This window comes from [Pseudopropionibacterium] massiliense, from assembly GCF_900607225.1.
GTDB classification, from domain to species: Bacteria; Actinomycetota; Actinomycetes; order Propionibacteriales; family Propionibacteriaceae; genus Arachnia; species Arachnia massiliensis.
In genome coordinates this window covers 2,415,412-2,520,182 of sequence record NZ_LR027842.1, presented here as the reverse complement: position 1 = coordinate 2,520,182, position 104,771 = coordinate 2,415,412, and the positions used below count along the sequence as shown (strand labels likewise).

The following is a 104,771-nucleotide window of genomic DNA, read 5'->3' as shown; positions in this document are numbered from 1 at the left end:
GGTGGAATCCTGGGGCTGTTCCGACGACGCCGGTGCGGATGCCGACTGCGCGGCCTGTGGTGAGGACGCGCAGGCCCCCAGCCCGACGGCCATGGCTGCCATGGTGCCGGTCAACAGGCTGCGGCGGTTGAACAGCGTCATCACGTATCCCCTCGTCAAGATGGAAAACAGGTACGCGGGAAGTCTAAACCTTCGATCGTCAACTTTTGATTCCCCCCCCACCCACTCAGGCATTCGGCCACTCCTCGCCTTCCGGGAACTGCCCCGTGATGATGTAGATGACACGGCGCGCCACCGCGACGGCGTGGTCCGCGAAGCGTTCGAAGTAGCGTCCCAGCAGGGCGACGTCGATGGCCTGCTCCACCGATCCCGACCAGTTCTCGCCCAGCAGCACCCCGAAGTGGTCGCGGCGCAGGTGATCCATCTCGTGGTCGATCTCCGCCATGCGCAGAGCGGCGACGGCGTCGCGATCCTTCAACGACTGGTTGGCCAGGCGGATCATCGCCAGGCACACCTCCGACATGCGTGAGAAGTTCTCCCGCAGCGAATCGGGCACCGCGGACTCCGGGAAACGCAACCGGGCGATCTTGGCGACGTGTGCCGCCAGGTCACCCATGCGCGCCAGCTCGAAGACCACCCGGATCGCGGAGACGATGGTACGCAGCTCGCCCGCCACCGGGGCCTGGAGGGCCAGGAGGGACAGGCAGCGATACTCGAGCTCCTCGTGCATGGCGTCGAGCTGGGAATCGTTGGAGATGACCGCCTCCGCGCGGCCCAGATCGGGGTCCAGCAGGGATGCGGAAGCCTCACGCACGGCCACCTCGACCAGAACAGCCATGTGCTGCAGGCTGTCGAGCAGGCCGTTGAGCTCTTCGTGATAGCTGGCGCGCATTTCGTCTCCGCCCTTCGGGATGACAACCGTTAGGAACGGCAGTCTAATGGCCGCCACCGACCGGTGATCAGAAGTTCTGACAATAGGATTCTGGGCATGGTCCTCGTTCTCGCCGCCCTGGCAGGTGCGCTGCTGGCGCTGACGGCGGTGTGGATCACGGGAGCCGTTGGTCGTCGTGGCCTCCCGGAGGAACCGCGACCCGCGCTGATGAATCCGGAGCGACCGCGGGACGACCTGGCCGATCTCGTCGAGGCGCTTCCCCTGGGAGGAGTGCTGGTCGGCCCCCACGACGAGGTGATGAAGGTCAACGACCTCGCAGTGGCCATGGGTCTGGCGCGGGGAACACGGGTCGGGTTCCCGGGGTTGCTGGACCGGGTGCGACAGGTGCGCAGGACGGGTGCCGAGTACCTGGGAACCGTCATCCGGGACCGTCCACCGGGAATGGAGAACGGGGAGCTCTCCGCGCGAGTGATTCCGCTTCGGGAAGGGCATGTCCTGGTCATGGCCGAGGACGAGGCCGCGACCCGCCGCATGGACGCCGTGCGGAGGGACTTCGTGGCGAATGTCTCGCACGAGCTGAAAACCCCGATCGGGGCGATCGGGATTCTCGCGGAAACCATCGAGGCGGCCGCCGGGGATCCTGACCGGGTGACCCACTTCGCCCGGCGTCTCCAGCGCGAATCTGCCCGCCTGTCCGAACTCGTCAGCCAGATCATCGAACTCTCCAGGCTCCAGTCCTCGGACCCGATGCTGAACCGCGAGGTGGTGGAGGTGGAGGAGGTCGTCGACGAGGCGATCGGACGGACCCGGGAGGCCGCCGAGGCCCGCAGGATCACCCTCGTGCGTGCCGCCGTGCCCCGCGTCCGGGTGCTGGGGGACCGGCGACAGCTGATCGACGCCGTGGTCAATCTCGTGCAGAACGCCATCAACTATTCCGACGACAACGCGCGGGTCGTGGTGGCGGCGACGCGGATACCCGACGACGACGGCGAGAACGTCGAGATCACGGTGACCGACAACGGCATCGGTATCTCCCAGGAGGACCAGGAGCGCATCTTCGAACGCTTCTACCGGGTCGACTACGGAAGATCCCGGGAGAGCGGGGGCACGGGGTTGGGGCTTTCGATCGTTCGTCACATCGCCCTGGCCCACCAGGGGAGCGTTACAGTGTGGTCGCGACCCCGCCAGGGGTCCACCTTCACACTGCGGCTTCCGGTCCACCAGGAGGGGCCGTCGATGGGGAGACCCGGGAAGGGAAGAGGAGATGACCAGGATTCTGATCATCGAGGATGAGGCCTCCTATCGTGAAGCGCTCACCTTCATGCTCGGCAAGGAGGGATTCGACGTCGCCGCCGCGGCGGACGGGGAGAGCGGCCTGGCCGAGTACGACCGCAATGGCGCGGACCTGGTTCTGCTGGACCTCATGCTGCCGGGAATACCCGGGACGGAGGTGTGCCGAAGGCTCCGGACCCGCGGTGACGTCGCGATCATCATGGTCTCGGCACGGGACTCCGAGACGGACAAGGTGGTGGGGTTGGAGATCGGCGCCGACGACTACGTCACGAAACCGTTCTCCCACCGCGAACTCGTGGCCCGGATCCGCGCCATCCTGAGGCGTGGTCACGACTCCACACTGATCTCGGAAATCGTCGAGATGGACGGGGTGCGCATCGATGTGGAGCGTCACCAGGTCCTCGTCGACGGGCAGGAGGTGAGGTTGGCGCTGCGTGAGTTCGAGCTGCTGGAGCTGTTGCTGCGCAACGCCGGACGTGTCATGACCCGAGGCCAGATCATCGACCGCATCTGGGGCAGCGACTACGTCGGTGACACCAAGACCCTCGATGTCCACGTCAAACGTCTCCGCAACAAGATCGAACGCGATCCCTCCAGCCCCTCCCGGGTGATCACGGTCAGGGGACTGGGCTACAAGTTCCAGGGTTGACCGACGGTTCGGCCGTGGGCGACGGTGCTCGTCACCGCCCCATTGGCGGGGGCAGGATCGCTCACGGGGCCAACCCGCCGTGACATGGTAGGATTGCCGGCGGAAAGGGGCCCGCAAGACATGACTTTTACGGTCGGAGAGACGGTGGTCTACCCGAATCACGGGGCGGCTGTCATCGAAGACATAGAGACCCGACAGATCAAGGGAGAGGACAAGCTCTACCTCGTGCTGCGCATCATAGGTCAGAACGACCTCGTGGTGCGCGTTCCCGCATGCAACCTGGACCTCGTCGGTGTGCGCGACGTGGTCGACGCCGATGGCCTGGAACGCGTGTTCCAGGTGCTGCGTGCCGAGCACACGGAGGAACCGACCAACTGGTCCCGCCGCTACAAGGCGAACCTGGAGAAGCTGCACTCCGGGAACGTCATCAAGGTTTCCGAGGTGGTTCGTGACCTGTGGCGCCGCGACCGCGACAAGGGGCTCTCGGCCGGCGAGAAGCGCATGCTCGCCAAGGCCCGTGCCATCCTCGTTGCCGAGCTGGCCCTCGCGGAGGACGTCGCCGAGGAGCGCGCCGAGGTGATGCTCGACGAGGTCCTGGCCTCGTGAACCATTGAACAACAGTACGAAAGGACCGGTCGTCGCCCTCGTGGTGGCGGCCGGTTCCGGGTCTCGGCTCGGTGCCTCCGTGCCGAAGGCGCTGGTGGAGCTCGGCGGAATGTCCTTGGTGCGTCGCAGCGTGCTCGCCATGCGCGCCGGAGGTGTGGGGCACGTGATGATCACCACGCCCGAGGGCTGCCTGTCGATCTTCGAGGCGGCCCTGTCCGGTCTGGATGATGTCGTCTGCACCATCGGCGGGGTCGAACGCCAGGACTCGGTCCGGCTCGGACTCGAAGCGCTGTCGGAACGTTTCGACCCCGAGACCATCGTGCTTGTTCACGATGCCGCCCGGCCTCTGGTGCCACCGCAGGTGGTGGCAACCGTCCAGCAGGCAGTGGCCCGTGGCGCGGAGGTCGCCATACCGGTGATAGCGGTCCACGACTCGATCCGGCAGGTCGATCACGACGGGTCCCGGATGATCGACCGCTCCACCCTTCGTGCCATCCAGACTCCGCAGGGAGCGCGTCTCGGTCTGCTCCGAGAAGCCCACGAACACGTGGCCAGGCGTGGACTGGTGATCACCGACGACGCATCCGCGATCGAGGCCCTCGGACATCGGGTGATGCTCGTGCCCGGGCATCACGACGCGCTGAAGATCACCGAGCAACTCGACCTGGCCCTGGCACAGGGGATCCTGGACGGCAGGAGCCGGACATGAGGGTCGGCATCGGAACCGACGTTCACAGGCTGGAGGCCGGGATACCCATGTGGGTGGCCGGGCTGCACTTCCCGGATGAACCCTTCGGCCTGTCCGGGCATTCCGACGGCGACGTGGTGGCGCACGCCATCGTCGATGCGCTGCTCGCCTCGGCCGGGTTGGGGGACATCGGATCGAACTTCGGCACCGACCGTCCCGAGTGGAAAGGCGCCTCCGGAGTCGCCTTCCTGATCGAGACCGCCGGGCTTCTCCGGGCGGCCGGAATCGGGATCGGCAACGTCAGCGTCCAGGTGATAGGCAATCGGCCGCGCATGGCCGCGCGTCGCGGTGAGGCGGAACGAGTGCTGTCCGGGGCCATCGGGGCCCCCGTCTCCGTCTCCGCCACCACCACGGACGGGCTCGGCCTCACAGGGCGGGGTGAGGGCGTCGCAGCGATCGCGGTCGCCATGACGACGGCGGGATGATGGTCCTTACCGCGCCCCGTGATCCTTGCGGATCAACCCTGGGTCACTCGACCTCATCGGCAGGGGCGTTGAAGGTGTTGCACTGACCGAGCGAACCCCCGGAATTGAGGCCACGTTCCACCCACAGCCGACGGTTCTGGCTCTTGCCATGGTTGCCGGCCTCGTCGGGGTCGCCGTTGTTGCGTTCGCTCAGCTTGTCGTCGCCGATGTCCGTGGTGGTGGCCAGGACGTCCTGGCGATCCGCGTCGGTGAGTTTGAGTCCCTGCCACAGGGAACTGAGGGCCGCACCTGCGAAACAGTCGGCCTGGGTCTCGAGACGACGGCTCGTCTCCAGACTCTCGGACCTGTCGGAATCCTCTATCAGCATGTGGCCGCTGGCCAGTATCCCGGACTGCCCCTGGACGGCGTGCCCGTATTCGTGCGCGATGATCAGGTTGAAGACGATACGTGCCTTGGAGACGTCGGCCGACAGGACGTCGAGCACGTCCTGGGAGATGTAGATCTGCTGATCCAGGGTGCAGTAGAAGGCGTTGTGTGATTTCTGGTTGCCGCATCCCGTGGCGATGGTCTCGCCTTCCGGGAAAACCGTGATCTTCGGTTGGAAGGCCGTGTAGCCGGCCTGCTTGAGGGTGGGGCCCCAGACCCGGGTCAGGCAGCCGATGTAGGTCTGCAGACGGGCCTGCAATTCCTGGTCGTCCTGTTCGCGGCCGGGAAGCAGCTCAAGGTCGCATCGCACAGGGGACTCCAAGGACGTGTTGTACAGCGGGTTGTCCTTCGTCAGCGTCGTGATCTCCGCTTTGCTGTCCGGTTTCACCAAGGGAGGGGGCTGAGTGGTGACGGGAGGTACCTCCCAGTCCTCGTTCTTGTAGTCGGTGGAGACACTGGCAGGATTCGTCTGGTTGAGAAGAGTGATGGCGACCATGCCGGTCAGAAGAGCTATGGCGCTGAACAGAGCCACCAGCAGCCCCGTCGGGCGACGTCTGGGCGGTACCGGATACGGGGCGTAACCACCGGGAATGAAGACCGGTGGGGGTTGCTGCCCGGCTGGAAAGCCCTGGGGCGCGGGGCGAAAACCCGTGGGGTGGCCGGAATATGGAGAAGGACCGGGCGTTGCGGGGATTTGCAGGGTGGCGGCCTGTGCCGGGAACGTCATCGGTTGCGCGGCGGGGAACTGCGGAGGCTGCGCCTGGGGGAACGGCTGGTGGGGCACCGCCCTGCGCGGAGCTGCGGGGTGTTGTGCCGGGGCCTGGTGGGGGGAACGCTGCTCCGGTGCCTGAGGAGGCTGCCACGGGGACGAGACAGGTTGCCGCGGGGCGGGGGGAAACCCCTGCGATGGCGGCTGCTGGCCCTGCGACGGCATCGACTGATGCCACGGCGCAGGCTGCTGACCGGGGTACGGATTTCCTCCGGAGCCCTGCGGTGCCGGCTGCCCCGGGTATTGCGGTTGCATCGAGTTCGCCACGATGTTCAGGGTAGCTGTATCAAGGGTCGGCGTGCGGCGAAACGGACGCGTGTGGCCGAGACAACGGGGTCGGGACACCTGCTGATGCCGGTGGCCCATGACCTGTCGGGATGTGGTGTCCGTCGTGCTGGTGGCTTCCACGGCGCGCCGTGGAAGCCCCGAGACCTCCCCGGTCGTGTCGTTGCTCGCCGGCGTGGCCTCCGGGGTGCGTTTCTGCGTCGATCATGCGGTACCGTCAGCAGCGAGAACTTTGACCCGAGGAGCCTTGAGGTGCGTACCTTCCGCTTGTTGCTGGTCCCGTTGGCGCTGTTGTTCGCTCTGGGCGTGGTGTCGCAGGCTCACGCCGACGAACCGATCGCCAAGTCATACCTCTTCGAGGGCAGGCTCGGTGAGGACGGGGTGCTGACGGTCACCGAGACCATCAAGTTTGACACCCCACCGGCGGAGTTGACCCAGCGGATCGCGAACCGTGCCCCCATCGACCGTGACCGTTCCTACGTGTACGGCATCTCCGATGTGTCGGCCACGGGCGTGGAAGATTTCGTTTCCAAGGTCGAAGGCGACTACACGGTGCTGTCCATGAAACCGTCCACCGAGGTGAAGATCACCTACAGGGTCACCGGCACCACCCGCTCCGAGCCCGGGACCAACGGGGACGCCAGTGTGTTCACGTGGCGGGCGCTCCAAGGGTTGTCGGTGGCCGTCGAGAAAGTTTCCGGCACCTTGCAGGTGGGGGCCCAGGCGAACCTGGTGGACTGCACCGCGGGCCCGCCCGGAACCCTCGACAAGTGTCAGCTCTACACGGCCGGCGCCCACAATTCACCAACGCCGAAGTTCGAGTCCGCGACACGAGGCGTTGGTGAGCAGGTGACGTTCACCGTGGGTTTCAGCGCTGATCAGGTGACACCAACGGCCCGGGTCCACGAGCAGTGGAACCTCAACCGGGCCTTCGCGATCGATCTTGCCACGGCGGGAACCGCGCTGGCCGTCCTGGTGGTGGGTGCCTTGCTGCTGTGGTGGCTGCATCGTCGAAGTGGCGCGGATCTCTCCTATTCCGGTGAGCTTTCGGCCGTCGGGTCCTTCCGTCCCGTCGGCGACGGGGAATCGGTTTTCGAACCGGGTGAGGGCATGCGTCCAGGTCTGGTGGGAACCGTGGCCGACGAGCGGGTCGACCCCGTCGACATCACGGCCACCCTGATCGACCTCGCCGTGCGGGGCCACCTGCGCATCACCGAACTTCAACACGCCCAGTACGGCCTGGTCGACTGGCAGTTCAGCCGCATGGAGAACACGAAGGATGAGTTGGCCACGTACGAGTCCCGACTCCTGGACGCGGTGGTGCCCGATGGCAAACATTCCCTCGCCTCGCAACTGCCCGAGGTCCTGGCGCCCGCTCTCGGGACGGTGCAGGACGCCCTGTACGACGAGGTGGTGAAACGCGGCTGGTTCGAGAACCGCCCCGACTCCACCCGCAGCTCCTGGGCCGTTCGCGGCTGGATCGGACTCGGTGTAGCGCTGGCGGCGGGCTCCGCCCTGATCGCCTTCACCCGGTTCGGGCTGGTGGCGCTGGTGCTCCTGGCTCTCGCCATCTCGCTGCTGTGGATGGCTCCACGCATGCCGCGCCGCACGGCGGAGGGTACCCGGCTCGTCGCGGCTCTCGGGGCTCTCTCAGCTCTTCTCAACACCCAACCGACCAACCAGATGCCGAAGGGCAGGGAACTGGCCGAGATCTCCCGTCTGCTGCCCTACACGGTCGTTCTCGGCGGACGCCAGCGCTGGGTGGAGGCAATGGCGGCGGCCGATGTCGACGACACCCCTGACCCGACGGAGGTCGACTGGTACCACGCCCCCGAGACCTGGCACCTGCGCGACCTGCCCGCATCCCTGACACAGTTCATCAACACCGTCCAGGGACAGCTGTTCAGCCGATGACCGAGCTTGGGGGCCCACGCCAGGCAGACGTCAGCTCATCGCTGCCTCCGCTCCGGAGAATGGTTCTGACCGCTGGATGGACCTGGTGGAATCGGGCACGTCCAACGCGGTGACGGGCGTTCCGCTGAGCGTCGACATGCCCTCGCCGGATCAACTCGATGCCGCTGCTGCTGGCGCTGGGTGTATCTCGGCCCGCCGGCCGTTCTCGAACCCGGGATCCGCACCGGCGCATACAGGCGTGGGACGACCGGGCTGCTCGTCGACTCCACAGGGATCTCCCGGATCAGTGTTGAGGACCTGGCAGTGGCCGTGGTGGATGAACTCGAACGGCCTTCGCGGGATCGACAGTTCACGGTTGCGCAGCAGGACGGATGCGGACGATCCGGTTCTGACGGGCGGTGATGCGGGAAACCTTCCTTGTTTCCGCCGGGCCGGTTTGCCGATGATTCGGACACGACTGGCCAGCCGTGAGACCAATTGCGTGTTTTGCACCCGGACGCTGCAAACTAGGTTCGTGCCACTCGAACTGTTAGTCGTGCTGCTCCTGGTGATCGCCACAGCCCTGGCCTTCGATTTCACCAACGGTTTCCACGACACCGGTAACGCCATGGCCACATCCATCGCCACGGGCGCGCTCAAACCGAGAACCGCAGTGATGCTCTCGGCGCTGCTGAACCTCGTGGGAGCGTTCCTGTCCGTGGAAGTGGCGCTCACCGTCACCAACGCAGTGGTGAACCTCCAGGACGACGTGGGGGCGCCGCGCCCCGAACTGCTCGTGGACGGCGGTGAGGGGCTGCTGCTGATCGTGCTGTCAGGCCTGGTGGGCGCCATCCTGTGGAACCTCCTGACTTGGTTGTGGAGCCTGCCGTCGAGCTCCTCCCACGCCCTGTTCGGTGGTCTGGTCGGCGCGACCATCACGGGGCTGGGTCTCGGCGGTGTCAACTGGGTGGGTGACGGCACCAGGCTCGACGGGGTGGTCGGGAAGGTGATCCTTCCCGCTCTCGTCTCACCGATCGTCGCAATCATCGTCTCGGGGGTCGGTACCAGGCTGGTGTTCGCCATCACCCGCGGAATGGACGAGAAACGCCGGGAACGGGGCTTCAGGTGGGGGCAGGTCGGATCGGCCTCGCTGATCTCCCTGGCCCACGGCACCAACGACGCCCAGAAAACCATGGGGGTCATCACCCTGGCGTTGATCGCCACCGGGAGCTGGACCCAACTGCACGCGGTGCCGTTCTGGGTGAAGGTGGCCTGCGCCGTCGCCATCGCGCTGGGCACCTACCTCGGAGGTTGGCGGATCATCCGCACCCTGGGCAAGGGGCTCGTCGAGATCAGCTCCCCGCAGGGTATGGCAGCCGACGCGTCATCGGCAGCGGTGATCCTGGCCTCCAGCCACATGGGCTTCGCCCTGTCCACCACACACGTCGCCACCGGTTCGATCCTGGGAAGCGGCCTCGGGCGTTCCGGCGCCAAGGTGAACTGGCGCGTGGCCGCAAGGATGCTGATGTCGTGGGCGATCACCCTGCCCGCGGCCGCTCTCGTCGGCGCACTCATGTGGCTGATCGGGCACCTGCTCGGTGGGCTGCTCGGGGCCCTGGCGATAACCGTGATCCTGCTGGCGGCGGCATCGTGGATGTACCTGCACTCCAGGAAATCCGCCATCGACCACAGCAACGTCAACGACGAATGGGTGGACAACGTCACTGCCCCGCGCCCGCTGGCTGCCGCGGCAGAGGTCGGCGACCTGATCGAACTCGAACAACCCGAGGGCAGCCGCGCATGAACATCCTCTGGCTCGCCATCGAGGGCACCTGGCACGTCCTGCTTGCCGGACTGATCCTGGGGGCGGGGCTTCCGACGCTGTTCGCGCTGGGTGTGCGATCGCTGTCGATGGGCACCGGGGGTGATCCCGCCCGGAGACCAACCCTGTTGGGAAAAGTGATCGCGGGGCTGTGTTTCGCCGTGGTGCTGCTCGCCATCCTCGCGGGAATTGCGACGATCGTCGCCCACGGGCTGGGGGTTCAGTTGAGCTTCGACGGCATCGTCCCGGTCTTCACCAGCAGGTAGCCCTCTCGCGGCGTGACCGGGGCGGCGCCACAGGTTTTCGCCCACGCCCCGGGCGAAATCTCTCCTCCCGCACACGAATCGCGGAGCCTTGACGGTTCAGCGTCGTAACACGACGTTGAACCGTTTTTCTTCCGCGATTCATGTACAGGGGAGGATGCCGATCGCGCGACTCCATATATACGTGTTAGCATGTATGTATGAGACGGACGGCCGAGGACGCGGCCAGAACCCGCGTCGCGCTGCTGGAGGCGGCGCTGATGTCCTTCGAGGAGAAGGGGTGGCGGGGGGCGACATTCGAGCATGTGGCCGAGCGGGCAGGCGTTACGCGAGGCGCACTGCACCATCATTTCCGCGACAAGCAGGCACTGCTGATCGCTGCCCTCGAATGGGGCTGGTCCGACTACGAGCAGCGTCTCTTCGCAGGCATTGACGACGAATCCGAGAGCGGCGCACGCGAGAAGATCGAGGCCCTGCTTTCGCATTTCGTGCGGCTGCTCACCGGCGACCCGAGGTTCCGGGCACTGGCCTCCACAACCGTGCTGGTTGCGCCGCACGCGGCTGGGCGGTCCGAGAAGAATGAAGCGCTCGACGGCTGGCGCGGTCGCATCGAGGATGTCATCGCCGCCAGCGGGGAGGCCGGTCATCTCGCTCCGCGAGGCGTTGCCGGACTCGTGCTCGTGCTGCTCCAAGGGTTCACCGTGACAGCGGTGATCCGCCCCCATGACCTTCCGCAACCCGACGAACTCGACGCCGCCGTCAAGGCGTTGGTGAGGGGGTTGCTCAACTCCTGAAAGAACCACACGACAATGACTCCGGACAACGATTCGCGTCCTGTCGGCGCGACTCCCGCCCGTGCGACCGCCGTCGCCGGGGCGATACTCTTCACCGACATGCTGCTCGAGGGCCTGGCGATCCCGGTGCTTCCGCTACTGCCCGCCGTGGTCGAGCAGGGGGAGGCCGCCACGGGCGTTCTCTTCTCCTCCTACGCCGCCGCGATGATCGTCGCGACGCTCATCACCGGTCGTGTCGTCGACCGGCGCGGCCCCAAGGGGCCTCTGCGGACCGAACTGATCGTCCTCGTGGCAGCCACCCTGCTGTTCGCCACCGGAGGGCCGTACTGGCTGTTGCTGGTGGCCCGTTTCGTGCAGGGAATCGCCGGTGGGATCGCATGGGTCGCGGCTCTCTCCCTGATCGCTGCCGCCACCGGAATCGAGAAACGAGGCCAGATGATGGGCATCGCCATGTCGACGGTGACCCTCGGGGTGCTCGCCGGCCCACCCCTGGGAGGAATCCTGGTCGATGCCTTCGGACCGGCCTCCCCGTTCCTGATCGCAGCGGCCATCGCGATCGTGGACGTCGCGCTGGTCGGCATCATCGCCAATCCGGTCGTGGGGCGTCTCATGACGTCGGTGTCCTCCCGGTCGCTGGTCGGTGCCGGCAACGTCGCGGTCGCCGCGGCCCTGCTGGTCATCGGCTGGTCGGCCGAGGTCTGGCAGATCGGAATCGGTATGGGGCTTCTCGGCCTGTCCTCGGCGATGCTGCTCGCCCCGGCCACCACGCTGATCAGCGAGCAGGGATCTCGGTCGACACCGCCGACCCTCGGCGGTTCGTTCGCGCTGTACAACCTCGCCTATGCTGCTGGCCTGACCATCGGTCCGCTGCTGACGGGGTTCGGTGCGCAACAGGCCGGGTTCGCCACCGCGATGGCTCTCACCGCCCTGGTGTTCGCGATCCTCGGTGGTGTCGCTGTCGTATCCCTGCCCGCCGGGCCGGCGGGGACCACTGAATGAAGGACATCCATGCGTGACGCAGAAACGCTGCGGCGTATCCTCGCCCAACTCGACGGGCGGGGATACGCCTCGTACAAACAGCTGACCGGCAGCTACCGGATCGGTGTCGTCCGGCTCGTCGTCGATCACGTCCAGGTCGACCCCTACGCCCCGCCGTCGCGGATGCGCCTCATCGTCGACCGGGAGATCGCGGATCTGCCCGCCGACCTGACAGATGACGCCGCGGGCAGGACCGCCGTCTCAGACTTCCTCACGCGCCGTTTCGCGGACGCCGCGCATCGGATGGTGCCGAGACCGGAGGGGACGGGAAACGGCGGGTTCGTGGGCATCGGCCGGCCCGGCCAGGAGGTGCTGGAACGCACCAGCGTCACCGTCTTGGAGGACCGGGTCGAGGCCCGCATCGACGTCGGCCTACCCGCCTCCGGTCGCAGGGCCCGCGGACGCCAGGCGGCCAGGCTTCTGACCGACCTCCTGCCGCGCGTCGCCGAGGCCTCCCTGCTGCACCGGAACCTCGACCGGCGCGTCCTGCGTGAACACGTCACCCTGCTGCGCGGCCAGGAACACCTCCGCGGACTCCTGCCGGGGCGCGGGCTGGTCGCGTTCGTGGGCGACGGCGCGATCCTGCCGCGCCGCTCCGGCGACTCCGACCTGCCCCTCACCGGCGACGGGGTCGTGCCCTTCGAGAGCCCGGGAAACCTGCGGGTCGCCTTCGACCTGCCCAGCGGCCGCCGGGTCACCGGCATGGGAATTCCTGAGGGCGTGACCGTGATCGTCGGTGGCGGGTATCACGGGAAATCGACGCTGCTGCGGGCGATCGAACGGGGCGTCTATCCCCACATCGACGGGGACGGCCGCGAATGGGTCATCACCCGCCCGGACGCGGTCACGATCCGTGCGGAGGACGGCCGGGCGGTCACCGGCGTGGACATCTCCCCGTTCATCACCAACCTGCCATCCGGCACCGACACGCGCTGTTTCAGCACGACCAACGCCAGCGGCTCCACGTCCCAGGCCGCCAACCTCGTCGAGGCCGTCCAGGCCGGCGCGTCGACGCTGCTGATCGACGAGGACATCTCGGCCACGAACTTCATGATCCGCGACGAACGCATGCGCTCCCTCATCCCTGCCGCCCAGGAACCCATCACCCCGTTCGTGGACCGCGTCCGGCCCCTGTACGGCGAGCTCGGGACATCGACGATCCTCGTCGCCGGGGGCTCCGGGGCGTTCTTCGAGGTCGCCGACCACGTCATCGCCATCAACCACTACGTGCCCGTGGACGTCACCGAAAGGGCACACGACATAGCGGCCGCCCCGCCGTCCACCGAGGCGACGGAGCTCTTCAACGGCCTGCGGGCGGGACGTTCCGGGGGCGTGTCCCTGCCCCCATCCGGCACCGGCAAACCCGCCAAGGCACGGAGCCGCACCAGGATCCAGTACGGCCGCGACGACATCGACCTCGCCGCGGTTCCGCAGCTGGTCGACGCCGCGCAGACGCAGGCAATCGCCCACGCGCTGGACCGCATCGGCGACCTCCTCGACGACCGGGCGGGCATCCCCGAGCGGGTCGACGAACTGCTGCGTCGCATCGACGAGGAGGGTCTCGACTGGCTCTCACCCCACCGCGGTCATCCCGGGCACCTCGCCCGCCCCCGCCGCCACGAAATCCTGGCCGCCATCAACCGCCACCGGGGACTCCGGATCCGGCCCTGACCCTCCCCGGGACCCGAAGCCGGTCGAACCGGACCACGGCCAAGGAAGCAACCGTGTCGGAACCACATCGGAGACCGGGAGCCGGGTCCCCGGACATGCGCGAGGTGGTTTCGACACGATCTGCTCGCTGGCGCTCGCGGATCGACTCAACCGGCCATGGAAGTTTGAGGAGCGGTGGGAGGTTGATGATCCTCGTCTCCGAGAGGGGTGATCATGGAAAGGCGTGGGCGCTCCACGGGATGTGTTGCCGGTGTTCCTGGAAAGGGGAGCCTGGGTGGGGCCGATGCAGTTCGGTCATGCGGGATGGGTGTCGAGACGGCTTTTGGTTGATTTGGGTTCACTCGTACGGGAGGAATGGAAGTGGCGCTGATTCGCAACGGAAGCTACCTGAAGCTGGCCTCGGCGATGGGGGTGTCGTCGGTCGGGGATGGGATTCGGCTTGTCGCTGCGCCGCTGTTGGCGTCGACAGTGACGTCGGATCCGCTGTTGATCTCGCTCGTCGTCGTGGCCAACCGGCTCCCGTGGCTGCTGTTCGGCCTGGCAGGCGGGGTCGTCGCGGATCGGTTCAAGCGGAAGTCGCTGATGGTGCTGGTCGACCTGTCGCGGTGCGTTTTGGTGGGGGCGCTCACGGGGGCTGTGTTCTTCGACCTCGCCGGAATCTGGGTGCTGGCGGTCGTCAGCTTCTGCCTCGGTGTCGGCGAGACGGTCTTTTCGGCGGCGAACCAGGGCATGATCCCGGAGATCGTGGAGGACCCCGACGACCTGTCAGCGGCCAACGGCACGTTCTATGCGATGCAGGCGGCGTCGATGAACTTCATCGGGCCCGGGCTGGGCGGGCTGCTGTTCAGTTTCGCGCGCTGGCTGCCGTTCCTGATCGACGCGGTCTCGTTCCTGCTGGCCTCGGCACTGGTGGCGCGCATCGCAGGCGGAGGCCAGGCGCCCGGCAGCGGCGAGGTGGGGATGTGGCAGGCCGTGCGGGAGGGCGTCGCGTGGTGCCGGGGCAAGCCTGTGGTGGTCGCTTTGTTGTCGGTGATGGGTGTCGTCAACTTCGCCCAGAGCGGGGTGCTGGCGGTCATGGTGATCTACGTCACGAACGACCTGGGCGCATCAGCGACGGCGTTCGGCGTCGTGTTGAGCATCTCCGGCGCAGGAGGTGTGCTCGGAGGGGCCCTGGCCTCCGTGGCCGATCGGAAACTGGGTTTCAGCTACGTTCTGCCGGTGGGGGTGGCCCTGGCGGGGCCGTTGCTGCTCCTGATGATCGCTTCAAACAATCTTGTGCTGCTTGCCGGCTGCCTGTTCTTCAACTCGTTCTTCGGCATCATGGTCAGCGTCCTGGTTGCCTCTCTGCGGCAGAAGATCGCTCCGCGCGAGCTTGCGGGCAGGGTGGCGAGCGTCCAGGCGTTCATGGCCATGGGAATCGCGATGCCCGGCGGTGCGCTGCTGGGCGGAGTCACCGCGGAATTGCTCGGAGTCCGATCGGTCTTCATCCTCTCTGGGGCCCTGTGCCTGCTGCTGTCCCTGGCGACAGCCCGCAACCTGCACCCGTGCGCACTGAGACGAAGCATCGCAGAGCTGATGGCGACGGCGTCGCCGACGAAGTGATCCATGCCCCGGCGGACTGATTCGCTTGACGAACCAGCCGGAGCGCCATCCCACCCGGCGGTACGAACCGGACGGGGGCGCAGAATCCGCGCACACCGGGCTCTTGCGGGAGCAGGAAGGTCGCGCAGGGCAACACCAGCGCAACGAAACCGCCGAGCGCGAGCAACACCCGACTGCGGGATGTACCGGCCCCTCCCCGCCGGGGCTTCCTCGGGTTGAATCAGACGAACAGCTGAAGGAACACCCCGGCAGAAAGAGCCAGCAGCGGAATCAGATCGAAAACGTCGTCATCACAACGTCAGGCCCGGGTAGAGCGGGTGCAGATCCAGGAGCTTCGCCGCGCGATCCTTCGATCCATCCGCGACCTCCTGGGCCAGTTCGTACTTCGCCTTGCCCGGTTTGCCGTCCTTCGTGGTGGTCGGGGTGGTCTTCTTCAGCACCTCGGTGATCATGGCCGCGACCTCGTCCATGTCGGAGGTGGTGAAGCCCCGCGACGTCAGGGCCGGGGTGCCGAGCCTGATGCCCGAGGTGTACCAGGCGCCGTTGGGGTCATTGGGTACCGAGTTGCGGTTGGTGACGATACCGGAATCCAGCAGCGCCGACTCCGCCTGCCGCCCAGTCAGGCCGAAGGAGGAGACGTCCAGCAGCACGATGTGGTTGTCGGTGCCCCCGGTCACCAGGGTGCCGCCGCGTTTCAGCAGCCCCTCGGCGAGGGCGCGGGCGTTGTCGACCACCTTGTGCGCGTAGTCCCGGAACGCCTCGGTGCGGGCCTCCGCGAGGGCGACGGCCTTGGCCGCCATGATGTGCGACAGGGGACCGCCCAGCACCATCGGGCAGCCGCGGTCGACGTCGCCCGCGTAGTCCTTGGTGGCCAGCACCAGGCCGCCGCGCGGGCCGCGCAGCGACTTGTGGGTGGTGGTGGTCACCACCTGGGCGAAGGGCACCGGGTTCTCGTTGCCCGTGAACACCTTGCCCGCCACGAGACCGGCGAAGTGGGCCATGTCGACCATCAGCACCGCGCCGACGGAATCGGCGATCTCCCGCATCTTCGCGAAGTCGATGCGGCGCGGATAGGCGGAGTATCCGGCGACGATCACCAGCGGTTTGAACTCGGCGGCCTGCGCGGCGAGGGCGTCGTAGTCCAGCAGCCCGGTCTGGGGGTTCGTGCCGTAGGAGCGCTGGTGGAACATCTTGCCCGACACGTTCGGCCGGAACCCGTGGGTCAGGTGCCCGCCCGCATCCAGGCTCATGCCCAGCAGCCGCTGGCTGCCGAACCGGGCCCGCAGCGTCTCCCAGTCGGCCTCGGACAGTTCGGAAACGTTCTTCGACCCGAACTCCATCAGCGCCGGGGTCTCGACGTGGTGCGCCAGGATCGCCCAGTAGGCGGTCAGGTTCGCGTCGATCCCGGAATGGGGCTGTGCGTAGGCGTATTCGGCGCCGAACAGTTCACGTGCATGCTCCGCGGCCACGGACTCCACCACGTCGACGTTCTGGCAGCCCGCGTAGAAACGGTGGCCTATGGTGCCCTCCGCGTACTTGTCGCTCAGCCAGGTGCCCATCGTCGCGAGCACCGGCAGGCTGGCGTAGTTCTCGGAAGCGATCAGCTTCAACGAGGCACGCTGGTCGGTCAGCTCGTCGCGGATCGCCTGGGAGATCCGGGGCTCGATCTTTCCGATCACGTCCAGCAGGGTCCTGTAAGCGCCTGAAAGCGCCGTTGCATCAGTCACATCTACTCCTCTGGGGAATTGGTGGTGGGACCAAATCTAGTCCCCGGGGAGCGGCCGTGAGGGCCGAACCCCGGGGAAAAGACCTGACCGGACGCCTGTTCGAGCGTCTCAGGTCAGCCGCCACCTGCTGATGGCCCGGGAGTCCTCGAGCAGTTCCGCGAACAGTCCCTCGGTTTTCGCCAGCTCGGCCGGGGAGCCCTGCTGCACCACCCGGGTGACCTGACCGGCCTCGCGGCCGCTCAGCACCGCCACCGAGTGGGCACGCATGATGGTGCTCAACCGGTGGGCGATCACCACCACCGTGCGACCCCGGGAGAGTTCCTCCAGGGTCGTGGTCAGGACCGCCTCGTTCTCGGCATCCAGCGCCGAGGTGACCTCGTCGAGCAGTAGGATCGGGGCGTCCTTCAGGAAGGCGCGGGCGATCGAGACGCGCTGCCGTTCACCACCGGACAGGCGCAGTCCACCCTCGCCGACGGGGGTGTCGAGTCCCTGCGGCAACCGTTTCAGGGCCCCCTCCAGGCGGGACCGGCGAATGGCCTCGTCCACCTCCTCGTCGGTGGCCCCGGGTTTGGCGATGCGAACGTTCTCCCGGATGGTGGTGTTGAAAAGGTACACGTCCTGGAAGACCATCGAGATCATCGACATCAACTGTTCCGTGGCGATGTCCCTGACGTCGACCCCGCCGATGGTGACCCGTCCGGCGGACACGTCCCAGAACCTCGCCGCCAGTTTCGTCAGTGTCGACTTGCCGCAGCCCGACGGCCCGACGATCGCGGTGATCCGGTCCTGCGGCGCTTCCAGGGAGAAGTCCCGGAACAGGGGGGTGTCCTGGTCGTAGGAGAAGGTGATGCCCTGGAACCCGATGTCGTGGTTCTCGGGAACCCGTGGGTTTTCAGGCTCGGGCATCCCGGGGGAATCCAGGATCTTCCCGATGGCCTCCAGCGAGATCTCGCACTTCTGGATCTCCCCCTGGTACAGCAACGCGTGGGTCATCGGGGTCACGAACCGGGTGGTCATCACCACGACGGCGACGAAGGTGGCCAGGTCCAGCGACCCGTCCAGGGCGAACGCCAGCCCGAAGGCCAGGGCCCCGGCGAAGATGGCGTGGGTGATCACCAGCAGGGCCCCCATGGGTGGGCCCTGGAGTTTGAGCAGCCGGTGAACGCCCTGGTTCTCCGCCTCCAGGGTGCTCCGGATGGGGGACCACTGCATGCCGGCCAGGCCACGGGCCCTGAGGACGGGCTGGAGCTGGGCGTACTCGATCAGCCTTCCCGCGCTGGCCGAGCTGAGCACGGGTTCCTGGGCGTGTTCCTGTTTCATGCTGCGCAGGCCCCAACGCCACACCAGGTAGGTGAAGGGCAGGCTGACCGCCATCACCAGGGCCAGCCGCCAGTCGAAGAAGAAGGTGGCCACCAGCACGGTGCCGGGAATCACGATCGCCGAGACCAGGTTGGGCAGTACCACCGACGCCAGGTGGGAAAGGGTGTCCACCTCGCTCGACACGGCGGCGGCCACGTTCCCGGCGCTCCGGGCCTGGAACCAGCCGAGGGGAAGCGCCGAGACCCGGCGTCCGATCTTCGAGATCAGGTTGCCGCAGACGTCGATGACGCTGATGCGCATGGCCAGGGTCATGCTGATCCAGTTCACCAGGAAAGCGGCGGAACCGAGACCGATCAGGACCCACAACCACGGCAGGGAGGACGCCGGGTCCGGCCCCAGGAAGGCCCGTAGGAAGGGGATCAGGACCACGAAGGCCAGGCCCTGCAGCAGCGCCGAGACGGCATAACCGACGATCAGCGCGTTCACGACCCCCGGTTTGTCGAGATAGCGACGGAACTGTTTCAGCATGCCGGTTCCCTTCCCTCGAGCCCTTCAACGGCGTGGGCGATGGTGGTCTGGTTCCGCCACAACCGGGCGTAGGGGCCGTCCTGGGCCAGCAGGTCGTCGTGGGTTCCCAGCTCGACGAGCCGGCCCGCGTCGATCACGGCTATCTGGTCGACGCCCTGGATTGTGGAGAGCCGGTGGGCGATCACGATCACCGTGCGTTTCTGTGCCAGGTTGTTGATGGCCTGCTGGATCAGGCGTTCGGAGTGGCTGTCGGCCTGGGCCGTCGCCTCGTCGAGGATCAGGATGGGGGATGCGGCCAGGAAGGCCCGCGCGATCGTCAGGCGCTGCGCCTCACCTCCGGAGAGATGGGCTCCCTCACCGATGATCGTGTCGTAGCCGTCGGGAAGCTGCATGATGCGGTCGTGGATGCAGGCCGCTCTGGCGGCCTCCTCGATCTCGTGTTCGGTCGCATCCGCGTTCCCGAGGGCGATGTTCGCGCGGACGGTGTCGGTGCTGAGCATGACGTCCTGGAAGACCAGTGACATCGACGACAGCAGCTCCCGCGAGGGCTGGTCCCGCACGTCGCGGCCGTTGACGAGCACCGTTCCGGAGTCGACGTCCCAGAACCGGGCGATGAGCCTGGCCAGCGTGGACTTCCCGCCGCCGGATGGGCCGACCAGCGCCGTGACCGTGCCCGGCGGGCATTTCAGGGAGAGTTCCTGGATGACCGGTTCCCCGGGGTTGTAGGAGAAACTGACGTCGCGGAACTCCACCGCGGGGGCTTTCTCCTCGGGGGCGATCTCGGTGTCCGGCTCGGACAGCTCCGGGGCCTGCAGGATGTGCAGGGTGCTGTTCGCTGCCTGCTTCGCCGCGTACAGGTTCTGCGACATCTCCATCAGGGTCAGCAACCCCTCGGGCAGCCCGACCCACACCAGGGCGAAGGCCACCACGGTCACCGGCGACAACCACCCCTGGAGCGTGAACACCAGACCCAGTCCCATCGTGGCGGCGAACACCGGTCCGGGCCGCAGCAGCGACGCGATCAGGCTCAGACCGATGCTCTGCTTCTGCATCCATACCAGGGAAACCTTGGAGAACCTCTTCTGGGCCTCGTCGAAACGCCCGAAGACATCCGCGGTCATGCCGAAGTTCTTGACCTCCTTGATGCCGTCCACCAATTCCACCGTCCGGTCCGAGAGCTGCCGTTCGGCCTCGGCGTAGTCGTCGAACACCTTCCTGATTCCCGTCATGCCGGTCGCGTACACCAGGACCGAGAGCAGCAGATAGCAGCCGATCAGCAGGCCGGCGAAGCGCCAGTCCAGCCAGAACAGGTACCCGAGACTGACCAGCAGGCTGATGAGGGAATTGGCGAAGTCGCCGGCCAGGTGCGCCACCAGGGAGTGGATGTCGGCGGTGTCGTTCGAGACGGCCTGCCGGATGCGACCCGAACTCCGGGCCGAGAACCAGCCGAGGTTCACCACCCCCAGTTTGTCGATGAGCCGCTGCCGGAGCTCGTGGCGGAGCCTCGCCTCCGCGGTGTGGTTGTTCCCCAGCGCGTAGGTGTAGGAGAGCGAGTGGACCACCATGCACACCACCGCGGCGATCACCCATCCCCACAGGTGCGCGGGATCCGGGTTCCCCGCCAGCAGGGAACGGGTGATCTCGACGATCGCTATGTAGGGCACCACCTTGAACACCGCTCCCAGGGCGGCGAGGGTGAACCCCAGGTACATCGAGCCGCGTGCGCTGCGGATCAGATCCCACACGGACCTCGGGGCGTTCGCGGGAACGGCGTCGGGTACAGAGGACTGCGTTGACATGATGTCCCTTCCGGATAGAAAGGTAGGCATGCCTAAGTTAGCATTCTGGGGGTATACCCCTACAAGGGGTTCTGGATTGTGATCGGTGCCGTGAATGGGCCTTGGCGCCACGGGTCATCGTGTGATCGGGTGTCGCCGCTCGTCAGTGCAGGAGTGATGTGAGCAGGTGGTCCAGTCCTTCCAGGGCAGTTTCCAGGGCGGCGGTGGGAGGATCTTGGTGGACGACCCACAGGGCCGCTTCGTTCATGGCTCCCGAGAGCAGCGCGGTCATCGCTCGACCTCGCTGCTGTTCGATTCCCGCCGCCGCGAGTGCTTCGCCGAGAAGTTCCTGGGAGTTCGCGGCGTCCAGGTTTCGCCATTCCTGCCAGCCCATGACCGCCGGGGCGTCGATCAGCAGGATGCGAGCGGGGGCGGCCTCGGTGATGGCCTCCAGGAAGGCGTGTGACCTGGCCTTCAATTGCATCTCGGGATCGGGGGCGACTGCCGCGGCTGCGGCGGCGACCCGTGATGCGACGGTTTCGTGCAGATGCTCGGCAACGGCCCTGAAGAGTCCGTCCTTGTTCCGGAAATGGTGGTAGACGGCACCGCGAGTTACCCGGGCGGCGTGTGCGACATCCTCCAGCGCGACGGCGGCATATCCGTGTTCGGCGAAGAGATCGAGTGCGCAGTCGCGGATCCGTTCGGCGGTCCGCGCGGCATCGGCGGCGCTGGATCGTGGCATTTCTTCCTTACGTACAAGCTGTATGTATGCTTGCTGCATACAAGCACAGTGTATGTAAAGGAGTGTTCCGTGGCTCTTGCGAGCATCTATCCAGTCCTCATGTCCGCCGACATCACTGCGGCGGCTGATTTCTACAGGCAGGTCTTCGGCCTTGACACAACCTTTGAGAGCGACTGGTACATCAGCCTGCGATGCGGCCAGTCGGAGCTGGCCATCATCGCTCACGACCACGAATCCATCCCGGCAGAAGCTCGGGCCCTGCCTCGGGGTGTGTTGCTGAACATCGAGCTGGATGATGTGGACGCCATCCATGCGCAGGTCATCGGAATGGGCCTGGAACCGGTCCTGCCCCTGAGGGATGAGCCATGGGGACAGCGGCACTTCATCATCGAGGGGCCCGAGGGCGTTTTGGTTGACGTCATCCGTCCCATCGAGCCGAGCGCTGATTTCATGGCCTCATACACCTAGAACCAGAGGCTTCGAGGAGCCGGCTGAGCGCCCAATCGACGCCGGGAATGGGACGACCCGGATCCGGCCCCCGTTGTGAGGACGGTCCTGGTGGGGCTGGCTTGCAGTTGACGGTGCGTCACCTGCGAGTCTCGGGTGCATGAAGATCACCGTGCTCGATTCGGTGGCGGCGACCCGGGAGATCCTGGATGCGCCCGCCGCCGACCGCCCCGGCCTCATCCGTCGCATGCGATCCCCCATGGACGGCATGTACCCGTTCATTCCCGGAGGCCCGGACCGGCTCGCCATGCACGAAGGAACCTTCGGCTTCCCGGTCGAGGGGGCCGACGAGCAGTTGCGCGCCGGGTTGGGGGAGCTGGAGAAGGCGCGGGCCCGGGAGCGTGTGGCGGCAGGGATCCACCAGGCGGCCCGGGCGCTCACCGCGGCCGATCCCGGCCTGGTTCTCCCCGGCGAACTGACCGTGCTGGTGACCCTGGGCGACCCGACGGACCCCCACTTCATGGAGGAGATCCACGGGCTGTCGGCGTTCGGTGGGATCCCCGGATTCATCGAGCTGACGCTGTGGCCGAACCGCGTGGTGCGCGACCGGATCGAGGCCATCGCCGCCCACGAGTTCCACCACAACGTCCGCTACGGACAGGGTGGGATCGCCTGGGACCCCATGGCGGTTGCCCTCGGCGAGCAGATCGTCGCCGAGGGGCTGGCCGACGCTTTCGCCAGGGAACTCCACGGCCGGCGCGGTTACACGCATTTCGCGGTGTCGTGCCTGGGGGACGACACCGCCGTGGCGAAGGTGATCTCCGGCATGGAGATCACGGGAATGCGGAACTTCACCCCCTGGGTGTTCGGCGATGCCTCCGCCACGAGATTCGGTGCCGCACCGGTGGGATTGCCAACCGGGGCGGGGTACGCCGCGGGGAACCGGATCGTCGACGCATACCTGGAGCGGTGCGGAACCACTGCCGCTGCCTCGGTGCGCACGGATTGGAGAGTCGTCGCCGAGGTCGGTGTGGCAGCCTTGGGTCTGAAGAGCCGTTTCGGGGAATGAGGGACATGTGGTGGAGTGGCCGACCGGGGAACTGGCGAGACGCGCCGGCATCTCGCCCCGGACGTTGCGCCACTACGACCAGATCGGTCTCCTGACCCCGACCCGGACCTCCGGGTCCGGGCTGCGTTTCTACGACGCCTGGGCCGTCGCGCGACTCCAACGCATCCTGCTGCTCCGCGAAACCGGAATGTCACTGGCCGGCATCGCCGAACTCCTGGACGGCGAGACGGAGGGCCAGGAGGACGAGGCACTCGAGGAACAGATCCGGCGGCTGCACCGGGAACGGGACGCCCTGGACCGGAGGCTCCGGGCCGTGGAGCATCTCCTCGAGGCGCGCCGTGAAGGGAGGCCGCCCAGGCCGGACGTGCTGCTCGACGGGTTCAACGACCTCCACGAGGACGAGGTGGTCGCGCGCTGGGGACGCGAGGTCTATCGGGCGGGCCATGACTGGTGGCACGGCAAAACCCTCGCCCAGCAGCAGGCGTGGAAGGAAAGCTCGGAACTGCTCGTCGCCGACTGGGTTCGCGCCCAGCGGTCCGGGGCCGCGCTGGACTCCCCGGAGGTGCGCCGGCTCGTGGACCGGCACCTGGCCTGGCTGGCCGAGATCCCGGGAACCCCGACGCACGCCGGCGACAGGGAGCGCTCATCGGCCATGATCCGCGGGCTCGCCCACATGTATGTGCAGGACCCGGCGATGCGGCACGCCTTCGGAGGGCGGGGCGGTGCCGAGTTCGTCAGGGATGCGCTGCTGCTGCATCTCGAGGAGGCGCTGGGAAGAAGGATGGGGACGGAACCATGAGGTTCATTCACGGCTTCCGCTCCTCGAGGCCGTGGCCACAGCCTCTCACCAGAGGATTGTGCCTGCGACTGTCCCTGTGAATACGCCTCCTTGTCTCAATGCCTCTCGCGAGACTCATGAGGATGTGCTGCTCTGTCCGTGGGATGTGTTAGTGGGTGAGGTCAGCCAGGAGTGTGCGGAAGACCTCGGGGTTGGAGGTGAGGTCGGAGAGGTTCTGCCCCGGTTGGAGGGGGGTTTCTCCCGTGCTGCCCGTCCACGGTGGGGACAGGGGGGTGTCCTCCGTGCCTGTTTCCCGGGGCGGTCTGGCTGTTGCGCAGGCGCTGACCGCGGTCGCGTCGGAGGTGTTGATTTCGCTGATGGGTGGTGTGTCGTGCGCGAAATACCGGTTTTTCCATCCGTAGAGGGGGTGTCTGCGGGTGTAGGGGTAGAGAGCGGGGTCCATGGAAGCGGGGGGATCGAGCAGTTTCTCATCGGCCTTCGAAACGGTTCTCCACTGTGTTCGGTAGGTGTCGGGGCCACAGGCGGAGGAGATGAAGTCGATGCCGCTGCACGAACGCACGGACAGGTACAGGGACGCTGCCGTCAGGACGGTCGGGTCGGTGGCGAGGCGCATCGCGGGCGATGGGTCTGAGATGTAGCTGCCGGCGGGGACCGGGTAGATGGTTCCGGTTCTCGACAGCACCCATGCCGCATTCGTGGGGTACCGCTGGGGCGTGGTGCTGATTTCCGACAAGCACTGCTTGGTGCAGTTTTCCGAGCCCTCCCAGCCGCCGCACGCCGTCCACCAGTTCCATCCGGAGATACTCTGCTCGCCCTGCCATGGATCGGCGAAGAACAGCTCCTCGGGGCGGAGGGTGCGGTGGGGGTGGAGGTCCTCTGGCGCGTATCCCATCAGCAGGCACAGCTGTCTCCAGCGGGCGCACACGTCTCCCCACGGGTCGGCCGGGTCCACCTCTGTCACGGGGTGCCAGGCCTCCCAAGGGTCGCCGGAGATGATGCGTGCACGTACCCGGTGTATCCGTGAGGACGGGAGTGCGAAGTATCCCGGTGTCACCCCGGCGTCCGTGTGAACCGTGGCGCCGTGGAAGTCGTCCCACGGCAGCGTGGGATGAGTCGTCGGCCAGCAGCCCATGTTCGGGCCGCCTCCCGCCCATTCCTGGAGTTGCCACAGCCGCCACGAGCCGCCGCGGGTTCGTGGCGCCGTTGCCGTGAGCCACACGCCCTTGCACTCGACGGACAGTCTGATGACCACGGCTCGCAGCAACCCCGGGAAACTGATCGGGCCGTGGGTGATCCCGGGCCAGCGGAGCGGGCGTGGTTCGCCGTGTTTCGTCACGCCGATGAGGCATGTACCCGGTGGCAGGGCCGCTTGGCGCCAGTTGTTCGGGACCGCGACGTTCACGTCGCCGGGGACCGCGACAGTGAAACCATCCAGCGATGAGAAGAAGCCACGGATCAATCCAGAAATGATCACTTCGTCAAGTGTAAGGCTCCCGCGGGCCAGCCTGCGGTCCCCTGCGTCGCCCAAGGGTTCACGTCCCGGCTCGACCATTTTCCCGCGCAGGGCATTCGGTCATTGTGAGTTGGGCTTCTCGGTTGTCGATCTTGCCAATCGAGTCTCAACCAGCTCTGACATTCCTTGTCGGTTCAAGTCGAATACCCCTCGTCGCGCGGACCCGTCCTCGAGACCAGGTGGCCGACTGACGCCGATTGACCGGTGTGTACCGTTCGGGGACGATCGATGCAGAATCAGAGGCGCTGCTGACCGATCTCGTAGAGCGCGATGGAGGCCGCCACCGAGGCATTGAGCGACTCCACCGCGGATGTGATGGGGATCGAGACCAGGGCGTCGCAGTTCTCCCGCACCAGGCGGGCCAGGCCTTCTCCCTCGGATCCGACCACCACCACGACGGGGCCGTCGAGCCCCGGGATGCCCGACAGCGGGGTGTCGCCCTCACCGGCCAGGCCGACGACGGTGAAGCCGGCGTCGGAGGCGCGCCGCAGCATCTGGTTCAGGTTCGTGACCCTCGCGACGGGAATGCGCGCCGCCGCTCCCGCGGAGGTCTTCCACGCGGCGGCCGTCATGGAGGCCGACCTGCGGGACGGGATCACCACGCCCTGCGCCCCGAAGGCGGCCGCTGACCGGATGATCGCACCCAGGTTGCGGGGATCGGTCACCTGGTCGAGCGCCACCACGAGACCCCGCGAGGGGATCTCGAGGGCCGCGTCGAAGATGTCCTCGACATCCGTGTAGTCGAAGGCGGGGAGCTGCAGGGCGACCCCCTGGTGGGCGAGTCCGCCGGTCACCCGATCCAGTTCGGCCCGGGTCACCTGCAGCAGCGGAAGCGAGTGCTCGGCCGCGAACTTGAGGATGTCGCGGAGCCGGTCGTCGCGCTCGGCACCCTCGGCGACGTAGGCCTGCTTCACGGGCAGCCCGGCCGTCAGGGCCTCCAGTACCGGGTTGCGGCCCACCACCCAGTCCGCCCCCGTCTGGGCGCGGCCGGTTTTCGCCCTCGGGCGGTTCGCCTGACGTTTCAGTGCCTCCTGCTTGGCCTTGTACGCCTTGTGGTAGACACGATCCTCGGCCTTCGGGGTGGGGCCCTTGCCTCGCAGGGACCGGCGGATCCGTCCGCCCGAACCGGCGGTGTTGCCCTTGCCGCGGCTCCTGGCCCCGGGGCGTCTCGAGTTGCCTGCCATCTATTTCTTCTCCAGACTCCAGCGGGCCCCTTCGGGGGTGTCGGTGATGCTCAGCCCCGCGTCGGTGAGTGTGTCCCGGATGGCGTCGGCGCGTCCCCAGTCCTTGGCGGCCCTGGCCTCGGAGCGCTGCTCCAGCAGCGTGGAGACCAGCCGGTCGACGACGGGGGTCAGGTCATCGCCCCGGGGAGCCGTGGCCCACGGTGCGTCGTCCGGGTTGATGCCCAGGATGCTGGTCATCTCGGCGATCGTGGCGTACAGGTCGGCGGCCCCGGGATCACCGTCACCCAGGGCCTTGTTTCCCGCCCGTACGGCCTCGAACAGCGTGGCGACCGCGGCCGGGGTGGCCAGGTCGTCGTTCATGGCGGCCTCGAAGGCATCCCAGAACGGTCCGCCGACCGTGCCCCGCGTCACACCGCGTTCACCGGCGGTCCTCAGGAAGGAGTCGATGCGCTCGATACCCTTCTCGGCTTCCGCCAAAGATCCTCGGGTCTGCTCGTCGGCGGGGGAGAACTCGATCTGGCTGCGGTAGTGGGGTGCAAGCAGGAAGAATCGCACCGCGCGCGGCTCGAAGATTTTGGTGACCTCCGAGACCAGGGCGGTGTTGCCCAGCGACTTGCTCATCTTCTCGCCCGCCATCGTCACCCAGGCGTTGTGCATCCACACCCGGGCGAAACCACGCCCGGCCCCGGCCGACTGGGCCAGTTCGTTCTCGTGGTGCGGGAAACGCAGGTCGATGCCACCGCCGTGGATGTCGAAGGTGTCACCGAGGTACTTGCCGGACATGGCGGAGCACTCCAAGTGCCAGCCGGGACGTCCTCGGCCCCAGGGCGTGGGCCAGGACGCGGTCTCGGGTTCCCCGGGTTTGCGGCCCTTCCAGAGTGCGAAGTCGCGGGGATCGCGTTTGCCGCGCGGATCGGCGTCCTCCGCTGCGGCCATCTCGTCGACCTTCTGGCCCGACAGCTCCCCGTAGCGCGGCCAGGACCGCACGTCGAAGTACACGTCCCCGGAGCCGTCGTCGGCCACGTAGGCGTGGCCGCGTTCCAGCAGCTCCTCCACCAGCTCGATCATCTCCGGGACGTGGCCGGTGGCGCGCGGCTCGTAGGTGGGGGGCAGGCACCCGAGTGCCGCGTAGGCGTCGTGCAGCTCCCGTTCGAAACGGTAGGCATGCGCCCACCACTCGATGCCGGCCTCCGCGGACTTGGCGAGGATCTTGTCGTCGATGTCGGTGACGTTCGCGACGACCGTGACGTCGAGGCCCTGATGCGTCAGCCAGCGGCGCAGCACGTCGAAGACCACTTCCTTGCGGATGTGCCCGAGATGCGGGGAGGCCTGCACCGTCAACCCGCAGTGGTAGATCGACACCTTCCCGGGAACCAGGGGAACGAACTCCTCGACGGCTCGGGTGGCGGTGTTGTACAGGCGCAGATTCACCCTGTGAAGTCTAGTGCCGCCAGGCGCCCGGCGTCAGCGGGTGCCCCGGAACCAGGTGATCCCTGATGACGGAAAAGTACAGTAACTGGTGTCGGATAGGTACAGTTTGGAACGACGAAAAAGTATAGTAGACCCCTGGGGAAGGAGGCGGCGTGGCATACATGAGACGTCTGATCGACGACGAACTGGATGTGTTGATGCCGGATCTGGCGGCGATCGCGCTGGACGGTCCCAAAGGGGTTGGGAAAACGGCCACGGGGCTGGAGCGCGCGGGGACGGTGCTGCGGGTCGACCAGCCCGAAACCGCGATCATGCTCGAGGGAGATCCGTACTCCTGGATTGGTCGCAGGCCTCCTATACTGGTGGACGAGTGGCAACGACTGCCGTGGACCTGGGATGCGGTTCGCCGGGCGGTTGACGATGGAGCTGCCCCCGGGACATTCTTGCTGGCGGGAAGCGCCACGCCCGGGAACGCCAGGACCCATTCGGGTGCGGGCAGGATCGTGTCCTTGCGGATGCGGCCGATGTCTTTACCTGAACGCTGTCTCGTGCAACCCGCGGTCAGTTTGGCGGAACTTCTGACGGGAGCCCACACCCCGGTGGAAGGCGCCTGCGATTTGAAACTCGCCGATTACGTCAGGGAGATCGAATCCTCCGGGTTCCCGGGTATCCGCGTACTCGGCAACCGGGCCAGACGGGTGCAACTCGAAGCGTACCTGACACGAGCTCTTTCCCGTGACTTGGCGGAGGAGCGGGGAATCCAGGTGCGACGCCCGGCCACTCTGCGTGCCTGGGCCGCTGCCTATGCCCACGCATCGTCCTCCACGAGTACTTGGGAGAACATTCGACGCGACGCCACCCCGGGAGACGGTGATCTCCCGACGAAGGCAACGGCCATCAACTACCGGGACTGGCTCACATCCCTGTGGCTGCTCGATCCGGTGCCACCATGGCTGCCCATCGGAACCGGGATACGAAACCTGGGACGCAGCGAGAAACATCAGCTGGCTGATCCGGCTCTGGCTGCTCAACTGCTTCGCGTTAGGGAGATGGATCTTCTCCGTGGCGGCCTTGTCGCCCCCCACGCCGGTGGTCTTCTGGGTGCGCTGTTCGAAAGCCTGGCCACACTGACGGTCCGTGTGCTGGCCCAGACGGCGGAGGCCACCACATCTCACCTCCGGACGGATCGGGGACGGCATGAGATCGATTTGATCGTCGAGGGCCACGACGGCCGTTGCGTCGGGATCGAGGTCAAGCTCACCACCGCCCCCGGGGACGCCGATGTGCGGCACCTGCTCTGGCTGCGCGAGACGGTTCCGGAGCGGGTCGCGGATCTCGTGATCCTGACAACCGGTGAGCACGCCTATCGGCGTCGGGACGGGGTGGCCGTCGTCCCTCTGGGACTTCTGGGGCCCTGAACCCGCGCCGCGAATCCGACGGCCGGAAGAAGGGGAATCCTGAGACCATGCGAACGGAAAGAGTGCGGCGCTACTGGGACCGGACCGCGACTCGCTACGACGAGCGGGTCTCCCGGGTGGAGGAGCGCTGGCTGGCGCCGAGCCGCCGATGGGTGTGCGAACGGGCGGCGGGGGAGGTCCTCGAGGTCGCGGTCGGGAGCGGGCTCAACCTGCCGCACTACCCGCCGGGGGCGAAGCTGATCGGGGTGGATCTGAGCGAGGGCATGCTGCAGTTGGCGAGAAGACGCGCGGCCACCGCCCGGTGCGAGGTCGAGCTGCTGCGGGCCGACGGGGCACGACTGCCGTTCGGGGACGAAACCTTCGATGCCGTGGTGTGCACCTTCTCGCTGTGCGGTTTCCCCGACCCGCGCGCCGGCGTGGAGGAAATGGTCAGGGTGCTGCGACCGGGGGGATCGCTGCTGCTCGCCGATCACGTCGGATCCACCAACCCGTTCATCAGAATGGGTCAGTGGGTGTTGCAGGCGATCACCGTTCCGACCGAGGGGGAGCACTGGACCCGGCGCCCCAGACGCCACGTCGAGGCCCTCGGGCTCCACGTCGTCGAGACCGACAGGCTGCACCGCGGCATCATCGAGAGGCTTCATGCCTCACGCTGGGCACGGTGAGATGTGTTTGGTGCAGCCCGCCGGTGGTGGGGCGGTCAGGAATCCCTGGCCGCCCTGGCGCGCAGGGCGTCGATGTCGAAACCGAAGGTGACGGGGATGGCCGGATCGCTGGCCCCGTCCTCCCATGGGTCGTAGGGCTTTTCGTACTGGTCGTCCACGAATCCCTGGGAGGGGTCGTACTTGTTGAGCAGTTCCTGTCCGACGGGCTCCACGTTGCTCATGTGCTCGTCGGGCAGCGTGGCCAGCACATCCGCGATGTATCCGGCGGCGGCCTCCTCGATGGAGACCTCCCGGTTCTCCCGCTGCGACTGGTACCAGCGGTAGTCCAGCAGTTCGTGGAAGAACTGCGCTGGTTCGCGTTTGCCCTCCATGTGGGCCGGGATGCGGCTGACGGCAGGCTCGAAAACCTCAGTCAACCACTTGTGAGCCATCACCGATTCGCTCATGTTTCCGGGAAGTTTCGCCCGGAAGGTGTCCATGTCGTTGAGCAGTCTGCGTGCCTGATGCTCCTCCGCGTCCAGTCCGGTCAGGCGCATCAGGCGCCGTGCGTGGTGCCCGGCTTCAACCACTTTCGGTTGCATGCGGATGGTTCGGCCGTCCGGGGAGGTCTGCACGTCGATTTCCGCGACGTCGAATCCCAGCGCGTTCAGGCGGCGCACCCGGCCCTCGAGCCGGTACATCTCGGAGTCGCTGAACTCCTCGACCCCGGTCAGCTCCGCCCACAGGCTCTGGTAGCGCTCCTCGATGGTGTCCACCAGCCACTGTGGGTCCAGCGACGGATCCAGCATGCCGCCGGCCTCCAGGTCGCAGAACTCGCCGAACAGGTTCGTACGGGCGATGTCCAGGTCGTGGGCACGTTGCCCGGTGGTCAGGGAGGGGTGCACCTCGCCGGTTTCGGCGTCCACGAGGTAGGCGGCGAACTCGCCGGCGTCGCGTCGGAACAGGATGTTCGACAGGGACACATCGCCCCAGTAGAAACCGGTCAGGTGCAACCGGGCGAACAGTGCGACCATCGCGTCCAACAACCGGTTCACCGTGTCGAGCTTCACACCCGAGTAGAACAGCGCTCGGTAGGGAAGGGAGAACGGCAGGTGCCGGGTCAGCAGAATCGGATCCAAGGGGTCACGATCGTTGTTCTGCCGTCCGAGAACCACCCCGACGGGCTCCACGGACGGCACGCCCAAGCGTCTTAGCTCGGTCAACTGGCGGTACTCGTGTACCGCCACCTCCTCCAGGATCTCCTTGGCCGCGAGGATCTCATCACCCACCTGGATGAAACGAACCACGTGCCTGGAGATGCCTCGGGGCAGCGCCACCAGGTGCTGCGTCGGCCACGCCTCCAGTGGCGTGTTCCAAGGCAGCCGGATCAGCGCTGCATCTGGCTTGGCAGCTAGGAATCTGGGCACGTACCAACATTACCTGCTCTGTTGTGATATTGGACCCCATTTGAGCTCTTTTCTCGCGTTGTGGGATGTTCTAGTTGCGGCAGAGGAAAAGGTGACCTGCGCCCGGCCGTTACTGTGGTGTGCATTCCTTCGATCGGGCGTCGCCCACCGAGGATCGGTGCAGGTCCGTCCGGTCGGTCTCCGAGGGTCTATCTGGTGCAGAGTGTCGAGTACCGCGAGGTCGGTGTCCTTGAGGTGGAACCGCCGCGCTCTCCTCGCTCATGAACACTCCCATGTGATATGGAAATCATATTATATTGTCACCGTAGTAGTTTGTCGCCGCTCGTGGAGGACGTCGAGTGGTGACTGGACGTACACGCGACAGCGAGGAGAACGTGATGATCAGAGTCGTCCAGTACCGCAGTTTCGGGGGTCCCGATGTGCTGGAGATGGTCGACGCTCCCGTGCAAGAGCCGGGTGACCGCGAGGTCCGGGTCGTCGTCAAGGCGGCGGGGCTCAACCCGATGGACGAGAAGGTCTTCGGGGGTTCCCGTGCCTTGCGAGTCGTTGGTTTCATCGATGCCCTGTCCAAGCCCGCACAGTGGTTCTCGCCCAGTTTCCCGAAGCGGGTGGGACGCGATTTCGCGGGGATTGTCGACGCGGTGGGCAGCCGGGTTGACGGCTTCGCCGTCGGCGATACCGTCCTCGGAACCCTGAGGGGCGCACCGGGGACGAGGACGAAGTGCGGCTCGCTCGCCGAGCGTCTCGTGGTCCCTGTAGGGGATGTCGTTCACAAGCCCGAGCCGCTGAGCCATGAGAGTGCTGCGGCGCTCGGCGTCGTCGCGCGGACCGCTTGCGGCGCCCTGCGTGAACTTGATGTGCAGAGCAGCGACGTCGTCGTCATCAGCGCCGCGGCCGGTGGGGTCGGTTCGCTGGCCGCACAGCTCGCGATACATCGCGGCGCGACGGTGGTTGGCATCGCGGGGGAGAGCAACGCTGAATTCCTGCGTTCGCTCGGGATCGTTCCCGTGGCGTACGGCGCCGGAATCAGGGATCGAATCCTCGCCGCTTCGCCCGGCCCCGTCACGAAACTGCTCGACTGCTACGGCGGGGACTACGTTCAGCTCGGACTCTCTCTCGGCCTGCGTGGCTCAGCGGTCGGAACCCTCGTCCCCTCACCGGGGGTAATCCTTCGTGGCGCCCGGTTCACGGGTTCTCGGCATGCGCGTCCCGGGGATCTCGAGGCGGTCGCCGGACTGGTGGCGGACGGAGCCGTCAAGACGGTCCTCGCGCGTACGTTTCCCTTTGAGATCGAAGCCGTGCGCGATGCGTTCAGGGAGCTCGCAGCAGGCCATGTCCGCGGCAAACTCGTCGTCAATCTTGCGACATCATGATGACCGCACCCGCACGATGACCATCGCCTGTCGCGAGACCGCCAGGTTGTGAGGCCTACCATGCAGATGGGCGATGGCGCAGTATCAGCCATCAGGGCCGTCGAACCACTCCAACCCGATCGCAACTGTTGATCATTTCAGGAGCTGGGATGAATAGCGACAAGACCGCTTTGTCAGCGCTTTTTCTTTTCACGGTGGCCATCTCTGGGGCACCAGGAATAGTGCTGGGGGCCGGCCTGGCCATGTCCTTTGTGTTGCTGTTCAGGGCAGAGAGCCTGTCTCCCAGGTGTCGAGGGGATCGTGCTCACCGGGTTCGGTGCTGCAGGCGCAGGGCTGTCCCGGCCTCCTTGGGCCAGAGGAACACTCCCGGTCGTCGTGGTCTCGGCGGTGCTGGTCGTCGCATCATGGGTGCTCGTGCGCACCAGCAGGTCAGGCAAGCGGTCCTCGCTTGAGGTTTGTTCATGGGGTGCTGGTCCGGCCAAGCTCCCCTCCCGCAAGCCGGTTGGCCCGGACCGCGACGAAGGAGCAGTCCACCTCGACACCACCCCGTGGGTATCCGAGGCCTCCGGGGTCCGAGTGTGTTTCTCGGCCGCCAAGTGGTTTCGACACAGCCGTTCGCCGGCGCTCACGAGCTGGCTCAACCAGCATCCTGTGAACAAACCTCTTTGATCGAGGACTGGGGACACGTGATCGTACCCGCTCGTTGGCTGCCGGGCCTTGCTGTGTCTGTTCCGGCATAACCCGGTAAACCGGTTGAGCAAGCGGCTCGCTTGTCGCATCGAACTCATTGGTGAGGGTGCAGATCAAGCCGGTACGGTAGAGATGGGCGCCGGTGCGAATCGCCTGAGCAGCTCGGTGAAGGCCGCGGACGCCCTGTCCCGGATCTCAGACCCCAGGTGCTTAGCCCCGGTCTCGGCGACCAGGCCGAACTCGTGCAGCACGAACCGGCGGATGGGTTCCGGGGTGATGCCTTCCCCGAGTTCACGGGTGGCCGCCTTGGCCCTGACCAGGGTGGTGATTGCGTCCACGACGTCCTCGGCCGGGGGCGCCTCGTCGAGCAGGGCCGACAAGTTCATCGGGGGAACCGGTGAACCCAGCGTGCGTGTCCAGTGCAGGGCGGCCGCGGGGCGGATGGCGTAGAACAGCTTCTTCAGGGAGACCACACCACCCTCCGCGGCACCCGAACGGTTCCAGTGAGCGCGGCCGACGTGGAAGTAGTGGCGCCGGATCGATTCGTGGTCCACCACGTCGCGGCACACGTTCGGCAGCTCCTCGGCGAACGCGGGCTGCCCACGGTAGATCAACGGGGAACGCAACCACTCCAGGACGGTGGCGTTGCTGCGCGCGGCGAGTCGGATCGCCTTGATCAGATCCCACCCGTTGACGTCGAGCACGTCGTCCAAAGGGGTTTCGATGACGTCTCGTGGACGCCACGGCGACAGGTAGTCGTCGTGGCGGCGCACATAGAAGAACCGGCAGTCGTAGTCGGAATCCGGGGACGGGAACCCCCACGCGCGGCTTCCGGACTCGACCGCCCACAGCACTCGGACGCCGTGGTCGCTTTCCACCCCGTCCAAACGAGCCTGGATCCTCTCGACGGTTGCCGCGTCGAAATCGTCGGTGAGGGTACAGATCATGTGTGAATCATAGGGACGGTGCGGGACTCGTCCGGCCCCACACCGCGGGTTGGCAAAGAGGGTTGGGTGGGTAGCTCGATGTCTGGGTCATGAGCAGTGAGCAGACCCGGGCGAACAATCTTCACCGACCTGTTCGTGGTCTTCGAGGAGTCCGGGCAGGGCGGGGTCTCTGGTTGGATCTGCCGTCCACTGTACGAGGAGGGCTCACTTCACAGGCGGTGCAGCGACGGGCGCAGCCCTTGGTCAAAGTGCGCTCGAGGATGGCTTTTACAAGCTTCACGGATGATCTTTGGGAGTGCTAAACTGAACCAAGAGCTTGCTAGAGTTCATTTCCGTCGGGAGCGCGTCTCTCGATGTGATTGTGCAGGAGGAAGTGTGACGATCGAAGTTGATTTCGACTATCTTGCGGTTTTTAAGCAGCGTCTGCTGGGTATGTGCAATACCACATATCAGTGGGGGCCGTGGAATGCTTCGAATTTCGTTGTTTCCAATATTGATGTCAAGCCTGGTGACTCCGCGGGAGATAATTTCATGGAAGTTGCTAGGGTGACCGAACAGGTTGAGAGTGCTCTTGCGTCATGGAGGCAGGATTGCGAAAGAGCGCTGGGTGAAAATGGTTGGGAGCGGATGGGGGCCATCATTACCTCCTATGAAACAACCGAAGCAAACAATGTACGCAGCTTTGAAGGTAAAAATTGGCCCGGAGGTATAACTGATCAGCAGTTGACCAGTGCGGCAACTGACGTTGCAGAACATGTCACTTCTCCTCTCAACGATGAAGTGCAGCCAAAGAAAGATTTTGCTGATTGGCTGAACACTTTGGGATATGTTGGGAGCTGGATCTCCCCTTCGGCGTGGATCAACAGCACCATCAACTGGGTCTATGAACAGCTCGTCGGACAGACTGGTCTGGACGTATTCAATGAAATTTCAAAATCTCTCAGCGGTGATTGGGAGAAGGTGAGCAAGGCGGGTGTCGCACTTTCTGCTCTGGGGTCCTATTATTACAATCTTGGCGATAGATTGGTGAATAGCGCGTGGTCGGTCGTTCCGGAGGGATGGCTTGGAGATGCGGCATTCAATGCTCGCGATTGCTACACCACAACTGGTAACGCAATAATGGGCTTGAAGCAGATTCTTGACGATGCAGGGGACCAGTACATAGTAATTGCAGACGGCATGTATTCCTACGGTTTCAGCGTCGCAGGAATGTTGCAGACCATCGTGGATCTCCTGATTGTAGCTGCTGCCTCGGCGGCGGCGGGGGTCACGTTCTCTTGGACTGGTGTCGGGGCGCTTCTCGGGGGTGGTGCCGCGGCAACGGCACTTGTCGCAGCGGCGGCTACTGTCTATGCGGTGATTGATACACTCGGTAATGCCACCACGCAAGCGTCGGCTGCCATCACTGTGATTCTAGGTTTGGTCGGCGCGTCTGGTGTTCCTGAACACAAAATTCCTCAGCCCTGACTTCTGTATGATTGGAAGATTGTCATGTCGCCCAGAATTCTCTCTTCTTTTCCTGTCGGTTCGCATGCGGACCGTGTTCTCAGGGAGTCGCTCGAAAGCTTGAAACATGATGCTCCTCCCGAGGATGCCGAGCTGATCGATGACATCCTGAAGGGGCGTGCATCGATCAAGGATCTTCTCGCCTCGAGATATTTCGAGGAACGCCAAGAAAATGTTCTGAAGGATCCTGATTTCCTGGGTAAACTGGGTGAGCAGATCGTGGCTGTGGAGAAAACCGGGATCGATGCGCTTTCCTTTTTGAAGGTTGTTCCGGAGGACGAGGGTCGGTCTGATGGCTGATTCGGTGCGGAGATCCGCGCTGCTTCATGTTCCGGGGTGGGAGATGCGATGAGTTTTCTTTCTCGGGTCGGTGGGCGGCGGGGGCGGTTCTTGTTGCGCACTCTCGGGATATTCTTGACGTTCTTGGGCGGCTTTGCGTTGTCCGGTGTCGCAACGAGGCCTGCCGCCCTGAGCGTTGCGCTCCCTTATTTTGCCGTGGGGGGGGCGATTCTCATTCACTGGGTTATCCAGATGGGGATGCGTGGTGTGCGTGAGAGTCGTCGGTACCTCTGGATATCGTTCGTGTGGGCTTTTGCGCTTTTTGCCGCTTGCTTGGCCTGGACGGTTCCAAATCTTGTTGAGTTCGCAAGCTATTACGTCAGTGAAAAAAATGGGACAACGAGGCACAATCCGATCTACATGTCTTTCGGAGGTTCTTTGATAGGAATGCCGATCTGCGCCTACGCTGCCTGGGTGACGTGGCGAAGTCGCAATGATGACCCAAAGGCCTGAAATCCTTTGAGGCTTATTCACAGCCATCCGCAAGTGCGCTCTGACTAGGGGTTTCGCTGGTCGACGCGTCGCTATGCATAAGCCTCTTTGTATCCCATGAGGCTTATTCACAGGATTGCTGGTTGAGCCAGCTCGTGAGCGCCAGCGAACGGCTGTGTCGAAACCACCCGGCAGAGCCGAGAAACACACTCGGCCCCCTGAGTCCTCAGATACCCACGGGGTGGTGTCGAGGTGGACTGCTCCTTCGTCGCGGTCCGGTTCAACCAGCTTCGGAGAGGTCATGAATAAGCGCCTCCATGAACGGTGTGCTTGTTCTTCTCTCGAATAGCTGGTTTTGACGTCTGGAGGCTTACCCGTATGCGTGGTGCCGCCTGCCAGTCAATTTCTTGGTTGGCACGCGCCTGACGGTGGCTGTCGACGACCTCCCGCCTTCGCGGCGACCCGGGGTGATCAGTGTATTGCGGATTAGTAGGTGGCTAATCCCCGCGTCCGGAACTGATCCCTGACCCTTTCGGTCAGTTCCTTCGATGGTGGTGAGGTGTCGGCCAGTTTGTAGGGCAGCTTCAGTGTCGCCCACTTGTCGCGCCCCATCTGGTGGAAGGGCAGCACCTCCACCCTCGTCACGACGGAGATCTGCTCCACGATCCCTGCCACCGCCTCCACGTTCTCGACGGCGTCGGTGAGGCCCGGGACCAGCACGAACCTGATCCATACCTCCTCGGTGCCGCGTTCGGACAGGCGCCGGGCGAAGTCCAGGGTAGGTTGCAGATCCCTGCCGGTGGCCCTCCGGTACACCTCGGGAATGCCGGACTTGATGTCCAACAGCACCAGATCGAGGTCGTCCAGGAGTGCGTCGGAGGCGTTGGCGCCGAGGAAACCGGAGGTGTCGATCGCGGTGTGGATACCGAGTTGTTTCGCCTCGTGCAGCAGCCGACCCACGAAGGCGGGCTGCATCAGGGGTTCGCCGCCCGAGACCGTGAGGCCACCTCCCGTGGTGCGGAAGATCGTCCGATACCGCTTCATCCGACCCACCAGGTCCTCCAGTCGCACGGGCTGGCCCTTTGCGGCGAACATGGTGTCGGGGTTGTGGCAGTACAGGCAACGCAACGGACAACCCGAGAGGAACACCGTCATGCGGGTACCGGGGCCATCGACACCGGTCACCAGCTCCCAGGAGTGCATGGAGGCCAACTCGCCGGAGCGCACCTGCTCCAGCTGATCGTGGCGCTCAAGATCGTCGGTGACGTCGATGCCCGCCACGCCGAAACCACCGGCCCGCAGCCGGGGGGTCTCCAACGTCACTGGTTGGGGGCGATACTCGCCCGTGACCCCGTCGGCTGCGGTCGATGTCGTCGTCTGGGTCACTCAGGAACCCTGGTGGAAGGTGCGGGACAGCACGTCGCGCTGCTGTTCCTTGGTGAGCTTGACGAAGTTCACGGCGTAGCCGGAGACCCGCACCGTCAGGCTCGGGTACTTCTCCGGGTTCTCCATGGCGTCCTCGAGGGTTTCGCGGTTGAGCACGTTGATGTTGGCGTGGAACAGGCCGGGGACATCGCCGCGGGCCTCACGAGCCGCCTTCATGTCGGAAACGCGCTCGTCAAAGGTTTTGATTGCCATTTTCTTCTCCTGGTTCGGGTTGGTGATTTCAGCAGCCTTCGGGGACGAAACCGGCGTCGAGGATTCCGACGAGGTTGTCGACCTGTTCGTCCTTGGTGCGGCCAAGGGCGGACGGAGTGATGGTGTTGGTCAGCGAGATGCCGTCCAGCGCGTCCGAGTAGTCGAGCTTGCCCACCGACAGCATCGAGGCGAGCATGCCGTGGTTGTCGACACCGTTCTCGGGGTTGGCGCCCGGCGCGAACGGGGTGCCGGCCTTGTGACCCGAGGGGAAGGATCCGGTCGCCTTGCCGTAGACCACGTTCGAGGTGATGGTCAGCACCGACTGGGTCGGCATGGCGTCACGGTAGAGCGGAATCTCCTTGATCTTGCTCATCACCGTGTGGACGATGGCTGCGGCGATCTCGTCGGCCCGGTCGTCGTCGTTGCCGTAGGTGGGGAAGTCGCCCTCGGTGATGTAGTCGACGACGAGGCCCGTCTCGTCACGCACCGGGGTCACCGTGGCGTACTTGATGGCCGACAGCGAGTCCGCCACGATCGACAGACCGGCGATTCCGCAACCCAGGGTGCGCACGATGTCGGAGTCGTGCAGCGCCATCTCGATCGATTCGTAGGCGTAACGGTCGTGGCAGTAGTGGATGATGTTGAGGGCCTCGACATAGGTGGCGGCCACCCAGTCGAGCATCTTCTCGTAGCGCAGCCACACGTCGTCGAAGTCGAGAGGGCCATCGCCCACGACCCCTTCGTGGCCGGGAACGATCAACTTGCCGCTCATCTCGTCGCGGCCACCGTTGATGGCGTACAGCAGCGTCTTGGCCGCGTTCATGCGGGCCCCGAAGAACTGCATCTGCTTGCCGACCCGCATCGGGGAGACACAGCACGCGATGGCGGCGTCGTCCCCCCAGTGGGAGCGGATCTGCTCATCGGCCTCGTACTGCACCGACGAGGTCTCGATTGAGATCGCGGCGCAGAAGTCCTTGTATCCCTTGGGCAGCTTCGGATCCCAGAAGATCGTGATGTTCGGTTCCGGGGCGGGACCCAGGTTGCGCAGGGTCTGCAGCAGACGGAACGACGTCTTGGTCACCAGGGGCCGGCCGTCCTCACCGATGCCCGCGTCGGACCAGGTGGCCCAGTAGGGATCGCCGGAGAAGATCTGGTCGTACTCGATGGTGCGCAGGAAACGCACGATCCGCAGCTTGATCACCAGGGCGTCGATGATCTCCTGGGCCTCCTCCTCGGTGATCAGGCCCGCGTCGAGGTCACGCTGGAAGTAGCAGTCGAAGAAAGCCGACAACCGGCCGATGCTCATGGCGGCGCCGTCCTGCGACTTCACGGAGGCCAGGTAACCGAAGTAGGTCCACTGCACGGCCTCCTTCGCGTTGCTGGCCGGACCGGAGATGTCGAAGCCGTAGCTGGCGGCCATGGCCTTGAGCTTCTTCAAAGCCTTGATCTGCTCGGCGTGCTCCTCGCGGAACCTCGCCCAGTGCTCCGAGAACGGCGCGGCGTCGACGGCGGCCTTGTCGGCCTGCTTGAACTCGATCAGCCTGTCCACCCCGTACAGCGCCACCCGGCGGTAGTCGCCGATGATGCGGCCGCGGCCGTAGGCATCGGGCAGTCCGGTGATCACGTGTGCGGAGCGGGCGGCGCGGATGCGGGGGGTGTAGATGTCGAAGACCGCCTCGTTGTGGGTCTTGCGGTACTTCGTGAAGATGTCCTTGACGTCCTGGTTGGGTTCCTTGCCGGCCTCCCGGATGGCGGTCTCCACCATGCGCCAGCCGCCGTTGGGCATCATCGCCCTTTTCAGCGGGGTGTCGGTCTGCAGGCCGACGACCACGTCGTCGTCATCGCTGATGTGACCGGGGGGGAAGGCGTCGATGTCTGCTGGGGTCTCGGTGTCCACGTCGTAGACGCGGCGGGCGCGCTCGACCGACAGGTAGTCCTTCTCCAGGGTGTCCCAGACTCGCAGCGTCTTGGCGGTCGGACCGGCCAGGAACGACGCGTCGCCCGTGTAGGGCGTGTAGTTCCGCTGGACGAAATCCCGGACGTCGATCGTTTCCTGCCACGGGCCGGGGACGAAACCGTCCCAGGGATCGGTTGGTGAAGGGCTCTCGGGAATGGTTTCCGTGAGGAGGGTCATGGGGCCTCTTTCCTTGAAACGTGGGCCATCGGCGGTGCCGTGCCGACGGGTGGAACGTCACGTGCGACCACGGCGTGATGGTGAGTGTTTCGTGTCATGGATGAGCGGTTTGTGTATCAATTGTCCAGCTAGTCTAGCCAAGCTGGACCCCACAACCTCAAAGGGGCGGCGCGGCGTCATCCCCGTGCCCTCTCCAACGCCTCGGAAACAGCCGCCGCCAGGTCTTCCGCGGATTCCAGACCGATGCTGAGACGCAGCAGCCCGTCGCCGATCCCTGCGACCGCCCGGGCCTCGGGACTCATGCCTGCGTGGGTCATGGTCGCGGGGTGGCAGATCAGCGACTCCACCCCACCCAGTGACTCCGCGAGGTGGAAGATGGGCAGTCCCGTCAGGAAACGTTCAGCGGCCGGGCGACCACCCACCAGGTCGATGCTCAGCAGCGAGCCGAAACCGGATTGCTGCCTGGCGGCCAGTTCGTGCCCCGGATGGGTTGCCAGCCCCGGCCAGTGCAGGGCGGCCACCGCGGGGTGTCCCTGCGCCGCCCCGACCACGGCCTCGGTGTTGAGCGCGTGCATCCGGATGCGGGCATCCAGGGTGCGCAGCCCGCGCAGCGTCAGGTAGGAGTCGAAGGCGCTGGCGGTCAGGCCGAGGGCGTTGGCCAGCCAGCCCACGTGTTCCGCGGTCTCGGGGTCGCGGGTGATCACGGCACCGCCGACCACGTCGGAGTGGCCGTTGATGAACTTGGTGGTGGAGTGCAGCACGTGATCCGCGCCGAGATCGATGGGGCGCTGCAGCAGGGGGGAGCAGAAGGTGTTGTCCGCCACCAGCTGCGCGCCGGCGGCATGGGTGGCCTCCGCGACGGCTCCCAGGTCCGTGATCCGCAGCAGCGGGTTCGACGGGGTTTCGGCCAGCACCATCGAGGCGCCGTCGAGAGCAGCGGCGAAGGCCACGGGGTCGTTGAAATCGACGAAACGTGCTTCCAGACGGCCCCGGGTGGCGTGGTGGTTCAACAGTCGCCAGGTGCCGCCGTAGCAGTCGTGTTGACAGACCGCCACGCCGCCCACCGGGACCAGCTTCTCGACCAGCAGCGTCACCGCCGCCAGGCCCGTCGCCACCACGGTGGCGGCCGCGCCTCCCTCAAGGGTCGCCAGAGCGTTCGAGAGGAGGTCGCGGGTGGGGTTGCCCGCGCGGGAGTAGTCATAGTCGCCCGGCTCCCCGGGAGCGCTGAAGACGTAGTTCGTCGAGAGATGAATGGGGGGCACGACCGCCCTGTGGGAGGTGTCCGTTCCGAGTCCGGAGCGCATCGCCCGGGTCCAGGTGCCGAGTTCCGCCATGGGTGTCTCCTGCTGCAGGGCCGTCAGATCCGCCCCCAAGCTATCGCACCCCGGCCGTGTTCCGGAGGAACATCTCAGCAGGTTCGTCCCGGTGCCGGCGTGGTCGCCGTCGAAGGATGGGGAAACGGTGCGGCACGGGAACGGCGGTGGCCGGACCGCATTCGTGGATCAACCGTTCACCATGTGCAGGATCGCACCGGCGACGGTTTCCTGGACCCGGCCGCTGAAGTTGTGCCCCTCGCCGTCCAAAGGGGTGAGGGTGGCATTGGCGAAGGTGCCCGCGGCGCGCTCCGAATACGAGAAGGGCACCACGCTGTCCGCGGTTCCGTGGAAGATCCGGACAGTTCCGGTGAAATTGGACATGTGTCCGTAGATGTTCATGTCGCGGATGTCGGTGAAGTATTTCCGTCCGACGACGAGACCCAGCAGGTCGTAGGTCTCGGGGATGTCGGATTCGTTGGCGAAACGCCTGCGGGCGTCATCAAAGAGCGAAAAGGCCGGGCAGAGGAGGGTTATGCCCCGAACCCCGGCGGGATTCTCGTTCGCGACCAGTGTGGTGACCACGCCTCCCTGGCTGGTTCCGACGAGATGAACCCGGTTGGCATCCACGTAATCCAGCGACCTGATCTGCGTGAGCGCGTCCCGGAGGTTCTGCGCCTCGGTGAGAACCGACATCTCGGTGGTGGCGCCTTCGCTCCGGCAGGTGCCGGGAGCCGCTCCTCCGGCGAAATCGAAGCTGTAGACGACCACCCCGTGCTGGGCGAGGAAATCCTGTCCCTGCGCTCCTTGGGTGTGGTTTCCACCCAGGCCGTGGCTCATTATTGCGACGGGGCAGGGAGTTTCGACATCGGGTCGTCTGATCTCACCGTGGATGTGGTTTCCCGAGCTCTGAAAACTCAGCTCCTGGGTGCTGACGGAATACGTGGCTCCCGGGGATGCCCCGGTCCTCTCCGGGGAACCGGTCGGTGCAGGGGTTCCGTTCGTTGATGGGGTGGATGTATTGCCGGGGGAACACGAACCGGTCCCGGAAAGGATCCCGGCCGCGGCGAGCGGGGTCGTTGTCAGGACGGTTCTTCTTCTCACTGCTTCTCCAGATTCCTGTTCGAGGCGAGTCGCTTCGTGGTCGTCGGTGACGAGAGGATCGACGGGCGTGACCCGGGAATCGGTGCGAGGAACCGGGTTCCGCCCCGGACGGCCTCCGGCTGGTTCCCGGCCCGGTGAATGAGAAAACGAGGTCCTGCGCCCCCCGGGGTGGGGCGCAGGACCTCGTTCGCCTCGGGTACCTCAGGAGATGCGTTCCTGGGTGGCGTTGCTGAACACGTGCACGCTCTCCGGATCGGCGGCGAGACGCACCACGTCCCCCTTGGCGGGCGCCTGGCGGGCGCCGACCCGGGCGACGATCTGCTGGGCGCCGACGAGCTCGTCCTCGCTCAGCCCTGCGAGGGTGCCGTACAGGTAGGAGTCCGCGCCGAGTTCCTCCACGACGGCGATGTCCAGGCCGATGCCCTGGCCGTCAGTGGCGATCCTGAAGGATTCGGGGCGGATGCCCAGGGTCAGGGTGCTCTCGCCCTCGGCCTTCGCGAGGATCTCTCGGGCGACCGGGACCACGTAGTCGCCGATCTGGACGCCGCCGTCGACGACGTTGCCCTCCATGAGGTTCATGGCGGGGGAGCCGATGAAGCCCGCGACGAACAGGTTCTTCGGGGTGTCGTACAGGGCCAGCGGGGAATCGACCTGCTGCAGGATGCCGTCCTTCATCACCGCGACCCGGTCACCCATGGTCATGGCCTCCACCTGGTCGTGGGTGACGTAGACGGTGGTGACACCGAGGCGCCGCTGCAACGCGGCGATCTGGGTGCGGGTGGACACGCGCAGCTTCGCGTCGAGGTTCGACAGGGGCTCGTCCATCAGGAACACCTGCGGTTGGCGCACGATGGCGCGGCCCATGGCGACGCGCTGCCGCTGACCACCGGAGAGGGCCTTCGGCTTGCGGGACAGGAAGTCCTCGAGGCCCAGCAGGTGGGCGGCCTCCTTGACCCGCTTCTCCCGCTCCGCCTTGGGGACGTTCTGCATCTTCAGTGCGAAGCCCATGTTGTCGGCGACGGTCATGTGCGGGTAGAGGGCGTAGTTCTGGAAGACCATCGCGATGTCGCGATCCTTCGGTGGCAGGTCGGTGACGTCGCGGTCACCGATGAAAATCGAGCCCGAGTTGACCTCTTCGAGGCCGGCGAGCATGCGGAGCGAAGTGGACTTGCCGCAGCCGGAGGGGCCGACGAGGACCATGAATTCGCCATCGGCGATTTCCAGGTCGAGCTTGTCGACTGCGGCGCGATCCGAGCCGGGGTAGATGCGCGAGGCTTCACGGTAGCTGACAGTGGCCATGCCACATTTCCTTTCCACGGGCAGGTACGTGCCCGACGATCCGTAGTGGTGGAAGTGACTCTTCCTCGCAGAACAGGGTAACAGCCGCCTCTTTCCCCGTGTAAGGGACCCCGAGGCATGATGGGTGTCTTCATTTTTCGAAGATTTCCGTGACGGCGACCGGGCGTACCGGAAAACCTCCAGATCCAACCGGTGTCCACGGCCGGCGATGGTCCTGCGGGAGGGTGGCCGGCTCCGTCGCCGGATACGTGGCCTCCCGTGGGCGGAGATCCGCTGCTTCGTGCGTCCGGGCCGATGGGCAGTTCGGCGGGGCGACGTGCTGGAGCCCCTGGCCCTTCGTGGGACGTCCCCCGGCCATGCGGTGTGCGGTGGAAGCCGCCGTGCCCTGCGACCTACTCGGACAGGGTCGGTGCTGGGGGCGCCGGTCGTGCTGCCTGGTTGGCCACGTGATGCCGCTGTATTGGCGCAGGAGGAGCAGGAGTCGGGAAACGCGAGGGGGCATCACATCCGGGAACCCGGTCGGATACGCTCTTCTGCTTGAAAGACGTCCGGGGGGAATGGGAACGTGCTCAATCAGTTCGTGGGAGATTTTCTGGCGGCGGGCATGCCGGTTTTGGTCCCGGCCGGGCTGGGTGCCGTCGGTCTGCTGCTCCTGTGGTTTATGTCGTGGATCTTCCGGGAGACTCGAGCCAGAATTCGGAGATCACGGGCTGGAGCCGAACTCGGGATTCGGCTTCCGCAAGAAATCCGGGCAAAACCTGCCAAGGAAGTTCGCGGAATAGGGGCTTTCGTCCTGGTGTATCCGCGGTGGAAAATGGCGAAGAAGGATGGCACGAGGGATCGCAGGTATCGGAACAACGAGGTGGTCAAAGGCCATTCGGTGCTCGAGCTGGGACGCTGGCGTCTCGTCTCCCGCTCTGTTATTCGCCTCTACGATCTCGTCATCGAGCTGCGGTCCAGAGGCCACGCGATCGCCCTGTCGAGCGAGGAGGCGGACAAACTCAACCGGCTCAATTTTCATGATCGCGCGCGATCGTCCCAGAGCGTCGGTGACGATCTCCATCAGCGTTTTGCCGGTGACCCGACGCAGTTTGAGTATTTCTGTGCGGAGCTGTACCACGGTCTCGGGTATCGGGTGGAGATCACTCCTCCGGTGGCGGACGGTGGATTCGACCTGAGAATGTTCCGGGACGGTCAGAAGACCTTGGTCGAGTGCAAGTGCTTCAAACCGGCCAACTCTGTTGGACCTCCCATCCTTCAGAAACTCTTCGGGGCCAACGCGGTGGAAGGGGCCGACCACCTCATCCTGGTGGCCACGGCCACGTTCTCCGGAGAAGCGATTGCGTATGCCCGGGAAGTCGGTATGGAACTGGTCGACGGTTCGGCCCTGGTCGCGTTGTGCAGCCGTGCCTGGGGGATCTGTCCGTCGGCTCCGGTGGCAACGGCGCAGCGGACACGGTTGTCGCTGGAGGACCATCTTTCGCGCGTGCCCGCCGACATCCGGGACGTCCACACCTTTCTGGGCTGAGCACCACCAGCGGCTCGGGGCATAGGCCGCCCGTAGACTGGTCGAGGCGGGCCATGAGCCCTTGGCGACTTGCTCGAGTCGAGAGCATCGCTCGCAGCGGGGTCGGTGTCCCATTCGAACGTGCACCCCTGGCAGGCCGACAACCTTTCGTGGCAGGACTTGAGGCTTGTTCACGGGTGGGGAATCGGCCAGCGGAATCCTCTGGTGAGGGGCTGTGGCCAAGGTCTCGAGGGGTGGAAGCCGCCTCGAAACCCTTGCTGGTCGTGTCCGGGGAGTTGCGGCGGGTTCTGGTGGCTTCGAGGTGGCCTGCTCCTTCGTCGCGGTCCGGCTCAACCAGCTTCGAGAGGCCGTGAACAAGCCTCCTCGGCAGGAATACTGTGGCCAAGGATGGGGATCAGTGGAAACCCTCGCGTACCATCGGGCGGGTGAGAGAGGAATCCGAAACCACCGAGGAGCCCCCGGAGGGTGGGGAGCGAGCCGCCGAGGAATGGTGGCAGGCCGACGGCATGCCGTGGAAGCACAAACCGGGGCGCGCGGACATCGCGTGCATGGTGTGGATCGGTGTCTACAGCGTCTACGGCCTGGCCATGCTTCCGCTGCGCGGCTGGTTGTTCGGCTCCGCCACGGAGGTGCTCGCCATGATCACGGGCGGACGGGTGTCCGTCGCCGCAAGCGGGGCGCTCGCCGGGGTCGGGCGGCTGCCGTACTGGCCGGTGGTGTTGCTGGTCGCCGCCCTGTCCAGCATCAAGCTCGACTGGATCTACTGGTGGGCGGGAAAGCTGTGGGGTCACGGCATGATCGAGATCTGGGCGGGGAGCAGCAAACGCGCGGCGCGCAACTACGCCCGGGCCGTGCGATGGGCCGAGAAGCTCGGCCCCTGGGGTTTCATCATCGCCTACCTGCCGATCCCGCTGCCCATCATGCCGGTCGTGTTCGTGCTGTCCGGGGCGACGGGGCTCAGCCTGAAACGTTTCCTCCTCTACGACTTCCTGGCGGGCGGGTTCTGGCTGGCGCTGTACTTCTGGTTTGGATGGCAGATCGGGGAACCGGTGGTCGGCCTGCTCGACGCCTACGCCCGCATCGCGACCTACGTCGCGATCGGTCTGCTGGTGGTGGTGCTCGGCTCCGCGATCCTGAAACCCGGGAAATCCGTCAGGAAGCGGTGAGGATGGCCACCAGGAAGTCGCTGCCCGGCCGCCAGGGACGCAGGTCCCAGGTGGAGAAGGCCAGCTCCGGGGTCAGACCCACCTCCTGCGCGTCCTCGAGGAAATCGGTGAACTCGTAGCCGCGTCCCGCACCGAAACCGACCACCACCCGGCCCTCGGGGGCCAGGTGGTCCCTGAATCGGCGCAGGGTCTCGACACGGGTCGAGGGCGCCAGGAAACCCATCACGTTCCCGGCCGACAGGATGATGTCGAAGTTCGCCTCGACGCCGCGGGCGGGCAGGTCCAGCTCCGCCAGGTCACCGACCAGGAAGGTCGGGCCCGGGTGATCCTCCTGCGCCGCGGCGATCAGGACGGGATCGACATCCACCCCGACCACGTGGTGACCGCGCTCGAAGAGCCATCCCGCGTGCCTGCCGGGACCGCACCCCGCGTCCAGGATTCGGGCCGCGCGGGGCGCCATGGCATCCACTGTGCGGGTCTCGCCGTAGAGGTCGTGCCCGGCCGCCTCCATGATCTTGAAACGCTCGATGTAGCGATGGGAGTGGTCGGGATCGGCGGCGATCATGCGCGCCCACTTGCTCGGCTCAGGACTCATGGATGCTCATTGTGCTCGGGGTCGGCCCGAATGTCGAAGCCACATGCGTGGGCAGGGTCTCATCCTCACCGTTTCGAGTCCTCCGGTTCCGCCCGTGCCGCTCGGGAAGCGGCGAGTCTCGGGGGTCTGCGCACCCACCAGTACCCACACGCCGACAGCACCGCGAGCGGCCCCCAGAGCAGCAGGGGAAGGTAGCACCAGACCATGATCGCCAAGGGCCAGCCGCTCACGGTTCCCCCGTCGGGGCGCAGACCGAAGGCGATTGCCGAGACCATGGCGATGTTGAAGATCCAGGTGACCGCCAGCCCCCCGAGGATCCCGAGCAGGGTGGGGATGATGCGCGGGATCGTCCAGCCACGGATGCGCTCACCCCAGGGGCGCACCAACCCCACGGTGAGGAAACCGAAGCCGATCTGGACGATGCTCAGGGCGTAGACGTAGAGGTAGCCGCCGATGGCATCCTGCTCCAGCTCCCGACTGCGAAGTTCCGAGGTGCCCGGGAGCCACCCCATGATCATGGCCACCCGCCACAGGGCGGAGGGTAGCGTGCACAGGAAGGCACACCATGCGGACAGGATCAGCCAGCCGGGTCGTTCGGGAACCGCATCCTTGGAAGTCATGCCCCAGTATCGCCCAGCAGAACCCCGGGACGTCCAGCTCCGGCGAGCAGTGGAGCCCCCGGAGGGAGTCGAACCCTCGACCACTCGCTTACAAGGCGAGCGCTCTGGCCGCTGAGCTACGGAGGCATCCGGGCACAATTGTGCCCGGATGAAACGAAGTGGCCAAGTCGGGGTCGTGGAGGGGAGGTCAAACTCCCGTCGCTGCCACGAACAACCGTCCCTCACCACGCGCCACGACTGCCTCCTCGGCCGCCACGAAAACGGCGTGCCCGGGTTTCAGGACGACCGGATCACCGTCGCCGGTCAGTTCGAAAGATCCCGAGGCGACCAGGCAGATTCTGCCCGAGTCCCCGCGTGGGATCTGCAGGGTGCCGCTGTCAGTTGGTTGCAGCAGCCACAGCTCGAACTCCTCGAAGCTCGTCGGGTAGATGTAGGTTCCGTCCGATCCGCTCGGCAACAGCACATCGCGTGGACCCGGGGCGAAATCGACGACGTGCAGGAGCGCGTCGACATCGATGTGCTTGGCGGTCAGGCCACCACGCAGCACGTTGTCGGAGTTGGCCATCACCTCGATGCAGGTGCCGCGCAGGTAGCTGTGCATCACGCCGGGGGCCAGCGCTAGCGCCTGGCCGGGTTCGAGGGAGAAACGGTTCAGCAGCAGCGCCGCGAGGATTCCCGGGTCGGAGGGGAAGAATTCGTCGATCTCCACGGCTGTGCGGGCGAAGACACCGAGCTCGCCGGGCGCGTCGAGATGGTTCACAGCGGCTCCCAGTACCTCGTCGACGAGGTGGCGGCGGTCGCCGAGGCTGAGGACGTCGAGGAAAACCTCCTGGATGGCGGGTGAGCCATTCCGGTCACGGAGTGGACCGATCACGGAGGCCAGCGCGTCGCCGACTCCGAGGGCCTCGAACAACTGGGCGGTCACCAAGGGGTCACGGAACCCAACCAGGGCCTCGAAGGAGGTCAGGGCGACGATCGTCTCGGGCTTGGGCCAGTCGTCCTTGAAGGAACGCTCGGGGGCGTTCAGGGGGATTCCCAGCAGCGACTCGCGGGCGTGACCCTCGCGGGCCTGTTGGCGGGTGGGATGGGCCTGCAGGCTGAGAGGCGAGGCGGCCGACAGGACCTTCACCAGGAACGGCAGCCGACGTCCGAAGGTCATCACGGAGGCCCTGCCCAGCCGGTCGGGGTCCTGCGCCAGATGTTCCGAGAGGGTTGAACCATCCGGTGTGGGGGAGTCGCCGAGCGGATGGGCGCCGAACCACTGTTCCGCCCACGGTTGCTCGTCGGCGGCCCGGCCGAGAAGGGCGGGGATGGCGTCCTTGGTGCCCCAGGGGTAGCGCTGGCGTACCCCGATCAGTTCCAGCATCGTTTCCTCCAGATGGACGTGTCATACCAGTGAACCCGGAACATCGGGTTGCTCCAAGTCTCTTGCACAATCTGCCGAGTCGCAGGCATTTCGTGGAAACTCGACGACACCCGTCCTGCCGTCCCGAATCACACGTGTGTGATTCGGGACGGCAGCCATCGCGTAGCATGGCACCATGACCGAGGCCGCCCTGAAAACCCCGCTCGCCGAGCGTGACGCCGCAATGCTCGACTTCGAGGAACGCTGGTTCACCCTGGAGGTTCCCAAGGAACAGGCCATCATGGAGCGTTTCGGTTGCTCCACCACCCGCTACTACCAGCGGCTCAACACGCTCATAGACGACCCGGCGGCCCTCGGCTACAAACCGCTGCTGGTCAAGCGGCTGCGCCGCCAGCGCGCCCAGCGCCAGGCCGCCCGCTCCGCACGCAGGCTCCGGGGCTGAAGATGAGGACCGTCACCGGTGACCTGATCACAGTGGTGGTGCTGCCCTGAATCACAGCCCGGGCAGGGGGACCGGGTCACAGCTCCTTGGTGAACACCACCGGCGCCGGACGCCCCGGGACGGCGTGCGCATAGGGCTCATCGCTCACGACGTACCCCAGACGCAGGTAGTAGTCGCAGACCTCGAGGTTGGAGGCGCTGACGGCCAGCAGCACCCGGGGAAGACCCCGGCTCCGCGCCCCGGCCTCGACCGCCTCCACCAGGGCGGTGCCGATACCCCGGTCACCGAGCTCCGGCCGCACCGCCAGGCCGCGCAGCACCAGGTCCGTGCCCGAGACGACATGCATGACGCACCCGACCACCCGGCCGTCGACCTCCGCGACGAAACCCCCGCCGGAAGCAAGCCTGGCCTCGAGGGACTCCACGGTGTTGAGTCACCAGCTCGACTCACGGCTCACCGAGGTTGAGAACATGACCTCCAGGATCGCGGGACAGTCGGATGCCGCGGCGGGACGGATTCTCGCTAGTGTCCTCATCCTTCTGGTTCCCGGTCCTTCCTCGACAGCGTCTCGAAACCCTTGTGGGGCGACTCCGGTGTGGGGCCGCCCGATGCCTGCAGGCCTGTGCGAAGCGGACAGCCGCTGTCGCCGTGCTCACGGGGTCGTCGGCCCGGATCCTGCGCCGGGCGGGTCATGTCCGGGAATTCTACGCATGTCCTTTGCACTCTCCCTGGTGGAGTGCTAAAAATGTAGTTGGCACTCGGGACCTCCGAGTGCTACCGGTAGGGTTGGTGAGGCCAAGGGCCGTCCGTCGCGGGCACTGTTCCTACCGAACAAGACAACAGGATTCCGGGGCCCCGCCCCGGCTGGACGGGAGGATTCCCGAAACACCATGGCAAAGCTCATCGAATTCAACGAAGAGGCTCGCCGCGGCCTCGAGCGGGGCATGAACACCCTCGCAGACGCGGTGAAGGTCACCCTCGGCCCCAAGGGCCGCAACGTCGTGCTCGAGAAGAAGTGGGGTGCCCCCACCATCACCAATGACGGCGTCTCCATCGCCAAGGAGATCGAGCTGGACGACCCCTACGAGAAGATCGGCGCCGAGCTGGTCAAGGAGGTCGCCAAGAAGACCGACGACATCGCCGGCGACGGCACCACCACCGCCACCGTCGTTGCCCAGGCGATGGTCCGCGAAGGCCTGCGCAACGTCACTGCGGGCGCCAACCCGATGGCCCTGAAGAAGGGCATCGAGGCCGCCGTCGCCGCCATCGCCGAGGAACTGTCCGGACTGGCCATCGACGTCGAGACCAAGGAGCAGATCGCCGCCACCGCGTCGATCTCCGCCGCCGATCCCACCGTCGGCGAGATCATCGCCGAGGCCATGGACAAGGTCGGCAAGGAGGGTGTGATCACCGTCGAGGAGTCCAACACCTTCGGGCTGGAACTCGAACTGACCGAGGGCATGCGCTTCGACAAGGGCTACATCTCCCCGTACTTCGTCACCGACCCGGAGCGGATGGAAGCCACCCTCGACGATCCCTACGTCCTGATCGTCAACTCCAAGATCTCCTCGCTGAAGGACCTCCTGCCCGTGCTGGAGAAGGTCATGCAGTCCGGCAAGTCGCTGCTGGTGGTGGCCGAGGACGTCGAGGGCGAGGCCCTGGCCGGCCTGATCGTCAACAAGCTGCGCGGCACCTTCAAGTCCATCGCCGTCAAGGCCCCGGGCTTCGGTGACCGCCGCAAGGCCATGCTGGGCGACATCGCCATCCTGACCGGTGGCCAGGTGATCTCCGAGGAGGTCGGCCTGTCGCTCGACGCCGTCACCCTCGACCTGCTGGGCAAGGCCCGCCAGGTCATCGTCACCAAGGACGAGTGCACCATCGTCGACGGCGGTGGCGAACAGGCCCAGATCGAGGGTCGCGTCGCCCAGATCCGTCGCGAGATCGAGAACTCCGATTCCGACTACGACCGCGAGAAGCTGCAGGAGCGCCTGGCGAAGCTGGCCGGCGGCGTGGCCGTCATCAAGGTCGGTGCCGCCACCGAGGTGGAACTGAAGGAGCGCAAGCACCGCATCGAGGACGCCGTCCGCAACGCGAAGGCCGCCGTCGAGGAGGGCATCGTGCCCGGTGGTGGTGTCGCGCTGCTGCAGGCCTCCAAGGCCGCCAAGGTGGAGGGCCTGGACGACGACGAGCAGGTCGGCGCGAGCATCGTCCTCGCCGCTGCGCAGGCCCCGCTGCGCCAGATCGCCACGAACGCCGGCCTCGAGGGCGGCGTCATCGCGGAGAAGGTCGCCGGGCTGCCGAAGGGCCACGGCCTGAACGCCGCCACCGGCGAGTACGTCGACATGGTGGCCGCCGGGATCATCGATCCGGCCAAGGTCACCCGCTCGGCGCTGCAGAACGCCGCATCCATCGCGGCCCTGTTCCTGACCACCGAGGCCGTCATCGCGGACAAGCCCGAGAAGGCTCCCGCCGCTGCCGGCGCCCCGGGCATGGACGAGATGGGCGGCATGGGCGGTTTCTGATCGCTCGAACCCGACGAGGTGGGGTCTCCTGCGGGAGGCCCCACCTGACTTCACCCCCGGCCTGTTCCGCCAGCCCTCCGGTCGTGTGCCTGCGCTGTAGCGCTGGCCTTCGACCACAGGGCCGGCGCTACACCGGAGGGCCAACGTTCAGGGGGTGGAGCTGGCGTGCGGGGACAGAGTCGGTGTGCGGTTGGGCCGGTGCTCCGACAGCGGGGTGGCTGTCGTCACGTGTACGTTGACCAAGGAGTTTGCTGACCGGTGCTCTACCTGTGAGCAAACCCGTGGCACAGACCCATGCCTCCGGCGTTCAATCAAATCTGTTTTTCATCGCTGCCCGCGAAGCACGTGGCACCCAGCATCGGCTGGGCGGGGAATACGTGGATTACCCCGTGTGGACCGGATGCAGGAGGACTCGGCAGACTAGGGGCATGGGTCTGCTTGAGGTGATCGCGCTGCACGCGGCCGACGCGAAGCGCGCCGAGGCGGGCGGGGCCGATCGTGTCGAGCTGCTCGGCACCCTGGACGAGGGCGGGCTCTCACCGGAACCCGCCATGGTGGCGAAGGTGCGTCGCGCGACCTCCATCCAGATCCGCCCCATGGTGAGGTTGCGAGCCGGGTTCCGCACCGACGGGGGCGAACTCGTCCGGCTCCGGGGATTGATCGCCTCCTACCTGGACGATGGCGCCGACGGGGTGGTGCTGGGGTTCCTGAACGGCCACGCGGGCATCGACCTCGAGGTGTGCAACGCGCTCGTCGCCGACGGTGACTTCCCCTGGACCTTCCACCGGGCCGTCGACAACTGTCTGGACTTCGACGACGCGTGGGAGGACCTGGCCACCCTGCCGCGCCTCGACCAGGTGCTCACCGCAGGTTCGGCCCGCGGTGTCGAGCACGGACTCGACGAGCTCCTGGAGCGGGCCCGCTCCAGCCCGGGGATCGCGCGGGTGATCATGGCCGGGGGAGGGCTGCGACCCGAGCACGTCCCGTGGCTGGTCCGCGCCGGGGTGCGGGCCTTCCACATCGGTGGGTCCGCCCGGCCCGGCGGCAGCTACAAGGCCTACGTCGATTCCGATCTGGTTCGCACCTGGCGGGAGCTGATCGACGAGCAGACGGTCGCAGCCAGGAGGTCGCGGTGAAACCCCGTCCCCTCAAACTGCGTCGTGGCGCCCGGGTGCTGCTGATCGCGGACGAGGAGGTGCTGCTGCTGAACGATTCCGACCCCGGCATCCCCGGATCCTCTTGGTGGGTGACGCCGGGCGGCGGCATCGACAACGAGGAGAACCCCGCGGAGGCTGCCTGCCGCGAGGTGGAGGAGGAGACCGGGCTGCGGCTGACTCCTGCCGATCTCGTCGGCCCGGTGGCGCGGGGCCGGGCCTGTCACGGCTACTCCGATCGCATCCGGGTGCAGGACGATCTTTTCTTCCTCGCACGGGTGCGACGTTTCGAGCCGAGCAGCCTGGGTTGGACAGAGGCCGAGAAGAACCGCATGAAGGGTTTTCGCTGGTGGCGGCTCGACTCGCTGCCGGAAGAAGTCTGGCCGCCGCGGGTGGCCGAAATCGTCATGGCCGATCCTGCCCATCCCCTGACGCTGGCCGACCGGGAGGAGTCGACGGTGCCGCTGAACCCGGTCGAGTGGGAACGGGTCAGCGCCGCGCTGAGCTGAGCGCGATTGCCACGCAGGCGATTGCGAAGACCAGCCCGACCCACAGGCCGAGCCCGGTCAGCAGGTTCTGCATCCTCGCGAGCATCGCCAGGAGCAGCAGGCTCCCCGTGACGAAGGATGCAATTCCTATCGGGCGCCCCGTCGCGCCGGCACGCAGCAGCAAGACGCCGCCCGCCACGAGGAGCAGGGGGAGGGCGGCGGGTAGGAACCCCCCCAGGAGGGACGCGGCACCGGCGATGAGCAGGAGGCTTCGCTGCGCCGGGGTCATGGGGACGGATGCGGTCTGGCCGTACTGGGGGACCGGCGGGTACGGGATCGCGCCCATCGGCTGATACGGGTTCGGCGGCAGGTTCAGACGGGAGGCCGGGTCGGGTGGCGTCAACGAGGCCTGGGACGAGGGGATCGCTGCGACCGCGAAGGGCTGCCTCGGGTCACGGGGCCCGTACCCCGTGTACGCCATCATCAATGCGGAGGACACATCGAAAGGGGCCGTGGGATTGCGGCGGCTGATTTCCTTCCTACCAAGATTCTCCAACGCCACGGACGATGGCATCGGCGCGAAACCGGAGGGAGGCGCGACGGCTCCCGGGGTCAGCTGTGGCGCGGGCTCGGCCACGGGTAGCGGAGCCGTCTCGGGAGTCGCGAAACCGTCTGGCCGTTCGAGTGGAGCATAAGCAGCCCCGTCAGTCCAGGAAGCCATGGCCACCAGAGTAGCGGGGCGAGGAGCGGCCTCCCACGGCTTGGCGCCGGGGCACTGAGCATGGCGGTTGAGTGATTGATACGCAGATGTTTGCTGAGCGTGCCGAGCAGTTTTCCGCGGCGTACTGTTCATTTTGAAACGAATATGAGCGGTTTTCGACCGTGTGGTGAAGGAGCCCGGCAATGGAAGTGGTCATCTGTTCCGACGAGCAGCAGGTCGGTCAGATCGCTGCGAATCGAGTTCTCCAGTGGGTCGAGGGGCTCACGACCCCGGTGCTGGGGCTCGCCACGGGCAGCTCTCCGCTGACCCTCTACAACGAGCTGGCCCGCAGGGTTGCGGCGGGAGAGGTTGATTTCTCGCACGGTCTCGGTTTCGCCCTCGACGAGTACGTGGGCATTGCCCCGGAGCACCCGCTCAGCTACCGGCAGACCATTCTGCGCACGGTGGTTGAGCCGCTGAGGATGGATCCCGCCCGGGTGCGCGTGCCGAACGGCTTCACTCCCGACCTGGCTGCAGCAGCCCTCGAGTACGACCAGGCCATCAAGGCCGCGGGAGGCGTGGACGTGCAGGTGCTGGGCATCGGCAGCAACGGCCATATCGGCTTCAACGAGCCCACCTCGTCTTTCGCCTCCCGCACCCGTGTCAAGACCCTGACCGAGCGAACCCGTGCCGACAATGCCCGGTTCTTCGACGAGGGCGAACCGGTTCCCGCGCACTGTGTGACCCAGGGGCTGGGAACCATCATGGAGGCCCGGCACGTCGTCATGGTGGCCACGGGGCGGCACAAGGCCGATGCGATCGCCGCCATGATCGAGGGGCCCGTTGCGGCGGTGTGCCCGGCCTCGATCCTCCAGTTCCACCCGAGCGCCCTCGTGGTGGTCGACGAGGCCGCGGCCACGGGGTTGAGCCATGCCGACTACTTCCGTCACGTCGTCGACATTCTGATCTGACCAGGGCGATGAGCACAGTCTTTCCCGGGTTTTCCTGGGCGTCGGGGCGAGATAGACTTGCCTGCCAGCCACGACCACGAGGGAGAGCCTGCCATGCCCACCGGACGAGTTCGCTTCTTCGATGCCGACAAGGGATTCGGGTTCATCACGAAGGACGGGGGCGGTGACGTCTTCGTCCGGGTCGGGGTGCTACCCAAGGGTGTGACGTCGCTGAAGCCCGGGCAGAAGGTGGAATTCGGGGTGATCGAGGGTCGCCGCGGTGAGCAGGCCCTGTCCGTGCGCCTGGTGGAGGTTCCGCCATCGCTGTCCAAGGCGTCGCGGAAGAAGGCCCAGGACATGGCCGTGATCGTCGAGGACCTGATCAAGATGCTCGACGCCCTGGGCAACGGGTACCGGCACGGCCGCTACCCGGATGACAAACACGGTGCGAAGATCGCAGCGGTGCTGCGGCGCGTGGCCGATGAACTGGAGCTGTGAGAGTGGCGACACTGAGAATTGATTCGGTTGCCGCCTCCGCGATCGATCTGGCCCGCGCCGCGGCCATCGAGTGCGGGGGAGACGGCGCTGTTGGTGAGCACCTCGGGGTGGTGGCCGAGGGGGAGCGGGTCGTGACCCATTCCTTCGCCTGCCTGCTGGCGGGCTACCCGGACTGGTACTGGGCGGTGACGCTGGTGCGCGCCTCCCGGGCCCGGACCGCCACCATCAACGAAGTGGTGCTGTTGCCCAGCGCCGAGGCGCTGCTGGCTCCGGCCTGGGTCCCCTGGGAACAGCGCATCCAGGCCGGGGACATCGGGCCCGGAATGCTCATGGCGACCCCGGACAACGACCCGCGCCTCGAGCCCGGTTTCGCCGCGACGGACCTGCCTGCCGACGCCGACCCAGCGGAGTGGACGCAGCTGCGCTCCACCGTCGCCGAGCTGGGTATTGGAAGGGAACGGGTGCTCTCGGCCGTCGGGCGCGACACCACGGCGGAGCGCTGGCTCTCCGGTGCTCCGGGCAACGGCGATGAATCCAGCAGACACGCCCCCGCCACCTGTTCGTCCTGCGGATATTTCGTGCCGCTGCGTGGATCGCTCGGCACCCTGTTCGGTGCCTGTGCGAACGAGTACTCGCCCTCGGATGCGCGCGTGGTCAGTCTTGAACACGGTTGTGGGGGACACTCCGACGTGGTGGCCGCCGAACGAGCCCGGGAGCTGCCCGCCCCGGTGTTCGACACCATTGGAATTGACGAACGGCTATTTGACTGATCGTCCTTGCGCGGGTGCTGTCCCCAGCCGTGTTTCCGGGTCTATGATCCCGATACGTGGTCATGAAATCCCCGAAAGCCGCCAAGCTCCCCGGGAGCTCGGGCGCTCCCCTGAACGCATCCTGGCTTGAACGCCACTTCCGCATCTCGAGGCACGGTTCCAGCATCGGTCAGGAGGTTCGCGGCGGTTTGGTGACGTTCTTCGCGATGGCCTACATCATCGCGCTGAACCCGCTCATCATCGGCACCGCCACCGACATCAACGGCAATCTCATCTCCGGGGCACCGAAATTCCTGGACGCCGGCATGACGCAGGTGGACGCCGCCGCGGTCGGCGCATCGATCGGAATGGTTGCTGCTGCCACCGCGTTCATCGCCGGGATCATGACCGTCCTCATGGGGCTGGTCGGCCGTTTCCCGATGGGGCTCGCCACGGGGCTGGGTCTCAACGCCCTCGTCGCCTACACGCTTGCGCCGAAGATGACCTGGCCGCAGGCCATGGGACTCGTGGTGTGGGAGGGGATTCTCATCACGGTCCTCGTGCTCACCGGGTTCCGCACGGCCGTGTTCAAGGCCGTGCCGAAGACCCTGCGGACCGCGATCTCCGTCGGCATCGGGCTGTTCATCGCCTTCGTCGGGCTCATCAACGCGGGGGTGGTGCGCAAACCTGCCGGTTCCCCGCCCGTCGAGCTCGGCATCTCCGGGTCGCTGACCGGCTGGCCCATTCTCGTGTTCGTGATCGGGCTGGGTCTGCTCATCGCCCTGCACGTGCTGAAGGTCAAGGGCGCGATGCTGATCTCCATCGTCGCCGCGACGCTGATGGCGATCATCATCGAGGCCGTGGGGCACGTCGGTGCCCATGTCGGTGCGGACAACCCCAGCGGCTGGGCACTGAACGTGCCAGCCCTGACGAACTTCTCCCTGCCCGACCTCGGGCTGCTGTTCCGGGTCGACATGATCGGGGCCTTCTACGTCGACGGCCACTTCAGTTTCCCCACCTTCCTGGGCCTGATGGTGCTGGTGTTCTCGCTTTTGCTCGCCGACTTCTTCGACACCATGGGCACCGTCGTCGCCGTTGGTTCCGAGGGCAAACTGCTGGACGAGCACGGCATGCCCGGCCACGTCACCGAGATCCTCCTGGTCGACTCCTTGGGCGCTGTGGCCGGCGGGCTCGGATCGGTATCGTCGAACACCTGCTACGTCGAATCGACGGCGGGCGTCGGTGAAGGGGCCCGCACGGGGCTGGCCTCCGTCGTCACCGGGCTGGCCTTCCTGGTGGCCGTCTTCCTGTCGCCGATCATCAACATGGTGCCATCCGAGGCGGCCTCACCGGTGCTGGTGTTCGTCGGTTTCCTGATGATCGAGCAGGTGGTCGACGTCGACTGGAACGATCCCGAGGTGGGCATCCCCGCATTCCTCACCATCATCCTCATGCCGTTCTCCTACTCCATCACCGTCGGCATCGGCGTGGGTTTCCTCGCCCACGTCTTCATCAAGGTGATCCGTGGACACGCGAAGCGGGTGCATCCGCTCATGTACGTCGTCGCCGCGCTTTTCATCGTGTACTTCCTGCAGGGCCCGCTGCTGGCCCTCATCGGCTGAGCATGGCCGGGGGGCGAAAGTCGTGTGTCGTCCCTTTGGTCTTGTGGGGCGGGGCGTTCGTGAAACCTGTTGGTTTTCCGGGAAGACTCACGTAGCCTTCCACATCAGTTAGTTTAAATTTCATCGACCCGTTGGGTGGGAGCCCGGGGTGGGAAAGGAACGACAATGAAATCAGCCAGGTTCGCCGGTCTCGCGTCCTTCATAGCGGGCGTTCTCATGCTTGTCTCCGGGGCCTTCGCCTGGGGAATCACGTCCACGCAGCTCGCATCCGAGAACATCACCGTTGCAAACGACGCCCCGGCCTTCGCGGGCTCGAAGGTGACGGGCCCCCTCACCGCCTTCTACCAGGCCGAGGCGGTCAAGCAGCACACCCGTGCGGCCAGCAACGGTCTCACCTACGCCGAATTGGGTGCCAAGGTCCAGGAGGCCCGGGATGCCGGTGACACCACCACGGCCGAGCAGCTCCAGGCGACCCGCACCATGGTCGAGACAGGAAACTTCGTGCGTGCATCCCTGTTCACCTCCGTCATGGCATTCGGGGTCTCGGCCCTCGTGATGGGTGCGGGTCTGCTCTTCAGCTTCCTCGGTTGGGGTCTGTACCGGCTCTCCGCGGTCCATGCCCGGGAAACCGAGCCCCAGGAGGGCTGAGTCTCCGTTCCGTTTTGCCACTAGTCTTGGCGCATGTTTCAGAAGGTCCTTGTCGCCAACCGAGGCGAGATCGCCGTTCGAGCCGTCCGTGCCGCCTTCGAACTGGGGTGCAGGACCGTTGCCGTCTTCCCCTACGAGGACCGCAACGCCGACCACCGGATCAAGGCCTCCGAGTCCTACCTGATCGGGGAGCGGGACCATCCCGTCAAGGCATACCTGGACATCGACGAGATCATTCGCGTGGCGAAGGAATCCGAGGCCGATGCGGTCTATCCCGGCTACGGCTTCCTCTCCGAGAACCCCGACCTCGCCGCGGCCTGCGCCGCCAACGGGATCACCTTCGTCGGCCCTTCCGCCGAGGTGCTGGAACTGGCGGGCAACAAGGTGCGGGCCCTGGAACAGGCCCGCAGGGTGGGGGTGCCGACCCTCAGGTCGACGCCGCCGTCCACCGACCCCGATGAGCTGATCGCCGGCGCCCAGGAGATCGGTTTCCCGGTGTTCATCAAGGCCGTCGCGGGCGGCGGTGGCCGCGGCATGAGGCGCGTCGACGACCCCGCCCGTTTCGGCGAGGAACTGGGGGCCGCGATGCGCGAGGCCGAAGGGGCGTTCGGCGACCCGACGGTGTTCGTGGAGCAGGCCGTCGCGGCTCCCCGCCACATCGAGGTGCAGGTGCTGGCCGACCACCAGGGCAACGTCGTTCATCTCTTCGAACGCGACTGCTCCATCCAGCGCCGCCACCAGAAGGTGGTGGAGATCGCCCCCGCCCCCCACATCAGCGACGAGCTGCGCGCAGCGCTGACCGCCGACGCAGTGAAGTTCACCAAGGCCATCGACTACACCTGCGCCGGGACCGTCGAGTTCCTCGTCGAGACCTCGGGGCCGCGGGCCGGCAGTCACGTGTTCATCGAGATGAACCCCCGCATCCAGGTGGAGCACACCGTCACGGAGGAGATCACCGATGTCGACCTGGTGCAGGCGCAGCTTCGGATCGCATCCGGGGAGACCCTGGAGGAGATCGGGATCCGCCAGGACGAGCTGCACATCCGCGGCGCCGCCCTGCAGTGCCGCATCACCACCGAGGACCCTGCGAACTCGTTCCGGCCCGACACCGGCGTGATCCAGGCCTACCGTTCCGCATCCGGCGCGGGCATCCGGCTCGACGGCGGCACCACCGGCACCGGGGTGGAGGTCAGCCCCCACTTCGACTCGCTGCTGGTCAAACTCACCGCCCGCGGCCGCAACCTCCACGACGCCGTGGTCAGGGCCAGGCGTGCGCTGGCGGAGTTCAGGATCCGGGGCATCGCGACCAACATCACCTTCCTGCGTGCGGTCCTGGAGGACCCGGACTTCGGAAGCGGCGCGGTGACCACCTCGTTCATCGACGAGAGGCCCCACCTGCTGACGGGACGCATCCCGGCGGACCGCGGAACCAAGCTGGCCCGTTTCCTCGCCGACGTCACCGTGAACCAGCCCAACGGGCCCGCCCCCACGTCCCTGGACCCCTCGGCGAAGCTGCCCGGGACACTGCCCGCGGGTCGGATCCCCGACGGTTCCCGCCAGCGACTTCTCGCCCTCGGCCCGGCCGGATTCGCCAGGGCCCTGCGTGAGCAGCGGGCCGTGGGTGTCACCGACACCACCTTCCGCGACGCCCACCAGTCGCTGCTGGCCACGCGGGTGCGCACCCGCGACCTGGTGGCGGTGGCTCCCTGGCAGGCGCGGCTGCTGCCCGGGATGTTCTCCGTCGAGTGCTGGGGAGGGGCCACCTACGACGTGGCGCTGCGGTTCCTCGGCGAGGACCCGTGGGAGCGCCTCGCGAAGCTGCGGGCCGCCATGCCGAACCAGAACCTGCAGATGCTGCTGCGCGGTCGCAACACCGTCGGCTACACCCCCTACCCGACCCAGGTGACCCGGGCCTTCGTCTCGGAGGCCGCCGAGGTCGGGGTGGACATCTTCCGCATCTTCGACGCCCTCAACGACGTCGAACAGATGCGCCCCGCGATCGACGCGGTGGTCAACGACACCGAATCCGTGGCGGAGGTGGCGCTCTGCTACACCGCGAACCTCCTCGACCCCGACGAGAGGACCTACCCCCTCGATCACTACCTGCGACTCGCCGAACGAATCGTCGAGGCTGGGGCGCACATCCTGGCGATCAAGGACAGGGCGGGGCTGCTCAGGCCCGCCGCCGCCGCGAAACTCGTCGCAGCACTCCGGGAACGGTTCGAACTGCCCGTCCACCTCCACACCCACGACACCACGGGAGGCCAACTCGCCACCCTGATGGCCGCCATCGACGCAGGCGTGGACGCGGTCGACGTCGCGAACTCGGCGATGTCGTCGACCACCTCGCAGCCGCCCATGTCGGCGTTGCTGATGGCCCTCGAGGGCACCGACCGTGCCCCGGACATCGACCCGGCGGCGGTGCTGGACCTGGAACCCTACTGGGAGGCGGTCCGCAGGGTCTACAAACCCTTCGAATCGGGGCTTCCGGCGCCGACGGGGCGCGTCTACAGCCACGAGATCCCGGGCGGGCAGCTGTCCAACCTGCGCCAGCAGGCCATCGCGCTCGGCCTGGGCGACAAGTTCGAGGCCATCGAGGCGATGTACGCCGCCGCCGACAAGATCCTGGGACGCCCCACGAAGGTCACGCCCTCGTCGAAGGTGGTGGGTGACCTGGCGCTGCACCTGGTGGCGGTCGGCGCCGATCCGGCGGAGTTCGCCGCGGAACCGCGCCGCTTCGACATCCCGGACTCGGTGATCGGCTTCCTCAACGGGGAGCTGGGTGAACCCGCGGGAGGCTGGCCGGAACCGTTCCGCACCCGCGCCCTGGAGGGTCGCCGCAAACCGCCGCGCATCACGGAGGTGGCACCCGAGGATCTCGTCCTGCTGGAAACCCCGGGAATCGAGCGGCAGCGAACCCTCAACCGGTTGCTGTTCCCCGGCCCGACGCGCGAGTTCGAGCAGAGACGCGACGAGTTCGGCGACGTCTCCGTGCTGCCGACGATTCCCTACCTGTACGGGATGGAACCCGGCCACGAATACCCCGTCGCGCTGGAGAAGGGCGTCACGCTGCTGCTCGGCCTGGAGGCCATCGGCGCCCCCGACAAATGGGCCAGACGCAACGTCATGACCCTCCTGAACGGCCAGCTGCGCCCGGTCAGGGTGCGCGACAACTCCCTCGAATCGGAGGTGGCCTCCGCGGAGAAGGCCGACCCGGGCAACCGCGGGCACGTCGCCGCGCCGTTCGCGGGGGCCGTGACCGTGACCGTCGCTGAGGGCGACGAGGTCGCTGCCGGAGATCAGGTCGCCACCATCGAGGCCATGAAGATGGAGGCCGCCATCAATGCGCCCGTCGCGGGCGTGGTCAAACGGGTGGTGCTGATCGGCACCACACAGCTCGACGGCGGGGACCTGGTGGTCGTGATCGAGTAACGCCCGGGTTTCCTTCCCGGCCGGTGGATCAGGCCGTTTCCTTCGGGACCGCCTGATCCACCACGACGACATCCTTCTCGTCGGACAGATCCCGGAGGAACTCCAGGAGAGGAGTCACGACTTCCCGGGTGGCCTCGTCGAGGGTTTCAGGATCTATCTCCCCGAGGGCCTCGCGAGTGGCTGCGGCGTGGGTGCGATGACCGTAGCCCGCCTGCATCCCGGCCAGGGGCATCAGCGGGATGCCGAGCGGTCGTTTGCCCAGGCGGGTCACCGACAGCGTCGAGGGCAGGCCCCGGCGTGCCAGGTCGAACTCCACCGAGTCGAGACGCCGGTACTCGATCCGGGTGGCGGGGTCCGCCAGGTGTTCCAGCCACAGCAGGAGCACCTCCCAGCACTGTCCGAGCCGTTCCTGGGGAACGAACCCGCCTTCCAGGAGGGTGCTCGCGTCCCGCATCAGGGGACGCGAGGGATCCACCTCCAGGTCGGGATTGCGCCGGAACAGCCCCCAGCGGCGTTTCATGACCGGAGCGGGGTAACGTTGCGCGAACACCCTTGTCAGCGCCTCCGCCACCTCGGGTGGGGCGCCGAAGATGTCCCGGACATCGTCGATGCGAATGCCGAAGAGCCTCATCGCTCGCATGAAACACAGCCTACAGGGCAAAGCCCAGTATGCTGGCCGACACCATGAGATCCATTCGACGCATCGCCGCAGTCGCTGCGGCGACGGCGTGCCTGGTCTGGGGGGGAACCCCGGCCCTGGCCGACGTCACCATTTCCGATGCAGCTGGCCCCCTGACGGGAGTGGCCTTCGACCAGCAGTCGTCGCGGTTGTTCGCGGTGTCCGAGACCGACGGGACGCGCATCATGGTCACCGACGCCAAGGGTGCGGGGCTGGGCTCCGTCAGTTTCTCCGCCGACACCGAGTCCGTGCAGGGTCTGGCCCTGTACTCGGGTTCTCTCTACGTCGGCGACGTCGGGGATTCCGGGGGCAAGCGCAACAAGATCACCGTGTACAAGCTCCCGTCCGAAGTTGGCAACCAGTCCTACAACGCCTACGACTTCCGCTACCCGGACGGGGCGCACGACGCCAAGTCGGTGCTGGTCTCGGGCAGGGGGCGCATCTACGTCGTGACGGCGGGCGAGAACCCGGGCATCTACTACGCCGAACTGGAACCATCGCGTTCGGGAGTGAACAAACTGAGCCGCGCCTCCGACGCCCCGGCGGGGGTGACCGACGGGGTTTTCCTCTCCGACGGCGTCACCATGGCGTTGAGAACCCAATCCGGGGTGCAGGTCGTCGACGCCTCCAGCTGGGAAACCCGCGCCACCCTCACCTATCAGGGTGCCCCCGACGGGGAGTCGATCACCACGTTCAGCGGGGACAGGATGCTGGTGGGGGCGGGACCGCAGCTTCGGGAGGAAGCTGTCCCCACATCCGACGGTACCGTCACGATCTCGCCGTCGGGCGAGGCCTCCGAAACCGCGTCCCCGGTCCCTTCCGAGAGCCCCGGGGACAGCGCCTCACCCACCCCGCAGGAGACAACCGCGCCGGATCCTGAGGAGAAGACCACCCAGCCGGCGCGGGGTGGCACCCGCCTCGCCATCGCGGCTGCCGCGGTGCTGGCCCTCGCGCTGGGGGCCGTGGTCTTCTTCCGCAAGAAGTAGGGGACCGCACCTTCTCACAGTCTTTCCACGACGTGGTCGATGCACGCGGTCAGCGCCTCCACGTCGGCCTGGTCGACGGATGCGTAGGTTCCGATCCGCAGCTGGTTGCGTTTCAGCGCACGGTAGGGGTCGATGTCCACGATCCCGTTGCTGCGCAGCTCCGCTATCACACGGGCGGCATCCACTTCGGGGGTCAGGTCGATGGTTGCGACGACGGGGGAGCGGTGCGCGGGATCGGTGACGAACGGGGTCGCGTACGAAGAGGTCTCCGCCCAGCCGTACAGGTGATCGCTCATCCGTCGGCAACGTTCCTCGGCGGCGTCGATCCCACCCAGGCCCAGCAGCCAGTTGATCTGGTCCTCGAGCAGCAGCAGGGTCGCGATGGCCGGGGTGTTGAGGGTCTGGTTCCTGGCCGAGTTTGAGGCCGCGACGCCCAGGTTCAGCGACTCCGGGATCCAACGGCCCGAGGCGGCGATCCGCTCAGCGCGCTCCAGCGCGGCCGGGGAACAGAACGCCACCCACACCCCCCCGTCCGAGGAGAAGTTCTTCTGCGGGGCGAAGTAGTAGACATCCGTTCGCGAGATGTCGGCGGCCATCCCGCCCGCAGCCGACGTGGCATCGATCAGTACCAGGCCGTCGCCGATCCTTTCCACCGGGGCGGCGGCGCCCGTGGAGGTCTCGTTCTGCGCCCACGCCACCACGTCCGCGTCCTCCGGGACGGGCAGGACCACGGCACCCGGGTCGCACTCCGTGACGGCCGGGCCGGCGAGGAACGGGGCCGCCGCGGCGGCGCGCGCGAACTTACGGGTGAACTCCCCGAAGACGGCATGCGCGGAGCGCCGCTCGATCAGGGAACAGACCGCGACATCCCAGAACACGGTGGAGCCCCCGTTGCCGAGCACCACCCGGTATCCCTCCGGCAGCCGGTACAGCTCCCGCAGCCCATCCTGAACCGTCGCGACGAGCTGTTTCACGGGGGCCTGGCGATGCGAGGTGCCCAGGATGTCGCCACGCAGCGAGAGGTATTCCAGGGCCTCGGGCCGCACCTTGGCGGGGCCCGAACCGAAACGGCCGTCTGCGGGGAGGAGGTCTTCGGGGATGGCGATCACCCCCGAATTGTCCCACGTACCTGCGAAACCGGACTGAGTGGTTCGACGGATGGGAAGAGGACTGGTGCTTGGATGGGGGTATGACGAAGCTGCGGGTCGGGCGGGCGGTGACGCCGGAGGGGACGATCGAGAACGCGGTCATCGAGATCGCAGACGGCCGGGTGGCGGCCATCACCCCAGGAGGGGGAACCGGTGAATCCTGGGCGGTGCCGGGTTTCGTCGACACCCACTGCCACGGCGCGGTCGGCGTCAGCTTCGGCGACCCGGATCCCGCCGCCAACCTACGCGCCATCGAGTATCACCGCTCCCAGGGAACCACCACCCTGTTCGCATCCACCGTCACCGAGCCCATCGAGAAGCTGGAGGCCCAGTGCCGGGTGCTGCGCGGGCTCGTCGAATCCGGTGAACTCGACGGCATTCACCTCGAGGGTCCCTTCCTGTCCGAGGCCCGGAGGGGCGCCCACGATCCCGGTCTGCTGCGCGACCCCGAACCGGAACTCGTCGAACGGCTCATATCGGCGGGCGGACCGGCGCTGCGCATGGTCACCCTGGCAGTCGAACGAGACGGAGGAGAGGACGCCACCCGGCGTTTCACGCGGGCGGGCGTCAAGGTGGCCTTCGGGCACTCCGACGCCGACGAACACGTCACGGCCGCGTCCATCGACTGGGGGGCCTGCATCGCCACGCATCTGTTCTCCGCGATGCGTTCCATCCACCACCGCGAACCCGGTCCCGTGCCCGTGCTGCTCACCGACGACCGCGTGATGTGCGAACTGATCTGCGACGGTATCCACCACCGGCCCGTGATCGCCCGGATGGCCATCGAGACGGCCGGGACCGATCGCATCTGCCTGGTCACCGACGCCATGAGCGCCACCGGGCAGGGTGACGGACGCTACCTGCTGGGGGAGCTCGACGTGGAGGTCCGGGACGGAACCGCCCGGCTCGTCACCGCCGACGGCGCCCCCGGCTCCATCGCGGGCTCCACCCTGACCATGGCCAGGGCGTTCAGCTTCGTCGTCGGCCGGGTGGGGCTGAGCATTCCCGAGGCCGCCCGGATCGCGGCCACCACCCCGGCGCGCTGGCACGGGTTGAAGGGGGTCGGGACCCTGGAGGTCGGCAACCGCGCCGACATCTGCGTCGTGGACGATGCGGGGGAGTTGCAACAGGTCTGGCGGCGGGGGAAACGCATCCGCTGAGAGGCGCCAAAGCCACCCCGAAGCCGGTTGAGCCGGCCTGCGAGCGTCAGCGAGTGGGGCGTGTCGAAACCGTGGTGAGGGTGTCCGGGGTTTTGTGGTCGGGTTCTGGCCACCGGGTGCGAGTAGTGGTTTCGACTCAGCCGTTCGAGCCGTTCGCTTCGCTCACGTGCCGGCTAACCGGTTTCAACGAGAGTGGCCCGTACCCTTGACTCCAGGCCGGCCCGCACCGCCGGCCACTCAGCCGAGAGGATCGAGAAGACCACGGTGTCGCGCCATGAGCCGTCTGCGCGCGGTTGGTGATGCCGCAGCACTCCCTCCTGCACGGCCCCCAGTCGGGAGATCGCGTCCCGGGAACGCCGGTTGATGGAGTCGGTCTGGAGTTTCACCCGCTCGAAACCGCAGTCCTCGAAGGCGTGTCCCAGCAGCAGGAGCTTTGCCTCCGCATTCAGACCCTTGCCCCACAGGGCAGGTCGGTACGCCGTCCAGCCCGCGTGGGCGCGTTGTGCCCCGGTGTCGAGATCACCCAGGGAGGTGGTTCCGACCACCTCGCCCGCCGGTCCGAGCCGGGTGTCGCCGGTCAAGCGGATGGTGTACATGACCCGGTCCCTGCCCGCGCCGGCGATCAGACGCTCGATCGCTGCCACCCGGTCCGTGGCGCCCCCCGCGTACCCGTGTGCGAAAACCCGCGGATCGTCGAGCGCCTCGACCAGGTCTGCTCGGTCCGATGCCAGGGTGGGGTCGAGTCTCACGAGGTTGCCGATGAGGGATCTTCCATCCGGGGTGCGCGCCATGGAATACATCCTCGCAGCCCACGTGTTGGGAATTTCGCGATGTACAGCGATTACGCGTCCCGGTGTCGCCAAACATCATTACCATTGCTGTCAAGGAGGCGTGTGAGGCATGAGCGAGCTGATCGACACCACAGAGATGTATCTGCGTACCGTGTATGAACTCTTGGAGGAAGGGGTGCCACCGCTGCGGGCCCGGATCGCCGAGCGCCTTCACCAGTCCGGGCCCACCGTCTCCCAGACCGTGGCGCGGATGGAGCGTGACGGCCTGCTCTCCGTCAAGGCGGACCGCACGATCAAACTCACCCCGAAGGGTGCCCGGCTGGCGCGCGACGTGATGCGCAAACACCGGCTCGCGGAGCGTCTGCTCACCGATGTGATCGGTCTCGAATGGGAGAAGGTGCACGACGAGGCGTGCCGCTGGGAACACGTCATCTCGGATGATGTCGAGCGCCGGCTGCTCGGGATCCTCGACTCGCCGACCCGCTCCCCCTACGGCAACCCCATCCCCGGGCTCAGGGACCTCGGGGTGGACCACGATCACGTGCCCTTCCGGGAAGGAGTCGTGCCGCTGTCGGAGGTGGTTCCGAACCGCGGTGAGGTGACCGTCACCATGGAACGGATGAGCGAGAACCTGCAGGCCGACGCGGAGGTTCTCTCGGCGCTCGCTGCCCTGGGGCTCCGGCCGGGAGTGGAGTTCGTGGTGCGTCGTGTGGGGATCGACCTCAGGTTCTGCGTCGGTGACGAGGCGGTCACGGTGGACGAGGCGGTCGCGGAGCTGCTCTTCGTCGCCGCCCGCTGATTCGCAGTGACCCGTGGGGGAATAAACCGGGCGAAGTGGCCGTTGGTTGAAACGAACAACGAAACCCGAAATGAGGCAACATGACAACCACGACTCTGACCAAGGAAAACTTTCGTCCCACCATCGAGGGGAACGATGTCGTACTCGTCGACTTCTGGGCCTCGTGGTGCGGCCCGTGCCGTCGTTTTGCCCCGATCTTCGAGGAGGCCTCCGGGCGTCACGACGGAGTCGTCTTCGGCAAGGTGGACACCGAGGCCGAACAGGATCTGGCATTCGCCCTCGACATCCAGTCCATCCCCACCATCATGGCATTTCGTGCCGGTGTCCTGGTGTTCCGGCAGAGCGGCCTGTTGAACGGAACCCAGCTCGATGATCTCGTGACCCAGGTCAAGGAACTCGACCCGGAGAAAGTGAAGGAGGAAGCGCAGAGGAGCTCCGCCAACTGACGGAGATGAGTGCAGCCTATCCTCAATAGGCGCGGTTTCCCTCGCGAATTTACGGGGCATGGTGTCCCTCGAACGTCCTACCATTGGCGGAAATAGTCGTAGCGACGGAGGGAAACCATGACCGAGCGCGATGATGTGACAGGTCTGCCCAATTTACTGACAACCACGGGACGGGTCGCTCCGGTGCGATCCAGGAAACCCGTCTACCTGGATATGCTGCCCCCCTGCAATGCGGGATGCCCTGCGGGGGAGAACATCCAGGAGTGGTTGCGCCTGATAAAAGCGGGTCAGCACGAGGCGGCCTGGCGGCAGCTCACCGCCGACAACCCCTTCCCGGCCATTCACGGCCGTGTCTGTTACCACCCCTGCGAGACGGCCTGCAACCGCAAGGATCTCGACGCGGCCGTCTCCATCCATTCGGTCGAACGTTATCTGGGGGACCTGGCCCTGGAGCGCGGCTGGCGGTTCGAGACGCCGAGCCGCGACTCCGGGCGGCGGGTGTTGATCATCGGCGCCGGGCCCTCTGGGCTGTCAGCCGCCTACCACCTGCGCCGCCTCGGTCACGAGGTGGAGATCCACGACTCCGCCGACGCCCCCGGCGGCATGATGCGTTACGGGATCCCCGAGTACCGGCTGCCTCGCGACGTCCTGGATGCCGAGGTGGCGCGCATCACCGACATGGGGGTGGTGATCCGCAACAACACGCCGGTCACCGACCTGCTCGCCACGCAGGTGGCGGGTCGTTTCGACGCGGTGTTCGTGGCCATCGGTGCCCACCTGTCCAAACGCGTGGATATTCCCTCGGCCGACGCCACCAGGATGGTCGACGCAGTCAGCTTCCTGCGTGACGTCGCCAAGGGCGAGAGGCTCGTCATCGGACGCCGGGTCGCGGTCTACGGCGGCGGCAACACCGCCATGGACGCGGCCCGCGTGGCCCGTCGCCTGGGCGCCGAGGAGTCGGTGATCGTCTACCGCCGCACCGTGGAGCAGATGCCCGCCCACACCGAGGAACGCGAGAGCGCGGAGCAGGAGGGGGTGAGGATGAACTGGCTGCGGACCATCACCGAGATGGGTGAGGAGGACCTGACCGTCGAGATCATGGAACTCGACGAGGAGGGCAGGGCGCACGGCACCGGGCGATTCGAGAAACTCGCCGCCGACACCGTGATCCTGGCCGTCGGGCAGGAGGCCGACACCGGTTTCCTCCACGCCATCCCCGGCATGATCTTCGACCGGGACGTGGTGCGGGTCGATCCCGACACCCTCATGACGAACGTTCCCGGCATCTTCGCGGGAGGCGACATGGTGCCGAGCGAACGCACCGTCACCGTCGGTGTCGGGCACGGCAAGAAAGCGGCCCGCTGCATCGACAAGTGGCTGAACCTCGACGTCGCCCCGCGCGACCCGAAACACCCGCTCGTCCACCTCGACCAGATGAACCTGTGGTACTTCGGCGGTCATACCCGGCGGGTCCAGGCCGAGCGGGCCCCCGAGACGCGCGTGTCCGACTTCGGTGAGATCGTCGCGGGCCTCAGCCCGAAGGAGGCCGAGTTCGAGGCCCGGCGTTGCCTGTCCTGCGGCAATTGCTTCGAGTGCGACGGCTGCTACGGCGCCTGCCCGGAGGACGCCGTCATCAAACTCGGGCCCGGCAACCGGTACCGCTTCGACTACGAACGCTGCACCGGATGCGCCACCTGCTACGAGCAGTGCCCCGTGCACGCCATCGAGATGATCCCGGAGGGCCAGCGATGAACCAGCGCACCATCATCGACGGCAACGAGGCCGCCGCCGACGTCGCCTACCGGCTGAGCGAACTCTGCTCCATCTACCCGATCACCCCCAGTTCCACCATGGCCGAACTGGCCGACGAGTGGTCCTCCCACGGGCGCAGGAACGTCTTCGGCACTGTGCCCACCGTCGTCGAGATGCAGTCCGAGGGAGGCGCGGCCGGAGCCATGCACGGCGCCCTCCAGGGCGGGGCCCTGTCCACCACCTTCACCGCCTCGCAGGGCCTGCTGCTGATGATCCCCAACATGTACCGGATCGCCGGGGAGCTGACCTCCACGGTCTTCCACGTCGCGGCGCGTTCCCTGGCCGCGCAGGGCCTGTCGATCTTCGGTGATCACCAGGACGTGATGGCCATACGCCAGACGGGCTGCTGCATGCTCAGCTCCGCGTCGGTGCAGGAGGCCCACGACATGGCGGCCGTCGCGCATCTGGCGACCCTGCGCGCCCGGCTGCCGTTCGTGCACTTCTTCGACGGCTTCCGCACCAGCCATGAACTCAACACCCTCGTCAAACTCACCGACGATCAGCTGCGTGAACTGGTTCCCACCGACCTGATCCGCGAACACCGCGCCCGGGCGCTGAGCCCCGAAAACCCGTTCATCCGGGGTACCGCGCAGAACCCGGACACCTACTTCCAGTCCCGCGAGACCGCGAACCGCTACTACGACGCCGTGCCCGGGATCCTCACCGAGGTCCTGGAACGCTTCGAGGAGATCTCGGGCCGTCACTACTCCCTGGTGGAGTACCACGGCCATCCCGGGGCCGACCGGGTGGTGGTGATCATGGGTTCGGGGATAGAGACGATGATCCCTGTGGTCAAGCACCTCAACGAGGCGGGGGAAAAGGTGGGTGCCCTGTTCGTGCGGCTCTACCGGCCCTTCCCGAAAGAACACCTCCTGGCCGCGCTGCCCGCCACCGTGCGGAAGGTCGCCGTCCTGGACCGCACCAAGGAACCCGGATCGGGGGGCGAGCCGCTGTTCCTCGACGTCTCCTCCGCCATCGGGGAATCCGTGGCCCGCGGGGACCGAGAGGTGATGCCGGTGCTGACCGGCGGCCGCTACGGCCTGTCCAGCAAGGAGTTCACCCCCGCCATGGCCAAGGCGGTCTACGACGAGCTGGCGAAGGACCGTCCCCGGCCGCGCTTCACGGTGGGCATCAACGACGACGTCACCCACCTGTCCCTCGATGTCGACCCCGACTTCCAACTCCTCGATCCGCAGACCCACCGCGCCGTGTTCTACGGGCTGGGTTCGGACGGCACCGTCGGAGCCAACAAGAACACCATCAAGATCATTGGTTCCGACCCCGGGACCTACGCCCAGGGCTACTTCGTCTACGACTCCAAGAAGTCGGGTTCACGCACCGTCTCGCATCTGCGATTCGGCCCCAACCCGATCCAGGCGCCGTATCTGGTGACCCGGTCGAACTTCATCGGCTGCCATCACTGGTCGATCCTGGAGCGGGTGGACGTGCTGGAGTTCGCCCAGCCCGGTGCGACGCTGCTGATCAACTCGCCCTATCCGGCGGATCAGGTGTGGGAACAGCTGCCGCGCCCGATGCAGGACAGGATCGTAGAGCTGGGCATCTCCCTTCACGTCATCGACGCCTCCGCGGTCGCGCGGGCCGCGGGCCTCGGGTCGCGCACCAACACGGTGCTGCAGACTTGTTTCTTCGCGATCTCCGGCATCATGCCGCGTGAAGAGGCAATCGAGAAGGTCAAGGCCGCCATCACCAAGACCTACGCCCGCAAGTCGATGGCCATCGTGCAGAAGAACCACGAGGCGGTCGACGCCTCCCTGGCCCACCTGCACGAGGTCCAGGTGCCCGCCAGCGCGACGGGGCAGCGGGACCTGATCCCGCCCGTCCCGTCGGATGCCCCGCCGTTCGTGCGGGAGGTCACCGCGACGATGCTGGCCGGGCGCGGTGACGAGCTGCCGGTCTCGGCGCTGCCCGTCGACGGTGCCTATCCGTCGGGGACCACCCGCTACGAGAAACGCAACATCAGCGAGATCATCGCGGTGTGGGACAACGAGGCCTGCATCCAGTGCGGGAACTGTTCCTTCGTGTGTCCGCACGCCGTGCTGCGAGCCAAGTACTACCCCTCCGAGGTGACCGAGAACGCCCCCGATGGTTTCCTCAGCCAACCGCTCGACGCCGCGGGACTGCCCGACACCAGCTACACGCTGCAGGTCTACGCCGAGGACTGCACAGGCTGCGGGTTGTGCGTGGAGGCCTGTCCCGTGCGGCCCGCCGGGCAGCCGAACCGGCGCGCCATCAATCTGGAGCCGGTGCTGGAACGGGAAAAGGAGAAGGAAGCGGTCAGGTTTTTCGAGACCATTCCGCTCAACGACCGCCGCAACGTGGACTTCGGCACCGTCCGTGGCACCCAGTTCCTGGAGCCGTTGTTCGAGTTCTCCGGGGCCTGTGCCGGGTGCGGTGAAACCCCGTACCTGAAGCTGCTGACCCAGCTGTTCGGGGATCGCGTCACCGTCGCCAACGCCACCGGCTGCTCGTCGATCTACGGTGGCAACCTGCCCACCACCCCGTGGGCGAAGAACGCCCGGGGACGCGGGCCGGCGTGGTCGAACTCGCTGTTCGAGGACAACGCCGAGTTCGGGCTCGGGCTCCGGCTGGCCGCCGACCTGCACCGGGACATGGCGCGCCGCCTCTTGGAGGAGCTGCGCCCCGAGATCGACGACGACGAACTGATCGATTCGCTGCTGGCCGCGAAGCAGCGCATGGAATCGGGTCTGGCCCGGCAGGCCGCCCGGGTCGACCGTCTCAAGGCGCGGCTGGCGGAGCTGGAGGGCCCGAAGATCGAGGACCTCAAGAGCGTCTGCGACCATCTGCTGCGGCGTTCCGTGTGGATCGTCGGCGGCGATGGCTGGGCCTACGACATCGGTTCCTCCGGTGTCGATCACGTGCTGGCCTCGGGCCGCAACGTCAATGTGCTGGTGCTGGACACCGAGGTGTACTCCAACACGGGAGGCCAGGCGTCCAAATCCACCCCGCTGGGGGCTGTCGCGAAGTTCGCGTCCGCGGGCAAGCACACCAACAAGAAGGACATGGCCATGCAGGCGATGGCCTACGGGTCGGTGTACGTGGCCCGGGTGGCGATGGGTGCGGACCCGCAGCAGACCTTGAAGGCGTTCCGCGAGGCGGAGGCCTACGAGGGGCCGAGCCTGATCATCGCCTACAGCCACTGCATCGCCCACGGCATCGACACCCGCAAGGGTCTGGAGCAGCAGTACCGTGCCGTCAACTCCGGGCACTGGCCGCTGATGCGTTACAACCCGGTGATCCGGGAAACCGGTGGCAACCCCTTCCTGCTCGACAGCCCCCGGCCACGCCTGAAGCTGCGCGAGTACCAGAACGCCGAGCTGCGCTACAAGGTGCTGCACGCCGCCGACCCGGAGGAGGCGGATCGTCTCATCGACATCGCGCAGGCGCAGGTGGACCGGCGCTGGGCCGAGTACGAGGAGTTGGCGCTGCGGGGCGCGGAGAAGTTCGCCGCCGACCCGCGCAAGGAGGAATCATGGCAGAGCTGAGGAGCAGCTACCTGGGGTTGGAACTGCGCAACCCCGTCGTCGCCTCGGCCGGGCCGCTGAGCCAGAACGTCGAGGACATCAAGGCGCTGGCGGACGCAGGGGTCGGGGCCGTGACCATGTTCTCCCTGTTCGAGGAGCAGCTGTTCCGCGACGCGGAGCGGCTGGTGGAACTGGAGGAACAGTTCGCCGACATCACCCCGGAGGCCACCAGCTTCTTCCCGGAGGTGCCACGGGCCGAGACCGATGCCGTCACGAGTTACCTGCGGCTCGTCGAGAAGGGCGCCCGGGCCATCGACGTGCCGCTGATCGCATCCCTCAACGGCGCCTCCCGCGGGGGTTGGGTGCACTCGGCACGCAGCCTGCAGGACGCGGGGGCGGCGGCCCTGGAGCTCAACATCTACTACGTCTCGGGTGATTTCGCCCTGGGAGGCGATGAGGTGGAGCAGCGCCACCTCGACATCCTCCGGGCCGTGAAGTCGGAGGTGGACATCCCGGTCGCGGTGAAACTCAGCCCGTACTTCTCGTCGGTCGGCGCGATGTGTCAGCGTCTCGACCGGGCCGGGGCCGATGGACTGGTGCTGTTCAACCGGTTCCTGCAGCCCGACATCGACCTGGAACGACTGGAGGTGGTCAGCGGGGTGACGCTGAGCTCACCCGTGGACGCCCGCCTGCCACGGACCTGGATCGCCGTGCTGCACGACCACGTGGAGGCGTCGCTCGCGGCCTCGTCCGGGGTGGATCAGCCGGAGGACGTCGTGAAGTACCTGCTGGCCGGGGCCGATGTGGTCTGCACCACCTCGGCGCTGGTGCGTCACGGCATCGGGCACGCCACCCGCCTGGTCGAAGGGCTCGATGCCTGGCTCGACGGCAGGAGGCTCACCCTGGACCAGGCCCGTGGGATGCTGGCCGTGCCGAGCCACACCCCGGCCGATGTCTACGAGCGCGCGGGGTACGTCGCCGCGCTGGAGAAGGCGAAGACGACCTACGGGTCGCTGTCCTGACAGGGGTGCGCCCCGCGACGCCGGTCGGGTTCTCACGGCCCGGCCGGCGTCGCTGTTCTCCGTGATTCGGCCGTCTCGCGTTCGCGCACATGTTTTCCATGTAATTGAGTTACATGTAATGTTTCCCGGGTGAAGGAAACAGCAGCACCCCTCGGGGACCACGGAGCCCTCTTCGAAGCGCTCCTGCACGCGGAGGTGGCGCTGTGGAACCGGCTCGAGAAGGACCTCTGGCGGACCGCGAACTCCGCCACCCTGGCGCGTTACCTCGTCCTGAAACAGATCGACGCGTCAGCGGCCGAGGGCGGTCCCCGGGTCCAGGACATCGCCCGGCGTCAGCACACCACGGTCGGCGCGGCCTCGCGGCTCGTCGACCGCCTGGTCGGTGATGGGCTCGTGGTCAGGACTCCCTGCCCCAGGGACCGGCGCTCCTGCCGCCTGAGCCTCACCGACAAGGGACGGATGCGGATGGAGAGCGCGGCCGGAACCTTCGAGAACACCCTGCGCACGGTGCTCGCCGGTTTCCGCCACGAGGAGTTGGTGGTGCTCACCCGAGACCTGATCCGGGTGGCCGCCGGCGCCGGTCAGCGGGCCGATGTCGTTCCGGCCATGCAGGGCGCCCGCCTCGACGAGCCCCTCCCCGGCGGCGGGTTCGTCGCCCTGACCAACGAGAACGGAGCCGAGTCATGATCCGGTTCGAGGACGTACGAAAGATCTATCCGGACGGTACCGTCGGGGTCGGGGGCGTCACCCTCGACATCGCCGAACACTCCACGACCGTGCTGCTGGGCTCGTCCGGATCCGGCAAGACCACGCTGATGCGGATGGTCAACAAGATGGTGACGCCCACCTCGGGCGTCGTGCTGCTGGCCGGGGAGGACGTCGCGGTGCAACCGACGGTGGCGCTGCGGCGCTCCATCGGTTACGTCCTGCAGGATGGCGGGTTGTTCCCGCACCGCCGCGTCGTCGACAACATCGCCACGGTCCCGATCCTTGACGGGGTTCCCAAGGCCAGGGCGCGTGAACGTTCCCTGGAGCTGATGGACATGGTCGGGCTCGACCGCGACCTGGCCGAGCGTTTCCCCTCACAGCTCTCCGGTGGGCAGCGGCAGCGCGTCGGAGTCGCCCGGGCGCTCGCCAACGACCCCAAGGTCCTGCTCATGGACGAACCCTTCGGCGCCCTCGATCCGCTGGTCCGCGCCGACCTGCAGCGGGAACTGCGCGACCTGCAGCGACGCCTGGGAACCACCATCCTGTTCGTCACCCACGACGTCGACGAGGCCTTCCTCCTCGGCGACCAGGTGGCGGTGCTGCGCACCGGCGGCGTCCTGGCGCAGGTCGGCACCCCGGAGGAGCTGCTCTCCAACCCGGCCGATGAGTTCGTCGCCGATTTCGTCGGGGCGGATGCGGGTCGTCGTCAGCTGCGAACCATCGAACGCAACGGCTCCAGGCTCGTGATCGACGCCGAGGGACGGCCCCTGGGCTCCCTCCGGGCCGACGACGGCGGGGGAAACCGGGACAGGGAGTCGTCGTGACCTGGCTGATCAACAACCTCGGGCAGGTGGGCAGCTACTTCCTGATCCATACCCTGCTCTCGCTGAGCGCCATCGTCGCGGCCGCCGTGCTGTCGGTGCCGCTGGCCCGGTTGGCGGTCGCGACCCGGCGCTTCGGAGGCCTTCTGCTCGGTGCCTTCTCGCTCCTGTACGCGGTTCCCTCCCTCCCGATGCTCGTGGTGATCCCGGTCATCCTGGGGGTGCCGGTGCGCTCCCCGCTGAACATGGTGATAGTCCTCACCCTGTACGGGATCTCGGTACTGGTCACCCAGGTGGCGGAGGCATTTCGTTCCCTGCCGGAGGAGGTCGTCGAGGCCGCGAACGCCCTCGGGGTCGATCCGTGGCGGCGATTCTGGCAGATGGAGTTGCCGCTCGCCGTGCCGGTGCTGATCGCGGGGCTGCGCGTGGTGGCCGCCTCCACGGTGTCCCTGGTCACGGTTGGCGCGCTGGTCGGGGTGCAGTCGCTCGGCACCCTGTTCACCGACGGTTTCCAGCGGCAACTGGTCGAATCGCTGCTGACCGGGCTCGGTGCGACCCTGCTGCTCGCCCTGATCTTCGATCTGCTCGTCGTGCTGCTCGGCAGGGCCCTGACCCCGTGGGTCCGCAAACAGAAGCAGGTGACGGCATGAATCTCTTCCTCGACGCCCTCGGCTGGCTGTTCACACCCGAGAACTGGGACGGGGACAGCGGCATCTCGTCACGACTGCTGCAACACCTCGCCTTCACCCTCACCGTGGTCGCCGTGGCCTGCGTGGTGGCGCTCCCGGCCGGGGTAGCCATCGGCCATACGCGGCGCGGGGTGGCGGTGGTTCCCATGGTCACCGCGTCGGCCCGCGCCCTCCCGACCCTCGGCCTGTTGACGCTGGTCGGCCTGTGGTCCGGCCTGGGGCTGGTGGCTCCCTTCTGCGCGTTGCTGGTGCTGGCCATCCCCCCGATGCTCGCCGGGGCCTACTCGGGGATCACCTCGGCCGACCCGGTCACGGTGGACGCGGCCCGCGCCATCGGCCTGTCCTCGTGGCAGGTGCTCACCCAGGTGGAGCTGCCCGCCGCCGTTCCGCTGCTGCTCGAGGGGCTGCGATCGACCACCCTCCAGGTCGTCGCCACGGCGACGCTCGCCGCCTACACCGCCGACGTGGGGCTGGGGCGGTTCCTCTTCACCGGCCTCAAGACCCGCGACTACGCGCAGATGATCGGCGGCGCGCTGCTGGTCGTCGCCCTGGCTCTCGTCCTGGACCTGCTGCTGGTCCTGGCCAAGCGCCTGGTCACCCGAGAACTCGACCCAAGTACCCAGATCGCTTCCGCGAAGGAGTCCCGATGACATCCAAGACCAAGCTCGCCGCACTCGGAATCGCAGCAGCCCTGGCCCTGGCGGGCTGCGGCAGCGCCTCGAACATCGAGGGAAGAAGCGACGACACGAATTCCTCCGACACCCTGGTGATCGGCTCGCAGGACTACTACTCGAACGAGATCATCGCCGAGATCTACGCCCAGTCCTTGGAGAAGTCGGGCAAGAAGGTGGACCGGCAGCTGAAGATCGGACAGCGGGAGGTCTACATGCCCGAACTCCAGGCCGGGAAGATCGACATCTTCCCCGAGTACAGCGGCAATCTGCTGCAGTACTACAAACCCGAGACCACGGCCCGCACCCCGGAGCAGGTCCACGCGGAACTGGTCGGTGCCCTGCCGGAAGGCCTGAAGGCACTGGAGCAGGCGTCGGCAACCGACCAGGACTCCTACGTGGTGACCAAGGCGTTCGCGGAGCAGTACTCGCTGAAACAGATCGGGGATCTCGCATCGGTGCCGGACCTGAAGATCGCCGGCAACTCCGAGCTGGAGTCCCGCCCCTACGGGCCGAAGGGGCTTCGCGAGACCTACGGGGTCGAGGCCACGATCAAACCCGCCGAGGATGCAGGCGGACCACTCACCGTCAAGGCCCTGCGCGACGGGGACGTGCAGATCGCCGACATCTACACCGCCGCCCCGGTGCTGGCCGACGGCGACCTGGTGGCCCTGGAGGACCCGAAGAACCTGTTCCTGTCCTCCAACGTGGTGCCGATCGTATCCAAGAAGGTGGACGACCAGACCGCGGAGACCCTGAACAAGGTGTCGAAGGAGCTGACCCCCGAGGACCTGATCGCCATGAACAAGCGATCCGTCGACGAGAAGGCGTCGGCCTCGGTGATCGCGGGCGACTGGCTGAAATCCAAGGGCCTGGCCTGAGCAGCAGAATCATCCGACGCGGCCCCCGCCGAGCGCGGGGGTCGCGTCGGACAGTGTGCGGAGGCTTGAACTGGTGCCTGCTCGTTTGGACGGGATCTCAGGGCCGGTATGAACTGCGCCATAAGCCTAACCTGTGGGGTCCGAGGCAGTACCAGGGCTGGCCGGAGTTCCTCTCCGTAGGTTCGCTGTTGTGTGGTTTGCGTGAGTTTCAACCTCACGCAACTTCAGCGCGTCTCATGCGTCGTGGCGATGCCAGCCGGTCAATCCCATCCGCTCGTCCCGGGACCCCCTGTTTTCCTTACGCGGTCGGCTAAGGCCTTTTGTCTTGTTGCGGCCTTGCGCTGATTCACCGCCAGCTCTACCCTCGAGCGAGCAATGATCTGGATCGGTGGATGGTGTTTGATGGGGTGGTGTGAAGCGGGCGCATCTCCCGAGCAGGATCTGGAGCGAATCTGCACTCTGATCAGGGCCGGCGTTGGAGCGTCGGCTCGGGAAGGCATGCCCATGCTCAAGGTGGTCCCCGAGGAGAACGAGTCCAAGAAGCATGCCCCGGCGGCTGGTTGTTGCTCGATGAGCTGGCATGCGAAGGCGCACGGCAGATGTTGACTGCGGTGCTGCAGGCCGTGGTCGCCGCCCACGTCGAGGCCCACGCGCATCTGGCCGATGAGTAAGGCCACCGGCTGGTGGTCAGCAATGGCTTCCACGAGCCGCGGAGGTGCGGTGCGGTCCCGGTGCGCCAGCCGCGAGCTAACGACAAGCGCCTCGAGGAGGAGAGTGGCGAGCGGTACCGGTTTTCCTTTGCGATTCTGCCGGTTTGGGCCAGGAAATCGCCAGGGATGGCCGCGGTGATACCGCTGCTGTATCTGCACGGCTTGCCCTGCGATGACTTCGTGCCGGCGCTGGCGCAGCTCCTCGGGTCGACCGCGGGCCTGTCCGCAGCGACCATCAACCAGGGCCTCGGCAGAGTCGTGGTGTCTGGGGTGTGGCTAGGGGTGATGGGGGTGTGGTGCCTGCGGATTCTGGGATGGTGAGGGTTCCTACACACCTTGTCATCACCAAGAAATCATGAGGACCCACGCGTGTGCTCATCATCCCTCACCATACCTGTCTGCGGCCAGTGGCTGTTGGGTGTGTTCGTCACCATCGCTGACCTTCGGGGTCGTCGTGGTCGCTGCTACGACCTGGCCGGGGTTCTTGCCATCGCCACAGCGGTGGTGTGTGCCGGTGCGGGCGGCCTGGTCGCGGTCGCCGAGTGGGCCGCTGATGTCGGCCGTGATCTCCTGGCCAAGTCGGGGCTGCTGCGCCTGGGGTGTCGAGTAGCGTCGGAATCCACGATCCGCCGGATCCTCCAAGTCCTCGACCCTGATGAACTGTCCGCGATGGTCGGGGCGTGGCTGGCCCGTGACGCCACTCGATGGAAGGGTCGCATGGTGGTGGTTGACGGCAAAAGCCTGCGTGGAGCGAAAATCTCGTGACATGGCAGCGTCGCATCTGCTGGCCGCTGTCACCCGCGGCGGGATCGTGGCCGGGCAACACCAGCCTCCTCGCGAAGACCGGCGAGATCGCCGCCCTACCGGTTCTGCTGGAATCCCTGCCACGCAACAAGATCGTTGTCACCACTGACGCGTTGCACCGCTTCACTGCCTGTACCCTTACCGGGCAGGGTCATGACTACGCGCTGACTGACGGTGAAAGGCATACAGGCCCGCCTGCGGACCGCGCTCAAAACCTTGCACCTGGAAGAACATCCCCGCCCACCACAGCACGACCACTGGTCATGGCCGGCGCGTGAGGCGCACGATCAAGGTCTGTCAGGTCCCTGACCGGATCGACTGGCCGGGTGCCCGTCAGGTCGCACAGTTGCGCCGTACTCGCACCATCGACGGCCGCAAGACCGTGTGGGGGGTGGTCTACCTGATCACATCCCTCGATGCCCACCAGACCAGCCCCGCTGACCTCATCCAGAGCCATTGGGGTATCAAGAACCGGCTGCACTGGGTCAGGGATGTGACCTTCGACGAGGACCGTCACCAGCTCCACACCGGGCACGGCCCCACCCTGATGACCACACTGCGCAACACCGCGATCAGCCTCCATCGCCTGACCGGAACTGTCAACATCACCACAGCCCTCAAACACCACTCCAGAGACCCTCTACGACCACTCCACTAACAAAACTCCTAGTCAACACAGAGAACGAAGGACTTTACCGAGGCCCTGGACCATCAACCGGCTGATCGCCCAGTGATAAGGCGACGCCAAGACATTCGCTCAGCGGTCGCCGGCAGAGTCCGACTACGTCTACCTGTGGGTCGACAGGATCCACCTCACGGTTCGCCTCGAGGCCGGCTAAGGTGTGTCTGCTGGTCATGATCGGCGGGCGTGTGACTGCACCAAGGAACTCATCACCCTAAGCGGCGGGTTCGGCGAGTCCACCGAGTCGTGGGCCGGCTTGCTGCGTGACTGCAAGCGCCGCGGCATTATGCTCCCGTCCTCACGGTCGGCGACGGCGCACTGGGATTCTGGAAGGCGCTGCAAGGTGTGCCCCCCAGATCCGTGAGTTGCGGTGCTGGTTCCATAAGATCGCCAACCTGCTTGACGCGCTGCTGAAGTCCGCGCATCCCGGCGCGAAGGCCGCACTGGCAGAGAACTGGAACACCGAGGACAACACTAGCCGCAGCAACAGCGTCCGCCGGCGGGTATGGGGCGACGTTCCCGAAATGGCTGCGAAGATCACCGACGACCTTGACGTGTTGTCAGCCTTCCACAACTACCCGGGTGAGCGCTGACTCCACTGTGGATCACCAATCCGATCGAGTCGGCCTTCCCCATCGTCCAGCTTCGGCAACAAGTCGCCGAAGATTCCCAGGGGTCGCCGGCATCGCGATGGCGTACAAGCTCATCGAGCCCCTAGGCCAGGCGGCGCACGTCAACACATCTCACCTCGTCGCGCTGGTTCGAGCTGGAGCGAAGTTCGAGAAGGGCGTCTTGGCCGAGCGCACCGAGCACCAATCAGGAGGTGACGCTCGCGCCACATGCCAGTCCACAGGTCTTGACTGGTTGCTCTGTTCGAGCTGAGGTCAAGACTTGAAAAGCAGCCTACCCAAGCAAAAATTGTCAACACTTCAAGTAAACTTGACATCAAGGAACTCGCGTGATGTAGCCTGAAAACAGGCAATGACAGAGTTGTCCCGGCAGGCGGGATGGTCGCATTGTGGAAACCTACAGAGAGGAAGCCGATGAGCATGGAATTCAAAGAGTTCGAGGACGCCTACTATGCTCTTCTCACGCGAGCGTGGACGAGCGAGGACTACACGATGGAGATGATGGCAAACCCTGTGCCGGCTCTTCGTGAAGTCGGTTTCAAGGTTCCCGATGGGGTGGAGCTCACGGTCCTCCGCGCTATCGCGGGTGATGGGGATCTCAGCGATCAGTACCGCATGTGGAATGAGGGTATAGAAGCCGGTGCAGTGACGGTTGTCGTCCCCGAGGTGCCCCCGGTTGACTTGGGTGATCTCGGCGAGCTGACCGAGGCCGAGTTGGCCGAGATGCCCGGCGGTACAAGTTACTGTTGCTCCTGTACCCCCTGCTGCACCTGCACCGCCTGATATTCGCGGATAGCCGAGGGGATTTCGCCCCTCGGCTATCGTAAATTGTGTATACCTTTTTGGGTGAGAATTGGGATTTCCCACTCAATTTTAATTTTTCATTTTGGCTAGAGGTGATGAGGGCTCGACGCATGAGTGTGAATGCAGCGAGGCGATCGATTCTCAGGCCGATGTAGTTGTGTTGCATAAATGAGGCAGTCCCAGAGTTGGTTTTGCCATCTGGCCTGTCATGCTCACGTTAAGAGGGTTATTGTGATTGGTGAAGTTTCGGAGTCCGACAAGGTTGCGCGGGTGATGCGCATGCGTCCTCGCCTCCGGGCGAACGTGGACTTGGTCGAACTCGGGAACGGGCGGATGCTGGCGGTTTCGGGGACACGATTCCTTGCTCTTGAGATGGCTCACATGCGCGTCTTGGCATCGCTGCTTGACGGTGAGCACCGTATGACTGAAATCTGGCGCGGCACTAAGGGGGTGATGAGTCCGGCGCTCGTGGTGCGGATTGTGATGATGCTGGAAGCAGTAGGTTTCATCGCCGATGGCCCTGCCGTGTCCGTCGGCGCGGAGGGTGCGTTCTTGGATTCCATCGGCGTGGACTCTCCCATTGGTGGGGTTGCAGTCATGATGCTTGGGTTGGCGGAGCAAACGAGAAAGCTGTGCGAGGCAGCGCTGGATCAGATATGCCGTGAATGGCGCCGCGTGGAGCTAAAATCCCTTGGGCTCGCTGAAGGTGGCGAATCACCCTTGCTGGTCATAACCCCGGACTACCTTGCTGAGGAACTTGCTGAGATAAATCGGGTAATGCTCAAGCTTGATCGCGAGTGGGCGCTCGTTAAGCCTTTCACCGATGAGATCTGGATAGGTCCTGTATTCGGTCGTGAAGAAGGTGCGGCTTGCTGGGCCTGTCTCTCTCAACGATTGAAGGGGCATCGGATCCTGGAAAAGTACGCGGAGCTGGAGACAGGGCGTCGTGTACCAGTGGGGAACCTCCAATCTGGAGTGGCTACATCGATTACCCTTGCGCTCTCCGCCGCCCTGCTCCGATTGGTCGCAGGTGGTCCATCAGATCTACTCAGTATCGAGCTTCCGGAGTTCGCTGTACAGAGCCACGTTGTCACGAAGCGGCCTCAGTGTCCGGTGTGCGGTGACACGCGAGTTGATCCGATTGGATTTGAGCTCGTCTCACGGCCCAAAGGCCGGGATGACTCGGGTCGGCCCTTGAAACGCGTCAAGTCGTTGTCCGAGACGCGTGAATCGCTTGAGCGACACATCTCCCCCTATTCAGGCGTTATCACCAAACTGACGCCAATCGACTCTGATAGTGATCTCTACTTCTCGGCTGCGGCGGGACATGACTTTGCACCTTCCCGCACCGACTTTAGTCTTCTCGTGAAGACGCTGCGCGGTAGCCTCTCTGGCGGGAAGGGTAGAACTCCCCGGCAGGCAGAGGTCAGCGCCTTGTGTGAGGCGGTTGAACGTGGTTTGACCATGTACACTGGTGATGAGCCTGTCGTCACAGCCACTTATCGGGAAGTGGCGGATTCGGCGATCGAACCCTCCCTGTTGCTCGGTTTCTCTGACCATCAGTATTTGAACAGAATTGCTTTAAACGAGGGTAATCCCAGCAAATACGCCTTCATTCCAAACCGGATTGACCCTGATGCTGTCATCGACTGGTGCTGGGTTAAAGATGTGGGGAGTGGGCCCAATAGGCTTGTGCCGGCTTCCTACTGCTATTACGGTCACCCGGACCTCTACTCGAGGTGCTATTGTTTGGCGGACTCCAATGGGTCGGCAGCTGGAGGAGTGTTGGAGGAAGCGATTGTCAGTGGATTCAGCGAACTGATCGAGCGGGACTCCGTTGGCATCTGGTGGTACAATCGAGTTCGTTGTCCTGGATTGGACCTTGATAGTATCGATGATTCCTACCTGATGGCCCTTCGGCAGGAACATAAGCGTATGGGGCGCGAGGTCTGGGCGCTGGATCTCACCACCGACTCCTCGATTCCGTGCTTTGCCCTGTTGTCGGCACGGCTCGACGGCTCTCCCGAAGACATCATCGTTTCATTCGGCTGTGATCTTGATCCCAAGCTCGCCTTGGATGCGGCTTTGGATGAGTTGAATCAGTTTTTGCCTTGGGTGTCAAGAGATGAAAATGGTGTGACTCGATATAGAGGTGTAGAGCCGGAGGCGGTGGACTGGTTCCAGAATGCCACTGTGTCATCAGATCCTTATCTCCTCCCTTCGGAGACATTACCATTCACCCGCTTGGATCAGATCCACGGCCTACGTACCGATGACTGCCTCAAGGACATCCAAGTGTGCAAGGATATCGCGGAACGGTTGGGTAGCAGGATGTATGTGATGGATTTGAGTCGCCCTGAGGTGGATGTTGCCGTGGCTAGAGTCATTGTTCCCGGGCTTTGTCACTTCTGGCGACGTCTCGGACCGCGACGTCTGTACGAGGTGCCAGTGGCAATGGGCTATCTGGCTAAGTCTCACTCGGAGGATGAGCTTAATCCTAGGACGGTGTATTTCTGACGGGGTGCTGATTCGTTTCTTGGTCCACTCCTTGAATGTCCGATGAGTTTCAGAAGGTAGGTTTCAATGAGGACTTTTCAACTGGTCTGGGATCACCGGAATGCAGGTCCAGAGAATGATGTGCGTGGATTCTCATTCCGAGGGCGGAGCTTGCGAGTGGGTGATGCGCACCGCGAGGCGATGAAATCCTTCTGGAAGTCTCTTTTGGATGGCCCTGTGGACGCCCAATTGGCGTTGACAGAAGTCGCTGGGCACGGGCTTCCCGTGCTGGCGTATGCGCGATCCCTGCTGAGGGCGCTCTCCGTGGCTGGGTGGTTGCGACAGGAATGTGCCGGGGTGGATGAAAAGGGAGAGTTCGAACGAGTGATAAACTTGGAGCCCATTGCTCCTGCGCCGGGTCGCCTCGGTTTCGGGGCTCAGGAGTCAGTCGGCCTGGAGACGATGTTGTATCTCAAGCGCAGCGTGATGTTTGCAGTGGAAAAAGGCGGGATCATCATGGAGGCTGGCGATGTGCGATACATTGCAGCGATCCAATCAAAGTGGGCCTTAGAACTTCTGTACCTGACTGCAAAGGGATCCTCGATCTCGGAATTGCGGGAAGCTATTCCCGGACTAGAATCGGCTGTCGTGGCTGAAATATTGGGCATGTTGTTTGAAGTGGGCTTCCTGTCTACGGAGCCTCAGGAGGGACCCGCTTTATGGGCACCGTGGGAGATGCTGTTCCACGCTCGGACTAGGGTGGGGCGCTCTGTGGGTGGCTACGGGGGAACCTACCATTTCAAAGGGATCACTGATCCGGCGTCTGGTCTACCACCAGGGCGTGGGGGAGAGCGGATCTCTCTCACGGTCCCGGACATGGAAAGAAGCCTGTCCTTGGTCGCAGCATCGGAATCCCGCCGCTCCATCAGGCAACAAGACCCCCACCGCCCGCTCACGCTGGACCAGCTTGCGGCACTATTGTATCGAGTCCAACGTACAAGAGCGGTGCGGTCTGACGGTGAGAATGGCGATGTGTTGAGCCGTCCCTATCCATCTGGAGGGTCGCTCTACGAACTGGAGATCTATCCCCTCGTCACGAACTGCGCAGGTCTTGAACCCGGGGTTTATCACTACCGTAGCGAGAGTCACGAGCTGGAAAGAGTGTCCGATTTCGACGAGCGTGTGTCCAAGCTTGCCGGACTGATGGGACACACGACTCTCCTTGAGAACCTTCCGCAAGTGGTTCTCCTGATCACTGCTCGGTTTCCTCGCGTTATGTGGAAGTACGAGGGTGTGTCCTACGCTGTGATCCTCAAGAACGTCGGGGTGCTCTACCACGCACTGACCCTTCACGCGACGGATCTGGGCCTCGCGTCGTGTCCTGTCGGTGGAGGCGACTCTGACGTTGTGGCCGACATCTTGGGGAGCGACTATTTCGAAGAAACGACCGTTGGAGAGGTCATTCTTGGATCGATTCCGGATTCGCACGACGTTGTGAGCTTCCGTGAATAGGGCGCCATGTTTGAACAACCTGCCCAGCACTGACGTGGGACGGTTAAAGTCTGAACTGATTGCTGATCGCGCAGTGGTGCGTACAGAATGTGGCCAGGTTAGCCGCGCGATTCATAAGCTGGCTGAGGTGGCTGGTGCCGAGTATGGGAGTCGCGATCGCATGATCGAGGCTGCGTCACGGCTCGGCTGTCAAGTCACTCAAGGCCTTGGACCGTATGAGACTGGTATGAGCGCTACCACGGGGACGGGTAGTTTACATGTTGCGGTGATGGCCGAGTATGATGCGCTTCCGGGTATTGGCCACGCGTGCGGGCACAATCTTGTGAGTGGCGCAAGTCTTGCAGCCTTCATGCTCTTGATGCGTGTGGCGGATCAAATCGACCTGAAGGTGACGCTGTTCGGGACTCCTTCTGAGGAGTTCGGTGCAGCCAAGGTTGAGCTGGCGGAGAGCGGTGCCTTCGACGGGGTGAATTTCGCCATGATGGCTCACCCCGCTCCGAGCGGAGTCGACGCACCACGGATGGCTGCTTTGGCGAGGTACCAAGTGGGTATTGAAAGCGCGGCGTCAGGCCATAGTTCGGCCTATAGTTCGGGCGTCACGGTTTCTGAGGCGTGGCATGTACTGGCTACGGGTCTCGGGCTGCTACCCCGGCAGCTGCCGCGTGGAGCGATAATTGACTGGGAGGTTCTGTCCACATCCGGCTCAGCGGCTGTGCATGCGCGTCGTCTCAAAGCGGACGTCATCCTGCGCGCTTGGGAGGACGCTCATCTCCAGGCGGCTGCGGAGGCGCTTGCGACCACCTGCGGGGCTGTCGCAACGATAACCCGTACCAAAATCGAGTGTTCTTTGGCCCAGCGCTTCATGCCTGCAATGCGGCAGAACGTCGGCTTGGCGCGCCTCTGGCGGGGCAACCGCGCGGCGCTGGGAATGACGAGTCAAGCGGTACCGTTCCCGGCGGCAACGGATCTCGGAGCCCTCTCGCTGCGTATCCCCTGCCTTCACCCATACTTCAACATCGGCTGCTGGCCAGCCAAGAATCATGATCCTGAGTTCACTCAAGCTGCGGTGTCGGAAAGGGCGCATTCAGCGATGGTCAATGCGGGGACTGCAATGGCGATGACGGTGGTTGACGTTGCAGCGGTTGGGTACTCGACTCTCCACGAAAAGAATTATACAGAATCAATCTCAAAGCAGAGGAGCTGACATGACCAAGGTTATTATTCAAACGTATCCCACAGTTGGAAATTTGAAGGAAATGGCAAAGTATCGTCCGATCGGTCGCAACACTGAGATGTTCCAGCGACTTTTGGAGGAGATGCGGGCCTTGGCAGTCGCCGCTGATGCCTTGGGGTACTGGGGAATTTCGCACACCGAGCATCATTTCCATTCCGAAGGAGTTGAGCTGTCCCCTGACCCTGGCCTGTACAATCTGTGGGCTGGCACTGCGACGAAGCGGCTTCATCATGGGCAGCTTGGGTATGTGCTGCCCACGCATGACCCAGTGAGGCTCGCAGAGCGTACTGCGATGATTGACCAGATGCTCCAAGGTCGGTTTTTCGTGGGGTTGGCCCGTGGGTATCAGAGTCGTTGGTGTGACGTTTTGGGTCAAAGAATCGGTGTGGGTGGATCGGATCACGGCGATAAGGAAAGGGATAATCTTAATTGGTCGTTGTTCCGGGAACACTATCGGATCCTGAAGATGGCTTGGACTTGGGACCTTGCGAAGTATCCGGGCACCTATTATCGGATTCCGGCGAGTCGTGAGGAGACACCCCCATGGCAGCCCGCTCAGGGGATGACAGACACCTACGGAGTTCCGGGTGAAGTCGATTCGAATGGGCAGGTCAAGGGTGTTTCTGTTGTCCCGCGCCCATACCAGAAGCCTCATCCTCCGCTGTTCCAGGCGCACTCCATAAGCCCGCGTACGATCGGATGGTGCGCCCGCGAAGGTGTGACTCCCATTATCCAGTTCCCATCCCTCGCTGCGTGTCGTGCGCTTGGGGAATACTATCGGAGGCAGGCGGGCGAGGTAGGCAGGAAGCTGCAACTGGGTGATGGCATGGGACTTATTCGGGTCTTCCACATCGCTGAGGACCGGGGTGCAGCTTTGGCGGCATCCCAGAAATACGACGATCTCATTTGGAATCACTGGTATAGGTATTTCCGTTATCTTGAGCTTTTCCGTCTGCCCGACGAGGAAGGAGAGGTTCCGAAGCCCGGTGAGCTCGTCTCTGAACGTTTGGCGGGAGCCGGAATGTCTATCCTCGGGAGCGTCGATGACGTCAAGCGTGGTGTCGAAAAAACTTTGAACGAGTTTCCTGTGGAGTATCTTGTTTGGCATCTTGCATGGCGGCCGATGCCTGCTGAGGAAGCGATTCGACAGTTGGAACTTTTCTCTACCCATATCATGCCTGAATTCGACTTGGAGTTCGCAGGCGAACAGGACCATTGATGAGGGATTTCGGGACGTCCAAGACATGCAGGCTGTTCGAGTTGACGCCCACCCAGGGTTACACCTACAGCGCGGCATTGGGGTACTTGAGTGCTGTCTGTCAAGCGGATCCGATTGTTGGCACATCTTGGAGCGTGACTCAGGAGGTGCATCAGCTCGCCCCGTTCGACCCGGCTTCCGGGGTGGATGAGGTCATCGCATCCTTGGGACGCGGGCGGGTCCCGGATGTCGTCGGTTTCTCGGTTAGTTTCTGGAACCGTCGACCGTCGTTGGAATGTGCACGGGTCATCAAGCAGAAATGGCCAGATGTGAAGGTTGTCCTCGGAGGAAGCGATGTCAGCTTTCAGGGAGATGTGTTACTCGCGGATGGCTCACCACTGGATTTCATCGTCAATGGGGAAGCCGAGTCTACGATGCCAGAGCTGCTTCACGCGATTGAGCACGATCGTCCTTGGGGGGAGGTGCACGGCATCAGTTATCGCGCGCATGGTGAGGTGCAGACCACGCCACGGCGGGCTTTGATCGCGGATCTGGACTCGATTGCCTCCCCGTTCTTGACTGGGGTGGTTGACCCAAAATCGCTGTCGGAGGCTACGCTCTTAGTCTACGAGTCCAACAGGGGATGCCCGTATTCCTGCGCCTATTGCTTCTGGGGTGGGGCGACGCGAACCGCAATTCGATGCTTCTCCTTGGAACGCATCGAACGCGAACTCGATTTCATTGTCGCGCATTGTCGTCCGCACATGGTGTTTTTTCTCGCGGACGCAAATTTCGGCATCTTGGAACGCGATCTCGATTTGGCGCGGCTTATGGTGGAGGCCTGCGAGCGATATAAAAAGACCATCACATTCAACACGAACTGGACGAAAAAGCCCCGTGAAGCGACTTTAGAGGCGGCCCGCATACTCTACTCAGCCGGTCTGCTTGGAGGAGTCACCGTCTCGGTGCAATCGTTTGATCGGTCCGTCATGCGAAAGGCCAAGCGAATAAACATCAAACCGCCCGCTTATCGCGATCTGCTCGCTCGTCTGCGTTCATGTAACATCGCGACATACACAGACCTCATCTGGGGGCTCCCGGGGCAGACCTACGAGACTCTCCTAGATGATATTGATACGTGTCTGAATGCCGGTGGGTGCCCGGTTGCCTATCCGCTTCTTCTGCTTCCAAACACGGAATTCTTCTCGCCAGAGATGCGTGAGGCATACGCCATGGAGACGGAGCCCATTCCCTCCGATTTGACCACGCCGGCTTTGACGGGCGAGATGGTGGTGGCTCATTCCACGCTTGATAGGGAGAACTGGAAGCGTGGCATGCGTCTCATCATGGGGATGAATCTTTTTTGGAAATGTCTTTTCCGTGCAACAATCACCTATGTTGCAAAGGTTATGAAACTAAAGTATTCACGCATTCTTGATCTGCTAACAGAAGAAATGTATGGAGGAAGCCTTGGAGATCCAGTCGTCGGTGCCCTCTTGGAGGATTTCGAGAGAACGATAGCGGGCTTCCAGCCTCCCCACTCTCAGCGCGCGCTCTCGATGATCGGGGAGAGTGGTCTGCCGGAACAGGCCCATTTCCAAGCGCTTTTGAAGCGTTTTGTTCACGGTGATCCTGGGGAGCGAGCTTTGGGGCATCTTGCTCTCACCCTGCAAAGCTTGGCGCCAGATGTGGAGCTGGCAGGGGCGATGGGGATTGACCGTGTTGCGCGCCTTACGATCCGTTCTAGTCTGAGAGAGGTGGTGCCCTGCGTCGTGGAACTGAGCCCGACGGTCGAAACCGTGCTGATAGGTGCGAGTGTTCTGCCGGTTGCGGAAGGAATAGGTGAGGAGAGACGCTCGTTGCGCTCTGGGGATGTGTCAGATCGTTTCCGATTCCCCGCCTACGCGTTGGCGATTTGGCATGGCGGTGCGAATCCGTTGAAAGACGCTGAACCGGTTATTGAATCAGCAGAAATGCTATGATTGGAGGTTGACTCATGGTAAATGCCGTAGAGTTGATAGGGTTAGAAAAGTCGTTCAAGACGGCAGGGGGTGTCGTTCATGCCGTCCAAGGGCTGTCGTTGACTATTCTCGCCGGTCAACGCGTCGCCTTGCTCGGCCCGAATGGTGCAGGGAAGTCGACGACGATCGACATGCTGCTCGGCTTGACGCGCCCTGACCGGGGGGAGGTCAGAATCGATGGTGAAGACCCGCGAGCGGCTGTTCGTAATGGCCGGATTGGTGCCATGTTGCAAAATGGTGGGCTCATCGGAGATCTCACGGTCCGCGAGCTCCTGTCCATGGTCGCGTGTCTGTTCCCGAATTCCATGTCCGTGGAAGCCGCCATGGAGATCGCGCACGTCAGTCAGCATGCGCGAAAGCGAGCTACCCACTTGTCCGGTGGCGAAGCACAGCGAGTTCGATTCGCGATCGCGCTGGTCAGTTCTCCGTCCCTGATCGTGCTCGATGAACCCACTGCGGCCATGGATGTCCAGGGGCGTGAAGACTTCTGGGCCACCATGACGACCTTGGAAGACCGCGGGATGACCGCGCTCTTCGCCTCACACTACTTGGCGGAGGCCGACATGTACGCGGACCGGGTGGTCGTTATCGTGGCTGGCAAGATCGTGGCCGATGGGCCGCCCTCGGCCATCAAGGCCATGGCGGGTGGAAGGATCATCCATGCCGTGGTGGATTCTCGCGAGGTTGCACGCTTCGCCGGAATGGACGGGGTGCAGTCTGCGAGTTTTGTTGATGGGAGACTGCAACTTGACTGCTCCGACTCGGATCTGGCCCTTCGGGAGTTGCTGAGAGTGGCGCCAGATGCGCGAGGCATCGAGGTCGCGCAGCGTGGGTTGGAGGAGGCATTCCTGGCGATCACGTCCGGAAATAGTGCGCAAGTGCGGGGTGCTCTGAATAATAACGACGGGAGTACGTCATGAAGTTCCAATACATTGGCTACGAGCTGCTGAGGCTGTGGCGGAATAAGCCGTTCTTCTTCTTCTCGCTGATCTTCCCTATCGCGTTGTTCGCGGTCTTCGCCTTGACGATGGGGGAGTCGAAGATCCCTATCGGAACCCACGACATTCCCGTCATTATCTACTACATGGCGAGCATGGCCGGATACGGTGCTCTCATGGCGGCGCTGTCCGGCGGTGCTCGGATCTCCACGGAGCGCTCTTCCGAGTGGGATCGCCAGTTGCACCTGACGCCGCTTAGTTCTTCCCAATACATGTTCGCTAAAGTCGTTACTGCATATTTGATGAGTGCCCTCAGCATGTTGCTCATCTACCTAACCGGAGTGCTGCTCGGAGCCCGTGTGGAGGGCATCGGCAGATGGGTCGTGATGTCCGGACTGATATTGGTAGGCGTGCTCCCATTCGCGATTCTCGGTATTGCGCTCGGCCTCATTCTTTCCACTGATGCGATGGGTCCCGCGCTGGGTGGCGCTGGTGCATTCTTCGGTTTTTTGGGTGGGATGTGGTTTCCGTTCACTTCGGGAACCATCATGGATCATATTGGGCAGTTGTTTCCGTCCTACTGGATTGCGCAGGCCTCGCTGTCAGCGATGCTTGATGTTCAATGGCCTCTCATGGCGTGGGTGGTCATTATCGGCTGGGTCGTAGGCGTGACTGCCTTGGCGGCTTGGGGTTACGGGCGGTCCGGAGAACGGGGCTGACCTAGCGTGGCTGGTTTCCGTTTGAAGGCGTTGACGAAGGCGCGGGTGGCTGACCCGACGACCAAGAAGATGTCGATCTCGCCCTTGCGTGGCTGGCTTGCTTTCGTGGGCGCATGCCTGATTGTGGCGGGTTCATTGCTGTGGGCTGTGTATTCAACACTAGTCGTCAGTATCACCTCGGACCGTAGTTTCTTCAGTCCTGACGATTCGGGTAGACAGCAGGCGTATGCGTTGGTGTCCATCGTGGAAGCGCAACAACTTCGAACGGGGATGGAAGCCACTGTGTCACTCAGTGGATTTCCCGCAAGCCGCTTCGGGCGCCTGCGGGGACGTGTCGAGTCGATTGATTCCGTTCCCGTGGGTCGCGAGCGGCTGGTGCAACTTCTGGGAGCCGAGGAGCTGGTTCCGGATGTGACGCGTGGAGCTCCGGGATACCTTGTCGAGATTCGGCTCTTGGACGGGACTGGCCCCGAGGGCTTTGAATGGACCCATGGCGGTGCGCCTGAGGGTCTGAGACTGTTGCGAGGAGCTCCCGCCCAAGTCCAGATTGTCCTCGACCTGTTCCATCCTTACGAGGTGTTGTTTGATGATGAGTCGTGACCCGAGAGTCGCGCCGTTCGTCACGGGGTCTCTCCGCGTTCCGGTTCTCCTGCAGCAGGAAGTGGTTGAGTGCGGGGCAGCATGTTTAAGCATGGTGTTGGCTTACTATGGGAAGTGGGTCTCGCTCGCCCAGTCGCGTGCTGTGTGCAATGTGGGGCGGGATGGGGTCTCGGCCGCAGCGATTCTGAAAGCCGCTCGTTCGTTTGGGCTCGAGGCGCGCGGCATGCGCTCTGAACCCGAAAATCTGGGGGACTTGAGGTTCCCCTTGATCGTGTACATGGAATTCAGGCATTTTATGGTGCTGGTCCGCGGAACAAAACGAGGCGTCGTCGTTAACGACCCGGGCTTTGGTCAGCGCACTATGTCGTGGGAGGAATTTGACCTAGCTTTCACGGGCATCGCCCTTGAGCTGACCCCGGGGGAAGGGTTCACGCAGACGGGGCAGAGGCCCTCCGTGTTAAAGGAACTGGCGCGCATCATCGCACCAGAGCGGAGAAACTTGGCTTTGGCGCTCGTGGCGGGAGGAGTCGGAGCACTTGCCCTGATGGCCATCCCACAACTGCTTCGGGTGTTCGTCAACGGTCTCTACGGATCGTTGACGTCACGGAGGCTTCCCACCGACGTGCTGTCTGCCCTCGCCATCTTGAGTGCGGTGGTGGTTGCGTTGGTGCTGTGGGCGCGTGACCGGGCATTGGTGCTCAGTGCGGTGTACCGATCGTGTGATGAAGCGCGGTCGCTTTTCGGGAGGATCATGCTGCTTCCGATGAGTTTTTTCCGGCTCAGGCACCGCGGTGTGCTGGCTTCACAGATCCAGTCCTTCGAGTCGTTGATCGTTTCCGTTGTGGTCAACCTGGGGACCCTTTTCGGGGAGCTCCTCATACTGTTCGGAGCGTTGGCGACCAGCGTACTTGTTAACCCCCAGATAGGTGCCGTGATTGTTGCTCTGGTCCTGCTATGGGGCGTCGTGGTTGCTGGTGTTGGCCGCTGGGCCGAGCCGGTCATGAACCGACGGGTTATTGCGGTGTCGAATCAAGCCGGCGGTGCGGCCGCCGCGTTCTATGATCTGGAGCGCATACGGGCGAATGGCGATGAAGGAAATATCTACGGGCGTTGGACCGGCGCGATGGCTGCCATGAGTTCCGACACCAGTCGTGCACAGATGGTCAGTCTCCTCTATTTTGCGATGCCTATTGCATTCGTGGGGGCAGGGAGTTTGATGGTGACATGGGTAGCCGCTCTTGGAATCTTGGCAGGGCAGATTCCGGTGGGTGAGATGTTTCAGATGCAACTGCTTCTTCTCCTGGCCGTTCTGGCCGCGCAGGGTTGCGTGACTTCCATTGCCGGCTTTGCGGGAATGTCGCCCAGTTTGGCGCTGGCGCGGGACGTAGGACCGCATGCTCGACTGGAAGACGTTGACCAAGATGTGACGATGATCTCAGGAGATCGGACGGCCGAACCGCTGTCTGGCGCCGTGAAAGTGTCGGGTCTGGGGTTACTGGTGGATCATCAAACTTGGCTCTTGAAAGACGTGACGTTTTCTGTGGCTCCGGGAGAACATGTTGCGGTGGTGGGGCGTTCAGGAGCAGGAAAGTCAACCTTGGCTCATCTGCTCGCAGGTCTCGAGGAACCTACCCAGGGCGCAGTGACGTTTGACGGTCTAGCACGTCACGAGTTGGCTCGTGCGACGCTGACCAGGTCAGTCGCTTACGTGGAGCAGCTCGGTTCCATGCTCCGCGGGACTGTCCGAGATAATTTGGCGCTGTGGGACCCAACGATTCCAGACGCAGTCCTGCTCGCGGCCGCCAAGGATGCAGGTATCTTGGCCGACATTCTCGCCAAGCCAGGAGGGCTCGATCGGCAGGTTGATGTGGAACGACCAGAATGGAGTGGGGGGCAACGTCAGCGCCTTGCAATCGCTCGCGCGCTCGTCAAGGACCCTTCCCTACTTATCCTTGACGAGGCGACGTCGGGACTGGACCCGATCGTGGAGCGCGAGATCTACGACACGATCAGGGCTCGGGGGTGTTCCGTGGTGATCATTGCTCACCGGTTGTCGACAGTGCGCCACGCTGATCTCATCGTCGTCCTGGACGGCGGAGTTGTCGTCGAGCAAGGAACTCATGATGAACTGATCGACAGGCATGGCTGTTATTGGGAGCTGGTGAACGATGAAGCCTGAAGTGCCCCATGGGCTTGTACGAGCGCTGACGGCTCGTGATCGCTTGGATCTGACCTCTGGCCACGAGTCGTTTCTGGTCGTGAAGGGACGAGTGCGTGTCTTCGCGCAGAAGGCCCAAGGCAGGCTTGAGCCGCTGTTCACCTGTGGCCCGGGTGATGCACTGATTGGAGCAGGCGTGGTCGGCTCGGAGTGGAGGCTGGTGGCGATCGGGCTGCCAGAGACGGGTCTGGCCCCGCTGGACTTGGAGAGGTTGGCGCGTGAGGCACGTGAGCAGGGACCCAATCGGATGCTCATCATGATGTTGGAGAATTGGGTGTCTCGATTGATGGCTGCTACATGCCCATCCGTGGTTATGGCGGCAGATGCTTTCGTGCCCACAGAGGATGCTGATTTCAAGAGCGCGGAGGGGCAGGCGCATGTCCTCCGGCACCGCTTCTTGTGGCTAACGCTCCCTCATCCCACTGTTATCTGGGGCCACGTCTTCGACCATGTGGTGGCGTGGCCGGCTCATCTCATGCTTCGGTTCGACTCGAAGATGAAGGGGAAGGTGATCGGCTCCTCGGAAGCCCTGTGCAGGAGAGATACTTGGGATCGGCTCAACTCTCTGCAGCCGGACTGCTTTGCGTGGTTGGAGACCCGACTCGCCATTTCACGTGAGGCAATGACACGGAGAGAGGTTGAGCTGAGGGTTTTCCAGGATCGCGTTGGTGATACCGTTCAGTCGCAGTGCTGGTTCTCAGGTGAGGGCTCGCAGGACTTGGCCTCATCCAATGTCCTGACATCGTCATTTGTTTCCGCCTTGACGGTGGTGTGTCGCGCCGTCGGCGCGAATTTCACTCCTCCGCCCGTTGGGGCTCTCAACGCAACGCGTGATCCGTTGGCCCTCTGCGCGCGCGCATCGGGGTTTGGGTACCGTCGCGTCAACCTTGATGCCAAGTGGTACGAGGGAGACGTTGGGCCACTGCTCGGTCACATGAGCGGCGATCAGGAACGCTGGGTCGCGATGATTCGTCACCGTGGGGTCTTCCGGGTGCACGAGGGTACCGGGGGGCTTGGAGCCCCGTTGAATGAGAGAATCGATCGCGCCATCGACCAAACCTTCCAGATCTATCCGGCTCTTCCTCGTGGAGGTGTCCTCCGATTCTTGTTGTTTCGGCAGTGGCCTGCGCTCTTGATGTGTGCTGTGCTGGGGGCGGTTCTCGGACTGATGGCCATGCTGCCGATCTTTGTGCTCGAGTTCTTTCGTGGTGAAGGTCATGATCCAGCGCTCATCTCGAAGCCTGTGGGACTGGTGTGGGCGTTACTGCTCTGGGTGGGTGGAGTCGCTTTTCTTGAGCTCTTCGCGCATCGACTCGTTAGTCGTATCGTGAGTTTTGTGGGCACGCGATTTTCTGCAGCCGTTTTCCACCGGCTGCTCATCGGGCAGAGTGAGGAAGTTGTGCGTCGTTCCCCCGCTGAACGCTCGGGTATGTCAGCGGAGTTGCTCGCATCGGAGGACCGCATCCTTCAGCTCGTCTACGGAGTCGGCGCTGGGCTCGGGCTGATCCTATCGGGATTTTCCTCTATGGCTTGGGTGAGTCCCCGTTCCATGCTTGGGTGCGCTTTGACCTGTGTGTTGATCAGCGTGATGTTCGGGACTTCGGCCCGAAGATGTCGGCGAGCTGAGAAGGTGCTTCGTGCGATGCGCGCGGAACAGAATTCGCTCTCCGCGTCACTGCTCGGCTCCGTGTCGAGTTTGCGAGTGGCCGGTGCGTCTCAGCGAGCGTCGTTGATGTGGTCCGTTCATGATGCGGGGCAACAGTACTGGAGACGCATTGTACTGCGCGGACAGCTGTTCCGGAGACGATTGATACTGCTCGGAATTGCGCTTCTGGTTGTCGCATTCCTGATGACGGGAGATGCCCAAGAATGGATGCACAACCCTTTGGGTGTCCCTGCTGCGGGTGTATCACTCAGTTTGCTGAGTGCCGGCCTGATCATTCTGGGCGGGGCACTCGGGCAGTTGTCCGGTCTACTGGACGTCGCCGGCGAAGTGAAAAAACTGGCCGAGGCCGAAGAAGCACCGACAGGTGTGGGAGTTATTCCGGACGGACCTAGCGGGTTCATCGAAGTCGATGGGCTCACCTATTCTGCCGCTGGAGATGGAAGCACCCTGATTGATCAGGTTTCCTTCACCGTCAAACGAGGATCTTTTGTGGCGATCGTTGGCCCTTCTGGGTCGGGGAAGTCGACACTGATTCGGCTGCTGCTCGGCCTCATCCGTGCGGATTCGGGGAGTATTCGTTTTGACGGTCTCGACATCTCTACTCTTGACCTCGTTGCTCTCCGCGAACGGTCCGGTGTGGTGCTCCAAGCGTTGAGCCTACCGAAGGGTAGCATCCAATCGATCATCTCGGGTGGCCGTAATCTAGGAAAAGAACAGGTGCTGGCGGCATTGAGGGTCGTTGGTCTCGGCGCCTTGGTGGATTCACTTCCCATGGGAGTCAATACGCTCATCAGTGGAAACTCAGGGGTATTCTCCGGCGGTCAGATGCAACTGTTGCTGCTGGCGAGGGCGATTGCCGGTGCCCCTCGGCTGGTCGTATTAGACGAGGCGACGAGCGCACTCGACAACAACTCGCAGGCAGCAGTCATGCGGGCGATTGAGCAGTTGAATGCAACCCGCGTGGTCGTCGCGCACCGGCTATCGACCATCAGAAACGCTGACCACATAATTGTCTTGGAGAAGGGGACCGTCGTTCAGGAAGGCACTTTCGAGCAGTTGGAGCGACAGGATGGACTGTTTCGGCGTTTGGTGCAGAACCAGCTCAAGGGCAGTGCGAGGACATCGTGATGGAGAAAGTTGCGGTTGCTAGCAAAGCACTGGATGCGTGGGTCTTGGAGCGTCATGAGCGGGTTGACGGTTGTAACCCTAGGGAGGAGGATCTGGACCGATGCGGTATGCTGATGGATTCGATTCATGATTTGGGGTGTCCCCCGGGTGTCGTTCCGATAGGAGTCCGCGGGCGTCAGGTTCAGGTCCTTTTCAACGCGAAGGTCGATGCGGCCGCTTCGGGCGGGTCAGAAGGGGAGGGGGCAAATTGGAGTTTGCTGAGTTTGGAGAGGCATAATTTGCGCTGCTCGCGAGGGCGTGGATCAGCGAAGAGTACGTTGTGGAAATCCTCGCGGACCCGCCTTCGGCTCTTCGTGAGGTGGGATTCGATGTTCCTCCTGGCATTGACGTGGACGTGGTTCGTCAGTCGGATGGGGAAGCGGATCTTTAACGGTAGTATCAGATGTGAATCAATGGCATTGCCGTTGAATCGACTCGGCTGTATCTGCCTGACCCCGAACCGGTTCATTTCGGGGAAATTGCGGAGACTGAGCTGGAGGCCACGCCGGGTGGGGCCACCTGTTGCTGGTCGTGCTGTACCTGCACTGCCTAGTCAAGAAGCCCTCATTGCGTGAAAGTTGGATGTAGAATGATGGTATACCGCAACTTAGGCTCAAAGAAGGATGACATGGACGGTAAGATCACCAAACGACAGATGGCCCTTGGGGTATCGATGGTTTATGGCGGCCTCGTCGCTGCCATGGCGGCCCTAAATTACACTGATGTCATGCTGATCGTTGTGCTCGTCGGCGGCCCAGCTGTCGCTTGGGCATGGTATGTGGCGTCCCGGGACAAGTAGCGGTTCTTCTGCTTGATCAGTGCCGTGACGGGGGGCTGGGAAATCAGTGCTTTTCAGCTGTGTCCTAAACTCCGCTTCCAACTCCAACGGACGCGCCTGCTTGGTGTCAAGTGGTGGAGGCAACGAGTAGGCGTTCGTATGCTTCGCGTGGAGTTGGGCCACCCCAGGGCTGCTCTGGGGCGTCCACCCAAGCTCTTCAGCGATGGCGCCTGTGGTAGGGCTGATGTGTGGTGATCCGGGTGCCTTTGGGTAGGTACTCACAGATTCAGCCCGCCTGTGTTCTCGATGGGTTCCCCGCTCCCTACGGGGGAGCGAGGACGAGACGAAGACACATCTTGCATGTCGGTTGCCAGGGTGAGTGCGGCATGACAGGTGCATCTTTCGAAACCGTGAAACCGAGGGCACGGAGACCCCGCATCACATCAGGGTGTGGTGTCGGTTGTGATCGATCAAAGACATCACACAACCCCTCAGATGTTCCTTTCCCAACGGCAGGGGCGAGGATCATCCACGGATCCGGGTGGTGCGTCCCCTCCAGGATCCGCCGCTGCTGAGGCGCCATCGGTTCCCGATTGTTCAGGACACACCTCCCATGTGTTCCCGGAGGGTTCTACGATCATCCACATCCTCGGGGCGGTCACCGCAATGCTGCACCGTTCCCACGATCGGATCGGGTACGCAGCACCCGCCAGGCGGCGCGGCCGGCCTCTGGTGCGCTTCGAGCACAGGCATGACTCCTATGACGGGCCAGATCCTTCTTGCCGGGAAGGGGTATAGAACCCTGGTGTGTGGATGGCCTCATAGGACACCAACTACTCCCTTCAGCTACTTGGGGAGCCCTTGCACAGATTCTCTAGACTGCCATCGCCGGCCTCCGCCCGGAGTCCCCGCAGCGAATGTGGCAGGGGTGTCCCGGGAACACTCCCAGAACCTGTCCTGCACCCGGAACCTTGAGGACCCGATGCGGCATCGAATCTTGCGGGTCTTCGCCCAGGGTCCGGCGTTTCTGAGCGTTCGCATCGGCTGCCACACGGGCTGATACCCGCACTTCCCGCCGTTACGGTGTATCCCCCTGAGACACCACTGAAACCGATCTGCCAATCCGGTCCGCGATCCGCCGCAGCGAACATCCCTCCTTCAACCCTTTCGCGATCGCCGCCCGGTCCTGCATCATCAACATACGCCGCACCAACAACCCCCTCCCTGACAAGCACTGTTGCTACGACCCTATGACACCGCCCTGCCGCTGTGCGCGCATACTATTCAGGTTCCCTAGCCGTCTCTGACGTGCGGAGTACCGTCGCAGGGTGATTCCTTCGACTTGATGTGGTTGACGTTTGGCGAGGAAGTGGTGCACATGCTGGTGACCTGGTCCATTCTCGCCTTCCTGGTCAGCGCCCTGTGCTGGATCGTCGGGGACGCCCTCATCGTCGGTTTCCACAAACCCGACGGGCGCGAGCACGGCGAGTTCATCGATCTCATGGGAAACGACGCCTACGCCTTCTACACGCGCATCGACGAACCCCGCCTGAGGTGGGGTGCGCTGGTGGGGAACTATTCCGCACCGCTCATGCTCGCCGGTCTCTACGCCCACTGGGTGCTGCTGCGCGACTCGGCGATCGGGGTGGCGGGGGTGGCGCTCCTGGGGATCGGATTCTGCCTGTCACCCCTCGCCCACGCGTCCTTCTACCCACTGGCCCTGGCCTCCGAACGCGCGCACGTCGCCCACACCTCGGCCGGGATGGGGGAGGAACCGGACGGGGCGGTCCTGGAACAGGCGCGCAGACTCTACCGGTTCCTCATGGCCGCATGGGTTCCCGCCATCGGGACGACCGCGCTGGGATGGATCCTCGTGTGCATCGCCCTGGGTTCCGGGGCCACCGTGTTCCCGTGGTGGTCCCTCCTCCTGACGCCCCCCGTCCAGGCCCTGCCGTGGTTCGCGCTCACGCGCCTGCCCTACCCGGGCAAACCCCTCCTCGACGGGGCGCTGTTCAACATCATCAACCTCGTGTGGGCCATCGCCTTCCTGCTGCTGACGATCTCCCATCCAGTGGCCTGAGCGGCCCCGTCAATACGGCTCCGTGAACAGGTGCTCCGCTCCCCGCCGCTCCAGCAGCGCCACGCCGTCCGCGACCATGGCCGAGGATCCGCACAGGTAGAAGTCGGTTCCGGCGGGGTCGAGGTCCAGGGTTTCCAGGGCGCTGGTCACCCGGCCGCGCAGGGCGCCGTCGACGTCCTCCCGGCTGATGCAGCGCAGCACCGCAGGCATCGGGTCGGGCAGCAGGGCGGTCAGGTCGTCTGCGCAGGTGCGGCAACCGAAGATCAGGAGGTCGTCCTCCCGGCTTCCCGGGGCGGTGAACATCGGAAGGAACGGCGCCAGTCCGGTTCCGGTGGCGACGAAGACCCGTCGGCGATCCGAGGGGACCGGGGTGAACCGGCCGAGTGGGAGCTCGATCGTGGTGCGGGTCCCGGGCTCGGCGGTCTCCACGAACCGGGATCCCTGCCCGCGGGTCCGGGTGCTGATCAGGAAGCGCACCTGCCGGCCCTCGACGCCCGCGATGGAGTAGTCGCGCCACGCGTCGTTCCCGACGTGGATCCGGGCGAACTGGCCGGGTGCCCAGTCCCCGATCTCGTCGTCCGCCTCGAAGCAGGCCTCCCAGATGCTGTCGGTCAGGCGTCGCTTGGCGGTCAATGTGGCGCGATGCTTGCCCTCGGGCAGTGGCCACTCCGACGAGGCGGTGGTTCGTGGCCCGGCGGCGATCGCCGCGCGGATCTCCATGAATCCCTTGTCGCCGAGTACCTGACAGGCCGCAGCCACCCCGCCCATCATCGCGCCCACGATCCCGCAGCTGCCCGCGTCCTGGCCCGACAGGTAGAGCCCCTTCACGGGGGTGACCGGGCCGAACGGGGAGCGGTAGCGTTCCGGGGTGCCGGGTATGCCGTAGAAGGCTCCCCGGGGATGTGAGGTGTAGTGCTCGACGCTCAGGGGAGTCGACACCTCCACGTAGTCGATCAGCTCCTTCAAGCCCGGAACGGCGGTCTCCGCCAGGTCGATCAGTCCGTTTCCGATCCGTTGTTTCAAAGCGGAGTAGTCGGCGCCACGATTGCCCTTGGGGGTGTTCCGCCACGTCGTGAACGCGTCGGCGTCGACGAAGGAGATGATCTCCGCGGTGTGGTGTGTCTCTCCCGACTTCACCGACGGGAACGAGACGAAGGCGTTCCGGGGCGCCCCGGACAGCAGGGCCGCGTTCTGGCCCGGGAGGTCGTCGTGATCGAGGTCTCGGTTCACCTGCACGTTTCCGCCGTCCACCCCGATGGTGCGTGGGTCGTCGCGCAGCCCCAGGTAGGCGGTGACGGCGGAGGTGCCGGTCCCGATCCGCCGGATCGCGTCGCGCAGGTCCGCGGTTGCCCGCCCCACGGGGCCGTCGGTCGGCAGCAGGTCGAAGAAGGTCACGGGAGCACCCGCGTTCGAGATCACCACCGGCGCGCGATGGATCCGTTCCCGGGCGACCGGGCCGCGGTGATCCCACACCCGGACCCCGGTCACCCTCCCGCTCTCCACGAGGATCTCCTGCACGTCCTGGGCCACCTGCACGGCACCCCCGGCCCGTTCGATGCCCTTCTCGAAGGTCCGGGCAACGCGGGCGCTGCCACCGTCGGGGAACCATGCGCCGTTCAGGTAGTGTCCGACGATCATCGCGTGTGTCGCGAAGGCGCTGAGCGACGGCGGCAGTCCGTAGTCGCCCCACTGGCTGGCCAGCAGCGCCCGGAGCCTGGGGGAGCGGAAACGTCTCTTCAGGTAGCGCTGCGTGGTTCCGAGCGCCATCCGACCCGAGATCCGCTGAATACCGCGCAGCAGCGGTGCGACGGCTCGGGGCACCATGTGCTTGGCGAAGTCGAGGGTGCTCCATCTGTTGACGTTGCGGATGTCGCGGAAATACCGGCGAATGGCGCGGGCCTCGGAGGGGAAGGCGTCGATGAGTTTCCGTCGATACTCCGCAGGATCAGAGGGGACGGAGAAATCGATGTCCGGGTAGACGAAGCGGTCGTATGCATCCGGCATGCGATTCCACGCCAGTTCTCCGTCCGAGAGGTAGTCGAAGTACGCGTGCAGTTGGCTGCCCGGATCAAGTTGTCCGATGTAGTGCAGGCCGACGTCCCAGGATGCGCCGTCGCGGCGGAACGTGTGCGTCAACCCGCCCGGTTCGGTGTGTTTCTCCAGCACGAGGACCCGCTTGCCCGAGACCCGGGCGAGCAGCCCCGCTGTGGTCAAACCGCCGATCCCTGATCCGATGACGATGGCGTCGTACATTCCCGCTCCGATCCTTCCTGGACACTGTCAAGTGATAGCCTAGCGAGTCGCTTGACGGTGTCAAGCGTGGCGTAGACTCGGGCCATGACCAGGAAAGTGTCGGGTAGGTCGAGAACCGGTGAGACGGGCACTCTGCGCGATGACCTGCTGCGCATCAGTCGCGAACTGCTGGACGAGGGGGGGCCCGCGGCGCTCAGCATGCGGGAGGTGGCACGTCGCGCCGGCTGCACCCATCAGGCTCCCTACCATTACTTCGCCAACCGTGAGGCAATCCTCGCGGCCCTCGTCGAGGCGGGATTCGACGAGCTGGCCAACCGGCTGGGTGAAGCTCGCGACCTGGTGGAGACCGAGGATCTCAGGACGGTGGTGGAGGCTTCCGGGAACGCCTATGTCGAGTTCGCACTGACCAATCCGGGGGTGTTCAGGATCATGTTCCGCCGTGACATGTGCGACCCCGCGAGGTTTCCCGGGGTCCAGGCGTCAAGCAGACGGACCTACGACGAACTCGGCCGGCTCGCGCGGATCAATTTCGGCGAACGTGCCATTCGCGAGCATGAGACCGCCCTGTGGGCGGGCGTCCACGGGCTGGCGGTCCTGCTCCTCGACGGCCTCATGGCGGATGAACTCCCGAGCCTGGAGGATCGACTGGCCTACGCGCGACAGGTGAATCGATTGGGGTGCGACGCGCTACTGCTGCGCAGGGACGGTGCGAAGCAGGATGCTCCCGGCGCCTGGTTCTGGTGACCCTCAGCCGCGAATTCCTCAGCATGGGCGCGCCCGGACGTCTTGGGTGAACGTGGACCGCCTTGTAGTCTGAGGAAAGGTTCGATGCACGCAACAACCATCAGGAGGATGCAATGGGACTCGGTGACAAGATCCAGGAAACCGTCGGCAAGGCCAAGGAGAGCATTGGCGAGGCCGTCGGCGACCAGGACCTCCGAGCCGAAGGCCAGGAGGATCGCGTGAAGGGCGGCGTCGGTCAGATCGTCGACAACGCCAAGGAGAAGCTCGGTGACGTCGCGAGCGGTGTCGCCGACAAGGTCGAAGAGGCCAAGGACAAGCTCACCGGAAAGTGAGGCCGATACGGGCGAGGCCTCCGGGGAACCTCAACGGCCCCGGAGGCCTCGTCATTTCCCGGCGGCCTCCTCAGAACTCCAGCAGCAGCTCGACCCCTTTGCGGAAGTAGTCGTTCATCTCGTCCGGTGGCACCATCGATCCACCCGTCGCCCAGGCCAGGTGCGTCGCGTTGGCGAGCGCCTTCGGTGTCAACTTGGTGCGTTTCAGATAGGCTGCATCGGCCAGGACCCGCTGCGGACCGAGGAAACCGGCGACGGCGGAGGGCTCCACCTTCAGTCCCTCGGTTTCCCGGAGCAGGGTGAGATAGCGGTAGAGATTCTCCTCGCTGACCGTGTAGTAGCCGTCGATGGCGTGTTCCAGCGACCTGCCGACGAACCCCGACGGGCGACCGACCGCCAGGCCGTCCGCGCTCGTGATGTTGTCGATGCCGAAATCCTGCACGCAGACCGCGTCGTGGAGCCCGGTTCGCACACCGAGCAGCATGCTGGGGGAGTGGGTCGGTTCCGCGAAAACCGCATGGACGGCGTCGCCGAAGACAGTTTTGAGGCCGAAGGTGATTCCCCCGGGACCGCCGCCCACCCCGCACGGCAGGTACACGAAGAGCGGGTGTT

89 protein-coding genes, 1 tRNA gene and 2 pseudogenes (1 of these 92 running past the window's edge) are annotated in these 104,771 nt (G+C 65.1%); 63 read left to right on the top strand and 29 right to left on the bottom strand.

The annotated features are described in order from the left end of the window. Positions 1 to 226: 226 nt before the first annotated feature. A complete protein-coding gene (phoU, locus tag E0E39_RS11235; RefSeq protein WP_130874817.1) occupies positions 227 to 892 on the bottom strand; it encodes a phosphate signaling complex protein PhoU in 666 nt (221 codons plus the stop codon). 96 nt (positions 893 to 988) lie between these two features. On the opposite strand from phoU, the gene E0E39_RS11230 reads away from it, so the two are divergent. The 5 genes from E0E39_RS11230 to ispF all read left to right on the top strand — a co-directional run bounded on the left by E0E39_RS11230 (position 989) and on the right by ispF (position 4,613). After that, positions 989 to 2,185 (top strand): sensor histidine kinase, encoded by a 1,197-nt coding sequence (locus E0E39_RS11230; protein ID WP_130874816.1) that lies wholly within the window; start codon positions 989 to 991, stop codon positions 2,183 to 2,185. Then, the gene (locus tag E0E39_RS11225) at positions 2,157 to 2,834 is read left to right on the top strand and encodes a response regulator transcription factor (protein WP_130874815.1); all 678 of its coding nucleotides are present in this window, start codon (positions 2,157 to 2,159) and stop codon (positions 2,832 to 2,834) included. Before E0E39_RS11230 ends, E0E39_RS11225 begins: the two co-directional genes overlap by 29 nt. A gap of 120 nt (positions 2,835 to 2,954) precedes the next feature. After that, positions 2,955 to 3,440 carry a CarD family transcriptional regulator gene (locus tag E0E39_RS11220; protein WP_130874814.1) on the top strand — a complete coding sequence of 162 codons (486 nt, stop codon included), beginning with the start codon at positions 2,955 to 2,957 and terminating at the stop codon, positions 3,438 to 3,440. 4 nt (positions 3,441 to 3,444) lie between these two features. Further along, entirely contained in the window at positions 3,445 to 4,149 is a 705-nt protein-coding gene (gene ispD / locus E0E39_RS11215) for a 2-C-methyl-D-erythritol 4-phosphate cytidylyltransferase (RefSeq protein ID WP_130874813.1), read from the top strand. Continuing rightward, positions 4,146 to 4,613 (top strand): 2-C-methyl-D-erythritol 2,4-cyclodiphosphate synthase, encoded by a 468-nt coding sequence (ispF, locus tag E0E39_RS11210; protein ID WP_130874812.1) that lies wholly within the window; start codon positions 4,146 to 4,148, stop codon positions 4,611 to 4,613. Before ispD ends, ispF begins: the two co-directional genes overlap by 4 nt. A 43-nt stretch (positions 4,614 to 4,656) precedes the next feature. On the opposite strand, the gene E0E39_RS15820 is transcribed toward ispF, so the two are convergent. Continuing rightward, a complete protein-coding gene (locus E0E39_RS15820; RefSeq protein ID WP_165444752.1) occupies positions 4,657 to 5,571 on the bottom strand; it encodes a neutral zinc metallopeptidase in 915 nt (304 codons plus the stop codon). Between the two features lie 774 nt (positions 5,572 to 6,345). Between E0E39_RS15820 and E0E39_RS11200 the strand changes: the two genes are divergently transcribed. From E0E39_RS11200 to E0E39_RS11165, 7 genes are all read left to right on the top strand, one after another. Continuing rightward, complete coding sequence (locus tag E0E39_RS11200) at positions 6,346 to 8,007, top strand: DUF2207 family protein (RefSeq protein WP_165444751.1); 1,662 nt, start codon at positions 6,346 to 6,348, stop codon at positions 8,005 to 8,007. Between the two features lie 514 nt (positions 8,008 to 8,521). Next, positions 8,522 to 9,790 carry an inorganic phosphate transporter gene (locus E0E39_RS11190; protein ID WP_130874809.1) on the top strand — a complete coding sequence of 423 codons (1,269 nt, stop codon included), beginning with the start codon at positions 8,522 to 8,524 and terminating at the stop codon, positions 9,788 to 9,790. Then, a complete protein-coding gene (locus E0E39_RS11185) occupies positions 9,787 to 10,074 on the top strand; it encodes a hypothetical protein (protein ID WP_130874808.1) in 288 nt (95 codons plus the stop codon). Before E0E39_RS11190 ends, E0E39_RS11185 begins: the two co-directional genes overlap by 4 nt. Positions 10,075 to 10,271: 197 nt before the next feature. Continuing rightward, positions 10,272 to 10,865: a TetR/AcrR family transcriptional regulator gene (locus tag E0E39_RS11180; protein ID WP_130874807.1), complete on the top strand. Its 594-nt coding sequence runs from the start codon at positions 10,272 to 10,274 to the stop codon at positions 10,863 to 10,865. A 15-nt stretch (positions 10,866 to 10,880) separates the two neighbouring features. After that, positions 10,881 to 11,864 (top strand): MFS transporter, encoded by a 984-nt coding sequence (locus E0E39_RS11175; protein ID WP_130874806.1) that lies wholly within the window; start codon positions 10,881 to 10,883, stop codon positions 11,862 to 11,864. Between the two features lie 9 nt (positions 11,865 to 11,873). Further along, entirely contained in the window at positions 11,874 to 13,574 is a 1,701-nt protein-coding gene (locus tag E0E39_RS11170; protein WP_130874805.1) for an ABC-ATPase domain-containing protein, read from the top strand. Between the two features lie 360 nt (positions 13,575 to 13,934). Continuing rightward, on the top strand, positions 13,935 to 15,176 hold the full coding sequence (locus E0E39_RS11165; protein WP_165444750.1) for an MFS transporter: 1,242 nt from the start codon (positions 13,935 to 13,937) through the stop codon (positions 15,174 to 15,176). Between the two features lie 290 nt (positions 15,177 to 15,466). On the opposite strand, the gene E0E39_RS11160 is transcribed toward E0E39_RS11165, so the two are convergent. The 4 genes from E0E39_RS11160 to E0E39_RS11145 all read right to left on the bottom strand — a co-directional run bounded on the left by E0E39_RS11160 (position 15,467) and on the right by E0E39_RS11145 (position 21,271). Continuing rightward, the gene (locus E0E39_RS11160) at positions 15,467 to 16,939 is read right to left on the bottom strand and encodes a glycine hydroxymethyltransferase (protein ID WP_425470711.1); all 1,473 of its coding nucleotides are present in this window, start codon (positions 16,937 to 16,939) and stop codon (positions 15,467 to 15,469) included. Between the two features lie 72 nt (positions 16,940 to 17,011). Then, positions 17,012 to 18,751 carry an ABC transporter ATP-binding protein gene (locus E0E39_RS11155; RefSeq protein ID WP_130874802.1) on the bottom strand — a complete coding sequence of 580 codons (1,740 nt, stop codon included), beginning with the start codon at positions 18,749 to 18,751 and terminating at the stop codon, positions 17,012 to 17,014. Further along, on the bottom strand, positions 18,745 to 20,550 hold the full coding sequence (locus E0E39_RS11150; RefSeq protein WP_130874801.1) for an ABC transporter ATP-binding protein: 1,806 nt from the start codon (positions 20,548 to 20,550) through the stop codon (positions 18,745 to 18,747). Before E0E39_RS11150 ends, E0E39_RS11155 begins: the two co-directional genes overlap by 7 nt. A 142-nt stretch (positions 20,551 to 20,692) precedes the next feature. Continuing rightward, positions 20,693 to 21,271, bottom strand: coding sequence for a TetR family transcriptional regulator (locus E0E39_RS11145; RefSeq protein WP_130874800.1), 579 nt, complete (start codon positions 21,269 to 21,271; stop codon positions 20,693 to 20,695). Between the two features lie 69 nt (positions 21,272 to 21,340). Between E0E39_RS11145 and E0E39_RS11140 the strand changes: the two genes are divergently transcribed. The 3 genes from E0E39_RS11140 to E0E39_RS11130 all read left to right on the top strand — a co-directional run bounded on the left by E0E39_RS11140 (position 21,341) and on the right by E0E39_RS11130 (position 23,586). Further along, positions 21,341 to 21,739 (top strand): VOC family protein, encoded by a 399-nt coding sequence (locus E0E39_RS11140; RefSeq protein WP_130874799.1) that lies wholly within the window; start codon positions 21,341 to 21,343, stop codon positions 21,737 to 21,739. Positions 21,740 to 21,878: 139 nt separating this feature from the next. Next, positions 21,879 to 22,787, top strand: coding sequence for a DUF2268 domain-containing putative Zn-dependent protease (locus tag E0E39_RS11135; protein WP_245988298.1), 909 nt, complete (start codon positions 21,879 to 21,881; stop codon positions 22,785 to 22,787). Positions 22,788 to 22,797: 10 nt separating this feature from the next. Beyond that, positions 22,798 to 23,586, top strand: coding sequence for a MerR family transcriptional regulator (locus E0E39_RS11130; protein WP_245988296.1), 789 nt, complete (start codon positions 22,798 to 22,800; stop codon positions 23,584 to 23,586). A gap of 148 nt (positions 23,587 to 23,734) precedes the next feature. Here E0E39_RS11130 and E0E39_RS11125 read toward each other — a convergent pair whose 3' ends face one another. From E0E39_RS11125 to cysS, 3 genes are all read right to left on the bottom strand, one after another. Continuing rightward, positions 23,735 to 25,060, bottom strand: coding sequence for a hypothetical protein (locus E0E39_RS11125; RefSeq protein ID WP_130874797.1), 1,326 nt, complete (start codon positions 25,058 to 25,060; stop codon positions 23,735 to 23,737). Between the two features lie 275 nt (positions 25,061 to 25,335). Continuing rightward, on the bottom strand, positions 25,336 to 26,283 hold the full coding sequence (gene rlmB, locus E0E39_RS11120; RefSeq protein ID WP_130874796.1) for a 23S rRNA (guanosine(2251)-2'-O)-methyltransferase RlmB: 948 nt from the start codon (positions 26,281 to 26,283) through the stop codon (positions 25,336 to 25,338). Beyond that, entirely contained in the window at positions 26,284 to 27,714 is a 1,431-nt protein-coding gene (gene cysS, locus E0E39_RS11115; protein ID WP_130874795.1) for a cysteine--tRNA ligase, read from the bottom strand. It abuts the gene before it with no gap. Between the two features lie 161 nt (positions 27,715 to 27,875). Here cysS and E0E39_RS11110 point away from each other — a divergent pair, with 161 nt between their 5' ends. Then, positions 27,876 to 29,132, top strand: a complete 1,257-nt coding sequence (locus E0E39_RS11110; RefSeq protein ID WP_207302557.1) for an ATP-binding protein — start codon at positions 27,876 to 27,878, stop codon at positions 29,130 to 29,132. Positions 29,133 to 29,179: 47 nt separating this feature from the next. Continuing rightward, positions 29,180 to 29,797, top strand: coding sequence for a class I SAM-dependent methyltransferase (locus tag E0E39_RS11105; protein WP_130874793.1), 618 nt, complete (start codon positions 29,180 to 29,182; stop codon positions 29,795 to 29,797). Between the two features lie 35 nt (positions 29,798 to 29,832). Here the strand turns inward: E0E39_RS11105 and E0E39_RS11100 are convergent, their stop codons facing one another. After that, entirely contained in the window at positions 29,833 to 31,203 is a 1,371-nt protein-coding gene (locus tag E0E39_RS11100) for a DUF4032 domain-containing protein (RefSeq protein WP_130874792.1), read from the bottom strand. Between the two features lie 377 nt (positions 31,204 to 31,580). Between E0E39_RS11100 and E0E39_RS11095 the strand changes: the two genes are divergently transcribed. Then, complete coding sequence (locus E0E39_RS11095; RefSeq protein WP_130874791.1) at positions 31,581 to 32,576, top strand: NADP-dependent oxidoreductase; 996 nt, start codon at positions 31,581 to 31,583, stop codon at positions 32,574 to 32,576. A gap of 803 nt (positions 32,577 to 33,379) precedes the next feature. Here the strand turns inward: E0E39_RS11095 and E0E39_RS11090 are convergent. After that, positions 33,380 to 34,213, bottom strand: a complete 834-nt coding sequence (locus tag E0E39_RS11090) for a nucleotidyltransferase domain-containing protein (RefSeq protein WP_130874790.1) — start codon at positions 34,211 to 34,213, stop codon at positions 33,380 to 33,382. Positions 34,214 to 34,588: 375 nt separating this feature from the next. Here E0E39_RS11090 and E0E39_RS11085 point away from each other — a divergent pair, with 375 nt between their 5' ends. Further along, positions 34,589 to 35,680 carry a hypothetical protein gene (locus tag E0E39_RS11085; protein WP_130874789.1) on the top strand — a complete coding sequence of 364 codons (1,092 nt, stop codon included), beginning with the start codon at positions 34,589 to 34,591 and terminating at the stop codon, positions 35,678 to 35,680. Between the two features lie 24 nt (positions 35,681 to 35,704). After that, positions 35,705 to 36,019 carry a hypothetical protein gene (locus tag E0E39_RS11080; protein ID WP_130874788.1) on the top strand — a complete coding sequence of 105 codons (315 nt, stop codon included), beginning with the start codon at positions 35,705 to 35,707 and terminating at the stop codon, positions 36,017 to 36,019. A 957-nt stretch (positions 36,020 to 36,976) separates the two neighbouring features. Here the strand turns inward: E0E39_RS11080 and pflA are convergent. From pflA to E0E39_RS11050, 6 genes are all read right to left on the bottom strand, one after another. Further along, entirely contained in the window at positions 36,977 to 37,876 is a 900-nt protein-coding gene (gene pflA / locus E0E39_RS11075; RefSeq protein ID WP_130874787.1) for a pyruvate formate-lyase-activating protein, read from the bottom strand. Then, a complete protein-coding gene (gene grcA2, locus E0E39_RS16635; protein WP_130874786.1) occupies positions 37,877 to 38,128 on the bottom strand; it encodes an autonomous glycyl radical cofactor GrcA2 in 252 nt (83 codons plus the stop codon). A gap of 28 nt (positions 38,129 to 38,156) precedes the next feature. Further along, on the bottom strand, positions 38,157 to 40,262 hold the full coding sequence (locus tag E0E39_RS11065; protein WP_130874785.1) for a pyruvate formate lyase family protein: 2,106 nt from the start codon (positions 40,260 to 40,262) through the stop codon (positions 38,157 to 38,159). 176 nt (positions 40,263 to 40,438) lie between these two features. After that, the gene (locus tag E0E39_RS11060; RefSeq protein ID WP_342770198.1) at positions 40,439 to 41,635 is read right to left on the bottom strand and encodes a trans-sulfuration enzyme family protein; all 1,197 of its coding nucleotides are present in this window, start codon (positions 41,633 to 41,635) and stop codon (positions 40,439 to 40,441) included. Between the two features lie 129 nt (positions 41,636 to 41,764). Beyond that, positions 41,765 to 42,679 (bottom strand): alpha/beta hydrolase family protein, encoded by a 915-nt coding sequence (locus E0E39_RS11055; RefSeq protein ID WP_130874784.1) that lies wholly within the window; start codon positions 42,677 to 42,679, stop codon positions 41,765 to 41,767. Positions 42,680 to 42,880: 201 nt separating this feature from the next. Next, a complete protein-coding gene (locus E0E39_RS11050; protein WP_130874783.1) occupies positions 42,881 to 43,978 on the bottom strand; it encodes an ABC transporter ATP-binding protein in 1,098 nt (365 codons plus the stop codon). 814 nt (positions 43,979 to 44,792) lie between these two features. Between E0E39_RS11050 and E0E39_RS11045 the strand changes: the two genes are divergently transcribed. Together E0E39_RS11045 and E0E39_RS11040 are read left to right on the top strand one after the other, a co-directional pair. Beyond that, positions 44,793 to 45,506: a restriction endonuclease gene (locus E0E39_RS11045; RefSeq protein ID WP_165444749.1), complete on the top strand. Its 714-nt coding sequence runs from the start codon at positions 44,793 to 44,795 to the stop codon at positions 45,504 to 45,506. Positions 45,507 to 45,931: 425 nt separating this feature from the next. Continuing rightward, on the top strand, positions 45,932 to 46,672 hold the full coding sequence (locus E0E39_RS11040; protein ID WP_130874781.1) for a DedA family protein: 741 nt from the start codon (positions 45,932 to 45,934) through the stop codon (positions 46,670 to 46,672). On the opposite strand, the gene E0E39_RS11035 is transcribed toward E0E39_RS11040, so the two are convergent. From E0E39_RS11035 to manA, 4 genes are all read right to left on the bottom strand, one after another. Continuing rightward, positions 46,659 to 47,267: a class I SAM-dependent methyltransferase gene (locus tag E0E39_RS11035; protein ID WP_130874780.1), complete on the bottom strand. Its 609-nt coding sequence runs from the start codon at positions 47,265 to 47,267 to the stop codon at positions 46,659 to 46,661. The two genes, E0E39_RS11040 and E0E39_RS11035, sit on opposite strands and share 14 nt — an antisense overlap. Before the next feature lie 65 nt (positions 47,268 to 47,332). Then, a complete protein-coding gene (locus E0E39_RS11030) occupies positions 47,333 to 47,887 on the bottom strand; it encodes a hypothetical protein (RefSeq protein ID WP_130874779.1) in 555 nt (184 codons plus the stop codon). A gap of 50 nt (positions 47,888 to 47,937) precedes the next feature. Continuing rightward, positions 47,938 to 48,013: transfer RNA gene (locus E0E39_RS11025), tRNA-Thr, on the bottom strand. 61 nt (positions 48,014 to 48,074) lie between these two features. Further along, complete coding sequence (gene manA, locus E0E39_RS11020; RefSeq protein WP_130874778.1) at positions 48,075 to 49,253, bottom strand: mannose-6-phosphate isomerase, class I; 1,179 nt, start codon at positions 49,251 to 49,253, stop codon at positions 48,075 to 48,077. Between the two features lie 175 nt (positions 49,254 to 49,428). Here manA and E0E39_RS11015 point away from each other — a divergent pair, with 175 nt between their 5' ends. Beyond that, on the top strand, positions 49,429 to 49,695 hold the full coding sequence (locus tag E0E39_RS11015) for a DUF3263 domain-containing protein (protein ID WP_130874777.1): 267 nt from the start codon (positions 49,429 to 49,431) through the stop codon (positions 49,693 to 49,695). A gap of 76 nt (positions 49,696 to 49,771) precedes the next feature. On the opposite strand, the gene E0E39_RS11010 is transcribed toward E0E39_RS11015, so the two are convergent. Next, complete coding sequence (locus E0E39_RS11010) at positions 49,772 to 50,119, bottom strand: GNAT family N-acetyltransferase (protein WP_130874776.1); 348 nt, start codon at positions 50,117 to 50,119, stop codon at positions 49,772 to 49,774. 466 nt (positions 50,120 to 50,585) lie between these two features. Between E0E39_RS11010 and groL the strand changes: the two genes are divergently transcribed. The 3 genes from groL to E0E39_RS10995 all read left to right on the top strand — a co-directional run bounded on the left by groL (position 50,586) and on the right by E0E39_RS10995 (position 53,880). Then, positions 50,586 to 52,217, top strand: a complete 1,632-nt coding sequence (groL, locus tag E0E39_RS11005) for a chaperonin GroEL (RefSeq protein ID WP_130874775.1) — start codon at positions 50,586 to 50,588, stop codon at positions 52,215 to 52,217. 428 nt (positions 52,218 to 52,645) lie between these two features. Continuing rightward, on the top strand, positions 52,646 to 53,353 hold the full coding sequence (locus E0E39_RS11000) for a copper homeostasis protein CutC (protein ID WP_130874774.1): 708 nt from the start codon (positions 52,646 to 52,648) through the stop codon (positions 53,351 to 53,353). Beyond that, positions 53,350 to 53,880: an NUDIX hydrolase gene (locus E0E39_RS10995; protein WP_130874773.1), complete on the top strand. Its 531-nt coding sequence runs from the start codon at positions 53,350 to 53,352 to the stop codon at positions 53,878 to 53,880. Before E0E39_RS11000 ends, E0E39_RS10995 begins: the two co-directional genes overlap by 4 nt. On the opposite strand, the gene E0E39_RS10990 is transcribed toward E0E39_RS10995, so the two are convergent. After that, entirely contained in the window at positions 53,861 to 54,580 is a 720-nt protein-coding gene (locus tag E0E39_RS10990) for a hypothetical protein (RefSeq protein ID WP_130874772.1), read from the bottom strand. The genes E0E39_RS10995 and E0E39_RS10990 overlap by 20 nt on opposite strands. A gap of 182 nt (positions 54,581 to 54,762) precedes the next feature. On the opposite strand from E0E39_RS10990, the gene nagB reads away from it, so the two are divergent. The 6 genes from nagB to E0E39_RS10960 all read left to right on the top strand — a co-directional run bounded on the left by nagB (position 54,763) and on the right by E0E39_RS10960 (position 62,458). Further along, positions 54,763 to 55,530 carry a glucosamine-6-phosphate deaminase gene (gene nagB, locus E0E39_RS10985; protein ID WP_130874771.1) on the top strand — a complete coding sequence of 256 codons (768 nt, stop codon included), beginning with the start codon at positions 54,763 to 54,765 and terminating at the stop codon, positions 55,528 to 55,530. Positions 55,531 to 55,623: 93 nt separating this feature from the next. Then, a complete protein-coding gene (locus tag E0E39_RS10980) occupies positions 55,624 to 56,007 on the top strand; it encodes a cold-shock protein (RefSeq protein WP_130874770.1) in 384 nt (127 codons plus the stop codon). 2 nt (positions 56,008 to 56,009) lie between these two features. Then, the gene (locus tag E0E39_RS10975) at positions 56,010 to 56,777 is read left to right on the top strand and encodes a DUF3027 domain-containing protein (RefSeq protein WP_130874769.1); all 768 of its coding nucleotides are present in this window, start codon (positions 56,010 to 56,012) and stop codon (positions 56,775 to 56,777) included. Positions 56,778 to 56,839: 62 nt separating this feature from the next. Beyond that, positions 56,840 to 58,378: an NCS2 family permease gene (locus tag E0E39_RS10970; protein WP_245988294.1), complete on the top strand. Its 1,539-nt coding sequence runs from the start codon at positions 56,840 to 56,842 to the stop codon at positions 58,376 to 58,378. Positions 58,379 to 58,543: 165 nt separating this feature from the next. After that, positions 58,544 to 59,026 (top strand): aromatic ring-opening dioxygenase LigA, encoded by a 483-nt coding sequence (locus E0E39_RS10965; protein ID WP_130874768.1) that lies wholly within the window; start codon positions 58,544 to 58,546, stop codon positions 59,024 to 59,026. A 33-nt stretch (positions 59,027 to 59,059) separates the two neighbouring features. Beyond that, entirely contained in the window at positions 59,060 to 62,458 is a 3,399-nt protein-coding gene (locus E0E39_RS10960; RefSeq protein ID WP_130874767.1) for a pyruvate carboxylase, read from the top strand. Positions 62,459 to 62,486: 28 nt separating this feature from the next. Here the strand turns inward: E0E39_RS10960 and E0E39_RS10955 are convergent, their stop codons facing one another. Beyond that, positions 62,487 to 63,098, bottom strand: a complete 612-nt coding sequence (locus E0E39_RS10955; RefSeq protein WP_130874766.1) for a hypothetical protein — start codon at positions 63,096 to 63,098, stop codon at positions 62,487 to 62,489. 44 nt (positions 63,099 to 63,142) lie between these two features. On the opposite strand from E0E39_RS10955, the gene E0E39_RS10950 reads away from it, so the two are divergent. After that, complete coding sequence (locus tag E0E39_RS10950) at positions 63,143 to 64,123, top strand: NHL repeat-containing protein (protein ID WP_130874765.1); 981 nt, start codon at positions 63,143 to 63,145, stop codon at positions 64,121 to 64,123. A 14-nt stretch (positions 64,124 to 64,137) separates the two neighbouring features. Here the strand turns inward: E0E39_RS10950 and serC are convergent, their stop codons facing one another. Continuing rightward, positions 64,138 to 65,232, bottom strand: a complete 1,095-nt coding sequence (serC, locus tag E0E39_RS10945; protein ID WP_130874764.1) for a phosphoserine transaminase — start codon at positions 65,230 to 65,232, stop codon at positions 64,138 to 64,140. Between the two features lie 80 nt (positions 65,233 to 65,312). On the opposite strand from serC, the gene nagA reads away from it, so the two are divergent. Continuing rightward, positions 65,313 to 66,431, top strand: coding sequence for an N-acetylglucosamine-6-phosphate deacetylase (nagA, locus tag E0E39_RS10940; protein ID WP_245988292.1), 1,119 nt, complete (start codon positions 65,313 to 65,315; stop codon positions 66,429 to 66,431). Between the two features lie 173 nt (positions 66,432 to 66,604). Here nagA and E0E39_RS10935 read toward each other — a convergent pair whose 3' ends face one another. Continuing rightward, positions 66,605 to 67,222: a GNAT family N-acetyltransferase gene (locus E0E39_RS10935; protein WP_245988290.1), complete on the bottom strand. Its 618-nt coding sequence runs from the start codon at positions 67,220 to 67,222 to the stop codon at positions 66,605 to 66,607. Between the two features lie 109 nt (positions 67,223 to 67,331). Here E0E39_RS10935 and E0E39_RS10930 point away from each other — a divergent pair, with 109 nt between their 5' ends. The 26 genes and pseudogenes from E0E39_RS10930 to E0E39_RS15815 all read left to right on the top strand — a co-directional run bounded on the left by E0E39_RS10930 (position 67,332) and on the right by E0E39_RS15815 (position 98,771). Then, the gene (locus E0E39_RS10930; RefSeq protein ID WP_130874761.1) at positions 67,332 to 68,021 is read left to right on the top strand and encodes an iron-dependent transcriptional repressor DtxR; all 690 of its coding nucleotides are present in this window, start codon (positions 67,332 to 67,334) and stop codon (positions 68,019 to 68,021) included. Between the two features lie 80 nt (positions 68,022 to 68,101). After that, positions 68,102 to 68,467 (top strand): thioredoxin, encoded by a 366-nt coding sequence (trxA, locus tag E0E39_RS10925; protein ID WP_130874760.1) that lies wholly within the window; start codon positions 68,102 to 68,104, stop codon positions 68,465 to 68,467. A 117-nt stretch (positions 68,468 to 68,584) separates the two neighbouring features. Then, positions 68,585 to 70,219 (top strand): NAD(P)-binding protein, encoded by a 1,635-nt coding sequence (locus E0E39_RS10920; protein WP_130874759.1) that lies wholly within the window; start codon positions 68,585 to 68,587, stop codon positions 70,217 to 70,219. Then, a complete protein-coding gene (gene nifJ / locus E0E39_RS10915; protein WP_130874758.1) occupies positions 70,216 to 73,803 on the top strand; it encodes a pyruvate:ferredoxin (flavodoxin) oxidoreductase in 3,588 nt (1,195 codons plus the stop codon). Before E0E39_RS10920 ends, nifJ begins: the two co-directional genes overlap by 4 nt. After that, positions 73,791 to 74,804 carry a dihydroorotate dehydrogenase-like protein gene (locus E0E39_RS10910; protein ID WP_130874757.1) on the top strand — a complete coding sequence of 338 codons (1,014 nt, stop codon included), beginning with the start codon at positions 73,791 to 73,793 and terminating at the stop codon, positions 74,802 to 74,804. Before nifJ ends, E0E39_RS10910 begins: the two co-directional genes overlap by 13 nt. A 129-nt stretch (positions 74,805 to 74,933) precedes the next feature. Continuing rightward, on the top strand, positions 74,934 to 75,491 hold the full coding sequence (locus tag E0E39_RS10905; RefSeq protein ID WP_130874756.1) for a MarR family winged helix-turn-helix transcriptional regulator: 558 nt from the start codon (positions 74,934 to 74,936) through the stop codon (positions 75,489 to 75,491). Next, positions 75,488 to 76,336, top strand: coding sequence for an ABC transporter ATP-binding protein (locus E0E39_RS10900; protein ID WP_130874755.1), 849 nt, complete (start codon positions 75,488 to 75,490; stop codon positions 76,334 to 76,336). The genes E0E39_RS10905 and E0E39_RS10900 overlap by 4 nt, the downstream gene beginning before the upstream one ends. Then, positions 76,333 to 76,983, top strand: coding sequence for an ABC transporter permease (locus tag E0E39_RS10895; protein WP_130874754.1), 651 nt, complete (start codon positions 76,333 to 76,335; stop codon positions 76,981 to 76,983). Before E0E39_RS10900 ends, E0E39_RS10895 begins: the two co-directional genes overlap by 4 nt. Then, positions 76,980 to 77,672 carry an ABC transporter permease gene (locus E0E39_RS10890; RefSeq protein WP_130874753.1) on the top strand — a complete coding sequence of 231 codons (693 nt, stop codon included), beginning with the start codon at positions 76,980 to 76,982 and terminating at the stop codon, positions 77,670 to 77,672. The genes E0E39_RS10895 and E0E39_RS10890 overlap by 4 nt, the downstream gene beginning before the upstream one ends. Next, positions 77,669 to 78,574, top strand: a complete 906-nt coding sequence (locus E0E39_RS10885) for an ABC transporter substrate-binding protein (RefSeq protein ID WP_130874752.1) — start codon at positions 77,669 to 77,671, stop codon at positions 78,572 to 78,574. Before E0E39_RS10890 ends, E0E39_RS10885 begins: the two co-directional genes overlap by 4 nt. Positions 78,575 to 79,134: 560 nt before the next feature. Continuing rightward, positions 79,135 to 79,527 (top strand): annotated as a pseudogene (locus tag E0E39_RS16415) (IS256 family transposase); the annotation flags it as partial. 126 nt (positions 79,528 to 79,653) lie between these two features. Continuing rightward, complete coding sequence (locus tag E0E39_RS10875; RefSeq protein ID WP_165444748.1) at positions 79,654 to 80,049, top strand: transposase family protein; 396 nt, start codon at positions 79,654 to 79,656, stop codon at positions 80,047 to 80,049. 271 nt (positions 80,050 to 80,320) lie between these two features. Next, entirely contained in the window at positions 80,321 to 80,746 is a 426-nt protein-coding gene (locus E0E39_RS10870) for an ISAs1 family transposase (protein ID WP_130874749.1), read from the top strand. Positions 80,747 to 80,828: 82 nt separating this feature from the next. Next, positions 80,829 to 81,652, top strand: a pseudogene (locus E0E39_RS16815) (transposase); the annotation flags it as partial. Positions 81,653 to 81,813: 161 nt separating this feature from the next. Further along, positions 81,814 to 82,182, top strand: a complete 369-nt coding sequence (locus E0E39_RS10860) for a hypothetical protein (RefSeq protein ID WP_130874747.1) — start codon at positions 81,814 to 81,816, stop codon at positions 82,180 to 82,182. A 294-nt stretch (positions 82,183 to 82,476) separates the two neighbouring features. Further along, positions 82,477 to 84,720, top strand: coding sequence for a TOMM precursor leader peptide-binding protein (locus E0E39_RS10855; RefSeq protein ID WP_245988479.1), 2,244 nt, complete (start codon positions 82,477 to 82,479; stop codon positions 84,718 to 84,720). Between the two features lie 156 nt (positions 84,721 to 84,876). Further along, positions 84,877 to 86,211 carry a SagB family peptide dehydrogenase gene (locus tag E0E39_RS10850; protein ID WP_165444746.1) on the top strand — a complete coding sequence of 445 codons (1,335 nt, stop codon included), beginning with the start codon at positions 84,877 to 84,879 and terminating at the stop codon, positions 86,209 to 86,211. Positions 86,212 to 86,479: 268 nt separating this feature from the next. Further along, positions 86,480 to 87,415 (top strand): M20/M25/M40 family metallo-hydrolase, encoded by a 936-nt coding sequence (locus E0E39_RS10845; protein WP_130874744.1) that lies wholly within the window; start codon positions 86,480 to 86,482, stop codon positions 87,413 to 87,415. A 1-nt stretch (position 87,416) separates the two neighbouring features. Beyond that, positions 87,417 to 88,664: an LLM class flavin-dependent oxidoreductase gene (locus E0E39_RS10840; RefSeq protein ID WP_130874743.1), complete on the top strand. Its 1,248-nt coding sequence runs from the start codon at positions 87,417 to 87,419 to the stop codon at positions 88,662 to 88,664. Further along, positions 88,664 to 90,625: a B12-binding domain-containing radical SAM protein gene (locus E0E39_RS10835; protein WP_130874742.1), complete on the top strand. Its 1,962-nt coding sequence runs from the start codon at positions 88,664 to 88,666 to the stop codon at positions 90,623 to 90,625. Before E0E39_RS10840 ends, E0E39_RS10835 begins: the two co-directional genes overlap by 1 nt. A 14-nt stretch (positions 90,626 to 90,639) precedes the next feature. Next, a complete protein-coding gene (locus E0E39_RS10830) occupies positions 90,640 to 91,584 on the top strand; it encodes an ABC transporter ATP-binding protein (RefSeq protein ID WP_130874741.1) in 945 nt (314 codons plus the stop codon). Continuing rightward, positions 91,581 to 92,321, top strand: a complete 741-nt coding sequence (locus tag E0E39_RS10825) for an ABC transporter permease (protein WP_130874740.1) — start codon at positions 91,581 to 91,583, stop codon at positions 92,319 to 92,321. The genes E0E39_RS10830 and E0E39_RS10825 overlap by 4 nt, the downstream gene beginning before the upstream one ends. A 6-nt stretch (positions 92,322 to 92,327) precedes the next feature. Next, positions 92,328 to 92,921 carry a hypothetical protein gene (locus tag E0E39_RS10820; RefSeq protein WP_130874739.1) on the top strand — a complete coding sequence of 198 codons (594 nt, stop codon included), beginning with the start codon at positions 92,328 to 92,330 and terminating at the stop codon, positions 92,919 to 92,921. Then, entirely contained in the window at positions 92,908 to 95,100 is a 2,193-nt protein-coding gene (locus E0E39_RS10815; RefSeq protein WP_130874738.1) for an ATP-binding cassette domain-containing protein, read from the top strand. The genes E0E39_RS10820 and E0E39_RS10815 overlap by 14 nt, the downstream gene beginning before the upstream one ends. Then, positions 95,090 to 97,933, top strand: coding sequence for an ATP-binding cassette domain-containing protein (locus tag E0E39_RS10810; RefSeq protein WP_130874737.1), 2,844 nt, complete (start codon positions 95,090 to 95,092; stop codon positions 97,931 to 97,933). The genes E0E39_RS10815 and E0E39_RS10810 overlap by 11 nt, the downstream gene beginning before the upstream one ends. A 667-nt stretch (positions 97,934 to 98,600) precedes the next feature. After that, positions 98,601 to 98,771 carry a hypothetical protein gene (locus E0E39_RS15815; RefSeq protein ID WP_165444745.1) on the top strand — a complete coding sequence of 57 codons (171 nt, stop codon included), beginning with the start codon at positions 98,601 to 98,603 and terminating at the stop codon, positions 98,769 to 98,771. 1,057 nt (positions 98,772 to 99,828) lie between these two features. On the opposite strand, the gene E0E39_RS16810 is transcribed toward E0E39_RS15815, so the two are convergent. After that, positions 99,829 to 99,942 carry a helix-turn-helix domain-containing protein gene (locus E0E39_RS16810; protein ID WP_425470699.1) on the bottom strand — a complete coding sequence of 38 codons (114 nt, stop codon included), beginning with the start codon at positions 99,940 to 99,942 and terminating at the stop codon, positions 99,829 to 99,831. Between the two features lie 153 nt (positions 99,943 to 100,095). Here E0E39_RS16810 and E0E39_RS10800 point away from each other — a divergent pair, with 153 nt between their 5' ends. Further along, entirely contained in the window at positions 100,096 to 100,830 is a 735-nt protein-coding gene (locus E0E39_RS10800; protein WP_207302478.1) for a hypothetical protein, read from the top strand. A gap of 9 nt (positions 100,831 to 100,839) precedes the next feature. On the opposite strand, the gene E0E39_RS10795 is transcribed toward E0E39_RS10800, so the two are convergent. Beyond that, positions 100,840 to 103,083, bottom strand: coding sequence for an FAD-dependent oxidoreductase (locus E0E39_RS10795; protein ID WP_130874735.1), 2,244 nt, complete (start codon positions 103,081 to 103,083; stop codon positions 100,840 to 100,842). Positions 103,084 to 103,167: 84 nt separating this feature from the next. Here E0E39_RS10795 and E0E39_RS10790 point away from each other — a divergent pair, with 84 nt between their 5' ends. Both E0E39_RS10790 and E0E39_RS10785 read left to right on the top strand, forming a co-directional pair. Then, the gene (locus E0E39_RS10790) at positions 103,168 to 103,827 is read left to right on the top strand and encodes a TetR/AcrR family transcriptional regulator (RefSeq protein ID WP_130874734.1); all 660 of its coding nucleotides are present in this window, start codon (positions 103,168 to 103,170) and stop codon (positions 103,825 to 103,827) included. Between the two features lie 113 nt (positions 103,828 to 103,940). Continuing rightward, positions 103,941 to 104,159 carry a CsbD family protein gene (locus E0E39_RS10785; RefSeq protein WP_130874733.1) on the top strand — a complete coding sequence of 73 codons (219 nt, stop codon included), beginning with the start codon at positions 103,941 to 103,943 and terminating at the stop codon, positions 104,157 to 104,159. 70 nt (positions 104,160 to 104,229) lie between these two features. On the opposite strand, the gene E0E39_RS10780 is transcribed toward E0E39_RS10785, so the two are convergent. Beyond that, a protein-coding gene (locus tag E0E39_RS10780) for a D-serine ammonia-lyase (RefSeq protein WP_130874732.1) crosses the window boundary here: on the bottom strand, positions 104,230 to 104,771 show its end. 814 nt of this gene lie beyond the right edge of the window; the window shows 542 of its 1,356 coding nt (coding positions 815-1,356); its start codon lies off the right edge, out of view; the stop codon is at positions 104,230 to 104,232.

Excerpts from the sequence above, each read along its gene's own strand:
- phoU (WP_130874817.1), bottom strand. The coding sequence starts at position 892 with ATGCGCGCCAGCTATCACGAAGAGCTCAACGGCCTGCTCGACAGCCTG.
- E0E39_RS11230 (WP_130874816.1), top strand. The coding sequence starts at position 989 with ATGGTCCTCGTTCTCGCCGCCCTGGCAGGTGCGCTGCTGGCGCTGACG.
- E0E39_RS11225 (WP_130874815.1), top strand. The coding sequence starts at position 2,157 with ATGACCAGGATTCTGATCATCGAGGATGAGGCCTCCTATCGTGAAGCG.
- E0E39_RS11220 (WP_130874814.1), top strand. The coding sequence starts at position 2,955 with ATGACTTTTACGGTCGGAGAGACGGTGGTCTACCCGAATCACGGGGCG.
- ispF (WP_130874812.1), top strand. The coding sequence starts at position 4,146 with ATGAGGGTCGGCATCGGAACCGACGTTCACAGGCTGGAGGCCGGGATA.
- E0E39_RS11185 (WP_130874808.1), top strand. The coding sequence starts at position 9,787 with ATGAACATCCTCTGGCTCGCCATCGAGGGCACCTGGCACGTCCTGCTT.
- E0E39_RS11180 (WP_130874807.1), top strand. The coding sequence starts at position 10,272 with ATGAGACGGACGGCCGAGGACGCGGCCAGAACCCGCGTCGCGCTGCTG.
- E0E39_RS11175 (WP_130874806.1), top strand. The coding sequence starts at position 10,881 with ATGACTCCGGACAACGATTCGCGTCCTGTCGGCGCGACTCCCGCCCGT.
- E0E39_RS11170 (WP_130874805.1), top strand. The coding sequence starts at position 11,874 with ATGCGTGACGCAGAAACGCTGCGGCGTATCCTCGCCCAACTCGACGGG.
- E0E39_RS11155 (WP_130874802.1), bottom strand. The coding sequence starts at position 18,751 with ATGCTGAAACAGTTCCGTCGCTATCTCGACAAACCGGGGGTCGTGAAC.
- E0E39_RS11150 (WP_130874801.1), bottom strand. The coding sequence starts at position 20,550 with ATGTCAACGCAGTCCTCTGTACCCGACGCCGTTCCCGCGAACGCCCCG.
- E0E39_RS11145 (WP_130874800.1), bottom strand. The coding sequence starts at position 21,271 with ATGCCACGATCCAGCGCCGCCGATGCCGCGCGGACCGCCGAACGGATC.
- E0E39_RS11135 (WP_245988298.1), top strand. The coding sequence starts at position 21,879 with ATGAAGATCACCGTGCTCGATTCGGTGGCGGCGACCCGGGAGATCCTG.
- rlmB (WP_130874796.1), bottom strand. The coding sequence starts at position 26,283 with ATGGCAGGCAACTCGAGACGCCCCGGGGCCAGGAGCCGCGGCAAGGGC.
- E0E39_RS11110 (WP_207302557.1), top strand. The coding sequence starts at position 27,876 with ATGAGACGTCTGATCGACGACGAACTGGATGTGTTGATGCCGGATCTG.
- E0E39_RS11105 (WP_130874793.1), top strand. The coding sequence starts at position 29,180 with ATGCGAACGGAAAGAGTGCGGCGCTACTGGGACCGGACCGCGACTCGC.
- E0E39_RS11095 (WP_130874791.1), top strand. The coding sequence starts at position 31,581 with ATGATCAGAGTCGTCCAGTACCGCAGTTTCGGGGGTCCCGATGTGCTG.
- E0E39_RS11090 (WP_130874790.1), bottom strand. The coding sequence starts at position 34,213 with ATGATCTGTACCCTCACCGACGATTTCGACGCGGCAACCGTCGAGAGG.
- E0E39_RS11080 (WP_130874788.1), top strand. The coding sequence starts at position 35,705 with ATGTCGCCCAGAATTCTCTCTTCTTTTCCTGTCGGTTCGCATGCGGAC.
- grcA2 (WP_130874786.1), bottom strand. The coding sequence starts at position 38,128 with ATGGCAATCAAAACCTTTGACGAGCGCGTTTCCGACATGAAGGCGGCT.
- E0E39_RS11065 (WP_130874785.1), bottom strand. The coding sequence starts at position 40,262 with ATGACCCTCCTCACGGAAACCATTCCCGAGAGCCCTTCACCAACCGAT.
- E0E39_RS11050 (WP_130874783.1), bottom strand. The coding sequence starts at position 43,978 with ATGGCCACTGTCAGCTACCGTGAAGCCTCGCGCATCTACCCCGGCTCG.
- E0E39_RS11045 (WP_165444749.1), top strand. The coding sequence starts at position 44,793 with ATGGCGAAGAAGGATGGCACGAGGGATCGCAGGTATCGGAACAACGAG.
- E0E39_RS11035 (WP_130874780.1), bottom strand. The coding sequence starts at position 47,267 with ATGAGTCCTGAGCCGAGCAAGTGGGCGCGCATGATCGCCGCCGATCCC.
- E0E39_RS11030 (WP_130874779.1), bottom strand. The coding sequence starts at position 47,887 with ATGACTTCCAAGGATGCGGTTCCCGAACGACCCGGCTGGCTGATCCTG.
- manA (WP_130874778.1), bottom strand. The coding sequence starts at position 49,253 with ATGCTGGAACTGATCGGGGTACGCCAGCGCTACCCCTGGGGCACCAAG.
- E0E39_RS11015 (WP_130874777.1), top strand. The coding sequence starts at position 49,429 with ATGACCGAGGCCGCCCTGAAAACCCCGCTCGCCGAGCGTGACGCCGCA.
- groL (WP_130874775.1), top strand. The coding sequence starts at position 50,586 with ATGGCAAAGCTCATCGAATTCAACGAAGAGGCTCGCCGCGGCCTCGAG.
- E0E39_RS11000 (WP_130874774.1), top strand. The coding sequence starts at position 52,646 with ATGGGTCTGCTTGAGGTGATCGCGCTGCACGCGGCCGACGCGAAGCGC.
- E0E39_RS10990 (WP_130874772.1), bottom strand. The coding sequence starts at position 54,580 with ATGGCTTCCTGGACTGACGGGGCTGCTTATGCTCCACTCGAACGGCCA.
- nagB (WP_130874771.1), top strand. The coding sequence starts at position 54,763 with ATGGAAGTGGTCATCTGTTCCGACGAGCAGCAGGTCGGTCAGATCGCT.
- E0E39_RS10980 (WP_130874770.1), top strand. The coding sequence starts at position 55,624 with ATGCCCACCGGACGAGTTCGCTTCTTCGATGCCGACAAGGGATTCGGG.
- E0E39_RS10970 (WP_245988294.1), top strand. The coding sequence starts at position 56,840 with ATGAAATCCCCGAAAGCCGCCAAGCTCCCCGGGAGCTCGGGCGCTCCC.
- E0E39_RS10965 (WP_130874768.1), top strand. The coding sequence starts at position 58,544 with ATGAAATCAGCCAGGTTCGCCGGTCTCGCGTCCTTCATAGCGGGCGTT.
- E0E39_RS10960 (WP_130874767.1), top strand. The coding sequence starts at position 59,060 with ATGTTTCAGAAGGTCCTTGTCGCCAACCGAGGCGAGATCGCCGTTCGA.
- E0E39_RS10955 (WP_130874766.1), bottom strand. The coding sequence starts at position 63,098 with ATGCGAGCGATGAGGCTCTTCGGCATTCGCATCGACGATGTCCGGGAC.
- E0E39_RS10950 (WP_130874765.1), top strand. The coding sequence starts at position 63,143 with ATGAGATCCATTCGACGCATCGCCGCAGTCGCTGCGGCGACGGCGTGC.
- nagA (WP_245988292.1), top strand. The coding sequence starts at position 65,313 with ATGACGAAGCTGCGGGTCGGGCGGGCGGTGACGCCGGAGGGGACGATC.
- E0E39_RS10935 (WP_245988290.1), bottom strand. The coding sequence starts at position 67,222 with ATGGCGCGCACCCCGGATGGAAGATCCCTCATCGGCAACCTCGTGAGA.
- E0E39_RS10930 (WP_130874761.1), top strand. The coding sequence starts at position 67,332 with ATGAGCGAGCTGATCGACACCACAGAGATGTATCTGCGTACCGTGTAT.
- trxA (WP_130874760.1), top strand. The coding sequence starts at position 68,102 with ATGACAACCACGACTCTGACCAAGGAAAACTTTCGTCCCACCATCGAG.
- E0E39_RS10920 (WP_130874759.1), top strand. The coding sequence starts at position 68,585 with ATGACCGAGCGCGATGATGTGACAGGTCTGCCCAATTTACTGACAACC.
- nifJ (WP_130874758.1), top strand. The coding sequence starts at position 70,216 with ATGAACCAGCGCACCATCATCGACGGCAACGAGGCCGCCGCCGACGTC.
- E0E39_RS10910 (WP_130874757.1), top strand. The coding sequence starts at position 73,791 with ATGGCAGAGCTGAGGAGCAGCTACCTGGGGTTGGAACTGCGCAACCCC.
- E0E39_RS10900 (WP_130874755.1), top strand. The coding sequence starts at position 75,488 with ATGATCCGGTTCGAGGACGTACGAAAGATCTATCCGGACGGTACCGTC.
- E0E39_RS10890 (WP_130874753.1), top strand. The coding sequence starts at position 76,980 with ATGAATCTCTTCCTCGACGCCCTCGGCTGGCTGTTCACACCCGAGAAC.
- E0E39_RS10885 (WP_130874752.1), top strand. The coding sequence starts at position 77,669 with ATGACATCCAAGACCAAGCTCGCCGCACTCGGAATCGCAGCAGCCCTG.
- E0E39_RS10860 (WP_130874747.1), top strand. The coding sequence starts at position 81,814 with ATGAGCATGGAATTCAAAGAGTTCGAGGACGCCTACTATGCTCTTCTC.
- E0E39_RS10855 (WP_245988479.1), top strand. The coding sequence starts at position 82,477 with ATGCGCATGCGTCCTCGCCTCCGGGCGAACGTGGACTTGGTCGAACTC.
- E0E39_RS10845 (WP_130874744.1), top strand. The coding sequence starts at position 86,480 with ATGGCCGAGTATGATGCGCTTCCGGGTATTGGCCACGCGTGCGGGCAC.
- E0E39_RS10840 (WP_130874743.1), top strand. The coding sequence starts at position 87,417 with ATGACCAAGGTTATTATTCAAACGTATCCCACAGTTGGAAATTTGAAG.
- E0E39_RS10835 (WP_130874742.1), top strand. The coding sequence starts at position 88,664 with ATGAGGGATTTCGGGACGTCCAAGACATGCAGGCTGTTCGAGTTGACG.
- E0E39_RS10830 (WP_130874741.1), top strand. The coding sequence starts at position 90,640 with ATGGTAAATGCCGTAGAGTTGATAGGGTTAGAAAAGTCGTTCAAGACG.
- E0E39_RS10825 (WP_130874740.1), top strand. The coding sequence starts at position 91,581 with ATGAAGTTCCAATACATTGGCTACGAGCTGCTGAGGCTGTGGCGGAAT.
- E0E39_RS10815 (WP_130874738.1), top strand. The coding sequence starts at position 92,908 with ATGATGAGTCGTGACCCGAGAGTCGCGCCGTTCGTCACGGGGTCTCTC.
- E0E39_RS10810 (WP_130874737.1), top strand. The coding sequence starts at position 95,090 with ATGAAGCCTGAAGTGCCCCATGGGCTTGTACGAGCGCTGACGGCTCGT.
- E0E39_RS15815 (WP_165444745.1), top strand. The coding sequence starts at position 98,601 with ATGGACGGTAAGATCACCAAACGACAGATGGCCCTTGGGGTATCGATG.
- E0E39_RS16810 (WP_425470699.1), bottom strand. The coding sequence starts at position 99,942 with ATGCAGGACCGGGCGGCGATCGCGAAAGGGTTGAAGGAGGGATGTTCG.
- E0E39_RS10800 (WP_207302478.1), top strand. The coding sequence starts at position 100,096 with ATGTGGTTGACGTTTGGCGAGGAAGTGGTGCACATGCTGGTGACCTGG.
- E0E39_RS10795 (WP_130874735.1), bottom strand. The coding sequence starts at position 103,083 with ATGTACGACGCCATCGTCATCGGATCAGGGATCGGCGGTTTGACCACA.
- E0E39_RS10790 (WP_130874734.1), top strand. The coding sequence starts at position 103,168 with ATGACCAGGAAAGTGTCGGGTAGGTCGAGAACCGGTGAGACGGGCACT.
- E0E39_RS10785 (WP_130874733.1), top strand. The coding sequence starts at position 103,941 with ATGGGACTCGGTGACAAGATCCAGGAAACCGTCGGCAAGGCCAAGGAG.